99 protein-coding genes and 19 pseudogenes (2 of these 118 cut by a window edge) are annotated in these 112,379 nt (G+C 68.7%); 66 read left to right on the top strand and 52 right to left on the bottom strand.

Annotated elements, in window-relative coordinates; translation table 11 throughout:
- Positions 1-86 carry the 5' end (the start) of a hypothetical protein gene (locus OG609_RS07090; RefSeq protein WP_327272003.1) on the bottom strand. Its footprint begins 298 nt before the window's first position, so 86 of the gene's 384 nt are visible here — the first part of the coding sequence; its start codon is at positions 84-86; the stop codon falls past the left edge of the window.
- 189 nt (positions 87-275) lie between these two features.
- On the opposite strand from OG609_RS07090, the gene OG609_RS07085 reads away from it, so the two are divergent.
- The 7 genes and pseudogenes from OG609_RS07085 (at position 276) to OG609_RS07055 (ending at position 8,645) form a co-directional block, all read left to right on the top strand.
- Positions 276-1,538, top strand: a complete 1,263-nt coding sequence (locus OG609_RS07085) for an IS701 family transposase (protein ID WP_442817924.1) — start codon at positions 276-278, stop codon at positions 1,536-1,538.
- 416 nt (positions 1,539-1,954) lie between these two features.
- Positions 1,955-2,350 (top strand): annotated as a pseudogene (locus tag OG609_RS07080) (transposase); the annotation flags it as partial.
- A gap of 777 nt (positions 2,351-3,127) precedes the next feature.
- Entirely contained in the window at positions 3,128-4,375 is a 1,248-nt protein-coding gene (locus tag OG609_RS07075) for an NAD(P)/FAD-dependent oxidoreductase (RefSeq protein ID WP_327277963.1), read from the top strand.
- Positions 4,376-4,463: 88 nt separating this feature from the next.
- Positions 4,464-5,129: an SDR family NAD(P)-dependent oxidoreductase gene (locus OG609_RS07070; protein ID WP_327272002.1), complete on the top strand. Its 666-nt coding sequence runs from the start codon at positions 4,464-4,466 to the stop codon at positions 5,127-5,129.
- Positions 5,126-6,361, top strand: a complete 1,236-nt coding sequence (locus OG609_RS07065) for a lycopene cyclase family protein (protein ID WP_327272001.1) — start codon at positions 5,126-5,128, stop codon at positions 6,359-6,361. The genes OG609_RS07070 and OG609_RS07065 overlap by 4 nt, the downstream gene beginning before the upstream one ends.
- Positions 6,358-7,089 (top strand): class I SAM-dependent methyltransferase, encoded by a 732-nt coding sequence (locus tag OG609_RS07060; RefSeq protein ID WP_327272000.1) that lies wholly within the window; start codon positions 6,358-6,360, stop codon positions 7,087-7,089. The genes OG609_RS07065 and OG609_RS07060 overlap by 4 nt, the downstream gene beginning before the upstream one ends.
- 56 nt (positions 7,090-7,145) lie before the next feature.
- Complete coding sequence (locus tag OG609_RS07055; protein WP_327277962.1) at positions 7,146-8,645, top strand: FAD-dependent oxidoreductase; 1,500 nt, start codon at positions 7,146-7,148, stop codon at positions 8,643-8,645.
- Positions 8,646-8,827: 182 nt separating this feature from the next.
- Here the strand turns inward: OG609_RS07055 and OG609_RS07050 are convergent, their stop codons facing one another.
- Genes OG609_RS07050 through OG609_RS07035 form a run of 4 tightly spaced genes read right to left on the bottom strand, consistent with a single transcriptional unit; the run spans position 8,828 to position 13,533 of the window.
- Positions 8,828-9,823, bottom strand: a complete 996-nt coding sequence (locus tag OG609_RS07050; RefSeq protein ID WP_442818063.1) for a DUF5914 domain-containing protein — start codon at positions 9,821-9,823, stop codon at positions 8,828-8,830.
- A gap of 8 nt (positions 9,824-9,831) precedes the next feature.
- Positions 9,832-10,827 (bottom strand): phytoene/squalene synthase family protein, encoded by a 996-nt coding sequence (locus tag OG609_RS07045; protein WP_327271998.1) that lies wholly within the window; start codon positions 10,825-10,827, stop codon positions 9,832-9,834.
- A complete protein-coding gene (locus OG609_RS07040) occupies positions 10,814-12,394 on the bottom strand; it encodes a phytoene desaturase (RefSeq protein WP_327271997.1) in 1,581 nt (526 codons plus the stop codon). Before OG609_RS07040 ends, OG609_RS07045 begins: the two co-directional genes overlap by 14 nt.
- On the bottom strand, positions 12,391-13,533 hold the full coding sequence (locus OG609_RS07035; RefSeq protein ID WP_327271996.1) for a polyprenyl synthetase family protein: 1,143 nt from the start codon (positions 13,531-13,533) through the stop codon (positions 12,391-12,393). Before OG609_RS07035 ends, OG609_RS07040 begins: the two co-directional genes overlap by 4 nt.
- Positions 13,534-13,786: 253 nt before the next feature.
- Here OG609_RS07035 and OG609_RS07030 point away from each other — a divergent pair, with 253 nt between their 5' ends.
- Positions 13,787-14,038, top strand: a complete 252-nt coding sequence (locus OG609_RS07030; RefSeq protein WP_327271995.1) for a hypothetical protein — start codon at positions 13,787-13,789, stop codon at positions 14,036-14,038.
- A gap of 617 nt (positions 14,039-14,655) precedes the next feature.
- Here the strand turns inward: OG609_RS07030 and OG609_RS07025 are convergent.
- From OG609_RS07025 to OG609_RS07010, 4 genes are all read right to left on the bottom strand, one after another.
- Entirely contained in the window at positions 14,656-14,829 is a 174-nt protein-coding gene (locus OG609_RS07025; RefSeq protein WP_327271994.1) for a CsbD family protein, read from the bottom strand.
- 87 nt (positions 14,830-14,916) lie between these two features.
- On the bottom strand, positions 14,917-15,294 hold the full coding sequence (locus tag OG609_RS07020) for a hypothetical protein (protein WP_327277961.1): 378 nt from the start codon (positions 15,292-15,294) through the stop codon (positions 14,917-14,919).
- Positions 15,295-15,478: 184 nt separating this feature from the next.
- On the bottom strand, positions 15,479-16,033 hold the full coding sequence (locus tag OG609_RS07015; protein ID WP_327271993.1) for a hypothetical protein: 555 nt from the start codon (positions 16,031-16,033) through the stop codon (positions 15,479-15,481).
- Between the two features lie 114 nt (positions 16,034-16,147).
- Entirely contained in the window at positions 16,148-16,303 is a 156-nt protein-coding gene (locus OG609_RS07010) for a DUF6131 family protein (protein WP_145763116.1), read from the bottom strand.
- 604 nt (positions 16,304-16,907) lie between these two features.
- On the opposite strand from OG609_RS07010, the gene OG609_RS07005 reads away from it, so the two are divergent.
- The gene (locus tag OG609_RS07005; protein WP_327271992.1) at positions 16,908-17,120 is read left to right on the top strand and encodes a hypothetical protein; all 213 of its coding nucleotides are present in this window, start codon (positions 16,908-16,910) and stop codon (positions 17,118-17,120) included.
- Between the two features lie 156 nt (positions 17,121-17,276).
- On the opposite strand, the gene OG609_RS07000 is transcribed toward OG609_RS07005, so the two are convergent.
- Complete coding sequence (locus tag OG609_RS07000) at positions 17,277-18,056, bottom strand: hypothetical protein (RefSeq protein ID WP_327271991.1); 780 nt, start codon at positions 18,054-18,056, stop codon at positions 17,277-17,279.
- Positions 18,057-18,186: 130 nt separating this feature from the next.
- Positions 18,187-18,402: a DUF6225 family protein gene (locus OG609_RS06995; protein ID WP_327271990.1), complete on the bottom strand. Its 216-nt coding sequence runs from the start codon at positions 18,400-18,402 to the stop codon at positions 18,187-18,189.
- 1,359 nt (positions 18,403-19,761) lie between these two features.
- Here OG609_RS06995 and OG609_RS06990 point away from each other — a divergent pair.
- Positions 19,762-20,508, top strand: coding sequence for an IPT/TIG domain-containing protein (locus OG609_RS06990; RefSeq protein ID WP_327271989.1), 747 nt, complete (start codon positions 19,762-19,764; stop codon positions 20,506-20,508).
- A gap of 357 nt (positions 20,509-20,865) precedes the next feature.
- Positions 20,866-21,972, top strand: coding sequence for an IPT/TIG domain-containing protein (locus OG609_RS06985; protein ID WP_327271988.1), 1,107 nt, complete (start codon positions 20,866-20,868; stop codon positions 21,970-21,972).
- On the opposite strand, the pseudogene OG609_RS46110 reads toward OG609_RS06985, so the two are convergent.
- The 3 genes and pseudogenes from OG609_RS46110 to OG609_RS06970 all read right to left on the bottom strand — a co-directional run.
- Positions 21,942-22,204: pseudogene (locus OG609_RS46110) on the bottom strand (hypothetical protein); the annotation flags it as partial. The gene OG609_RS06985 and the pseudogene OG609_RS46110 sit on opposite strands and share 31 nt — an antisense overlap.
- A 164-nt stretch (positions 22,205-22,368) precedes the next feature.
- Entirely contained in the window at positions 22,369-23,742 is a 1,374-nt protein-coding gene (locus OG609_RS06975) for a PP2C family protein-serine/threonine phosphatase (protein WP_327271987.1), read from the bottom strand.
- A 400-nt stretch (positions 23,743-24,142) separates the two neighbouring features.
- Entirely contained in the window at positions 24,143-24,568 is a 426-nt protein-coding gene (locus OG609_RS06970; RefSeq protein WP_327271986.1) for an integrase core domain-containing protein, read from the bottom strand.
- A gap of 795 nt (positions 24,569-25,363) precedes the next feature.
- On the opposite strand from OG609_RS06970, the pseudogene OG609_RS06965 reads away from it, so the two are divergent.
- A pseudogene (locus OG609_RS06965) lies at positions 25,364-25,723 on the top strand (transposase); the annotation flags it as partial.
- A 904-nt stretch (positions 25,724-26,627) separates the two neighbouring features.
- On the opposite strand, the gene OG609_RS06960 reads toward OG609_RS06965, so the two are convergent.
- Positions 26,628-27,014: a hypothetical protein gene (locus OG609_RS06960; protein ID WP_327271985.1), complete on the bottom strand. Its 387-nt coding sequence runs from the start codon at positions 27,012-27,014 to the stop codon at positions 26,628-26,630.
- A gap of 316 nt (positions 27,015-27,330) precedes the next feature.
- Between OG609_RS06960 and OG609_RS06955 the strand changes: the two genes are divergently transcribed.
- The 4 genes and pseudogenes from OG609_RS06955 (at position 27,331) to OG609_RS06940 (ending at position 31,572) form a co-directional block, all read left to right on the top strand.
- Positions 27,331-28,554, top strand: coding sequence for an MFS transporter (locus OG609_RS06955; RefSeq protein ID WP_327271984.1), 1,224 nt, complete (start codon positions 27,331-27,333; stop codon positions 28,552-28,554).
- Positions 28,551-28,994, top strand: a pseudogene (locus tag OG609_RS06950) (helix-turn-helix domain-containing protein); the annotation flags it as partial. The gene OG609_RS06955 and the pseudogene OG609_RS06950, both read left to right, overlap by 4 nt.
- A gap of 95 nt (positions 28,995-29,089) precedes the next feature.
- Positions 29,090-29,788, top strand: a complete 699-nt coding sequence (locus OG609_RS06945) for a transposase (RefSeq protein WP_327271983.1) — start codon at positions 29,090-29,092, stop codon at positions 29,786-29,788.
- An 89-nt stretch (positions 29,789-29,877) separates the two neighbouring features.
- Positions 29,878-31,572: an ISAzo13 family transposase gene (locus tag OG609_RS06940; RefSeq protein ID WP_327271514.1), complete on the top strand. Its 1,695-nt coding sequence runs from the start codon at positions 29,878-29,880 to the stop codon at positions 31,570-31,572.
- A 173-nt stretch (positions 31,573-31,745) separates the two neighbouring features.
- Here the strand turns inward: OG609_RS06940 and OG609_RS06935 are convergent.
- Both OG609_RS06935 and OG609_RS06930 read right to left on the bottom strand, forming a co-directional pair.
- A pseudogene (locus OG609_RS06935) lies at positions 31,746-33,136 on the bottom strand (IS1380 family transposase).
- A 123-nt stretch (positions 33,137-33,259) separates the two neighbouring features.
- A complete protein-coding gene (locus OG609_RS06930) occupies positions 33,260-33,631 on the bottom strand; it encodes a winged helix-turn-helix transcriptional regulator (protein WP_327271982.1) in 372 nt (123 codons plus the stop codon).
- Positions 33,632-33,714: 83 nt separating this feature from the next.
- Between OG609_RS06930 and OG609_RS06925 the strand changes: the two genes are divergently transcribed.
- On the top strand, positions 33,715-34,623 hold the full coding sequence (locus OG609_RS06925; protein WP_327271981.1) for an NAD(P)-dependent oxidoreductase: 909 nt from the start codon (positions 33,715-33,717) through the stop codon (positions 34,621-34,623).
- An 855-nt stretch (positions 34,624-35,478) separates the two neighbouring features.
- Positions 35,479-36,252 (top strand): transposase family protein, encoded by a 774-nt coding sequence (locus OG609_RS06920; protein WP_327271980.1) that lies wholly within the window; start codon positions 35,479-35,481, stop codon positions 36,250-36,252.
- Here OG609_RS06920 and OG609_RS06915 read toward each other — a convergent pair.
- The 9 genes and pseudogenes from OG609_RS06915 to OG609_RS06880 all read right to left on the bottom strand — a co-directional run bounded on the left by OG609_RS06915 (position 36,236) and on the right by OG609_RS06880 (position 42,553).
- The gene (locus tag OG609_RS06915) at positions 36,236-36,715 is read right to left on the bottom strand and encodes a hypothetical protein (RefSeq protein ID WP_327271979.1); all 480 of its coding nucleotides are present in this window, start codon (positions 36,713-36,715) and stop codon (positions 36,236-36,238) included. The genes OG609_RS06920 and OG609_RS06915 overlap by 17 nt on opposite strands.
- Before the next feature lie 46 nt (positions 36,716-36,761).
- Positions 36,762-37,418 carry an IS630 family transposase gene (locus OG609_RS06910; RefSeq protein ID WP_327277960.1) on the bottom strand — a complete coding sequence of 219 codons (657 nt, stop codon included), beginning with the start codon at positions 37,416-37,418 and terminating at the stop codon, positions 36,762-36,764.
- Positions 37,345-37,872 carry a helix-turn-helix domain-containing protein gene (locus OG609_RS06905; protein ID WP_327271978.1) on the bottom strand — a complete coding sequence of 176 codons (528 nt, stop codon included), beginning with the start codon at positions 37,870-37,872 and terminating at the stop codon, positions 37,345-37,347. Before OG609_RS06905 ends, OG609_RS06910 begins: the two co-directional genes overlap by 74 nt.
- 319 nt (positions 37,873-38,191) lie before the next feature.
- A pseudogene (locus tag OG609_RS06900) lies at positions 38,192-39,441 on the bottom strand (IS4 family transposase).
- Entirely contained in the window at positions 39,395-39,739 is a 345-nt protein-coding gene (locus OG609_RS06895; protein ID WP_327271977.1) for a hypothetical protein, read from the bottom strand. The pseudogene OG609_RS06900 and the gene OG609_RS06895 overlap by 47 nt, the downstream one beginning before the upstream one ends.
- Before the next feature lie 13 nt (positions 39,740-39,752).
- Positions 39,753-39,992 (bottom strand): annotated as a pseudogene (locus OG609_RS46105) (transposase family protein); the annotation flags it as partial.
- 220 nt (positions 39,993-40,212) lie between these two features.
- A complete protein-coding gene (locus OG609_RS06890) occupies positions 40,213-40,854 on the bottom strand; it encodes a maleylpyruvate isomerase N-terminal domain-containing protein (protein WP_327271976.1) in 642 nt (213 codons plus the stop codon).
- Positions 40,855-41,247: 393 nt separating this feature from the next.
- Positions 41,248-41,985: a DUF899 domain-containing protein gene (locus tag OG609_RS06885; RefSeq protein WP_327271975.1), complete on the bottom strand. Its 738-nt coding sequence runs from the start codon at positions 41,983-41,985 to the stop codon at positions 41,248-41,250.
- A gap of 43 nt (positions 41,986-42,028) precedes the next feature.
- Entirely contained in the window at positions 42,029-42,553 is a 525-nt protein-coding gene (locus tag OG609_RS06880; RefSeq protein ID WP_327271974.1) for a pyridoxamine 5'-phosphate oxidase family protein, read from the bottom strand.
- Between the two features lie 77 nt (positions 42,554-42,630).
- On the opposite strand from OG609_RS06880, the gene OG609_RS06875 reads away from it, so the two are divergent.
- Complete coding sequence (locus OG609_RS06875; RefSeq protein WP_327271973.1) at positions 42,631-43,296, top strand: winged helix-turn-helix transcriptional regulator; 666 nt, start codon at positions 42,631-42,633, stop codon at positions 43,294-43,296.
- Between the two features lie 340 nt (positions 43,297-43,636).
- Here OG609_RS06875 and OG609_RS06870 read toward each other — a convergent pair whose 3' ends face one another.
- On the bottom strand, positions 43,637-43,936 hold the full coding sequence (locus OG609_RS06870) for a hypothetical protein (RefSeq protein WP_327271972.1): 300 nt from the start codon (positions 43,934-43,936) through the stop codon (positions 43,637-43,639).
- 91 nt (positions 43,937-44,027) lie between these two features.
- Between OG609_RS06870 and OG609_RS06865 the strand changes: the two are divergent.
- Positions 44,028-44,294, top strand: a pseudogene (locus tag OG609_RS06865) (IS5/IS1182 family transposase); the annotation flags it as partial.
- A 22-nt stretch (positions 44,295-44,316) separates the two neighbouring features.
- Here OG609_RS06865 and OG609_RS06860 read toward each other — a convergent pair.
- Positions 44,317-45,081, bottom strand: a complete 765-nt coding sequence (locus tag OG609_RS06860; protein WP_327271971.1) for an alpha/beta fold hydrolase — start codon at positions 45,079-45,081, stop codon at positions 44,317-44,319.
- 273 nt (positions 45,082-45,354) lie between these two features.
- Here OG609_RS06860 and OG609_RS06855 point away from each other — a divergent pair, with 273 nt between their 5' ends.
- Positions 45,355-45,849, top strand: coding sequence for a hypothetical protein (locus tag OG609_RS06855; protein ID WP_327271970.1), 495 nt, complete (start codon positions 45,355-45,357; stop codon positions 45,847-45,849).
- Between the two features lie 36 nt (positions 45,850-45,885).
- On the opposite strand, the gene OG609_RS46100 is transcribed toward OG609_RS06855, so the two are convergent.
- Both OG609_RS46100 and OG609_RS06845 read right to left on the bottom strand, forming a co-directional pair.
- Positions 45,886-46,968: a hypothetical protein gene (locus OG609_RS46100; RefSeq protein WP_442817946.1), complete on the bottom strand. Its 1,083-nt coding sequence runs from the start codon at positions 46,966-46,968 to the stop codon at positions 45,886-45,888.
- Between the two features lie 378 nt (positions 46,969-47,346).
- Positions 47,347-48,057: a TetR/AcrR family transcriptional regulator gene (locus OG609_RS06845; protein WP_327271969.1), complete on the bottom strand. Its 711-nt coding sequence runs from the start codon at positions 48,055-48,057 to the stop codon at positions 47,347-47,349.
- 135 nt (positions 48,058-48,192) lie between these two features.
- On the opposite strand from OG609_RS06845, the gene OG609_RS06840 reads away from it, so the two are divergent.
- On the top strand, positions 48,193-48,894 hold the full coding sequence (locus OG609_RS06840) for an NAD(P)-dependent oxidoreductase (protein ID WP_327271968.1): 702 nt from the start codon (positions 48,193-48,195) through the stop codon (positions 48,892-48,894).
- Positions 48,895-49,284: 390 nt separating this feature from the next.
- On the opposite strand, the pseudogene OG609_RS06835 reads toward OG609_RS06840, so the two are convergent.
- Positions 49,285-49,968 (bottom strand): annotated as a pseudogene (locus tag OG609_RS06835) (transposase); the annotation flags it as partial.
- A gap of 157 nt (positions 49,969-50,125) precedes the next feature.
- Here OG609_RS06835 and OG609_RS06830 point away from each other — a divergent pair.
- Positions 50,126-50,791: an alpha/beta fold hydrolase gene (locus OG609_RS06830; RefSeq protein WP_327271967.1), complete on the top strand. Its 666-nt coding sequence runs from the start codon at positions 50,126-50,128 to the stop codon at positions 50,789-50,791.
- A gap of 179 nt (positions 50,792-50,970) precedes the next feature.
- Here the strand turns inward: OG609_RS06830 and OG609_RS06825 are convergent, their stop codons facing one another.
- Positions 50,971-52,020, bottom strand: a complete 1,050-nt coding sequence (locus OG609_RS06825) for an aldo/keto reductase (RefSeq protein WP_327271966.1) — start codon at positions 52,018-52,020, stop codon at positions 50,971-50,973.
- Positions 52,021-52,107: 87 nt separating this feature from the next.
- Between OG609_RS06825 and OG609_RS06820 the strand changes: the two genes are divergently transcribed.
- The gene (locus OG609_RS06820) at positions 52,108-52,572 is read left to right on the top strand and encodes a MerR family transcriptional regulator (RefSeq protein WP_327271965.1); all 465 of its coding nucleotides are present in this window, start codon (positions 52,108-52,110) and stop codon (positions 52,570-52,572) included.
- A gap of 197 nt (positions 52,573-52,769) precedes the next feature.
- Here the strand turns inward: OG609_RS06820 and OG609_RS06815 are convergent, their stop codons facing one another.
- Positions 52,770-53,393, bottom strand: coding sequence for a transposase (locus OG609_RS06815; protein ID WP_442817945.1), 624 nt, complete (start codon positions 53,391-53,393; stop codon positions 52,770-52,772).
- Positions 53,394-53,407: 14 nt separating this feature from the next.
- On the opposite strand from OG609_RS06815, the pseudogene OG609_RS06810 reads away from it, so the two are divergent.
- From OG609_RS06810 to OG609_RS06790, 5 genes and pseudogenes are all read left to right on the top strand, one after another.
- Positions 53,408-54,286 (top strand): annotated as a pseudogene (locus OG609_RS06810) (RNA polymerase subunit sigma-70); the annotation flags it as partial.
- Between the two features lie 28 nt (positions 54,287-54,314).
- The gene (locus OG609_RS06805) at positions 54,315-54,494 is read left to right on the top strand and encodes a hypothetical protein (RefSeq protein ID WP_327278406.1); all 180 of its coding nucleotides are present in this window, start codon (positions 54,315-54,317) and stop codon (positions 54,492-54,494) included.
- A gap of 116 nt (positions 54,495-54,610) precedes the next feature.
- The gene (locus OG609_RS06800; protein ID WP_327271964.1) at positions 54,611-55,129 is read left to right on the top strand and encodes a pyridoxamine 5'-phosphate oxidase family protein; all 519 of its coding nucleotides are present in this window, start codon (positions 54,611-54,613) and stop codon (positions 55,127-55,129) included.
- A 52-nt stretch (positions 55,130-55,181) separates the two neighbouring features.
- Entirely contained in the window at positions 55,182-55,964 is a 783-nt protein-coding gene (locus tag OG609_RS06795) for an alpha/beta hydrolase (protein ID WP_327271963.1), read from the top strand.
- Between the two features lie 36 nt (positions 55,965-56,000).
- Positions 56,001-56,252, top strand: a pseudogene (locus tag OG609_RS06790) (helix-turn-helix domain-containing protein); the annotation flags it as partial.
- Positions 56,253-56,358: 106 nt separating this feature from the next.
- On the opposite strand, the pseudogene OG609_RS06785 reads toward OG609_RS06790, so the two are convergent.
- The 4 genes and pseudogenes from OG609_RS06785 to OG609_RS06770 form a co-directional block, all read right to left on the bottom strand.
- A pseudogene (locus OG609_RS06785) lies at positions 56,359-56,984 on the bottom strand (transposase family protein).
- Between the two features lie 282 nt (positions 56,985-57,266).
- Positions 57,267-57,746 carry a hypothetical protein gene (locus OG609_RS06780; protein WP_327271962.1) on the bottom strand — a complete coding sequence of 160 codons (480 nt, stop codon included), beginning with the start codon at positions 57,744-57,746 and terminating at the stop codon, positions 57,267-57,269.
- A 399-nt stretch (positions 57,747-58,145) separates the two neighbouring features.
- Positions 58,146-58,628, bottom strand: coding sequence for a pyridoxamine 5'-phosphate oxidase family protein (locus tag OG609_RS06775; protein ID WP_327271961.1), 483 nt, complete (start codon positions 58,626-58,628; stop codon positions 58,146-58,148).
- 65 nt (positions 58,629-58,693) lie between these two features.
- Positions 58,694-60,124, bottom strand: a complete 1,431-nt coding sequence (locus tag OG609_RS06770; protein ID WP_327271960.1) for an MFS transporter — start codon at positions 60,122-60,124, stop codon at positions 58,694-58,696.
- Between the two features lie 130 nt (positions 60,125-60,254).
- Here OG609_RS06770 and OG609_RS06765 point away from each other — a divergent pair, with 130 nt between their 5' ends.
- Positions 60,255-61,166, top strand: coding sequence for a LysR family transcriptional regulator (locus tag OG609_RS06765; protein ID WP_327271959.1), 912 nt, complete (start codon positions 60,255-60,257; stop codon positions 61,164-61,166).
- A gap of 42 nt (positions 61,167-61,208) precedes the next feature.
- Here the strand turns inward: OG609_RS06765 and OG609_RS06760 are convergent, their stop codons facing one another.
- Positions 61,209-61,835, bottom strand: coding sequence for a hypothetical protein (locus OG609_RS06760; protein WP_327271958.1), 627 nt, complete (start codon positions 61,833-61,835; stop codon positions 61,209-61,211).
- A gap of 57 nt (positions 61,836-61,892) precedes the next feature.
- On the opposite strand from OG609_RS06760, the gene OG609_RS06755 reads away from it, so the two are divergent.
- Positions 61,893-62,069, top strand: a complete 177-nt coding sequence (locus OG609_RS06755; protein WP_327271957.1) for a hypothetical protein — start codon at positions 61,893-61,895, stop codon at positions 62,067-62,069.
- A gap of 242 nt (positions 62,070-62,311) precedes the next feature.
- On the opposite strand, the gene OG609_RS06750 is transcribed toward OG609_RS06755, so the two are convergent.
- A complete protein-coding gene (locus tag OG609_RS06750) occupies positions 62,312-63,760 on the bottom strand; it encodes an MFS transporter (protein WP_327271956.1) in 1,449 nt (482 codons plus the stop codon).
- A gap of 713 nt (positions 63,761-64,473) precedes the next feature.
- Here OG609_RS06750 and OG609_RS46095 point away from each other — a divergent pair.
- Entirely contained in the window at positions 64,474-64,839 is a 366-nt protein-coding gene (locus tag OG609_RS46095; RefSeq protein ID WP_442817944.1) for an NUDIX domain-containing protein, read from the top strand.
- 585 nt (positions 64,840-65,424) lie between these two features.
- On the opposite strand, the pseudogene OG609_RS46090 reads toward OG609_RS46095, so the two are convergent.
- Positions 65,425-65,574: pseudogene (locus OG609_RS46090) on the bottom strand (IS4 family transposase); the annotation flags it as partial.
- Here OG609_RS46090 and OG609_RS06740 point away from each other — a divergent pair.
- Both OG609_RS06740 and OG609_RS06735 read left to right on the top strand, forming a co-directional pair.
- Positions 65,564-66,019 (top strand): annotated as a pseudogene (locus OG609_RS06740) (electron transfer flavoprotein subunit alpha/FixB family protein); the annotation flags it as partial. The pseudogenes OG609_RS46090 and OG609_RS06740 overlap by 11 nt on opposite strands.
- Positions 66,020-66,240: 221 nt before the next feature.
- Positions 66,241-66,405: pseudogene (locus OG609_RS06735) on the top strand (IS982 family transposase); the annotation flags it as partial.
- On the opposite strand, the pseudogene OG609_RS06730 reads toward OG609_RS06735, so the two are convergent.
- Positions 66,347-67,132: pseudogene (locus tag OG609_RS06730) on the bottom strand (IS701 family transposase); the annotation flags it as partial. The pseudogenes OG609_RS06735 and OG609_RS06730 sit on opposite strands and share 59 nt — an antisense overlap.
- 424 nt (positions 67,133-67,556) lie before the next feature.
- On the opposite strand from OG609_RS06730, the gene OG609_RS06725 reads away from it, so the two are divergent.
- From OG609_RS06725 to OG609_RS06710, 4 genes are read left to right on the top strand one after another with little or no spacing between them, the layout of a single operon-like run.
- Complete coding sequence (locus OG609_RS06725; protein WP_327271954.1) at positions 67,557-68,783, top strand: tyrosine-type recombinase/integrase; 1,227 nt, start codon at positions 67,557-67,559, stop codon at positions 68,781-68,783.
- The gene (gene pcaDC / locus OG609_RS06720; protein ID WP_327271953.1) at positions 68,762-70,057 is read left to right on the top strand and encodes a bifunctional 3-oxoadipate enol-lactonase/4-carboxymuconolactone decarboxylase PcaDC; all 1,296 of its coding nucleotides are present in this window, start codon (positions 68,762-68,764) and stop codon (positions 70,055-70,057) included. Before OG609_RS06725 ends, pcaDC begins: the two co-directional genes overlap by 22 nt.
- Before the next feature lie 12 nt (positions 70,058-70,069).
- Positions 70,070-70,726 carry an MBL fold metallo-hydrolase gene (locus tag OG609_RS06715; protein ID WP_327271952.1) on the top strand — a complete coding sequence of 219 codons (657 nt, stop codon included), beginning with the start codon at positions 70,070-70,072 and terminating at the stop codon, positions 70,724-70,726.
- A 48-nt stretch (positions 70,727-70,774) separates the two neighbouring features.
- Complete coding sequence (locus tag OG609_RS06710) at positions 70,775-71,554, top strand: exodeoxyribonuclease III (protein WP_327271951.1); 780 nt, start codon at positions 70,775-70,777, stop codon at positions 71,552-71,554.
- 135 nt (positions 71,555-71,689) lie between these two features.
- Here OG609_RS06710 and OG609_RS06705 read toward each other — a convergent pair whose 3' ends face one another.
- Positions 71,690-72,868, bottom strand: coding sequence for a Cmx/CmrA family chloramphenicol efflux MFS transporter (locus tag OG609_RS06705; protein ID WP_327271950.1), 1,179 nt, complete (start codon positions 72,866-72,868; stop codon positions 71,690-71,692).
- On the opposite strand from OG609_RS06705, the gene OG609_RS06700 reads away from it, so the two are divergent.
- The 6 genes from OG609_RS06700 (at position 72,767) to OG609_RS06675 (ending at position 77,473) form a co-directional block, all read left to right on the top strand.
- The gene (locus OG609_RS06700) at positions 72,767-73,573 is read left to right on the top strand and encodes a TetR-like C-terminal domain-containing protein (protein ID WP_327271949.1); all 807 of its coding nucleotides are present in this window, start codon (positions 72,767-72,769) and stop codon (positions 73,571-73,573) included. The genes OG609_RS06705 and OG609_RS06700 overlap by 102 nt on opposite strands.
- A gap of 135 nt (positions 73,574-73,708) precedes the next feature.
- Entirely contained in the window at positions 73,709-74,149 is a 441-nt protein-coding gene (locus tag OG609_RS06695; protein ID WP_327271948.1) for a DUF6278 family protein, read from the top strand.
- A 123-nt stretch (positions 74,150-74,272) separates the two neighbouring features.
- Positions 74,273-75,016, top strand: a complete 744-nt coding sequence (locus OG609_RS06690) for an amino acid ABC transporter ATP-binding protein (RefSeq protein WP_327277958.1) — start codon at positions 74,273-74,275, stop codon at positions 75,014-75,016.
- Between the two features lie 14 nt (positions 75,017-75,030).
- Positions 75,031-75,942: a glutamate ABC transporter substrate-binding protein gene (locus OG609_RS06685; protein ID WP_327271947.1), complete on the top strand. Its 912-nt coding sequence runs from the start codon at positions 75,031-75,033 to the stop codon at positions 75,940-75,942.
- 17 nt (positions 75,943-75,959) lie between these two features.
- Positions 75,960-76,604: an amino acid ABC transporter permease gene (locus OG609_RS06680; RefSeq protein WP_327271946.1), complete on the top strand. Its 645-nt coding sequence runs from the start codon at positions 75,960-75,962 to the stop codon at positions 76,602-76,604.
- Entirely contained in the window at positions 76,601-77,473 is an 873-nt protein-coding gene (locus OG609_RS06675) for an amino acid ABC transporter permease (RefSeq protein WP_327271945.1), read from the top strand. The genes OG609_RS06680 and OG609_RS06675 overlap by 4 nt, the downstream gene beginning before the upstream one ends.
- Positions 77,474-77,532: 59 nt before the next feature.
- On the opposite strand, the gene OG609_RS06670 is transcribed toward OG609_RS06675, so the two are convergent.
- Both OG609_RS06670 and OG609_RS06665 read right to left on the bottom strand, forming a co-directional pair.
- A complete protein-coding gene (locus OG609_RS06670; RefSeq protein ID WP_327278405.1) occupies positions 77,533-77,703 on the bottom strand; it encodes a hypothetical protein in 171 nt (56 codons plus the stop codon).
- A 135-nt stretch (positions 77,704-77,838) separates the two neighbouring features.
- Positions 77,839-79,062, bottom strand: coding sequence for a L,D-transpeptidase (locus OG609_RS06665; RefSeq protein ID WP_327271944.1), 1,224 nt, complete (start codon positions 79,060-79,062; stop codon positions 77,839-77,841).
- A 225-nt stretch (positions 79,063-79,287) separates the two neighbouring features.
- Here OG609_RS06665 and OG609_RS06660 point away from each other — a divergent pair, with 225 nt between their 5' ends.
- From OG609_RS06660 to OG609_RS06640, 5 genes are all read left to right on the top strand, one after another.
- Positions 79,288-80,454, top strand: coding sequence for a lipid II:glycine glycyltransferase FemX (locus tag OG609_RS06660; RefSeq protein WP_327271943.1), 1,167 nt, complete (start codon positions 79,288-79,290; stop codon positions 80,452-80,454).
- On the top strand, positions 80,451-82,115 hold the full coding sequence (gene murJ / locus OG609_RS06655) for a murein biosynthesis integral membrane protein MurJ (RefSeq protein ID WP_327271942.1): 1,665 nt from the start codon (positions 80,451-80,453) through the stop codon (positions 82,113-82,115). The genes OG609_RS06660 and murJ overlap by 4 nt, the downstream gene beginning before the upstream one ends.
- Before the next feature lie 64 nt (positions 82,116-82,179).
- A complete protein-coding gene (locus tag OG609_RS06650; protein WP_327271941.1) occupies positions 82,180-82,863 on the top strand; it encodes a response regulator transcription factor in 684 nt (227 codons plus the stop codon).
- Positions 82,860-84,296: an ATP-binding protein gene (locus OG609_RS06645; protein WP_327271940.1), complete on the top strand. Its 1,437-nt coding sequence runs from the start codon at positions 82,860-82,862 to the stop codon at positions 84,294-84,296. The genes OG609_RS06650 and OG609_RS06645 overlap by 4 nt, the downstream gene beginning before the upstream one ends.
- Positions 84,293-84,817 (top strand): hypothetical protein, encoded by a 525-nt coding sequence (locus tag OG609_RS06640; RefSeq protein ID WP_327271939.1) that lies wholly within the window; start codon positions 84,293-84,295, stop codon positions 84,815-84,817. Before OG609_RS06645 ends, OG609_RS06640 begins: the two co-directional genes overlap by 4 nt.
- 30 nt (positions 84,818-84,847) lie before the next feature.
- On the opposite strand, the gene OG609_RS06635 is transcribed toward OG609_RS06640, so the two are convergent.
- Positions 84,848-85,591 (bottom strand): hypothetical protein, encoded by a 744-nt coding sequence (locus OG609_RS06635; protein ID WP_327271938.1) that lies wholly within the window; start codon positions 85,589-85,591, stop codon positions 84,848-84,850.
- Between the two features lie 105 nt (positions 85,592-85,696).
- On the opposite strand from OG609_RS06635, the gene ggt reads away from it, so the two are divergent.
- A complete protein-coding gene (ggt, locus tag OG609_RS06630; RefSeq protein ID WP_327271937.1) occupies positions 85,697-87,502 on the top strand; it encodes a gamma-glutamyltransferase in 1,806 nt (601 codons plus the stop codon).
- Between the two features lie 31 nt (positions 87,503-87,533).
- Positions 87,534-87,863: pseudogene (locus tag OG609_RS06625) on the top strand (glycoside hydrolase family 75 protein); the annotation flags it as partial.
- On the opposite strand, the gene map reads toward OG609_RS06625, so the two are convergent.
- Complete coding sequence (gene map / locus OG609_RS06620; protein ID WP_327271936.1) at positions 87,864-88,631, bottom strand: type I methionyl aminopeptidase; 768 nt, start codon at positions 88,629-88,631, stop codon at positions 87,864-87,866.
- A gap of 41 nt (positions 88,632-88,672) precedes the next feature.
- On the opposite strand from map, the gene OG609_RS06615 reads away from it, so the two are divergent.
- Together OG609_RS06615 and OG609_RS06610 are read left to right on the top strand one after the other, a co-directional pair.
- Positions 88,673-88,942 carry a helix-turn-helix domain-containing protein gene (locus OG609_RS06615; RefSeq protein ID WP_327271935.1) on the top strand — a complete coding sequence of 90 codons (270 nt, stop codon included), beginning with the start codon at positions 88,673-88,675 and terminating at the stop codon, positions 88,940-88,942.
- A gap of 144 nt (positions 88,943-89,086) precedes the next feature.
- Positions 89,087-89,545 (top strand): annotated as a pseudogene (locus OG609_RS06610) (hypothetical protein); the annotation flags it as partial.
- A 76-nt stretch (positions 89,546-89,621) separates the two neighbouring features.
- On the opposite strand, the gene OG609_RS06605 reads toward OG609_RS06610, so the two are convergent.
- Both OG609_RS06605 and OG609_RS06600 read right to left on the bottom strand, forming a co-directional pair.
- Entirely contained in the window at positions 89,622-90,713 is a 1,092-nt protein-coding gene (locus OG609_RS06605) for a Rieske 2Fe-2S domain-containing protein (RefSeq protein ID WP_327271934.1), read from the bottom strand.
- A gap of 213 nt (positions 90,714-90,926) precedes the next feature.
- Positions 90,927-91,220: a hypothetical protein gene (locus OG609_RS06600; protein ID WP_327271933.1), complete on the bottom strand. Its 294-nt coding sequence runs from the start codon at positions 91,218-91,220 to the stop codon at positions 90,927-90,929.
- Between the two features lie 178 nt (positions 91,221-91,398).
- Here OG609_RS06600 and OG609_RS06595 point away from each other — a divergent pair, with 178 nt between their 5' ends.
- From OG609_RS06595 to OG609_RS06585, 3 genes are all read left to right on the top strand, one after another.
- Complete coding sequence (locus tag OG609_RS06595; RefSeq protein WP_327271932.1) at positions 91,399-91,578, top strand: hypothetical protein; 180 nt, start codon at positions 91,399-91,401, stop codon at positions 91,576-91,578.
- 510 nt (positions 91,579-92,088) lie between these two features.
- Positions 92,089-92,931 (top strand): nitrilase-related carbon-nitrogen hydrolase, encoded by an 843-nt coding sequence (locus tag OG609_RS06590; protein ID WP_327271931.1) that lies wholly within the window; start codon positions 92,089-92,091, stop codon positions 92,929-92,931.
- Complete coding sequence (locus OG609_RS06585; RefSeq protein ID WP_327271930.1) at positions 92,928-94,211, top strand: aspartate aminotransferase family protein; 1,284 nt, start codon at positions 92,928-92,930, stop codon at positions 94,209-94,211. Before OG609_RS06590 ends, OG609_RS06585 begins: the two co-directional genes overlap by 4 nt.
- A gap of 328 nt (positions 94,212-94,539) precedes the next feature.
- On the opposite strand, the gene OG609_RS06580 is transcribed toward OG609_RS06585, so the two are convergent.
- Positions 94,540-96,426: an alkaline phosphatase family protein gene (locus OG609_RS06580; RefSeq protein WP_327271929.1), complete on the bottom strand. Its 1,887-nt coding sequence runs from the start codon at positions 96,424-96,426 to the stop codon at positions 94,540-94,542.
- Between the two features lie 181 nt (positions 96,427-96,607).
- On the opposite strand from OG609_RS06580, the gene OG609_RS06575 reads away from it, so the two are divergent.
- The 7 genes and pseudogenes from OG609_RS06575 (at position 96,608) to OG609_RS06545 (ending at position 106,064) form a co-directional block, all read left to right on the top strand.
- Positions 96,608-97,525 (top strand): LysR family transcriptional regulator, encoded by a 918-nt coding sequence (locus tag OG609_RS06575; protein WP_327271928.1) that lies wholly within the window; start codon positions 96,608-96,610, stop codon positions 97,523-97,525.
- 371 nt (positions 97,526-97,896) lie between these two features.
- Positions 97,897-99,591 carry a thiamine pyrophosphate-dependent enzyme gene (locus OG609_RS06570; protein ID WP_327277957.1) on the top strand — a complete coding sequence of 565 codons (1,695 nt, stop codon included), beginning with the start codon at positions 97,897-97,899 and terminating at the stop codon, positions 99,589-99,591.
- Positions 99,592-99,604: 13 nt separating this feature from the next.
- Positions 99,605-100,984 (top strand): NAD-dependent succinate-semialdehyde dehydrogenase, encoded by a 1,380-nt coding sequence (locus tag OG609_RS06565; RefSeq protein WP_327271927.1) that lies wholly within the window; start codon positions 99,605-99,607, stop codon positions 100,982-100,984.
- 313 nt (positions 100,985-101,297) lie between these two features.
- Positions 101,298-101,771: pseudogene (locus OG609_RS06560) on the top strand (amidohydrolase family protein); the annotation flags it as partial.
- 217 nt (positions 101,772-101,988) lie between these two features.
- Complete coding sequence (hydA, locus tag OG609_RS06555; RefSeq protein ID WP_327271926.1) at positions 101,989-103,380, top strand: dihydropyrimidinase; 1,392 nt, start codon at positions 101,989-101,991, stop codon at positions 103,378-103,380.
- Positions 103,381-103,391: 11 nt separating this feature from the next.
- Positions 103,392-104,393, top strand: coding sequence for a TIGR03842 family LLM class F420-dependent oxidoreductase (locus OG609_RS06550; protein WP_327271925.1), 1,002 nt, complete (start codon positions 103,392-103,394; stop codon positions 104,391-104,393).
- 102 nt (positions 104,394-104,495) lie between these two features.
- The gene (locus tag OG609_RS06545) at positions 104,496-106,064 is read left to right on the top strand and encodes an NCS1 family nucleobase:cation symporter-1 (RefSeq protein WP_327271924.1); all 1,569 of its coding nucleotides are present in this window, start codon (positions 104,496-104,498) and stop codon (positions 106,062-106,064) included.
- Here OG609_RS06545 and OG609_RS06540 read toward each other — a convergent pair.
- On the bottom strand, positions 106,027-106,803 hold the full coding sequence (locus OG609_RS06540; protein WP_327277956.1) for a hypothetical protein: 777 nt from the start codon (positions 106,801-106,803) through the stop codon (positions 106,027-106,029). The genes OG609_RS06545 and OG609_RS06540 overlap by 38 nt on opposite strands.
- A gap of 931 nt (positions 106,804-107,734) precedes the next feature.
- Here OG609_RS06540 and OG609_RS06535 point away from each other — a divergent pair.
- A complete protein-coding gene (locus OG609_RS06535; protein WP_327271923.1) occupies positions 107,735-109,210 on the top strand; it encodes an amidase in 1,476 nt (491 codons plus the stop codon).
- Here OG609_RS06535 and OG609_RS06530 read toward each other — a convergent pair.
- The gene (locus OG609_RS06530) at positions 109,188-109,997 is read right to left on the bottom strand and encodes a class I SAM-dependent methyltransferase (RefSeq protein ID WP_327271922.1); all 810 of its coding nucleotides are present in this window, start codon (positions 109,995-109,997) and stop codon (positions 109,188-109,190) included. The two genes, OG609_RS06535 and OG609_RS06530, sit on opposite strands and share 23 nt — an antisense overlap.
- Positions 109,994-110,977: a carboxymuconolactone decarboxylase family protein gene (locus tag OG609_RS06525; protein ID WP_327271921.1), complete on the bottom strand. Its 984-nt coding sequence runs from the start codon at positions 110,975-110,977 to the stop codon at positions 109,994-109,996. Before OG609_RS06525 ends, OG609_RS06530 begins: the two co-directional genes overlap by 4 nt.
- Before the next feature lie 168 nt (positions 110,978-111,145).
- Here OG609_RS06525 and OG609_RS06520 point away from each other — a divergent pair, with 168 nt between their 5' ends.
- The gene (locus OG609_RS06520) at positions 111,146-112,294 is read left to right on the top strand and encodes a sensor histidine kinase (protein WP_327271920.1); all 1,149 of its coding nucleotides are present in this window, start codon (positions 111,146-111,148) and stop codon (positions 112,292-112,294) included.
- On the top strand, positions 112,291-112,379 hold the 5' portion of the coding sequence (locus OG609_RS06515) for a response regulator transcription factor (RefSeq protein WP_327271919.1). The gene runs 601 nt beyond the window's last position; the window shows 89 of its 690 coding nt (coding positions 1-89); the start codon lies at positions 112,291-112,293; its stop codon lies beyond the right edge, outside the window. Before OG609_RS06520 ends, OG609_RS06515 begins: the two co-directional genes overlap by 4 nt.

Raw genomic sequence — 112,379 nt, 5'->3', positions numbered from 1 at the left:
GACGCCCAGCCGTGCTGGTGGGCGCCCTTGTGGCGGCTCGGTTCCTCGCCGTGCGAGGGCTGGGACGACCTCTCGTTTTTCGGCATGACCGGGCTTCCTTTCGAGTCTCCGCGACCGCGCGGATGCGGCGCAGTAGCCGACTCCAAGCATAACTAAATAGAAAAATTCGGGCATTTGTTGCGCACGGGGATGCGCTTATCAGCCGAGATCGTAGTAGGGCTTTGTTAGGTACCCCAAGTGATCCTCGTTGGATAGATTGTGATCTTCTTTCAGTTGTGACTCCTGAGGAGATGGAAGAGGTCCGTCCGCGTCTGGAGGCGTTCGCGGCCGAGATGCTGGGCTCGTTGGCGCGTCGGGACCAGCGGGCCAAGGGTGAGTTGTACCTGCGCGGGCTGATGCTGGACGGCAAGCGCAAGTCGATGCAGCCGATGGCCGAGCGCCTGGGCGTGGACCACCAGCAGCTCCAGCAGTTCGTGTCCTCCTCCACCTGGGACTACGCCAAGGTCCGTGAGCGGCTGGCCCGTTGGGCCGCGGCGCACATCTCGCCCGAGGCGTACGCGATTGACGATGTCGGCTTCCCCAAGGACGGCTACGACTCGCCAGGGGTGGCGCGGATGTACTGCGGCGCGCTGGGCAAGCGGGGCAACTGCCAGATCGGGGTCAGTGTGAACCTGGTCAGCGACCGCGCCTCCTCGGCCGTCGACTGGCGTCTGTTCCTGCCCGAGGGCTGGGACGACACCAAACATACCGAGGACGCGCTGCTGGCTTCGGCGATCCGCCGGCGCCGCGCCAAGGCCGGCATCCCCGAGACTGCTCGCCACCGGGAGAAGTGGCGCCTGGCCCTGGACATGCTCGACGAGGTTCGCGGGGACTGGGAGTTGCCGGGCCTGCCGGTCGTCGCCGATGCCGGATACGGCGACGCCACGGGCTTTCGAGAGGGTCTGACCGAACGAGGCCTGACCTACGCGGTCGCGGTCAAGGCCACCACGACCGCGCACCCGGGCGACGCCACGCCCGAGCGTCCGCCGTACTCCGGGCAGGGCCGCCCTCCCGTGTCCGCCTACCCCCAGCCGCACACCACCCTGCGCGTGCTGGCCCTGGCCGCCGGGCAAGCGGCCACCCGCACCGTTACCTGGCGTCAGGGCAGCAAGGCCACCAAGCACAACCCACGGGCCGAGATGCGCTCGCAATTCCTGGCCCTACGGGTCCGCCCGGCCAACCGGTCCATCCGCCGCGCCGCCGACGGCTCCCTGCCCGAATGCTGGCTGCTCGTCGAGTGGCCTCCCGACTCTGCCGAGCCCACCGACTACTGGCTCTCGACGCTGCCCGCCGACATTCCACTGCGCGAGCTGGTGCGAATCGCCAAGATCCGCTGGAGAGTTGAACACGACTACCGCGAGCTCAAGGACGGCCTCGGCCTGGACCACTTCGAGGGCCGCAACTACCTCGGCTGGCACCGCCACGTCACCCTCGCCTCCCTCGCCCAGGCCTTCTGCACCCTGCTCAGACTCGACCCAAAAGCCCCTGCGCCGGCCTGACCCTCTACGCGGTCCTCCGCGAACTCCAGGCCCTCCTGGCCACCTGGACCGGCGCCTGCTCGATATGCGGCCAACCCGCACCAACCCCCGAACCCCACCACAGGACCTAACAAAGCCCTAGTAGGAGCTCTTAGCGAAACAGTAAGAAGCTGCGGACGGAGATCGGCCGGTAGATTTACTGCGCCCCACCGAGTAGTCGACTTGTGTCCCAGCACAGCGGCTGGCCCATTCCTGCTTCCGCTTGCCCCTCATGTGCGCCAGCTCGCCTGGCTGCGCCTCGCTGAGCGGTGGTCACCCAACTCGTGTGCAGGTAGGAGGCCGCACAGATCGGCACGGTGGCGGTACCCCGGTAGCAAAGCAGGCGCAAGTCTTGGCGATCATGGAGCTGCGACGCTCTGTGATCACCGGGGAGACCTGTGCCTGTACTGCCATCATCGCTGACCGAACCATTCTGGAACCAATTCATCGCCCTGTTGCCTGAGCGATCGGCCTACGCGCCGACGCATCCGCTGGGCTGACACCGCCCACGCATCAGCGACCGGGTCGTCTTCGACAAGATGCTGCAGCCCCTGCGATTCGGCTGTTCCTGCCAGGCGATTGCGGACACGACCTGCTCGGCCACCACTATCCGCAACCGCCGTGACGAGTGGATCCGGCTCGGCGTCTTTGCCGAACTCAAGCAGATCACGTTGGAGTCCTACGACCGGATCGTCGGCCTCGTCCTCGACCAGATCGCCGTCGACGGCTGCATCACCAAAGCTCCCGGCGACGGTGAAGCCGCAGGCCGCTCACCGATAGATTGCGGCAACAAGGATCCGGCGGACGCCGCATCTGAGTTAGAGGTCGCAGATAGGCGCGGTGGGGAGCCCAGCGCGAGGCAGACACAGGTCCTGGGCGACCACGCAGTTGTCACGCTCTGTGATTTCCCGGTGTCTACCGCGAAACGGAGTGGCTGTACGCCTGGCCGACAAGCTGTAGAGGCTCCCGGGCTTTCTCAGTGGACGTTAAGTCCGGCTGGGAGTTCCCCTTGCCTTCGGGCCTGCGGTTGTGGCCGGCGACGTGATTGCACCACCATGGGCAGCACATATCCCCGAAGCGAGGGTTGGCTCCGCTCACGCTGGACTCTGCGCGAGGACAACCGACACATCTGTGGTGAGGCGCTGACAAGTGCGTTGCGCGACGAAGCGTCCCGCAGATGGTTCACTTCCTCGACGTAACCAATCTCCTGCGAGAGTGCCGCCATCCCACCATGCCGGTCGTGCGACATTGGAGATCTTGCTGCGCGTCGATGACACACCATGTCGGGTGATAGAAGTGCTGCTGGCGCACGTGCAGCCAGCAGGTCTCGGGGACGATTTCGCTGCCTGGGTGCGTCGGAGATGGCAAGGCTGTGACCGCCGTGGTGTCGGTGGCGTCGGGGTGCCGCGTGTCGTCCATTGAGTGCACAGTCGTGGCGGTGCCTGGCATCGACGACCGGAACGTGATCGGCTGGACACTCGAGTGAGAGCTCGGTTCGTGATCGGCTGGGAACCTGGCGGGACTCGGTACCTGACGGGTGGTCGATCTCGTCGAAGGAGCGGAGCGTGAGCATGGCCGTTCAGCATCGTGGGGTCCCGGACATCGTCGTCGTGGGCGCAGGTCTCGCAGGTCTCGTCTGTGCTGCGGACCTGTGCCGGGCGGGACGGCGCGTGGCTCTGTTGGAAGCGTCCGACGGTGTTGGCGGCCGGATGCGCACGGACCGACGGGACGGGTTCCTGCTGGATCGCGGATTTCAGGTGTTCAACACGTCCTATCCACAGGTGAAGCGGCGCTTGAATCTGCGGGATCTGCGACTGCGGCCCTTTACACCGGGCATCGTCAGCCGTACTCCGACCGGGCTGGTCCGCCTCGTCGACCCGACCAGGCGGCCGGGGGCGGCCGGAGGCCTGCGGCCGGGACGAGTCCTTTCGGCCCGTGACCTCGCCGCGCTGACGGCGCTCACCGCACGCGACACACTGTTGCCCGCCGGTGCTCTCAAGCGGCGGCCGGACCGCCCCACCTCAGCCGCCCTCTCCCTGGCAGGGTTGTCGGCCGCGGCGGTCGAGGAGTTCCTGCGGCCGTTCCTGTCCGGGGTCTTTCTTGAGGACCGGCTTGAGACCTCCGCCCGCTTCTTTCACTTGGTCTGGCGGAGCATGGCCCGCGGAACGTCCTGCCTCCCGGCCGACGGCATGGGTGCGGTACCCGCTCAGCTTGCCAGCGGTCTTCCCGACGGCGCCTTGCAACTGGAGACGCCCGTCACCGCGGTCACCGGCTTCGGAGTGCTTCTGGCGGACGGCCGCGAACTGTCTGCGCCGACCGTCGTGGTGGCGACGGACGCGTCCGCAGCTGCGCGTTTGCTGCCGGAGCTGACGGTCCCGGACGGGCGCACGGTCACCACCTATTACCACGCCACCGGGACGACGCCGTTGGCGGAACCGACCCTGGTGGTGGACAGCACCGGAGCAGTGCTGAACACCTGTGTTCTCACCCAGGCAGCCCCAACCTACGCGCCGCCCGGCACCGCGCTCGTCTCGACTTCCGTATTGGGCAAGGACCCGCCCGAGAGGGAAAGCGCCGTACTCCGGCGTCTCGCCCAGCTGTACAACACGGACACGAGCGCCTGGCAGCGGGTCGCCACGTACACCGTTGAAGGGGCGCTGCCCGCGATGCGACCGCCCTGGCCACTGAGCCGGACGTCCCGCTACGGCCCGGGCCGGTACGTATGCGGGGACCACCGGGCCACCGGATCGGTGCAAGGCGCGATGGCTTCGGGCACACGTGCCGCCCGGGAGGTGCTGGCCGACCTGGGGTGCGGGTGACCGTGCAATGCCCGTGTCCTGTGCACACACGGGTGGACGGTGAGCCGAAGGAATGCCATCAATCTGTCCCTGAGCCCCGGAGCAAGGCATGGACATCAACGGCGCGCACGTGCTGGTCGCAGGCGCCACAGGCGTCATCGGCGGCGCCTTCACCGCCGAACTGGCCGCGCGCGCAGCACGTCCGGCCCTCGCAGGACGCGGCCCGGGCCGTTTGGCCCGGGCCGCCCAGGAGTATCCAGGCGCTCCGATCGCCCTCTTCGACGCGTACGTCCCCGAGACCTGTGCGCGTGCCGTGTACAGCGCCGCGGCCGTCCTCGGGGGACTGGAGGTCGTGGTGGTCGCCTTCGGCTCGGTGGCTTTCGGCCGGGCGGACATGGTCGGTGACGAGGTCGCGGAGCGTCTGATGGCCGTCAACGTCCTCACATCCGCCGCGTTTTTGGAACCCGGCGTGGTGACAGACCGTCCACAGCCGGGAATGGCCGACTACAACGCCTCCAAAGCAGCGCTGAGTGTCTGGCTCGCCGCCGTGTGTCGCGATGCACGACCCGCCGGCATCCGCGTGCTGGAGGTCCGGCCGGGGCACTTGGATACCGGCTTCGCCAGCCGGGCGGTAGCGGGTACCGCTCCGCCGTTGCCCCCAGGAGGGGACCTGCGTCAGGTAGTCAGAGCCGGTTTCGACGCGCTGGCGACGGACGCCGAGACCGTTCGTACGGCCCCGGACGGAACGCCCGTCATCGAACCGCGCGCCCGGTGAGGCGACGTACGACTCGTCCGGGCGGGACGGCCGAGGTGGTGATCGTGGGCGGTGGCGCGGCAGGACTCAGCCTCGCGCACTGGCTCACAAGGACCGGTACCACCGCCGTGACCGTCGTGGAGCCGCCCGACGGTCCGATGCGACCGCCCGAGCGGACCTGGTGCTTCTGGGACGAAACCGACGGCGAGTTCGAGGAAGCGGTCGTCGCCTCTTGGTCACGGCTGCGGATCTACGGCGCGGACGGCAGCAAGGTCACCGTCGCTCCCGACCCTCTGCGCTACCGCATGCTGCGGTCCGCCCCGTTTGAGAACCTGGTCCACGCTCGACTGGCCGGGTATCCCCAGGCGTGCGTCCTACGCGCGACGGCGAATACCGTGCGCAACGTGGCCGGGGGGGCCGAGGTCTGCTGCACAACACCGGACGGCCGTGCACTGACCCTGCGCGCGCGTTACGTGTTCGACTCACGCCCGCTGCGCCGCCTGCCGCCAGCCCGGACGGTGCTGCTCCAGCACTTCCGCGGCTGGTTCGTGCACACAGCAACGGCGTGCTTCGAACCCGCGGTCGCGGACCTGATGGACTTCCGGGTGCCGCAGCCGCGCCACGGGCTCGCCTTCGGCTACGTCCTCCCACTCGCTCCGGACCGGGCGCTCGTTGAGTACACCGAGTTCTCCCGGATCCCACTCACCACCGCCGGCTACGAGGCGGCGCTGGGCCACTACACCCGCGAAGTGCTCCGCCTCAGTGCGTTCACGGTGGAAGCGGCGGAGCAGGGCGTCATCCCCATGACCGATGCTCGCTTCCCCCGCCGGGTCGGGCCGGCCGTCTTCCGTATCGGGACCGCCGGCGGCGCGACCCGCCCGGCGACCGGCTACACCTTCGCCGCAGTGCAGCGGCAGAGCCGGGACATCGCCGCCGCGCTGCGCAACGGACGCGGCATCGTGCCCCCGCCGCACGGCCGACGGGCGCGGGCCATGGACGCAGTACTGCTGCGGGCACTGGACACCGGGCGGATGGACGGCCCCGAGTTCTTCACCGGCCTGTTCCGCCGTACGCCTACGGAACGCCTGTTGCGCTTTCTCGACGGTGCCACAACACCGTGGGAGGAATGCAGCATCGGACTGCGCACCCCGATTGGCCCGATGATCCGCACCGCTGCCGAACTCCTCTTTCTCCACCGCCGACCCTCCGCCACAGCCGTCACCACCCCTCGATCCGAAGAGAGCCACCGATGACGCTTCTGCGGGACCACGAACTGGCACGCGCCTTCGACCACGCGTCGCGCAGCTATGACCGCCTCACAGCCATGAACCCCGGTTACCACGCCGATCTGCGCCGCTCGGCACGACGGCTCCGGCTACCCCGCCAAGGAGCTGGAATGCATGTCCTCGATCTCGGCTGCGGCACCGGTGCCTCCACCCGGGCACTGCTCCGGGCCGCACCGTGCGCTCGCATCACGGCCGTCGACGCCTCGTCGGGAATGCTGCAACGCGCGCTCGCCAAGCCGTGGCCCGCACGTGTCCGATTCCTGCATCGGAACGCTGAGGAAGTGCACGCGGTCGGTGAGGGGCTCTTCGACGCGGTCTTCGCCGCCTATCTGTTCCGCAACGTCGCCGATCCGGACAGAGTCCTCGCGTCGGTCCGAGCACTGTTGCGTCCGGGCGGGCGACTCGCCGTCCACGAGTACAGCCTCAGCGGCTCGCCCGTCCACCGCGGGCTCTGGACGGCCGTATGCCACGGGGTGATCGTTCCGGTGGGCACGCTGAGCGGCGACCGCGCGCTCTACCGCCATCTGTGGCGCAGCGTCCTCGCCTTCGATACCGCCCCCGCCTTCGAGGACCGCCTCACGCGTACGGGTTTCACCGGCGTACGCACCGTTCCCGTCGCCGGTTGGCAGACAGGTATCGTTCACACCTTCCTCGCCCGCAACGGCTCGGCTCCGGTGACGGAGTACGCCCTGTGAGCGCCGACCACCACCGTCGTGTCCGGCGGGGCCGCGACCGCAAGGCGAGTGTCCTCATGCCCGCGCCGGGACGGGCCCGCTTCGAGCGCCAGGATGCGCCGGGCGTCGCGGTGATCGGCGGCGGAATCGCCGGTCTCGCTGCGGCAACCCTGCTGGCGGAACGCGGAGCACGGGTGACTTTCTATGAACGGGAAGGATCGCTCGGCGGCCGTCTCGCCGGTTGGCGCACCCGCCTGGCCGACGGTTCCGAGGTGACCATGACCCGCGGCTTCCACGCCTTCTTCCGTCAGTACTACAACCTGCGTGGCCTGCTGCGGCGGACAGACCCCTCCCTCACGCGGCTCGTGCCGCTGCCCGACTACCCCCTACGGCACAGTGGCGGCCTGGCCGACAGCTTCGCCCGCGTCCCGCGGACACCACCCTTCAGCGCCCTCGGCTTCGTCACCCTCAGCCCCTCCTTCGGCTGGCAGGACCTCGCCGCAATGGATCCGCGCGCGGCGCTGCCGCTCCTGGACGTCCGCGTGCCCGAGGTGTACGGACGCTTCGACCGCGTCAGCGCGACCCGTTTCCTGGAGGGCATTCGCTTCCCCGATGCCGCCCACCACCTGGCGTTCGAGGTGTTCTCGCGCAGCTTCTTCGCCGACCCGCGCGAACTGTCCGCTGCGGAAATGCTGCTGATGTTCCACATCTATTTCCTCGGCTCCTCCGAAGGACTGCTCTTCGACGTGCCGGACGAACCCTTCCCACAAGCCTTGTGGGAGCCTCTCGGCGGCTACCTGCAGCAGCTCGGCGTGGACATCCGCACCGGTACTCCCGTGCACGGTGTCCGCCCGTCCGCCGGTGGAGTCCTGGAGGTGCAGACCGACGCTGCGATCGACCGCCATCAGGGGGCGATCCTCGCCCTCGACGTCGAGGGACTGCGTCGGCTCGTCGCCGGGTCGCCTGGTCTGGGTACCGCCGCCTGGCGCGACGACATCGCCACCCTGCGCACAGCCCCCGCGTTCCTCGTCTCCCGGCTCTGGCTCGACCGGCCAGTCCGCGCCGATCGAGCCGGCTTCCTCGGCACCAGCGGCTACGACGGCCTGGACAACATCAGTGTCTTGGAACGCTACGAGGGCGAGGCCGCCCGCTGGGCCACCCGCACCGGCGGCTCGGTGGTGGAACTGCACGCCTACGCTGTGGCCTCCGGTACCGAGCCGGAAAAGCTGCAAGACCTCCTCGTCGACCGGCTTCACCAGGTCTATCCGGAGACCAAAGAGGCCCAGGTCGTGGACGCCCGCCACGAGTGGCGGGCGGACTGTCCGCTCTTCCCGGTCGGCGCTTATCACCAGCGGCCCACTGTCCGCACCCCCCACCCACGGCTGACGCTGGCCGGTGACACGGTGCGCTGCGACCTGCCCGTGGCCCTGATGGAACGCGCCGCTACTACGGGCTTCCTGGCAGCCAACGCCTTGCTGGCCGACTGGGGTGTCCGGGGCCAGGTACTGTGGACCGTCCCCCGCGCCGGCCGTTCCCCTGCCCTGAGGGTACTTGCAGCACTGGCAGGACGTGGCTGAGATCCAGGCTGCCTGGATTGAGTCCTACACGGTCCACCGTCGGCCCGGAGTGCCCGCCCGCGACGCCACCCGGTGCGGCGAGAGGGAGTACGAGGTGTCGCGGGCAGGCGGGGGCGTGACGACAGAGCCCAGCGCACTCGGTCGGCACACGGATGGGGCGCAGGTTCAATCGATCGACGCGGTCACCCGGGGAACCGCCCGGTGCTCCGCAGGGTCCAGCGTCGCTCGGCGTAGGCCAGATCGTCGCGCCACAGACGGCCTGCTGCGCGACGCATCAGCGGGCGTAGCAAGGGAGCGGCAGCCCGGGCCAGCGCAAAGCCCCGCCGGTTCGAGGCGGCGACGACCGCCTCGACGACGGCGGTCCGTGGATTGGCATCCGCCTCGCTCGTCAGTGGCGTGGCGTGCGTCTCCACCACCGATGTTGTCCCGTCGCCCTCGGTGATGTGCATGGCGACCGTACGCGGATCAGGTGCTGTGAATTCCGCCCGTACGGGCACCACCAGACGACCCGTGACACGGAACGAGACATCGACGACGAACGCGTTGTCGTGATCGCTCTGTGGCAAGCGCACCACCTGCAGGTCGACGAACGAGTGAGGATGGAACCACGAGCCGTGCCACGGGTCGAGCCGGTTGGCGACCACGTCCTGCGGCTCGCACCGCCCCACCGCCGTGAACACCGCGTCCACTGCTCTGCTCGCCGCGGGACGCACAGGCACCACGGGACGATCTGATGGCTCTTCGCCGCCGACCTCGTCCAGCCGCACCCACACCAGCACCCCGTCGTCGTGGGCGGGGAACGGGTCCCAGCCTGCGAACGGGGCACCATCCAGAGTCAGTCCGTGCCAGTGGCACACCAGCGTGCCACAGATCACCCGGCCGTCGCGCAGGGGGGCACCGAGGTGGGGGCAGGCGCCCGGGCCTGCGTGGAGCTCGCCCGTGTTCGATCGCCATAGTACGACCTCGAGGCCGCCCACCGTCCGGCCGTACGGGCGGCCGCCTGCGGCGACATCCCGAGAGGCTCCGACGACGAACCAGTTGCCGGAGCGACGCGCCGAAGCCCGCGTGAGAGCCTCGGCTACCAGTGACGGTTTCGCCTCCCGCCATGAAGGCTTCTGCGCCGCCCACGCCGGTCCGTTCCGCCGACGCAGCGGTGGTGTCCAACGCGCTTTGTCCACTGGATCGTTCACTGCTCGAATTCCCTCCACCGGGGCACGGCGCCGCGCTCCGGGGCCAACGGATGCGCGGCGCGGGTGCGCAGACGCACGCCGAGGATGCGGGCGGCTCCGACCGCGGCGGTGGCCGCGCGGCGTCGGCAGGGCACGACCGACCGGCGGTGCAGTACCCCGTAGTCGTGATGCGCGATCACGTCCAGGATGCCGCCGTACAGCGTGAATGCGGTACGGATACAAGGACGCACACGCGGGTCGAGCATGGCGATGCCGGGCTCGGCCTCCCGATACACGCCTTTGGTCAGTGCCTCAGCGGCGATGAAAGCCGACCGAATCCGGGGGTCACGGCGCCCGGTACGCCTGCTCCATTCCAGCAGCGGCCGGTCCACCCCATGGGCGGCGAGCAGGTCCGCCGGCAGGTAGACGCGGCCGCGGTCCAAGTCCTCACCCACGTCCCGAAGGAAGTTGGTGAGCTGGAACGCCACCCCGAGGGCCGCCGCGTGCGGTGCCGCCTCCTCGCGGGGCACGACCGTACCGAGGACGGGCAGCATCTGCAGTCCGATCACGGCTGCCGAGCCGTGCATGTAGGTACGCAGGTCGGCGTACGTCGGATAGTCCGTGACGCTCAAGTCAGTACGCATCGAGGCGATGAAGTCGGTGAACAGCGTGCGCTCGATGCCGTACCGGCCGATGGTGTCGGCCAACGCCCGGACCAAAGGCCCGTCCGCGCCGCCGGTGGACAGCCCGTACGCGAGGTCGTTCTCCAGCAGGCGCAGCAGTCGGTCACGCTCGTCGGGGGTCTGCCGTCGGTCGATGTCGTCCACGATGTCGTCCGCCCAGCGCGCGAAACCATACAAAGCGTGCACCGCGCAGCGGTGTTCGACCGGCAGCAGACGGGTGGCGAGGAAGTACGTCCGGCCGTGACGGGCGTTGAGCTGTCGGCAACGGGTGTACGCCGCGCGTAGCTCGGGGTCGCTGATGCCGGCGGCGTCCAGTTCACGACGGGTCATCGGCAGGTCTCCCGGTCGAGACGGTCGAGGAGAATGCAGCACGCCCGGCGGGCGGGGCCGATCCTGTCCGGGGTGCCGGGCGCCGGGCGCCTCCGGTGATGCGGTCGGCGGCGAGTTTTCCACTGATGAGGACCGTCGGCACGCCGACACCGGGCGTGGTCCCGCAGCCGGCGAGCACGACGTTGTCCAGCCCGCTTACCAGGTTGTGCGGCCGGAACGGACCGGTCTGGGCGAAGGTGTGCGAGAGGGAGAAGGGACTGCCCGCCGCATGGCCCTGCGCAGTCCAGTCCATCGGTGTCACCAGGAGTTCCTCCTGGATGCTTTCCGCGAACCCGTCGAGCCCCCGGCGTTCCAGCTCGGCCACAAGGCTGTCACGGTAGCGAGGCCCCAGGTCGCGCCACGAAGCTGCGCACGGACCAGTGATCGTGTTCGGGCAGGGGGCCAGAACATAGTGGAGATGCCGGCCCCCGGGCGCCAGACCCGGATCATGGGAAGTCGGCCGGGTGATCAGCAGCGACGGGTCGCTCATCAGCGCACCCGTGCGCGTCAGTTCGTCGAATGTGTGCTCCCACGCCGCGCCGAACGAGAGCGTATGGTGCGCGAGACCGGACCAGGTACGGTCCGTCCCGGCATGCAGGATCACCGCGGACGGCGAGTGACGCAGCCGTACCGGGCGCCGGGGAGCGCGCCCCAGGAGCCGGTGGGTGACGGGAAGATCGGGCGTCAGGACCACCGCGTCACAGGCGATCCGTTCGCCCGAGGCCAGACGCACGGCGCGCACCCGGCCGGTCGAGCGCTCCAGTTCGTTCACTTCGGCCGACCAGCGGAAGGTGGCACCGGCACCGGCCGCCGCATCGGTCATGGCCCGGGGCAGGGCGTGCATTCCGCCTTTGGGGAACCAGACGCCGGCCACGGTGTCCATGTAGGCGATCACGGCGTACGCCGCGAGTGCCCGAGCAGGGGTGACACCCGCGTACAGCGCCTGGAAGGTGAAGACGCGGCGCAACCGGGCGTCGGACAGGAAGCGGCCGATCTGGCGGTCCAGCCGTCCGAAGCCGCCCAGTGTCGCCAGGCGGGCCAGGTCCGGATGCAGGAGCTGGAAGGGCGAGTCGAAGTTCGTGTCGATGAACCGCCTCATCTGCGCCTGGTACAGCCGTTTCAGCCAGTTCCGGAGGCGGCGGTAACCCGCCGCCTCCACCGGGCCCGCGAAGCGACGTACCTCCGCTTCCATCGCCTCGGCGTCGGTGTGGACATCCAGGGAAGACCCGTCCGCGAAGCGGGCACGGTACGCCGGGTGCAGGGCCACCAGCTCCAGGTGGCGACCGAGGCTGTCGCCAACGGCTGCGAAGGCCTCGTCGGCCAGATGCGGCATCGTCAGCACCGTGGGGCCTGTGTCCATCAGGTATCCGCCGAGCTCCACACGGCCGGCCCGGCCGCCCGGACCGGGATCCCGCTCGACGACCGTGACCCGGCGTCCGGCGCCCAGCAGGTGGAGGGCGCACGCAAGGCCCGACAGGCCGGCGCCCACGACGACGACATGATCTGCAGGCCCCGGTACGGTCCTCACGTGCTCTCCCCTGTGAGGTCGGGAACCATGCCCACCGCCTGGTCGACCAGCGCGGCGAACTCCCGCCTTACGAGGGGCGCGGCGCCGGTCTCCTCGAAATGTCGCAGACTCGTGCCCGCCAGCTCCGTGATCTTGGCTTCCACGACGGCACGGGCCCCGGTCCGCTCCAGCGCGGCACGCATCCGGTCGATGGTGCGGTCCGAGCGGGGGGCCGTGACGGGTCCGAGCGCGTCGACGGCCTCCTCGTCCCCGGAGTCTTCGGCGAGTCTGGTGGCGACGGCCAGCAGATAGGTCAGCTTTCGGACGCGCAGGTCGTCGCCCGACGGTTTGCCCGTCAGTGCCGGATCCCCGAAGGCACCGAGCAGGTCGTCGCGGAGCTGAAAGGCCAGCCCCGCACACCGGCCGGCGGACCGTAGCGCGTCAACGGTGCGCGCATCGGCGGCGGTCAGTGAGGCGCCCAGGGCCAGTGGCCGCTCGACCGTGTACAGGGCGCTCTTGAGCGTCGCGATGGTCATGGCCTCGTCGACCCCGGACGAGCCAGCCGCCTGCGCGTGGATGTCGCGGTACTGCCCTGCGACCATCTCGCCGCGCAATGCCTGCCATTCGCGATACAGCCGCCAGCCATGGGGTGATCGGAGTGCGTTCTCGGTCAGCAAGTCATCCGCCCACGCGAGCGCCAGGTCGCCCGCGAGCACGGCGGCGGCGGTCGCGAACGATTCGGGCGGGCCGGTCATTTCGGCGGCGCGGTGCATACGTGCGAAGTCGACGTGTACCGCAGGTTCCCCCCTTCGCAGGAGGGATCCGTCCATCACGTCGTCGTGTATGAGGGCACAGGCCTGGACAAGTTCGAGGGCAGCCCCCAGCTGCAGAACCGCACCGGCGTCGCCTTCGCCGCCCGCGGCCCGCCACCCGCACCATGCGAACGCCGTGCGCAGCCGCTTCCCACCGCGTCGGGCGAATGCCGCGACGCGGTCGGCGACATCGCCAGCGAACACCGGGTCTACCTCACGGGCCCGGCACAGTCCCGCGTCGAGGAACTTCTCCAGGACCGTTTCGACGGCCCTGGCGGCATCGTTCGCCGTGAGCGGGGCATCGACGCATCCTGCCGGTCCGGCAGCAGTCATCCGCAGAGCAAGCATGCGCAACCCTCCTTCGCTTTTCGATTACCTGGACTCTGCTTCTGTCGCCAGCACGGGTGAGGTTGCGCTGATCTCTGCCCTGTACAGGTCCCGGCCCGGTCACCGCCCACTCCACCGGCCCAGCATCATGAGCCTTATGGTGGTGCGTCGCTGCGTGGGTACTCCAGCAGGCGGACCACCGCGAGGCCGGTGCAGCCGGTCTAGTCCACGTCCGGCCTGGACGGTGCGGGGGTTGTGAAAGACGCCTGGAGCTTTGCAGGCACATGAGGCTTCCAGGCCATTGGTGCCATGCTGCGCCTACAGCGCCTACAGCGCCTACAGCGCCTACAGCGCCTACAGCGCCTACAGCGCCTACAGCGCCTACAGCGCCTACAGCGCCTACAGCGCCTACAGCGCCTACAGCGCCTACCGACTGTTCACCGCGGTCTATCCCGAGCCCGTCGCATTGGCGCCGCTGCTCGCCTCGCCCTACTGGCGACACCTGGCCACCGGCACCGCCGCCTAGCAGTCCCGATTCTTCGCCGAGGTGGGCAAGCGCGTCACCTACCCTGACAACGAACATGAGCGCGGCGACGCCGTCGTCCACTGGGCCATCGCCGACTCCTGGCGCCCGCCCTCCCGGTCCTTGACGAACTACACCCCCGGCTGGGGCCCGCGGAAAGCTATCTCCCCTTCACGCGAGCCGACTTGTACGGCACGAGAACAGTGCGAAGCGGTTCAGCTGCATCCGGCGGAACCAGGGCCGCACGCTCCAGTTCCACTGCCACCTCAAGCCCGTCCTCCTCAGGGACAGGACACAGCAGTACGTGAAGTGGGAAGGCACCGTCTGGCACGGCCGCACCGACGGCTCATGAAGGAAGACGTTGCGCGAAGGCGCAGAGAACTCCCAGACGGGGCAGCGCGCTTGCGAGACCAGCGCGTAGAAAGCGCCTGTAACCGACGTCGACCACCGCGTTCCTTCGTCTCCCAGTCACTGAACTCGATTGGGTGATGTTGGCTCGTTCGCCCGACCTCACCGCCGCCCCCTTCTGGCGCCACCTGACCAAAGGACCCGCCAGCATGCCCTGGAGCGTCACACCCCCGTGTAGAGCCCCTGCGGGGCGGGTCGAGAGGGTCCAATGGTCAGTGTTTGAAGGCGTCCTTGATCTTCGCCGCAGCCTGTTTGACGTTGCCCTTGATCTGATCGCCGCGTCCTTCCGCCTGCAGACGTCGGCTACCTGTTCCGCGGCCGGCAGCCTTTTTGGTGCCGCCTTTGACCGCTTCGGCTTTGTGCGCGATCTTCTTGGCGATGCTCATGGTCTGCCGTCCTTTGTGAGTGATCTGCCAGTGCATCGAGAGGGGCCAATCAGCGGTCGTCTGCGGGCATGGCGGCGGCAGGGTTGGTCAGGTGCTGAGCAGGCGGTTGAAGAACGAGCGGTACCGCTGGAGCGCAAGGCGCAGATCTTCGGTCGCCACCTGCTCACCGCGCTGCCACTGGCCTTCGAGACCTCGCTTGTGCTCGGAGAAGGTCGTGGCCAGCGCCTGCATCGTCTCGGCGACCAGCTGGTCGGCCGCGTTGACGGCGTTCTTGGGGTCGTCGACGAATTCGCCCTGGATCTTCTGCCACCTGGCGCGGAATTCCTCCTGCTCCGCTCCGAGCAAGGGTTCGTTCTCCTCGGCCGGTTCCGCTGCGCGGCGTTCACCGGCGGATGCCCGGCCGCCACCTTCCTCCCGGCCCTCACCGTCGGTGGTCGTGGCCTCTGCGGGGTACTCCGGTGGCACGTCAGCCAAGCCCGGCGCTTCATCTCCGGGGCCCTGCCGGGCACCGGTAAGGTCCTCCGTGGACGGAACGCCCTCGTCCCTCTGGGGTGTGTCCTGGTTGCGCATCGCTTCACTTCCGTCCGTCACCTGTTCCGGTCGGGCGCCGACTGAGCCAGCTCGTCGTCCTCAAGCGTTGGCCGCGGACTCACGCCTGGCTCCCGCGTGGCCGGTCGCCGTTGTGGAGCAGTTCGTCGAACAGCGCGCGGTAGTGCACCATCGCGCCGCGCAGCTCTTCCGTCGTCGCCTGATGGCGGCTGCTGCGGTCGTTGACCTCGTGGGCGGCGCGGTAGTGCTCCAGCGTGCGCCCGTGTTCGACCGACAGATCCTTCAGCTGCTGCTCGTACCCCTTGGTCGGGTACCCGCGTTCGCTCATGAGTGTGGTCACGAGCCGGTCCGCCTCGTGGACCGCGTCGTCGGGCCGGTCGACGAACCCTTCCTGCACTCGGGTCCAGTCCTGGGCGTAGCGGTCGCGGACAGGTGCGGGTAGGGGCTTGATGTCCAGCGCGTCGTGGCGTTCCTCGCGCTCGCGCAGCTCGCGCTCGCCCGCCCGGCGGCCGTGCTTGGCTTCCACGGCCCGCTCGTACTCCGGGCCGAACTGCTCCCGCAGCTTCCGGCGGCGCGTGGTAAGCATCCGCGCTGCCACCGTGCACAAGAGAAGCACCAGCACGACGGCAATGATGATCACGATAATAGGGGACATTGGGTCCTCCGCTCGTTAGCCGAGTGAGCCCCCGTGCAATGCGGCCGCCGCCCCTGCCCACGCCTCAAAGAGGGCGTTCACCCGCCCACGCTGTACAGCGGGGCGCGGTTGCGTCTACCAGTAATGCCGTCGTCCGCCGACCGCGTGGCCCAGGCGTCCCAGCAGGAACAGGATGGCCCCGATCACGATCAGGATGATCCCGACCGTCCACAGAATGGTGATCTTGGCCAAGAACGCCACAATCAACAGGACGACTCCAATAACGATCACGGTTTCCTCCGATCACGCATGAACCCCAGCCCTAATCGTCCTCTCTGCCTGCCTCACTGACAAATTGATCAGCAAGGTCAGCCAGGGCCCGCCGTACCGCAGGCCGGACGCGTGCTCACCTGCGCAGCCGCAGTTCCCCCGTCTCCACCACGACGCCCTGGCGCCACCGGGTCCCACGACGAGCGCGCCCTTCCCGGGGGAGTGGCACGTACGGGGACCGGAAGACTGCCCGCACGGGCGATGTCGACCCTACCGTCCACGAGGGTGACCCCGGCTGGACTGCTTGTGCAGGGTTGGAAGCTGCCGGACCCGACGACTACGCGTCCCGCCCTGGCGCCTGGTGAAAGGCGACGTCGGCCCAGGCGCCCAGAGCGGGGCGGGGCGGCATATCGAGTGTGACGGCGATGATGCGGCCTTGGGCCAACCGTGACAGCTGAGGGCGAGCGGCGCAGTGTCGACGCGCCCTGCTGTCGGCTGAACGAGCTACCTCTCACGAGCAGGCGCTGAGCCTGATCGCCGAGGACGCCGCCGTGGCCTGCCAGATGTGCCGCCCCGACACCGCCGTCGGCATGCTGTGGCTAGTGGTCCGTCGCACGCCGGTTTCATGCGCTCCGCACCGATAGTCGTGCACCAGCCGTCCCCGTCCGGAGGCCGCCGGGTTACCGCTTACGGCCACGTCCTCGGCCTCGCCCACGATGATCACGACCTGATTGAGTTCCTCCGCCGTGCCGACCTGCCGGACCCGGAGACTCTGATCGACGATACCCAGATGGTGGAGTGGCGGGGCAGCCGTGCCCACCAATGGGACGCGGCCTGACCTTCGCCCCTCAAGGTCAGCCAGCCCAGGGGATCGGACCTTGCTGGAGTGCAGGGAGTTCCGACTCCTGCGGGGCCGGCCACATGTCGACGAGGTACTGAAGTCCCCGGTCCGGCGGTCCGGATGATGACGCTTCTGCAAGGGGGCGCACGTCGCCTACCGCACGGCGACGTGATCCCCGGTCGACGACTTCGCCCCGGAGGTGGAGTTCCCGTAGTACGTCCACCGCCATGTCCCCGACCCGGTGGCCTTCACCGTGGTCTTGAGCGCCCCCGTACTACTCGACGTCGCCTTCTTGACCGTTGTGTACGAGGAGGCGCCCGCCGCCTTGAACTGCAGGCTGACCGTGCGCCCCGCGTACCCCTGGTACGTGTGGGTGTCCCAGTTCGCGCGTGTGACCCGCCCGGTCACGGTGATCGTCTTCCCTTTCGCGACCGGCTCCGGCGAGGCGTTGACAGTGACGCGTGTGGCCCGCTTGACCTGCAACGGGAGGTCCTTGTCGTCAGTGTCGTGGGCGTCGCCGGCGAGAAAGACCCGAGCAGCAGTTCGCCAGGTGCCGGCGTCCTCGTTCCCGAAGTCACGGTTCTGCGGGTCGATGTACAGCCATTCCTCGAAGTCGCAGATTCCTTTCGCCCTGTCCACGACCTTGCAGTCGCTGGTGATGACGGAGCTGTGCACGGTGTCCCCAGCGTCGGGCTTCCCCCGGTAGGGGAACACCGTCGGCCCGAAGTCGTATCTGAGTTTGGTCGTCATCCGGAAGACCGCATGCACCTCGACCTCCTCCTTGACCCCGATCACGATCGGCTTCCCGCCGTTCACCGAGACCCGGCTGAAGGAGACCCCGCCCTCCGCCGCCCCGGACGGCACCGCCGCCACCCCTGTGAACATGACCGCCGCTCCACCGGCCACCACCGCTCTCCACATCGTCTTCCCCATCTTCGACCTCGCCCTTTCCCCTGCAGCCTGGACCGAACGCGTAGGCGCACGGCCGGAGGTTCATCCTCGCGGCTGACTGTGGGACAGGAGAGGGCCGTACGCGGTTGTACGCGGTGCGGCAACGATTTGATCACCACGGCATCGCCCTGGCCCGGTTCCCGGGAGGGGGCCACCAGGTCTCGACGTGTTCGGCGTCTACGAGCACGTAGGTGGCGTGGCAGTCGAAGTTGCCGGGGTCGTCGGCGACACCGATGCGGATGGGAGCGTCATCGGGCAGGTCTTTGATCGCTTCGCGGAGCTGCGCGGCGTTCCATGCCGATGGTGCGTGGTCAAAGGTGTCGGCCATGGGCACAGGATGCAGGACCGGGCCGATAGTCCCGGTGATGACACGGCTGTACCCCGGGCCAGAGCGCTGATCCGGGGTACGGGGGCTGGGGTGAAGAACTGATCACCGGGTGGTGAGCCGAACCCAGCCGACGGACACCGTACTGGTCAGAGGATTGCCGTGGCCCAGGAATCTCGCGGTGGCGGCTCGCGGGGCGGGTCTTGCGCCGGACTTCTCTGCGGCCGTCAGTCTTGCTCCGTGCCGGTCGGGATCCCTTTCCGCCTCGGAGATGGTGGCCCCACCGACGGGGGGTGCCCCTATCTGTTTCGTCAAGCCTGGCGGGGCTGGTTCGTAGGGGTTGGTCCTGGTTTTTGGGAACGTCCCGCGAAGCGGGATGTTCCCGGCGGATCGGGTGCCTGGTGAGCAGCTCGGTGGCCGGCAGGACGGGGGTGGCCGTGCCGGCATGCGGACGTGAGGAGGGCTGAAGGGCGGCATGACGACTGATGCGTGAGGCGGGCCCTGCGTGGCGTGAGGTGGGGGCGTGCGGTGGGACAGGTGGGCGGATTCGTCTTTCCCCGGCGCGCTGACTGGCATGCCCTCCGCGCGCTCGTCCATTCAGGTGGTTGGCCGTCAAGATGCTTGAGTCATATTTCGTTTGTATGGGTCACTTGGGTATCCGAACCGGTGGGCCGCCCATCCCTCTCCGGGGGAGCGCGGAACCGTTCTGTTCGCCGACCCGTCCCTGCGTGACGGGCCTCGGCATCGTTTGCTCCGGACGACCGCGATGGGCGCCCCCTGTAGAGGACGTGGATCCGACCAGTCGTTTCTGTCAGGTAGTGGCAGGGACTGATGGGACAGCCTCCGGCCTCTGCAAGGGAGCGGTGCGCGAGCCATCCGCGCACAACCGGGTACCTCGTCGTCGAGGCCACGCGTGTGGCCGCGGACCCTGCGACCCGCGTGCGGCCGTTGCCGCCGTGAGCGAGCCTGCATCGGTCATGTGAACGCCTCGGCCATACGGCGAGGGCAGTGCGATCGCTACCGGTTCTTGACAGCGGGGGCAGTCCCGGCTCGTACGGAGCGGCGCCCGCTGCAGGGCCGGCCACAGCATCCGGTGCGCGGCGGGCCCGCGACAGGGTTCATCACGGCTCCGGGCACCCCGCTCTGCGACATCCGCTGACGGTGTCTTTCCCAAGCATGCAACTTCCTGACGCCTTCCCGGGTGCTTCCGGCACCCCGCGGGACAGGCCGAGGAGGAGGTGAATGAGGACGGCCGGGCCCGGCGGTGGCCCGGAGATCCAGGTCAGCCCCTGGGGCTGACTCGGACCAGGCTCTGAGTCAACTCCCTTGCTCGGGAGTTCAGTTCACACACGGAGGACGATCATGCCAATCAGTCCGAACCAGGGCTCGACCGGTGGCGGTACCACTGTCACCATCACGGGCACCAACCTCACGGGTACCACCGCTGTGCTCTTCGGTACCAAGCCGGCGACCGGCATCACCAACGTCTCGCCCACCCAGGTCACCGCTGTCTCGCCGTCCGGCTCCGGCGAGGTCGGCGTGACGGTGACCACCCCGGGCGGAACCAGCAACCCGCTTCCGTTCTTCTATGTCGGTGCCCCGTTCAAGTCCGGTCTGAGCGTGAGCTCGGGCCCCACCGCGGGCGGCAACAACATCGTCATCAGCGGCACCGGCCTGTCCACCGCCACGGCGGTGTCCTTCGGTGCCAACTCCGCGACGCCGACGGTGCTGTCGGACAGCCAGATCAGCGTCGTCGTGCCCGCGGGTGCGGCAGCCGGGCCGGTGGGCGTCAGTGTGACGACCGCCGGAGGCACCAACAACGGTCTGTCGTACACGTACATCGACGTCCCGACCATCACCGGGGTCACTCCGGCTTCCGGACCGACATCGGGCGGGACCGCCGTGACCATCACGGGCACCAACCTGACCTCGACGACCCAGGTCACGTTCAACTCGGTGCCGGCACCGTTCTCGGTCATCAACGCGACGACGGTGTCCGCCGTCACCCCACCCGGGACCGTCGGTGCGGTCGACGTCGATCTCTCCAACCCTGCGGGCACGGCCACGGACGTCGGCGCCTTCACCTACGTGACAGGCCCCGGCATCTGATCCGCCACGGCTGCGGCACCGACTGCCGACGCGGAACAAACCCGGCGCCGGTGCCGCCTCCAGACGCGTGATGTCCGCCCGGTCCGGGACGTTCCGCGCCCGGCCGGGCGGGCAAACCGCTCGACGTCACCAGGGCCTCTCGTCCGGATCACGCCGGGCTCGCGTGCCCCTCGCTGATCCGGCCTGATCCGAACGAAGACCCCAGCTCACCGCCGCGCGGCCAGGAGGTCCGGGCGGCGCGCCGGCCGTCATGTTCCGAAGTGGCGTCCCGTCCCAAAGCCCCCATCACATCACCTCGACAGGAGAACGGCTGTGGAGAGCCTCGACAGCTCAATCCCCCACGTTACGCAACCGTCGGTGGCCGCGGCCGCCCCGGCCGGTGCGGGCACCGTACGGACCACGGTGACCGCGCCCCATGGAACCGGCGACGCCACCGACTTCACCCTCGTGCTCGCGGCGCCCGTGATCGGTTCCGTCGTCCCCAACCAGGGGCCGGTCGACGGCGGGAACACGGTCACATTGACCGGAACCGGCTTCACAGGCGCCACCTCGGTCAGCTTCGGCGCCGTGGCCGCCGCGTTCATCGCCGTCTCCGCGACGCAGGTCACCGCGATCGCCCCCGCCGCGCCCGTCGGCACCGTCAACGTCACGATCACCACTCCGGGCGGCACCAGCGCCGGGATCCCCTATACGTATGTCGCCGCTCCGGTGCTGAGCAGTGTAGCTCCGGCCCAGGGACCACTCGCGGGTGGCAACAGCGTCACGCTGTCCGGGACCGGCTTCACCGGGGCGGCCTCTGTGCACTTCGGCGTGAACGCGGCGAGTTCGTTCACCGTCGTCTCACCGACCCAGCTGACCGCGTCCGTCCCCACCGGCGGTCCGGGGCCGGTTGCCGTCACGGTCACCACTCCCGGTGGGACCAGCACCCAAGCCGTCTCCTACTACTACCTCGGCGCACCGGTTCTCAACGCGATCAGCGCGGGGTCCGGGCAGGTGGCCGGTGGCAACTCCGTGACGCTGACCGGTACGAATCTTCTCCAGGCCACGGCGGTTCGCTTCGGCGCGACGGCGGCAACCACCTACACCATCGTCTCGGCCACGGAGATCAGGGTGGTGGTGCCGCCCGGTGCCGCCGGCACGGTCCCGGTCACCGTCACCACGCCAGGTGGCACGAGCAACAGCCTGACCTATCTGTATCTCGATGTCCCGGTCATCACTGGCCTGGCGCCCGGCCAGGGGCCGTCGGCAGGCGGAACAACCGTGACTATCACCGGCATCGGACTGACGTATGCCACCGCGGTACTGTTCGCGGCCGTGCCCGCCGGCTTCACCGTGGTCTCCGACACCCAACTGACCACCACGGCACCGCCCGGGGCGGCGGGCGCCGTCACTGTCAGGGTCGTCACCCCCGGCGGCACAAGTATCGGCCTTCCCTACACCCGACTCGGCCCGCCCGGCATCTGAGCGGTCCGGCACGTGGGATCCGCCTGATCCGTCGCGACGCACGCGCGGTGCGGCGGTTCCACGTGGCCCAGCCATGTGGTCAGGAGTGCTTCCAGCTATGCCGCCGCCTTGGGGGCAGGGTGTCCAGGAGGCGGCGTTCGTTGCGCATGTGCTCGGTGAAGGCCTGGTAGATCAGTTCCCGACCCGCGGGGGTGAGTGCGACCACCCGGCCCCGGCCGTCACCGGCCGAGCGGTCGTCGGGTGTGAGGGGCTGAGAGAGGGCGGCGAGGTGTTTCACGCCGAGGTCGACGCCGAGTGTGCCACGGGCCTGCTGGCGGCGGGTCGGTTTGTCGGGCAGGTCGGTGGTGACCTTGCAGAGCACGGACGCGTGCCAGCGGTGCCCGGCCCGCGACACGGTCACCGACTGTACGACCGCCCGATCCCGTTCGACGAGTCGCGCGAGTCGTTTGCCGGAGTCGTGGATCCGTACTTCACCGACGGTGGGCAGGCGCAGGCGACGTACGGGCGGCAGTCCGCCCCAGGCGCGCGAGGAACGACCGCGTGGGAATCCCGCCGGGCTGTGCGGTACGGCGTCCGACCTGGGCGCGCGAGGAACGACCGAAACCCCCGCCCCGGAGTGGGGTGGCCGTCGGGGGGATGGGGTGTGAGGTGCGGCCGGTGGGATGGGGTGCGTTCGATGACCAGGAGGGCGGCGTCGTCGGCGAGGTGGCCGCCGATGTGGGCGAGCAGGTCGCGGTGGATGTGGTGCAGCAGAGTGTCGGGGTTGGTGGTGGGGAAGGAGGCGACCCGTTCGGCGAGCGGGTAGAACGCTCCGGACGGTGAGCGGGCTTCGATGACACCGTCGGTGTAGAGGACGAGCATGTCACCGCCTTCGAAGGTGAACGGGTCGATGCGGTCGTCCTCGATCGTTCGTTCGCACACGCCCAGCGGAGGCAGGGGCTGTCGGGCGTACAGGACCGTGACCTGCTGATCGTGCACCAGCAGAGGTGGGGGATGTCCGCAATTGATCACCTCGGCGGCCGCCAGGGCATCGTCGGGGATCTCCAGGACGAGGCAGGTGATGAAGTGCTCGCCGGGGTCGTGCTCGGTGTCCGCCACGTCCTCCAGGTTCCGGGAGACGCTGTCTCCGAGGGCGGCTACCAGCCCGGGGAGGGTGGCATACCGGTGAGCGCCCTCACGGAATGCCCCCAGCACCAGCGAGGCCTCACCGATGGCGGCCAGCCCGTTGCCCCGGACATCGCCGATGACCACCCGGGTCGCGGCATGCGCGGCGCGGGCGAACGCAAACAGATCACCTCCGATCTCGGTCTCGTCCTCCGCGGACATGTACAGCCATGCCACCCGCAGCGGCCCGATCCGGCGTGGTGGAGGCCGAAGCAGAACCCGCTGAGCCGTCTCCGCTACAGAGCGTGCGCGGCTCAGTGCCCGGTCGCGCCGCTCCCGCACACACCGCATGAAAACCGCCAAGGCGGAGAGCGCGGCCAGCGCGATGATCTGCGCCACGTGGTTGGTCGTGGTCAGTCCGCCGTGGAACACGGCGATGAGCACCTGGGCCGTCACTGCCAGGACCCCGGCGAGAGCGGTGAGCCGTGGCCCGGCGAGGGAGGCGGTCAGAGCGGGCGCGATGACCAGCAGTGGGCCCAGATGGATATCGCGCCCGGTGTAGATGTCCAGCACGGCGATCGTCACAATCAGCACGAACGGGACCGCCACCAGCCCACCGCCGGCTGGATGCTCGCGGAAGTGATCCCACACACGTCGCAGACCCATATACCCCTTATGTTCCATCGATAGTGCACCCCCAGCCAGCCAGCCAGCCAGCCAGCCGACGGGCACGGGGCGGGTCTTCTCTCAGCCTTCCTGCGGCGGCCTCGTTCTGTCCGTCCGCTGGCCTTGCTGTGACTTCCGATTTCGGAAGTACGGCTCCAACACCCAGTCGAAGAGATGGGTACGTCCAGCCTTCGGTCCTGGTCCAAGGGGAGGGGCCAGTCCGGGGCGATCTCGGCGAGCTGCTGGCGAACTGCCTCATTTTTCATACCGCCGTGGACATCACGAAGTGGCCAACGACCTCATCGACGAGGGCTGGGAGGTGGACCCGGTAGACCTGGCCACTGTCACCCCGTACATCGCGAGCAAGACCCTGTGGGGCTCGAAAAGTCGTCGTTGCAGGTCACGCGGCGTATCGATACTCGTTGATGATGCCGCCGAGGACTCTGGTGCGGAGCAGGCTTCGGTCGTCGAGGTCGTGCACGATTGCGGGCTGCTCGGTCGCGCTGGGCGGTAGCTGTTGCCGGGATTGGTGCGGCCGGTGTCCGTTGTAGTGGTCCTGGTAGTCAGTCAGGACCTTCCTGGCGTGGCTCTCGCCCAGGATCAGGACGTGGTCAAGGGCCTCGCGGCGGATGGTGCCGATCACGCGTTCGCAATGCGCGTTCATGCGCGGTGCCCGGGGCGCGCTGAGCAGCGCCTGAGTGTCCTCGGCGGTGAAGACGGCATCGAAGGCGTCGACGTACTTGCTGTCGCGGTCGCGTAGCAGGAACCGGGGCCCGGCGCCCCGCTCGCCTAGGTCGGCGAGGTTCGTCCGCGACGCATGCGGCACGGCAAGCCCATCGTTGGTTACCGGTGGAGGCACCCTGGGCGATCTCCGGCCCGCTGGGTCACTGACCCGGATGCGGTGGGAGGCGAACCCGCCGCTCGGTACGGAGTGGTGACCGCGGCCAACGGTGACGACGTTTCCAGTGATGTGTTCGCCGTAGTGGTTGCCGACGGTAGCTTGAGTGGACACAGCCACGCGCACCGGGCGAGTTTCGGGGCACGGTGGAAGCATGGTGGGGGAGGGCGCGTTCGACGCCCGTGACGAAGACCGACGCATGCAGTCGGTGATGCGCAGCTCCTTCAAAGCAGCGTGGCGTCCTGCTCTCGCTGCCGCACTGGGACATCCCCGCCACCATGCAGGAGGAAGGGGCGAGCAGCCAGGAGCATCACCGGTGTGGCCATGTGAGGGCCTCGTGTCCGATTCGCGTATGGCTGCCCAACTCCTTTGCTGACGGTCTCCATCCCTGCGTGAGATGCCGGCGATGGCGCCAGGACCCTGCCCCGTTGCCACGGACTATTTCCGAGGCGACCTCACTCAACTTGCGGTTGGTCCGCTGGGATGGTGCGAAGCAGCGACGCGAGAAAGGACGAGAGCGATGACCACCGAACCTTCCCCCGAGGGTCCCGGGCCAGTCCCCAGTCGGCCGGATCCGGTGCCACACGACCCGCAACCGCCGTCCGAGCCAGGTCCCAGCGAACCCGGGCCCCAGCCAGACGCGGAGCCGCCCCCGGCGCCGGGTCCCGGCTCCCGCCCGGTCCCCGAGCCGCCCGACTGACCCGACTCGCGGAACGCCACGCCCCGCAGCTGCTCGCTGTGGTGGGCATCGGCCCGGACACTGCCGCCACTCTGCTGATCACTATGGGGGACAACCCGGAGCGCCTCGGCAGTGAGGCATCGTTTGCCGCGCTGTGCGGGGTCAGCCCCGTCGAGCGTTCCTCGGGCACCCGGCAATACCGTCGCCTCAACCGCGGCGGCGACCGGCAGGCCAACGCCGCCCTGCACCGGATCGTGCAGACCCGCCTGCGCTGCGACCCGCGCACCCAGGAGTACTACGAACGCCGACTCAAGCAAGGCAAGACCCGACGCGAAATCGTCCGGTGCCTCAAACGCTACGCCGCCCGCGAGGTGTTCCACCTGGTCAGGGCCATGCGATCGTGACCCCGTCATAGGGGCTGTGTGAGAGCGGACGAGACGACGGAGCCCCGCCGGGGAGGCGGGGCTCCGTCGTGCGGTGTTGCGACGGCCTGCCGTGCTCGGGCTGGCCCCGTGCCACTCCGGCTTTCTGTCGAGCCGGGCGATGTCGGCGAGGCGCGAACACTCGACCGCCTACAGCCCCTGAGTTCCGTGCTCCACGGCTCCAGGTGGCGGCCAAGTTCCTTCCAACGTGCCTGCCGGTCCATGCAGCCGATGCCCGCTGGGGTTGGGCGGGGTGAGGTGGCTGCTGCTGTCGCCGACGAAGCTGCTGCCGTGGCCCGGAGATTGCTGACCCCGGCGGCCGTGCCAGAGCCCTGGCTACCGTGGCCAAGAGCCTCGCCGCAGCGCATCCATGTAACGATGGCCATTCCTGCGGTCAGACAACAGTCTCGGCATTCCGGCCTCCCAACGTTGCTATGGCTCGGGAGATTCTCGCCGATGCCCTGAACGGCCTTGCATGGATCCCTGAGATTGCCGAGGCAGTGCTGACGGTGGCACCCGATTGCAGTGCAGCCACATGCGCCAGAATTGTCGCAGGGCGACGGGTGGTTCAAGGTGAGGACGCCGGTGCCGCGATCACCGTTGTCGGACTTACGATCCGATGAACATGAAGTCATCGCAGCGAAAGATTCGATGCGCCGGAGTGCTCCGACCCGAAATGTGACAGGAGGATTCCGCCAACAGCCGGGTCAGTTGCCCATCGACCGTAAATTCCGGACCTTGCGGCGGCATTCATCTCACCCCAGCCGAGCAAGTGGGGCCGTGTCCGTCCCCGCAGATTACGACTCCCAGGGAAGTTCCACGGGGCCGGGCATCTGGCGGAGGGTGTGGTGGAGATCCTTGCTTCACGTCCCTACCTCATCCCCATCTACGCGGCCAGCGCGCCGAGGAACCTGCGGTGCACGGCGTGGAGTTGGAGCGTATGACCGTGGGTGAACGCGCGCAGGAACGTGCCCAGCGTGGACGGGGTACGGATACCGTCGAACACGGCCGGCATCGCACCGTGCCTCAGCAGGTGAAGGTCCTCGATGCTGTCCGCGCCTGCGGCCATACCGCCCACGATGCTGGTGACCTTGGCGTCCGCCGCCGCACCCGCACCGTTGCCCGCCCCGGGCAGCTTCACCTTCTCGGCCACCAGACGCCAAAGACCGCACCGCTCGGCCAGCCGCATCACCGGGACCAGCCCCGCATACGCGATCAGATTCCCGTCATCGAACGCAGCAGAGACCGCCGCCGGGATGTGGGAAACTTTCATCTACGAGGTGCCTTGCTGATAGTGCGTGATGGTGGTGTGGTAACTCCCATCTTCGCAGGTCAGCAGGCGCCTCTCTTCATTTCTCTATCCACAGGACCCGGGACAGCCGGTGGATCCAGGCTTAGTGGTCCGCTCCGGAAATCCTTCGGGGGTTGACTCAGGAGTCGGGACCATGCACGTCGCTTCGTCGAGCGGTCGCGGCCGCGACGTGGTCGAAGTGATGCTGGCGGGTCGTGGGCAGGTCTGGGGCGAGTGCTAAAATGATCGCGTTGGCCTTCGGCGGCGCCCACGGCGCGCGCGTCCGGAGGCTTTTTTCATGCCTTCTGACACCTCAGCACTCGTCACACCTGCCCCTGCCGGTTACCGCGCTCTGCTCCGCAATCGCGAGTTCACCGGCCTGTACGCCAGCTTCACGCTCATGGTCGCCGCGAGCACCTTGTCGGGCTTCGCGCTCGGCACCCTGGTCAACCACCAGACCAACTCTCCATTCCTGACCGCCGTGAGCATGTACGGTGCCACATTCGCCACCGTGTTCGGTGCGTTGACGCTGATGTCGGTCGCGGACGGGCGCCGTCCCCGCCGGACCCTCGTCGCGCTCCAGTGCGTCTCGCTCATGGGTGTTGCCGCGCAGGCGATCCCAGGGCTTTCGTTGGCTCCCCGGTTCGCTCTACTGCTGGTGCTGGGATTCTTCCAGTCCCTGGGGACCGGCACGCGGATGGGGCTGCTCGCCGAGGTTGTACCGGCCTCCGCCTACGCGTTGGCACGTTCGCTGATGAACATCACCTCCGGTGGCATGGCGATCCTCGGCTACGCCATCGGCGCCGTGCTATTGCGGTACCTGAGCCCGCAAGGAATCTTCATCGTCGCCTCAGCCCTGACAGGAATCGGGTTGATCGTGGTGGGCACAACCGTCCGGGAACACTCGATCCGTCTGACCCGTCGCCCCGGACTGCGTCAGACCTGGACCACCAACATCGCGCTCTTCTCCCACTCCGGCCAGCGGGCACTCCTGCTGAACCTGTGGGTTCCCAACGGCCTGATCGTCGGCTGCGAGGCTCTGTTCATCTCCTACGACCCGCATCACGCCGGCGCTCTCCTGGCCGCCGGATCGGCAGGCATGCTCCTGGGAGACCTGACCGTCGGGCGACTGCTCACCGCAGACCAGCGACGCCGCTATGCGTTTGCCCTCCGACTGCTACTCGCTGCCCCTTACCTGCTGTTCGCGATCCACCCACCCCTGCCGGTTGCGACAGCCGCAGTGTTCATTGCCAGCGCCGGGTTCGCCGCCACCCTGCCCCTGCAGGAGCAGCTTCTCGCGCTGACCCCCGATCCGGTCCGCGGCCAGATCCAGGGTGTGGAGTCCGCAGGCCGGATGACGTGGCAGGGCATCGGCGCCGTGATCGCCGGCGGGATCGCCCAACACCTCACTCCAGGCACCGCGATCACCGCCACAGCCGCAGTCTCCGTCGCCCTCACCGTCATCTCCCGGCCGTTCGTGGTCCGTGCCCGCACCGTCGGTGTCGAAAGCGTCAGGGCATGAGCCGTTCCCTCATAGCCCGCTGCACTGAGTTGTGGAGCCGTTCTATGGGACCGCCCACCGGTCGAGAGGTATCCGTGCCCGTCGCCACCGCACGTCCGATAGCTCTGGCCGCAGACGAGCGGCACCAGTTGAAGAAGATGGCCTGGGGCCACAAGACCGAGTACCGGCTGCGCCTACGCGCGCAGATCGTCCTACACGCGGCACAAGGGCTGGCCAACGCACGCATAGCAGAGCGCGTCGGGGTACATGTAGACACCGTGCGCAGGTGGCGGGGCCGCTTCGCTGAAACGAGGCTGCCTGGCCTGGCGGACCGCAAGCGCCCCGGCCACCCACCCTCTTTCACCGCACTGCAGGCGGCTCAAATCACCGCCCTGGCCTGCCAGTTGCCCGCCGAGACCGGCGTGCCGCTGTCCCGCTGGAGCTGCCCGGAGCTGGCCCGCGAGGCCGCCGAACGTGGCATCGCGACGTTCCTGTCGGCCTCCACCGTGCGCCGCTGGCTCGCACGGGACGCGCTCAAGCCCTGGCAGCACCGCTCATGGATCTTCATCACCGACGCCGGCTTCCGCGCCAAGGCCGAACGCGTGCTGGACTTGTACGCCGCACCTGGCAGGGCAAACCGCTCGATACGGACGAGTACGTCATCAGCGCGGATGAGAAGACCTCCGTCCAGGCCCACTGCCACCCCACCCTCGCTCCCGGGCAGGCCCGCGCGATGCGCGTCAACCACACCTACGGCCGCGGCGGAGCCCTGGCCTATCTCGCCGCCTACGACGTTCGCCACGCGCAGATATTCGGCCGCACCGAACCGCGCACCGGCATCGAACCGTTCATGAACCTGGTCACCCAGGTCATGACCCAGGAGCCGTACGCCAGCGCCAAGCGCGTGTTCTGGATCGTCGACAACGGCTCCTCTCGCCGCGGTAAGAAAGCCACCGACCGACTGTCCGCCGCGTTCCCGAACGCGGTCATGGTCCACACACCTGTCCACGCCTCCTGGCTGAACCAGGTCGAGATCTACTTCTCCGTCGTACAGCGCAAGGTCGTCTCACCCAACGACTTCACCGACCTTGCCCAGGTCAGGGATCGGCTCCGAGCTTTCGAAGACCGCTACAACGCCACGGCACAGCCGTTCCAGTGGAAGTTCACCACCTCCGACCTGGACGATCTACTGGCCAGGCTCGACCGGCACACCGCCGATCACCACGACCAATCCTCCGTGGCACCGGCAGCATGATCAACCCCCGAAGGATTTCCGAAGCCGACCACTTAGGGCCCGTAAAGAATCAACACGTTGCTTCACGGCCTCCCTGTCGTTGGTGTGGTATGCGCATACCGAGCGAGGTTCGTGACCAACTTGCCCTGAGATTCGGAGTGTTGTTCCCTCACCTGAATGAGCGGCAGCAGCGGCTGGCGCTGGCCGCCGAGGCCCGGCTGCTGGGGCACGGCGGGGTCCGGGCCGTCGCGCGTGCCGCAGGGGTGAGCGAGACGACGGTGCGGAAGGGCGTCTTTGAGTTGGAGGGCGGTGAGGACCCACTGCCCGATGGCCGGGTCCGCCGGGACGGCGGCGGTCGCAAGAGCGCCGAGAAGCTTGACCGGCTGCTCGTTCCGGCGTTGCTGGCGCTGGTCGAGCCGGATGAGCGGGGCGATCCGATGTCGCCGCTGCGGTGGACGACCAAGTCGCTGCGGTCTCTGGCCGGGGAGCTGACGCGGCAGGGCCATGCCGCGTCAGCGCCGACCGTGGGCAGGCTGCTGCGGGAGAACGGCTTCAGTCTGCAGGCCAATGCCAAGACCCTTGAGGGCGCTCAGCACCCCGACCGGGACGCGCAGTTCCGCTACATCAACGACCAGGTCAAGGACCATCAGGCGGAGGGCGAGCCGGTGGTCAGTGTGGACACGAAGAAGAAGGAAGTCGTCGGGGAGTTCAAGAATGCGGGACGTCAGTGGCGGCCGGCCGGTGAACCCGTGCGGGTTGACGTCCATGACTTCCCCGGCGATGCACTGGGCAAGGCCCTGCCTTACGGCATCTACGATCTGGCGGCGGACACCGGCTGGGTGAATGTCGGTACGGATCACGACACCGCAGCCTTCGCGGTCGAATCGATCGGCCGTTGGTGGAACGGGCAAGGACGCCTCGACTACCCGCAGGCCAGACGTCTGCTGATCACTGCCGATGCCGGCGGCTCCAACGGCTACCGCACCCGGGCCTTCAAGACCGAGCTGGCCGCGTTCGCCGCCCGGACCGGCCTGGCCGTCACGGTCTGTCACATGCCGCCGGGCACATCGAAGTGGAACAAGGTGGAGCATCGGCTGTTCTCCGCCATCACCATGAACTGGCGCGGCAGACCGCTGAACAGCCACGAGGTCGTCGTGCAGTCCATCGCCGCGACCACCACCCGCACCGGTCTCACCGTCCACGCCGAACTCGACACCGGCACCTATCCCACCGGTGTGAAGGTCAGCGATGCGGAGCTGAACGCGGTGCCGGTCACCGGGCATGCCTTCCACGGCGAATGGAACTACACCGTGCACCCCCACCCCGCCAGCCCGGCAGGCCACACCAGGCCGCCGACGCCCGGGCCGGCAGCGGTCATCGACCGCGGTGCCCTGTCACACCCCGTGCTGACCGGCATGACCTGCACCGCACTGACCGAGCTGACCGAGACCCTGACCCCCGGCTGGCAGGCGCTGCAGAAACAGGACCCGGCCACCCGACGCGACGGCGGCACCCGGCGCCGGGCCCCGGGCGGCGGCCGCAAAGCCAAACTCGACCTGGCCGACCGGGTCCTGGCCACCGTGCTGCAACAAAACCTCGCTCTGCCACCTACCGTGCTGGCCCACCTCTTCGACGTCAGCAAGGACACCATCCGCCACACCACCAGCGAGATCCGACGACTGATGGACCAGCACGCGCACACATCCCAGCCCCCAGCAGCACACCTCAGCACCCTGGCAGGACTCCTCGTCCACGCCACCGCACACGGCGCGACCCTCACGACAAAGACCAAACCAACGTGTTGAATCTTTACGGGCCCTTAGCCTTGATCCACCGAGGTGGTTTGAGAGTGGTCTTTTGATCGGCTTGGGGTCGGGTGGTCGGGTGAGGGCAGGTTGTTTCCGCTGGTCTGCCCAGCATTTCCACGGTTCGGTTCCGGTCGGGCCCTTGCGGGCGGGGTGGGCAGGGGCTGTTCGTATCAGCCGGCCGGTCCGTGGGCCGTGGAGAACAGGTGTGTCCAGGCGTGCTGCCAGGGCCAGTTGTGCGGTAGGTGCAGTGTGATGCGGCGGGCGGAGTGGGCGATCCGGGCCGGAACATGGACCAGGTGGGTGCGGATCGTGGCGGTGGTGGCCCTGGCGTGGAAGGCGGAGGCTTGTGCGCCGGTGGCCCGCAGCAGGTTGTAGGTCATCGCCCACAGGGTGAGCCATGCTGCGTTGGCGTGGAAGTGTGCGGAGGGCAGGTGGGCCAGGGCGGAGGCTTTGCTGTCGGCGATGACCTGCTCGATGACCGCGTGGTGGCGGTGTTCGCGTTCGGCCTGGAGGGTTTGTGCAGGCTGGTCGGTGAAGAACGGGTGGTAGCGCCAGACGGGAAACAACTCGCCCTGCTCACCCACAATGGCGGGTTTGGCCAGGTCACGGACCCGGCGCACGATCAGCCGCGCGGTGACCCGCTCCGCTTTCGTGCGGCTGGCGAAGGCGGTGTAGGCGGGTATCTCGGCGACTTCGGCGTCCGAGACGAGCTCACCGGTTGCAGGATCGGGCACCGCGGTCGGGTATGTGATCTGCTGCCAGGCCTGGTCGGGAATGCCGAGGACGGCCCGTTTGATGGAGGGGTTCAACCCGCAGGTAATCGAGAAGTGGGCTCCAGCCCGGCGGCAGGCCGAGATCACCCCGGCGTTGTAGAACTGCGAGTCCGCTCGCAGGATCCGGGTGCCGGTGCAGCCCGCCTCGACGGCGGTGGACAGCGCCTCACTGACGAACTTCGGGGCCCCACGGGAATCGGCTGCCTTGCCGCGGCGCATCCGTACTGTGGCGATCACCGGCCGCGCGTGCGGGGTGCAGATCGTGGCGAGCAGGGGGTGCAGGGTGCGGATGCCCTTGAACCGGCCGTACTCGGCACCCTGCTTGGCCCGGCCGTAGACCCGCTTGTGGGTGGAGTCGATATCAATGAACGCCTTGTCGCCGGCACCGGGCAGCAGCGGGGCGTGCGCGGCCAGTTGACCGAGGAACCTGCGGTGGACAGCGTGGAGTTGGAGTGCGTGACCGTGGGTGAACGAACGGAGGAAGGTGCCCAGCGTGGACGGCGCACGGGCCCCCGGAACAGGGCCGGCATCGCGCCGTGCCGCAGGATATGGAGGTCGTCGATACTGTCCGCGCCCGCCGCCATGCCGGCCACGATGCTGCTGACCTTGACGTCCGCCGACGCACCCGCGCCGTTCCTCGTCCCGCTCAGCTTCACCTTCTGCGCCACCAGGCCCGACAGCCCGCACCGTTCGGCCAGCCGCATCACCGGAACCAGCCCGGCATGCGCGACCAGATTCGGGTCATCGAACGCAGCGGAGACCGCCGCTGGAGTATGGGAAACTTGCATCTCGGAAGTGCCTTGCCGATCGTGCGTGCTGGAAGCCTCAAGAACTCCCATCATCGCAGGTCACAAGGCACTTCCTTGTTTCTCGAAGAGTCATCCACAGCCATCAGATCGGTGGATCAAGGCTTAGCCGTGTGAGGTCTCGGCGACGTCGACCGCTTCGGAGCCTTCGCGACGCATCCGCTCAACCCCCCAGGCGCCGAGCGGCCCGAGCGCTTGATTGAGCGTGCGCCCGTGCTCAGTCAGGGAGTACTCCACCCGCGGCGGCACCTCGGCATAAACCTCCCGGTGCACGAGACCGTCCACCTCCATCTCACGCAGGTGCTGCGTCAGCATCTTCTCGCTCACTCCTGGCAGACCGCGGCGGAGCTCAGCGAAGCGGCGTACGCGATGGGCGTCAAGTTCCCAGAGGATCAGTCCCTTCCACTTGCCGCTCACCACGTCGAGCGCAGCGTCGATGCCGCAGATGTAAGGCCCGCATCTCGGCGCCTTGGCCATCACTGATCCCCTTACTAAAAGGTAAGTACCGCAGAAAATAGTGGGTACTTCCGAGAATAGTGGCGCTCTCCGAGCATGGAGGGGTGAACGAACAAGAGAACCGCACCACCAGGCAAGACGGCGCTGTCACCGTGATCGGGCTTGGCCCGATGGGCCAGGCGATGACCCGCACCCTACTCACCGCCGGCCACCCGGTCACCGTATGGAACCGCACCGTCAGTCGGGCCGACGGCGTCGTCACCGACGGAGCCACGCTCGCGGCGACACCCAGCGAGGCGGTCGAAGCGAGTGACCTGTTGATCCTCAGCCTCACCGACTACCAGGCGATGTACGACGTCCTCGACAGCGCCACCGAATCGCTCGCCGGCCGGACGCTGGTCAACCTGAGCTCTGACACTCCCGACCGCACACGCGAGGCAGCAACCTGGGCAGCGGGCCACGACGCCACCTTCCTCACCGGTGGCGTCATGGTCCCCGCGCCGATGGTCGGCACCGAGGCAGCCTATGTCTACTACAGCGGCCGATACCAGGTGATGGAGAGCCACCTGGCGGCGTTGACACTGCTCGGCACACCAAAGCACCTGGGCGAGGACCCGGGCCTCGCTCAGATGATGTATCAAGCCCAGCTCGCGGTGTTCCTCACCACCCTGTCCGGACTGATGCACGCCACCGCGATGCTAGGCACCGCAGGAATGAAGGCCAAGGAAGCGCTGCCAGAGTTGCTCTCCTCCGCCGACTCGATTGGCGACATCCTGAGGGCTGGCGAAGAGAACCCCGGCGCCGCGCTGGATGCTGGAGAGCATCCCGGCGACCTCAGCACGGTCACCATGATGGGTGCGACGTCCGACCACATCGTCGAGACCAGCACGTCACTCGGCCTCGACCTCGCGCTCCCACTGGCCGTGCAGGCCCACTATCGGCGCGCGATTGAGGAAGGAAATGGCAGCGACAACTGGACCCGCATCATCGACAGCATACGAGGACCACGCTGACCAAACGCGGGACCGATGAACACACTCCCAGCCGCGACTCCGCCCAGACCCCACCGCCTACTTGCGCCCTCGGCGGACCGTGACCCGGGACCTGACCCGGCTCGGAGTGGGGCTACGCCGGTTCCACGACCCCACCCTTCGTGCACTCAGCGATCGATGAGTTCTCACGGTTGGTCTATACCGAGGAGCTCGGCTCCGGGGCCGTCGAACGCGCAGGGGGCACGTATTCGTCGTATGCAGCTCATCACTGGGGCCACCCTATTCCTTCTGCGGCATTTCCCCGGTTAAGCGCTGCTGCTGTTGCTGTCCGCGACAGATGTCGCAGACAGCAACAGCCTGCCGACCTGCTAGAACCTCTGGCGCCACCCTGGGGACCCCAACAGAAGCGACATGGTGAAGGCACGCCTTACGGCCGTCGGCCGTGCCGTGGGTGATCTTCTCCTTGGTCTGCGGGTCCTCGTAGGTGACCGGGGCCTCGTCGGAGGAACCCTTCACGCGGGCACAGAAATCGTTCTGGACCCAAATTGTCGCTGCTTTCGTTGCGTGTCTCACATGCCTCGACTCCGTTGATCGGGTGTGGGGTTGCGAGTTCCCCCGCGATTGATCGGGGCGGGGCCGTGACATGACGAGGGCCGCGCGGGTTCTTCGAGTGTGATCAAGAAGTGGGCCCGCGCGGGCCTTGTCTCATCCTGCCTTCTGCGGCGTGAGCCGCCAACACTTCGGCGAGTTGCTCGACGAGCTCGAACCGGGGGGGAATCACGGTGCGAGAGCGAGCGTCACGACCGGCGCGGGCACGGCCGCCGCCGTCGGGCCGGGGCTGGCCCGACGTACGAACTCGCCTTCCGCGACCGGCTGGTGATCACGCTGGCCTACCTGCGTACCGGCCTGCCCCAGGACGCCCTCGCCGTCATCTACGATGTCGGTTCCTCGACCATCGGGCGGGCGATCGGTGAGGTCCGGCCCCTGCTCGCGGCCCGCGGCTTCGCCGTCCCCGACCGGCCCGGCCTACGCTTACGCACCCTGGAGGACGTGTTCGCCTACGCGGAGGCCGAGAACATCGAGCTGCGGCTCGACGGTGCAAAGACCCAGGTCCGCCGTCCGAAGGCTGGCCGCCCTGGGCGCCGGGCGTTCGTCTCGGGCAAGCGCAAGCAGAACACCATCAAGACCACCACGTTCAGCGACGGTCAGGGCCGCTTGCTCTACTCCGGGGCGGAACGGCCCGGCCGGATGCACGACCAGACCGCCGTGCGCACCGAGGGCATCGCCGAGCAGTTCAGGACCCGTCCCGGCGTGAGGGCGAAGGTCGACTCCGGCTACCAGGGCCTGGCCAAGGAGTTTCCCGGCCAGGTCACCGCGCCGCTGAAGAAACCGAAGGAGGGCACCTGCGATGGCGACAAGTACGCCTGGCGCGAGGCGAGACGACGGCAGTCCTCGGCCCGGATCTGCGCCGAGCACACCAATGCCGAGCTGCGGAAGTGGGCCCCGATAAGGCGGTTCACCGGACGCCGCGAGACCTTCCCCGAGACCCAGCGGGCCATCGCCGCCTGCCCTGATCTCCGACCGTGCTGCCAAGAGGCCCCCCGCCGCGTGCACAGCCAGGGCGTGAGCGTTCTCAGCTGTCGGGCTTGATCAGGTCGAGTGCGCGGTCAGGGCGTGACCGGTAGTGATCAACAGTGGCGGCGAGGTTGGTCCAGCCAGTGAGGTTGGTCAGAGCGATCGCGAGGTTGCGGAAGGTTGCCAGGGCTCGGGGTGCTGTGCCGGTGTGGACTCGGCAGGCGTCCTCGGTGAAGGTCAGGTCTCTGATGTGGTGCAAGGCCTCGATGTGCCAGTGCCCGCGAACGAGGGCAGCGAGTGGGGCAGCAGTAGCCTGCTCGGCCGTCAGGCTGGTGACCGCGTAGATGCGTTCGAGGGTGACCTTGCCAGTACGCACGTTGCGGCGGCGCCGGACGACTTGCAGGGCCTGGACGGCGCGCGGGAAGGGCAGCCCGGCGACGGTGGCAGCCTTCAGGCGGTGGATCTCGTCGCGTCCGTGCGCGGTGGCACGGGTCTTGTCCAGCAGCGGCACCTCCCGCCAGGGCAGCTTCTTCAGCAATACCCGCAGGGTGGGGTGATTGTCCTTGACTAGTAGACCGTCGCAGCTAATTTTTGGGATAGAGGTGGCGCAGTTTGATGCGTGCGTCGTGGGTGGTGAACTGCCAGTCCACGTGGCGTTGTTCGGTGTTGGTGGCGTTCTGCCAGGCCGAGAGTTCAGTGTTGAGGATGTCGAGGTCGCCGATCCGGCGGTCGAGACATTGCCGGGTCAGCGCGGAGAGTTCGATCTCGGCGATGTTGAGCCATGACCCGTGTTTGGGCGTGTGGTGGATCTCGAGGCGTTGGGCCAGGGCGAAGGCCTCTTCTGGTTCGAATGCCTCGTACAGTGAGGCGATGCCGTGGGTGTTGAGGTTGTCCATCACCAGCACCACGGCCTCGGCGTCGGGGTAATCCACGCTCAGCAGCTGCTTGACCTGGCCGGCCCAGTCGATCCGGGTCCGCTGGGACAGTGCCTGAACTCGACGCCACCCGCGCAGGGGTTCGACCCACACGAAGATCGAGCACGTGCCGCAGCGGATGTACTCGCTGTCCTGGCAGGCGTCGTGACCAGGGCGGGCCGGGAGCGGGTCGCGGGCATGGTCGAGGAGCTGGTAGGGCTTCTCGTCCATGCACACCACCGGACGTGCCGGGTCATAGGGCCGGGCGTAGACGGCCAGCACGTCTTCCATCCGGGCCGCGAACTCCGCGTTCGCTCGTGGTGGGATGGTCCAGCACTTCTTCAGGTGAGGACGCAGTTCCGTTTTTTAAGACCCGCCCGATGGTGGAGTGGTCCAGATCGGGGATGTCCTCGACCAGCGCGACGTGCTTCTCCAGCAGCCGCAGCGACCACCGGGCATGGCCTTGGGGTGGCTGTGAGCACGCCATCGCGATCAGGCGGGCTTCGACCTCACCGGTCACCGGCGAGGGCACCGGTGGGAGGTCGCGCTTCTTCCGCGCGATCGTGGCGTGAACATCGCCACCGGTCTCGGCGAAACGCTTGGCGACCAGCCGCAACGTCTCACCGGAGACGCCGAGCCGGGCCGCGATCACCTCCTTGGGATCCGCCTCACCCGCCGAGGTATCCAGCGCAAGCAGCACCCGCGCACGCATGATCATCGAGGCCCCACGAACACCTGTCGTGGTCACCCGGACCAACTCCTCGCGATCCTGCGCGGTCAACCTGACCGGCCGCTTCTTCTGCGAACCCACAACAACAGTCCTATCTGGCAAAGGGGAAGGAATCTGCCAGACACCAACCTCCCAGTCAGGTGCACCATAACTAAGCGGCGACACGCTACTAGATGCAATACCGGTGATTTAGGTCTTTTTCCGGGAGGTCGGGGCTGGTTTGGTGGGTCCGACGAGGGTGACGACTGGGGTGTCCGGCCGGGGCTGATTGTTGTGTTCGGTGTGTTTGAGGGCCCAGTTGGACATCTTGCGTTTGATGACACGGGGATTGGAGTGTAACCGCCGTGGTTCCAGGAGCCGTTGACCGATTTCAAGCAGAGTCTGCGCGAGGGCCCGCGTGAGTCGGGAGGGGGGAAAGACCCGCCTGGGCGGTGACCTGGCGGCGGACAACGCGCACGGCGCGGGTGAAGGAGATCCGGTCCGGATCGTGTCCCTCCTGTCGTGCGGCTTCGTGCATGAGGTCCCGCACGGCATGGTGAACGAGGAGGAATGCGAAGATCTCCTGCTCGGCCCCGGCCGGGTGCTGGGAGCGCAAGACCAGACGTGGCCCGCCCAGGTGCGTCTTGATCTCGTCCAGGGTGGTCTCGATCTCCCAGCGTTCGGCGTAGAGCGCGGCAAGTTCCGCCGCCGGCGCGGTGTCCGGGTCGAGGAGGGTGGTGACCAGCCGGTAGACGGTGGCGTCCTTCCCGCGTGGGCCAAGGGTGTACTCGATGACGCGGACACGGGCCGGGTCGGCCCGCCGGTTCCTGTCACGGGCGGCGACAATCTCCGACAGGTAGGAGCCATCGGGCAGCAACGTCACCACAGGCAGCACCGCGTTGCTCCTGACCCGCCAGAGCAGGTCGGCGTCGGTTGCCGCGGCGGCCCGCCACAGGTCGAATCCGAGGAACCCTCGGTCTGCCATCAGCAGCATCCCCCGGTCAACGACGAGAACAGGCGCCCGGCCAGCACGGTCTCGTGCACCGCCAGCGGACCGACCTCGGCAGCAAAGACCGCATGAGTGCCGCACTCGACCAGAGCCGCAACCCTGGCCTGCGGATACGCACTCCTGCCCTGACCACGGCCGGTCCCCGGACGCCCGAAAAACCCGGCATTCGCCTCCGTGTCCGGCAGATCGAACGTCGTCCCGTCCACAGCCACCAACCGCAGCCCCCGAAACCAGGCGCCCCGCGACCCCGGGACGGCCACCGGCCGGCACACCCGGGCGAACAACACCTTCAGCACCTCCGGCCCCAGCCGCAGCCGCGCCCGCCCAATCGCTCCGCTCGTAGGCACCCGCCACCCCTCTGCCCAGCGGCCCTGGCGCTCCAGACCCTGCGTGAGAAGACGCCCGACCTCCTCATACCCCTGCCCCGAAAACAGGCACATCGCCAGCACGAAATACACCACCACCCGTGCCGGAAGCAGCCGCTGACGCTGCTCAACACGCCCGCACTCCGCCACCACCTCGTCCACCAGATCCGGCGTAAACGCGCGCGTTAACACTCCGAGAGCGATGCGATCCGAAAACCGCTCACCCCCGACCGACTTCACCTGTCCCGGCCTTGGCACACCCAACACAACGAGCCGACACTCTCAAAGTCACCGGTATTGCATCTAGGGCGATGTAGTGCGCCTCCTTCTCCTCAACGAGGAAGCGTGCGTGGCTGGTCTGCGTCAGCAGCGCGTCGAAGGTCAACACACTGTCGGTGAGATCTATCGGGGCCAACAGCGGCTGGAAGGCCGTGATCTCGTTACTCTTTGAGTCCACCTGGCGCTGGGCGATGACGGTGCGCTCGCCATGGACTGCGGCTGGGAGCAGGTGGATCGCGGTGCTGGTGACGGTGCGCGAGCCGCGCAGCGCCTGGGGCTGGGCCACCGGCGCGGATCTCGGGCGGGAGGGCCGCCGCGAACCGGGCGATCGCCACCAGCGTGGAGGCGCCACCGAGTACAGCGACTGTACGCAAGGCCAGCAGTGCGCCGAGCCGGTAGCGGCGGCCTTGACGGCGTCGGGGATCGGGCAGGGCGTCCAGCACGTCGGCCAGTTCGGTCAGCGGCACCGCCTCGGCGGCGTCTGCGTTCGCGATGCAATCACGGTGGCAGGAGAGGATTTCAATCGTAGAATCTGGCATACGGACGCGGCCCCTGTGCGATCAACGGCTTCAGACACCTTGATCATCAGGGGCCGCGTCGTGCGCGTGCGGACCGAGTCCACCGGGCCAGACCGGACTGATTACGCCCTCGGCTCATCTCGTCAACCGGGAAGATTTCCGCTCTGGGCTGTCACCATGACGCCAAATTAGGAGCACAAGCCTGGTATGGGCCCAGGTCGCAGCTTGTAGTGCGGTAGAACTACAGCACGCGCAGGGCCTGATCAACGTCACGCTCACGTCTGGCGAGCGCATGCAACACGGCTTGGTCACCGTGCCGATCCCGGGCGGCTGCAACGAGCACATCCACCGCGATGGCGAGCGCAGCATCGGGCACTTGGCATGGTGCGTTCACGCTGAGTGTGAGGTCATCGAGGTGCACCGCCAGCTCGACGCAACGGGTCTGCAGGTATCCGTCGAGCAACATCTCCTCTCCCGGCCGGTGGAGGACGGCTACCCGTCGATCGGCCGGCTCCATGCCCAGCCGCTGCGATAGCCGCACCCACGCCGCCTGGGTCTGCTCAGCCACGACAGCGGGGCCGGCTGTGGCTGTTTCCTCGCTGCGGGCACGCACCCCGACGTTCAGCGCAGAGCCCGGCAACGACGTATCGGCGAGCCGAGCGTAGTACCGAACCGGTGACACCGGTTCTGCGCCGAGTACCTGACCATCGAGGAACCATTCGACCTGGAGGACGCTACGCGCAAGGTGACCAGCCAGCCCACCTACTGACATCCCTGGGAGCACGGACTCGGCCTCCCAGCACTGGGCTACCTGCTCTGTAGTCAGCAGGTGCACTGCCTTCTCGGCAGCCTGCAGGTATGTCTTCCGTATCTCATCAGTCATGCGGGCATCGTCGCAACCTCATCATCACAGCGGCTGACAGGTCCACCTTGTGGACCGCTCCGCCGCTTCACCCGAGCGCGTCCCGAATCTATGGCCACGATCCGTAGCCTCGCCGTCGACCCCATGCGACAGGACCGGCTGGAGCACCGCCCCCCCCGTGGCCGACCACGACCGGTCCCGTCCCGATCACGCGATCGCCGTATTCTGTCTCGCCGTCTGAGAACGCATCGGCCCTGCGTGCACAGCACCGACCTCGTCCTCGCCCGCAACGCCGCCTGCTGATCACCCACCAGCCGAACCGCCAGACCAGCACGCCCCGAACTCAATCGCGGGTGAGGTCGTTAGCAGCCGCGAGGGCCGTCAAAGCGGATCAAGCTCAAGGGGCCGGGTTTCTCAGTCCCTTCGGGAGGAGCTGTCGGCCGCCGCTTGGGTCGTTGACTGGAGTCGTCTTACTGGCCGGGGGTATTCGTCGTGGAGGCGCCACCAGGCGTACGGGGCGGTTTGGGGCCATCCGTCGGGTGAGTCCTCCCACGTCTCCTGCCTGCCAAGGGGAGTCAGGTCGAGGAGGCTGAAGTCCATGCGGAGCCGGTCGACGCCGCGGCCCGCGGTGAAGTAGGTGCGGTAGACGCGGTCGCCGTCGCGGAGGAAGACGCTCAGCCCGAAGCCGCCTCCGGTTCCGCAGTCGGCGTTGAAGTTGCTGTTGTGGGAGGAGTACCAGGGCACGGTCCAGCCCATGCGCCGTTTGAAGGGTGCGATCTCGGCCAGGGGGCCATCGGAGACCAGAGCGAGTGTGGTGTCGCGGGCGTGCAGGTGGGCGAGGTTGCCGATGTTGTCGGTGAAGCTGGAGCAGCCAGGGCAGTAGTGGCCGCCACCGGACCACATGAAGTGGTAGACGATGAGCTGGCGGTGTCCCTCGAAGAGCCCGGTCAGGGTGGATTTGCCGTGTGGGCCCTCGAAGGCGTAGTCGGCGTCGAACCGGACCATGGGCAGTCGTCGGCGCTCGACGGCCAGCGCGTCGAGTGCGCGCGTCAGTTGTTTTTCCTTGGCCAGGAGTTCGTCGCGGGCGGACTGCCATTCCCGCGCTGAGGCGACGGCGGGTAGTGGTGGCGTCGGATCTGTCTGGGCGGTCATCGTTTTCTGCCTTCGTTTTCTGATTCCTGGGGGGTGTGCCGGGTCATTGGCCGACGCCGAAGGCGGCGAGCACGGGTTGCGGGGTGCGGCCGGGGAGTCGGCCGGACTGGAAGTCGAGGAGGCCGACCCAGGTCGGGCGCAGGCCGATTCTGGCCATGCGCAGTCCAGGTTTGTCGATGGCGTTCAGGTAGTCGTCGCCGGCCTCGGGGCCCATGACCGCGCGCTGCATCGTGGCGTACTCCGGGAGGACGCCGTCGACTTCGGTCACGGTGACCGTGCCGCGCAGCATGAGCACCTGCGGCGGGCCATCAGCGGAGTCGATGCAGACCGCGACGTCGGGGTGGGCGCCGAGGTCGCGGACCTTGTAGGTGCCGGCGAATGCTCCGACGACCAGTTCCTGGCCGGTCCACAGGAAGTTGACGGGGATCAACCGAGGCGCCCCGTCCTTGCCGGTGTACGCCAGGCGCGCCACGAGGTGGGTAGTGAGCAGGTGTTGGGCTGTCGGGGTGCCCAGCAGTCGTACGTCGCCCTGCCGCAGGTTCGCCGCTTCGGTTCTCTGGAAGCTCATGGCTCCACGCTAGATTCATCAACTCCTAAAAAACAAGCTCTCATCCTAAAAGCGAAGCGATCTGTTAGCGTGGAAGCATGAACGGCAGGCGTAACTACGGAAACCCGTGCGGCGTGGCCCGCAGTCTGGATGTCGTAGGGGAACGGTGGGCGCTCCTGGTGGTGCGCGATCTGCTGCTCGGCCCCAAGCGGTTCAACGACCTGCTCGCCGGACTGCCCGGTGTGAGTCCGAACGTTCTGAGCCAACGGCTGCGCGATCTGGCTGACCATGGCGTCGTCCACCGCCGCGAACTCGGGGCGCCGGCCCGCGTCCACTACTACGAACTGACCGAATGGGGCCGCGAGCTGGAGCCCCTGCTGCTCCAGCTCGGGCGCTGGGGCAATCAGGCCCCGCACCCCGTCGAGGGTGAACTGGGCGTCGACTCGATCATGCTCAGCATCAAGGCCGCCTTCGACGCGGTACGCGCCGACGAGCTGCGCGGCACGTACGAGTTCCGCATTGACGCCGACACGTTCGTCGCCGAGGTCGCCGACGCCTCGCTGCGGATCTACCGCGGTACCGCGGAGCACCCGGACGCGGTGCTGGCCACGGGCATCGAGACCTTGCGGGCGGTGTGCGACGGTCGCCGCAGCCTGGATGACGCGGCTCGGACGGCCGACCTGCGGCTCGACAGCGACCGAGCAGAGGCGACGGTGCATCTGTCGGAGCTGCTCATGGCGCCGTTCTCGCCGCAGACGTCATGAAGCGAGACACCAGGTGCGGCACGGCCGGTCCGCCGCGGTGTTGGATGTACGGCCAGCCGGTCTGGCAGACGGTGGCGGGGCGGAAGCTGTCGCGTTCGCCGATGAAGTAGGCCTCGTCGGGGCCGATCCGGCTCAGCGGTAGCCGGGCCATCGGCCATCCGGCACACCTGACCACCAACCCCACAGCGAACGGCGCCGACCGCCTCAACGCGGTCGGCGCCGTTCGCTGTCAAGACCCCAGACCCGTCCGGCACCTCCGCCTTGGCGTTGTTTCTTCGGCGGTTGCTACCTGTACCCCTACGGCGCCTTTCCGGCGTATTCCGGCTGCCTACCCCCAGGCTCAAGTGCTCCAGACCTCGGCGAGTGAGTAGCCAGCAAGATCAATCTCAGCGTTGACTGCTGTACCGCTGCTCACGCAATCGACAGCTATCCAGCCCTGGGCGAGCCACCAGCCGATGGCCTTGCGGGCGATGGACAGCTCGCGGTTGACGGTGTCGGCATCCACGGCGTCCGCCCGCACGGCGGCTGGCTCGGCGAGCACCGGCGACAGGCCCGGGTCGTCCAGCACCGCGAGCGGGAACGGGTCCGGCTTCGCGCCCCGCCGGGCCGGGCCGATGGGGGCGGGTCGCCCGGAAAGCATCCACCTCCAGGTGGTGAGCGAGATCCGGTAGACCCGGGCGGAGGACGGCGCGATGCCGGCGCCGGTGAGGTACCGCTCGACCGCCGCGGCCCGCGCCCTGCTCGACGAACGTGCCCTGCGCGGCCGCATAGCGCACAAGGGCGAGAAGGCCCCGATCCAGGCAAGCCAGCGCTGGCACGTCGAGCGCACCCACGCCTGGCAGAATGCCTTCCACCGCCTCGCCCGCTGCTACGAACGCCGCGCCACCGTGATCGACGCCTTCTTCGACCTCGCCGACACGATCATCACCGTCCGCAGCCTCATCCGCCGATCCTGGACAACCCACCGCTGGGACCACCGCCCGAATCGACGCCCGTGAGCCCTCGCCTTTCCGCGAGCCTCTATGGGGTGAGGAAGGTCTCCACCATGGGGAGGACCAGTTCCCTGCGGCGCATCACGTCCATGTGCAGGCAGTCCGGGAGGATCGCCAGGCGTGCATCGGGGATAAGGCGGTGCATCTGCGCGGCGTGCTCGATACGAACGAAGTCGGTGTCGCCGACGACCAGCAGAGCCGGCGCGGCCAGCCCCCGCAGGTCGTCCTCCGACCACCCTTCATAGCCCGCCGCGACCGTGCACTTTGCCATGAAGTCCTGGAAGTGCTCCGGGTGGCGGGCGACGGCAGTGTAGGCGTCCACCATCTCCTGGAAGTCGGCCGGGGTCGGCAGCCGCCTCGATTCCACGTGCAGTGCTGGATCGCGGATCTCGTCCAGGTAGCCGTCGGGCCGGAAGCGAATGGACGCGAGGACCACACGGTCCACTCGCTCCGGATACCGAAGCGCCGTCTCCAGCGCCGTCATGCCGCCCAGGCTGAACCCGAAGAGGTCGGCCCGTTCGATGCCAAGCACGTCGAGCAGCGCCACGACATCCTCGGCGAACCTCGGCACAGTCATCTCGCGGTCGATGTCGGCGGTGTGGCCGTGCCCCTGCAGCTCGACAGCGATCACTCGATGCGTTGTGGCCAGCGCGGGCATGATGGCCCCGAACGTCAGGCCGATGGTGTGCACGCCGCCGTGCAGCAGCACCAGCGGGCGGCCTGCGCCGTGGCTCTCGTAGTACATCTCCAGGCCGTTGACGTGCGCATAAGCGCCCTTTGGCGGCGTGGTCACGGCAGGGTCGTCGGTAGGGGGCGACTGGGTCGTCATCGTGTCCATCCCGGTTCGGTTCAGCGTTGTTGACGATGTACTGGACTACCGGATCGCACGGAACTCATCGCCGCCAGGCCGTCATGTGACGCGCCTCACGTATGGCCCCACAAGTCACGTTGGTTGAACGAATGCGCTTTGCGCTCAGCACATCGCCAGTACGGCTGCGCTCAGCACGACCGGCGAGACCACGTGGGCAACGGCCGCATGAGCGTGGCTGTCACAGAGGTGCGTCGTATGGTGCTGATTGTTCTGCTGTCTCATGACAGCAGAACAATCCTCCTGGAGCGGCGACCGGACGAGCCGGCCTGGTGGCCGCTCCGGATCCAGACGCCTTCACATCGTTCGTACGTAACTGTCGTACACCGATGGCAGCGGCACTGGAGCAAACGGTCGGGCATACGTCGAGGCTCCGTGACGGGCCGTATGGCCTCGGGAGCAGGGGCTACTCGTTGGGATTGGCACGTCGTCATCCTCAAGCTCACGGGAGAGGTGGATGCCGACTGGTTCTCTCCCTTCGCGCGGTGGTGCTCCATCTCGCGTTGGGATTGGCACGTCGTCATCCTCAAGCTCACGGGAGAGGTGGATGCCGACTGGTTCTCTCCCTTCGCGCGGTGGTGCTCCATCTCGGAGATCGGCAGCATAGATGTGTTTCCGTTGGAGCTGGGCGTCCTGATGACCGGTTATGTCGAAGGTTGGATTCCGGACGGGCCGATCACGTTGGATGTATGAGGTCAGCTGTCAGGCGTGGACTTGGGCGTGATGTCCTCAGCCTTCAGTGCGCAAGGCAATCCACTCGTCCAGGTCGGGCTGAGGGAGTTCCTCGATGCACTTGACCAGTGCGGCCAGCGACTTGTCGAGGGTCACTGTGCAGAGGTCGAGAACGTACACGTCCAGCCGGTAGCGCTGAAATCCAAGCCGTTCCCAGGAGCGGCGCAGGGCATCCTTCGCCTTCTTTCGCCCGTCCTCGTCTTCGTCGGGGTCAGAGGAGTCGAGCGGTGCGGGATAGCAGGCGGCTCCCCTGCATCCGGAGCCGAGGTGTTTGATGGCCCTGCCGGCGAACGCGGTACCGATTCCGAATCCTCGCCACGGGCCCGTCACCGTAGCGCTGTTGCGGATGGGCATGCTGGAATTCAGTGGCTCGGCGACATCGTCGAGGCCGTTGCGGAAGTGCCCGGCCGACAGATCGAGAATGGCTTCTGCGATCAAGCCGACGTCCCCGTCGTGGCCGTCCAGGACGCCGAACAGGTCGCGGGTCTCGTAGGGATCGGCCCGGAAGAACTCGAAATCACCGACGTGCTCAACAGTATCGCCGGTCTCGTGATCGACGGTCAGGGGTCGTGACCACGTGGTCCGTGCCGAGCTCGGCCAGGCCCTCGCCCCGGGCGGGGCTGCCGACCAGGGCGTACACCTCGGCCCCCGCCAGGTGGCCGATCTGTACGGCGAATCGCCCCACGCCGCCGGACGCGCCGGTGACGGGACCTGGTGGCCGGGCCGCACCTGCGCGCGGCGCAGCGCGCGCAGGGCGGTGACGGCCGCGACCGGGAGCGTCGCCGCCTGGGTGAAGCTCACCTGTTCCGGCAGGACGGCGAGTTCGCCCACGGGCACGGCGCGCAGCTGCGCCCACCCGCCGATCCAGCCCCAGGTCACCACCCGGTCGCCCGGCTTCGGCCCCTCGCCCGAGGCCCCGTACGCGAGCAGGAGCAAGGGGACGAGGCCGCGGGAGAACCCGGTCACCTCGGTGAGGACGGGCGTGAAGTAGGAGAACGCGGCGAAGGTGGCACCGATGATCAGGGTCGAGGTGCAGAGCACCAGCCAGAGCTTGCCGTTGCGGAAGACGGTCAGCTCCACCGGGACGCCGACGGCGCCGCCTACCTGCGCTACCTCAACCGCAAGATGAAACGCGAAGCCCTGGTCCCCGTCGATGAGGGCGTAAACGCGATGAGATCTGTTGCCGCCCTCGCTACACCGGTAACAGCAGCAATCGTTGCCAGCAGCCACGCTCCAGCAAGGCAACCCGGTCCAGTAGCGCGGAGAAGTCCAACTCGGCCGCTGTCGGCGGCCAAGTATTTCCCCATCAACGGCAGCTTGGGCGTCGCGTAATTCCCCAGGGGGGAGGCACCTTCGTCGGCGCGGGTGCGCAGGCCGGTGGGATCGATGCGCTGGCGGTGGTTGCTTACCTGCGGGGGCGATTATGCGGCCATGCAGCTGGCCGCTTGCGCAGGGCCTTCACCTCTGCGGCGTGATGCCCAAGGACCGGATGAGCTGGGCCAGTTCTTCGCGGAAGAGCTTTTCCGGGCTGAGGGCCTGGGTCTGCAGGTGGCCGTAGATCTCAAGTGACACCAGGCCGTGCAGGTGGCTCCAGAGACGCAGGGCGAGGGCCACGGCGGCCGGGGGCAGGTCGGGGAAAGCCGGGCGGACCTTGTCCAGCAGACCTGGGTCGAAGTCGGACCACTCGAAGTCGCTGTCCGCGTAGCGGTGTTCGGCGTGCGGCCAGGCGGTGGCCGCCAGCGCGGTGATGCCGGTGCAGACACGGTGGGCGGCGTCCGGGGCGGCGCCGCCCTCGGGGGGCTGGTAGCCGGGTACGGGGTCACCGTAGATGAGGCGGAAGCCCTCGGGGTTGGCCAGCGACCAGTTCCTGAAGGCGCGGGCCCATGCCTGGATCCGGGCGGCCGGGTCCAGGGCGGGGGCGGCGTCCCAGGCGGCGTCCACAGTGTCGGCCAGCGAGGTGTAGACGTTGTTGATCAGTGTGGTGACCAAGTCGTCACGGGTGGCGAAGTAGCCGTAGATGGCGTTGGCCGTCATGCCCATCTCGCGAGCGATGGCCCGCAACGTGATCGCGTCGGTTCCTCCCGAGGCCATCAACTCCAGCGCGACCTTCTTGATCTCGGCGGTCGTCTCGGCCCGCAACCGCTCGCGGCGTCCTTTGGTGCTTCCCACGTTTCCCACGGTCAGTCACTCTACAGCGTCACAATACTGTGTGCCGTATTGATACTTCACACCGTATAGTTACTATGTGCCGTGAAGATGTATGGCATCGTCAGCTGACGCACGAGCAACCACCAGGGGAGAGCCATGCACATCGGAGTCATCGGGGCCACGGGCGGCATCGGCAGTCGCGTCGTCACCGAAGCCCTCGACCGGGGGCACCACGTCACGGCCTTCAGCCGCGACGCCACGCAGATCGACGAGGACCGGAAGAACATCGTCTGGAAGAACATCGACGTCCTCGACGCCGACGCCGTCGCAGCCGCCATACCCGGCCTTGACGTGCTGATCAGCGGATTCCAGCCCGGAAACGCAGCCAAGGACATCGCCGACACCGTGGCCCGCTCGATCGCCGATCCCACGGTCTACGCCACCGCTGCGCGAGCACTCCTGAAAGCACTGGAGAGCCACCCTCGGACCCGGCTCATCGTCATCGGCGGCGCCGGCAGCCTGGAGATCGAGCCCGGACTCGTACGGGCCGACTCCGGCGAACTCCTGCACGAGGCTCTCCACACGATCGGCCTGCCGAGGGAGTATGCCGCCGCGGTACGCGGCCACCGGGACGCCCTGAACGTCCTGCGCACCTCCAACCGGCTGTGGACCTACTTCAGCCCCGCGGAGGACATCGCGCCAGGTGAGCGTACGGGCCGGTTCCGGACCGGTGGCGACCAGCCAGTCCTCGACGCGGACGGGCGAAGCCGGATCTCCGTGGAGGACGCCGCCGTCGCCCTCGTAGACGAGGCGGAACTGCCGCGTTTCGTCCAACGCCGCTTCACCATCGGCTACTGACCGACGTCGGCGGACCAACGCGGCAACTGTCGGATGCTCCTGGAAGCGCGCCGCCGCGCCGGTAGAACCGGATGCCCACGAAGGCGCTTTCAGGATCCCCATGGGGAAATCCATGAATTTCCCCATGGGGAATATCGTGACCGTTCACAGGAGCCCCTCTCAGCCAGTGCGACGGCAATCCGGTCACTCGCCAGGTCACGTGCGGCCCGTACGATCTCCATGAGCCCCGGCCCGTTGCCGCTCCCGGACACGGTGATCGTCGTCAGCACTGCCAGAAGCGGGGCGTCCCGGCGAGCGAGGGACCCCTGCCCCAGTCGACGCCTCACCCCCGCTCGCGCGAGAGCACCCGGCCGTGGAGGCGGGAGGCAGGAGCGCGAGAGTACCCCTTCTGACCTGCCGCAGCGGCTTGAACAGTTGCGATCCGGCCTGCTCGGCCTCGCCCTTGCGGGCCGGCCGCAGCAGCCGGATGTTTAGCTCGGCCAGCTGCTGCTCGAACTCCCGGCCGAAGTAGTTCCCCGCCGATCAGGGTCTGGCCCGGGCGCTGGGCAGTGAGCTGCGGCTCGACGACGAGCAGGTCCCGCAGCGTCTCGCGTTCGTCTGCCTCGGCCCCGGTCAGCGCGAACGCGACCGGCAGGCCGTGCAGGGTGCAGACCAGGTGCAGTCGCAGTCCCCGGAGGTAACGTGAGTGGCTGGCGCAGTACCTGTACTGGGCCCATACGGCCAGGTCGGAGGGTTTGACGGTCTCTCGGGAGCGTCCGCACTCGACGGGCGTGGAGTCCACCACTCACACGTCGTCGGTCCTGAGCGTGGTGTCACGGGCCAGCGTCCGGGTGACGTACCGGATGAATTCGGCGGCCTTGCGCAGCCGCTTGTTGTACCCGGGTTGTTTGGGCAGGAAGGGGTGCAGGCGTGCCGCAGCCACCGGGCCTCGGAGGTGAAGCCGAGCATCGCCTGCATCGTCGCCGGCGTTTCCAGTCCTGCGTCGCTGAGTTGCGGCGCGATGCCCACGGCTGGCCGCCACGGAGCGAACTGCGGTGATTCCTTATTGTTCGTCTCACAGTGATCACGGATGATGCCCCCGCCTCATCACTGCGTGGACCAAGTCCTTCCAAGTGCCGGGGACAACTGCGGCCCAGGGGTGGGGCATTCGTCGCCGTGCCTTGGCGGGCCGAGCGACGGTGTCGAGGCACGGTGTCCGCTACCGAGGGGCTCGCTGACGTTGGCTACGTATGTGTTGATTCCCGGTGCCGCGTCCAGCCCGTGGTACTGGCATCTGCTGGAGGCTGAGCTGTGTGGGCGGGGCCATGAGGTGGTGGCGGTGGACCCGCCGTGTGACGACGACTCGGCCGGGCTGGCCGAGTACGCCGACACCGTGGTCGACGCCATCGGTGATCGCGTCGACCTGGTCCTGGTGGCCCATTCCTTCGGCGGGTTCACCGCCCCGCTGGTGTGCGAGCGCGTGCCGGTGGACCTGCTGGTGATGCTGCAGGCGCAGATCCCGGCACCGGGCGAGACCCCGGGCCAGTGGTGGGCCAACACCGGCTACGAGCAGGCCAGGCGCGAACAAGACGAACGCGACGGCAGGGACCCCGGCGACGACACCGCCCTGTTCCACCACGACACCCCGCCAGAACTGGCCGCCGAGGCCGAGAAGCACACGCGCACGCAGTCGGCCACCCCGTTCATGAAGCCATGGCCGCTGGCCGCGTGGCCGGATGTGCCCACGAAGTTCCTGCTGTCCCGGGACGACCGCTTCTTCCCCGCCGAGTACATGCGCCGGATCGTGCGGGAACGCCTGGGCATTACACCCGACGAACTGCCCGGCGACCACTGCCCCATGCTCGGCCACCCCACAGAGCTGGCCGACCACCTGGAGGAATACCGAACCGAGGCGTAACAGCCGCCCGGCTCCACGCCCGTCTTCCGCGTCAGCACTGGGCTACTGGCCGACATCCACCTACTCGATCTCGACGTAGAGCCCTGCCGCCGGGATGTCCAGGTTGTTCGTCACACCGTGATCACGGGTGCCCTCACCCATCACCGCGCATCACCCCTTGGAATAGGTCATCCAACCATCTATGCGGCGGCGCGGTCCGCCGACGATCGTCGGCGACCCGGGGCGTCGTCGAGCACGGGCGGCCGCCAGGCACCGTCCGGGTGGTAGAGATTGACCCCAGGCGGCACGATCTCGTCGATCCTGTCGAGTGCGGTGTCGTCGAGCACGAGTGAGGCGCCCTTGAGGAGGTGCTCCAGTTGCTCCCGGGTGCGCGGCCCGATGATCACCGAGGTGACGGCCGGGTGGGCGACGGGGAAGGCGACCGCGAGCTCGGGCAGGGTGCACCCGATCGTGGCGGCGAGTTCGGTGAGCTGCTCGACGGCGGCAAGCTTGGCCGCGTTCTCGGGGATGGCGGGGTCGAAGCGGGAGGGGGTGAGCTTTGCCCGGCCGGTGGAAAGATCGACGGGTCGGCCCTGGCGGTACCTGCCGGTCAGGAAACCGGAGGCGAGCGGACTCCAGGTCAGCACGCCCATGCCGTAGCGCCGACAAACAGGCAGCACTGAGGATTCGATGCCACGGGCGAGGATCGAGTAAGGCGGCTGCTCGGTTCTGAAACGCGGCAACCCACGCCCTTCGGCGACGTAATGGGCCTCGACAATCTCCTCGGCCGGGAAGGTCGAGCACCCGAAGGCACGGATCTTGCCTTCGCGCACGAGGTCGCCCAGTACCGCGAGCGTCTCCTCGATGTCGGTCGAGTGATCGGGGCGGTGGACCTGGTACAGGTCGATCCAGTCGGTCTGCAGTCTCTTCAGGCTTTCCTCGACCGCCTGGACGATCCAGCGCCGCGAGTTGCCGCTCCGATTGCGCCCCTTCCCCATCTGGAAGTGGACCTTGGTGGCGAGCACGACGTCCTCGCGGCGGCCCCGGAGCGCCTTTCCGACGATCTCCTCCGACTCGCCCGCGGAGTACATGTCCGCTGTGTCCACGAAGTTGACCCCCTGGTCGAGGGCCGTGTGGATGATGCGGACACAGTCATCGTGGTTGGTGTTCCCGACCGCGCCGAACATCATCGTCCCGAGGCAGTACGTACTTACCTCGATGCCGGTGCCGCCGAGAATGCGGTAACGCATGGTCGTGCTCCCTTGCTGGTCCGTCCACTGTGTGCCGCACTCTAGGAGCTCGAGTTGACTCGAGATCAAGCCCGTATCCTCGGCAACATGGCTGGGAACAAGGAGATTTTGAGCATCGGACAGGTCGCCGAGCGCACCGGATTGAGCGTGCACGCGCTGCGCTTCTACGAGCAGGAGGGCGTGCTGGTCAATCCCGTGCCGCGTGGGCCCGGCGGCCGACGCGTCTACAGCGAGCAGGACGTGGACTGGCTGAACCTGTGCATCATCCTGCGGGCCTCCGGTATGCCCCTGCCAGAGATCCGCCGATACACCGAACTCGCCAGGCAGGGCGCCGGCAACGAGCAGGAACGCATCGAGCTCCTGCGGCGGCACCAGGATCAGGTGGCTGATCAGATGAAGCAGCTCGAGCAGTGCCGGGACCTCATCAATTTCAAGGTCCGGGTGTACGAGGACATCCTCGACGGCGCGGGCGGGCACTCGTGCGATGCTGCTGTACAGCTGGGGAATGAAGACCGTTGCCAGACCACTGAGCCCTTGGAAACAATCATCTAGTAGCAATACCGGTGATTTAGGTCTTTTTCCGGGAGGTCGGGGCTGGTTTGGTGGGTCCGACGAGGGTGACGACTGGGGTGTCCGGCCGGGGCTGGTTGTTGTGTTCGGTGCGTTTGAGGGCCCAGTTGGACATCTTGCGTTTGATGACACGGGGATTGGAGCGTAACCGCCGTGGTTCCAGGAGCCGTTGACCGATTTCAAGCAGAGTCTGCGCGAGGGCCCGCGTGAGTCGGGAGGGGGGAAAGACCCGCCTGGGCGGTGACCTGGCGGCGGACAACGCGCACGGCGCGGGTGAAGGAGATCCGGTCCGGATCGTGTCCCTCCTGTCGTGCGGCTTCGTGCATGAGGTCCCGCACGGCATGGTGAACGAGGAGGAACGCGAAGATCTCCTGCTCGGCCCCGGCCGGGCGCTGGGAGCGCAAGACCAGACGTGGCCCGCCCAGGTGCGTCTTGATCTCGTCCAGGGTGGTCTCGATCTCCCAGCGTTCGGCGTAGAGCGCGGCAAGTTCCGCCGCCGGCGCGGTGTCCGGGTCGAGGAGGGTGGTGACCAGCCGGTAGACGGTGGCGTCCTTCCCGCGTGGGCCAAGGGTGTACTCGATGACGCGGACACGGGCCGGGTCGGCCCGCCGGTTCCTGTCACGGGCGGCGACAATCTCCGACAGGTAGGAGCCATCGGGCAGCAACGTCACCACAGGCAGCACCGCGTTGCTCCTGACCCGCCAGAGCAGGTCGGCGCCGGTTGCCGCGGCGGCCCGCCACAGGTCGAATCCGAGGAACCCCTCGCGATGGCAACATCCCGGGACACCCGACGGCGAGATCACGATCTGGCGCTGGAGTGAAACGCCGCGAACAGGTCACTGGAGGAGCACGGAGGGCCGTGTCATTGGACGAATTGCGGGCTGAAGATGGCGCAGTCGTTGCGGCAGCCCAGGCGGGCGACGCGTCAGCGTTTACGGAGCTTGTCGAGCGTTACCGGCGGGAGCTTCAGGTGCATTGCTACCGGATGCTCGGCTCATTCGAGGACTCGGAAGACCTGGTACAAGAGACGTTCCTGCGAGCGTGGCGCAAACGTGAAAGCTTCCAGGGCCGCTCTACATTCCGTGCGTGGCTCTACCGGATCGCGACGAACGCCTGTCTTGACTTCCTCGACCAGCACCCGCGGCACCCGCTTCCACGTGAGGTGGAGCGGGCGAACGATCCACACGTGGCGTCGCCACCAGCAGAGATCCGGTGGCTGCAGCCGTACCCGGACCGGCTGCTGGAACCGATCGCACCCGGCGAGGCCGAGCCGGACGCCGCCGTGGTCGGCAAGGAGACGATCGAGCTGGCGTTCCTCACCGCCGTCCAACACCTGCCGCCTGGACAACGGGCCGCGCTGATTCTGCGAGACGTGCTCGGCTGGTCGGCAAAGGAGACGGCCGCTCTGCTCGGGACGAGCGTCGCTTCGGTGAAGAGCGCCCTGCAGCGAGCAAGGCCGGTCATGAGAGCGCACCTGCCCGAACGCCGTCTGGAATGGGCACCATCGGCGGAGCCGACCCCGCAGGAGCGGGCGTTGGTGCGGCGCTTCATGGATGCCCACGAGCGGGTCGACACCGCTGCCTTCGCGGAGCTCTTGAGCGAGGACGTACGGATGACCATGCCCCCCCCATCCGTTCTGGTTCGCCGATCGCGCGGCCGTCGTCCGCTTCGCCGAGCACGCGTTCGGACCCGGCTCGCCGCTCTATCAAGGACAGTGGCGAAGCGTGCCCAAACGGGCGAACCGGCAGCCGGCAGTCGCGGGGTACGTCCGGCTGCCGGGGGACTCCGAGTACCGGGCCCAGGTGCTCAACGTGCTGCGGGTCGAGGACGAGAAGATCACCGAGATCACCGCCTTCGAGCCGCACCTGTTCCCCGCGTTCGGTCTGCCCCTGACGCTGTCCTAGCCGGCGGCGGGTCCCGGCTCGATCGTCGTTCGGGCAGCGATTCCTTTCCAGCCGTCTCACCGTCTCAACACTGACGACCTCGGTCTGCGTAGTCGACGACGATGAGGAACTGCCTGATGAAGATCGAAAACCGCGAAGACGTGATGGCACTGCCGCAAGGTGATGTCGGCTTGCTGGACAGCGACGTCGCGCAACGGCTGCTCGCCTCCAAGGAGCTGGCGCGGCTGGCATATGTGGCGGCGGACGGCACGCCACGTGCATTTCCGATGTTGTTCCATTGGACCGGGACCGAGGTAGTGCTCTCGACGTTCGGGGGCGCCAAGGTCCGCGCACTGCGGGCGAGGCCCGACGTCGCCGTCACCATCGACGCCGCGTCCACCCCGCCCACGGTGCTCCTCATTCGCGGTCGGGCGTCGGTCACCGACGTCGACGGGATCGTGCCGGAGTACGCGCTGGCCCAGCGCCGCTACGCCGGGGAGGAACAGGGCGCTGCCAATGTGGCGGAGGTCGATCACCCCGGCACGAAGATGGTTCGCATCGCCGTGCGGCCAACCTGGGTCGGAGTCCTCGACTTCCAGACCCGGCTGCCCGGAGGCACCAGCATGGAGGAATTCGAGAGTCGGGGCCGATCGTGACGACCGAGACCGAAAGCCCGCTCACCCGCCGCCATCAGGAGGACCACTCGTCATGACCACCTACGTATTGATCCCCGGCGCCGCGTCCGACTCATGGTATTGGCATCTGCTGAAGGCCGAGCTGTGTGCCCGCGGCCACGACGTCGTCGCGCCTGACCTGCCGTGCGACGACGATTCGGCCGGGCTGGCCGAGTACGCCGACGTATTGATCGACGCCATCGGCGATCGCACAGGCCTCGTCGTGGTCGCCCATTCCTTTGGCGGGTTCACCGCACCGCTCGTGTGCGATCGGGTACCGGTTGAGCTGCTCGTGCTGATGACGGCGATGATTCCGTCGCCGGGTGAGCCGGCCAGCGACTGGTGGGCCAACACCGGCTGGGAGCAGGCCAGGCACAAGCAGGACAAGCGCGACGGCAGGGCCCCAGGCGACGACACTGCCCTGTTTCTCCACGACGTCCCGCCCGAGCTTGCGGCAGAGGCTACAAAAAGGAGCCGCGATCAGTCCGGCACCCCATTCGTGAAGCCGTGGCCGCTCGCCGCCTGGCCACCTGTGTCAACGAAGTTCTTGCTGTGCCGCGACGACCGCTTCTTCCCAGCCACGTTCATGCGCCGCATCGTCAGGGAACGCCTGGGCATCGTCCCCGACGAGATCGACGGCGGCCATAGCGTCGCCCTCAGCCGTCCCAAAGAGCTAGCCGACCGGCTGGAGGCCTACCAGACGGACGCGCGGCGACACCCGGCAAAGACCGCCCCACGCCCATTCCAGCCCGCTACACTCTCCACGCCCAAGCCGCTGACCAGCTCTAATGAAGAATTCCGGCTGGAGTACTACTGAGGTTTTCGCTTTGGCGTCGGGTGGTGACTGTTGGTGATCCCTGCGGTATGCCGGTGGGATGCGGAGGGTGGGGGCCTGACTGCTGAGCGGCGGGCGTTTCGTGAACAGGTGCGGCTGGAGGCCGGCGGGCGGTTCGCGGCGGGTGAGAAGACCGCGGTGATCGCGAAAGAGTTGCGGGTGAGCGAGCGGTCGGTGGAACGCTGGCGTCGGGCTTGGCGGGAGGGTGGTCTGGAGGCCCTGCGTTCCGCTGGGCCGGCGAAGGTGCCGAGGATCTCGGATGTCCGGTTCACAGTGAGGAAATTTCATCCTGATTTCGCTGGTCACGGGCCTGGTGTGAGCTTGTAGTGGGGTACTCGTGCTGGCCAGGACATGATCGGCAGGCGGAGATCGTCTGTCACCTCTGCACTTCTCTGTTCGCCAGGACGAGCAGGGCCCGCAGGAGGGTGGTCGCGTGGCGGGTGTTCATACGGACCTTGCTGAGGAATCGCCAGGTCTTCAGGTTCGCGAAGCCGTGCTCGACGGCGGCGCGTTCACGGCTGAGCAGGCGGTTGGCCTCCTCCTCGGCGTCGGTGAGCCGGTGGTTGAGGGTGGCCTTGCGGCCGGTGATGATCACCGGGTTGTCGGGGTCGTCGTCCAGGCCGATGAAGCCGAGGTCGGCCAGGGCCCCGAGTTTGGCCTCGCGGAGATGCTCGGTGAGCTTGTTGTGGCGGGCGGTGGTGATCTCGCTGGACCGCCCGGGCTGGCCGTGGAGGTCCAGATCAGGTTGCCCTTCTCGTCGGTGAGCGCAAGAAACAGCAGGCCGTGGGACTTGTGTTTCCCGCTGTAGTTCTTGCGGTTCTCTGTCCTGGTGCGGCGGCGGGTGCGCACGAGGGTGCCGTCCAACAGGACGACCACCCCGTCATCGTCGGCGATCTTCTTCAGGGCCCGGTCCAGGCGCGGGGCGCGGGCAGAGAGCAGGCCGATCACTTCGATCACCCATCGGCGCACGGTCGAGGCGGAGACGTCGTTGCCGCCGGCCATGTCCAGAAGGCGCTGGTCATGATGGAGAACGGCGAGCACGGTGATCGCTTGGGTTCCCGGGGTGACTTTGCGCCAGCGGGTACCCCAGCTTCTTGCGCTGCTTGCGTATCAGGTCGGCGACGAGGTCGATGGTCGACTTCGACACCGGAAGGCGAACCTGGTAACGGCATCCTGAGAGCCCTCGGCGGGCTGGCTGTTCTTCACGAAACACGCCAACTCCCGCCGGGGGCCCTCGCGTTGTGGCAGGAATCGGCCACTCCGCAGCCGGATGCCGGGCTGGTGTCAGCGCGGTCCGTAGCGGCCCGACGGGGTGCGGTGCAGCCAGCCCCGGTCCGCGAGCCGCCCCAGCTTGCCCCGCATCGCCTCGGTCTGCGCGGGCAGCACGCCCAGCCCCAGCTCCTCGCACACCTCCCGGGTCTTGGCCGGCCCGTCGGACGCACCCGCGACCACCTGCACAATCCGCTGATAACCGGTGGGCAGCACCTCTTCGCTCATCCCCTCGACGCGGTGCGGCACGAGCAGCATCCCGCCGGCTCCCGACGCTTGCGTCGCCGGCGGATCCGGCTCCACCGGATCGGGCGCCACCATCGGATCGTCCCGCCTGCTGCCGTCCGTCGCCTCGGCGTACTGGCCGAACACCACCTCCGCGGCCTCCAGCCGGGCCACCTCGACATCGATCTCGGCGAGCTCCTTACGCAGCCGCTCGGCGCGATCGGCCAGCAGGACCCGCCGTTCCACCGTCCATGTCAGTACATCCACCATGAACTTCCCCTCCCCGGGCCGGATCTTCCTGCCGGACTCTACGAGGAGACAACCGCCCGTACGGCGACTTCGGCGAACGAGGCCCGTGGCAATCGATCACCTGCTACCGATCACGTTCCAGACCAGCCCGAGTACCCCGCCATCGACTCACGCCAGCCCCGTGACCTGCGAAATCAGGATGGAAATTGATCAATCGGTGGCTGCGGGCGATGGCCGCGTTGGAGATACCGTCAGCGGCAGCCAGGACGACCTCAGCTCGCTGGATGCGCCGCAGCGGGGTGGTGCGCGAGTGGGCCAACTGCTCCAGGACCGCCCGCTGGTTCTTGTCCCAGACCACCGTGAACGGGCTGTGCGCCGGCATGACCCCACCCCTGGGTGTCGCCCACCGGCCGGAATGCGTCAGCTGTCGGGGTACCAGATGGTGCTGCGCAGGTCGGCGCCCCGTACGAGCTGGATCCGCCAGGGATCGATACGGATCACGTGGTACTGGGGATCAGTGGGGCCTCCGCGCCAGTACTGGGCGGGGTCGTAACCCAATCCCGGCGGACTGCCCTTGACGTACAGATCCCAGGCGTGGTGTCTGGACTCCTCGTCCTCGGCCCAGGCGGAGACGCTGTCCACGAAAGCGGCGTTCTGGCGGGGGCTCCAGTACGCGTACGTGGTATGCGGGTTGCCCGCCAGGTGGGCCGTCTTGATGGGGGTCTTGTAGGCGGCGAGCCAGCCGACCGGGTGGCCGTCGACGACTTCCCAGACGGGGAACAGCACGCGGGCCCGGGGGCGGTTCTTCCGGTCGACGGTGATCAACGTGGCGTACTTGATGTCGCGGACATAGGCGAAGAAGGTGTCTTGAATATCGGAGAAGGCACCGGCTTTGGCGGCCATGAAGGCTCCTTGCGGGGGCGGGGGCGGGGGCGGGGGCGGGGGCGGGGGCGGGGGCACGGGCGTGGTCAGTGGGGAGCGAAGGTCTCCGTACGATTCGCGGCGCCGTCGTCGAACGCGACCACCGTGCCCGCGGTGCCCTTCGGGGGCCGCAGCCCGAAAGCGGCGACGAGGGCGGCGAGCAGGGCGGCGGCGAGCGGGACGACCAGGGCGGCGTGGTAACCGTCGAGCAGAGCCGCTGGCGCATCCGAATCGGTGGCGGCGACGTTTACGGCGGTGGCAGCGGAGAGGCCGAGCGCGGCGCCGAACTGGAAGGACGTGTAGAGCAGGCCGCCGGCCAGTCCCTGTTCCTCCTCCTCGATACCGGCCGTGGCGGTGATGGTGAGGGGGCCGTACGCCAGCGCGAAGGCGAGGCCGAGGATGAGCAGGCTCGGGAACATCACCGGATACGTCCAGTCGGCGCCGACCGGCAGGAACAGGGCGTACGCGAGCGCGGCCAGCAGCAGTCCGACGAAGATCACCCTGGCGTTGCCGAACCGGCTCACCAGCTTGGGTGTGAGGGTGGGCGAGAGGATCGCGTCGATGCCGATGACGATCATCGCGAAGCTCGTCTGAAGCGTCGACCAGCCGCGCAGCTCCTGCAGATACAGCACCACGAGGAACTGGAAGCCGAAGAAGCCGGCCGCGAACAGCAGCCCCGCGAGGTTGGCGCGGACCAGTGAGGCGTTGCGGAGGATGCCCAGGCGTACGAGCGGGGAGGACGAGCGCCGTTCGACGGCGATGAAGACGCCAAGAAGGACCAGGCCCGCCGCGAGCGTCCCGAGAGTCCAGCCGATACCCGCATGAGAGACACGTTCGACGCCGAGGACGAGGAGCACGATGGCGGAGGTGATGCTGACCGAACCGGCCAGGTCGACCTTCTCTCCGGTCCGATCGGGCCGCGGCGACTTGGGGATGAGCGCGAGCGCGGTGATCAGGATGATGCCGGACAGGACGACCGGGGCGAAGAACACCCATCGCCAGTCGACCGCGGTGAGCAGCCCGCCGACGACCAGGCCGATCGAGAAGCCGCCCGCGGCGGTGCCGGAGTAGACGAGCAGGGCTTTGTCGCGCTGCGGGCCCTCCTCGAAACTCGTGGTGATGATCGACAGGCCGGCCGGGGTCATGAAGGCGGCGGCGACGCCGCTGACGAACCGTGCGACGATCAGCATCCAGCCGTCGGTGGCGAATCCGCCGAGGCCCGAGAAGAGCAGGAAGACGGTGAGCCAGAAGACAAACATCTGGCGGCGTCCGAAGAGGTCGGCGGCCCGTCCTCCCAGCAGCATGAAGCCGCCGTAGCCGAGGACGTATGCACTCATCACCCACTGCAGATCACCAGTGGACATGCCAAGGTCGGAGCGTATGGAGGGAAGGGCCACATTGAGCATGGCCACGTCGATGCCTTCCAGGAAGATCGCACCGCACAGAACGAACAGCACGCCCCAGTCACGCACACGCATGTGAATTCCTCGATGGTGTGTAGGGAAGTTCTTGGCTCACCACCATTGATGAGGCGCGATGGGGGAACAACGGCGAAGATCGCAACGTTCGTTCAGCCAGGCTTACCAATCCGGCGATCTGGGGACGAACATGGAACGCGTTGAACTGGAGTGCTTTCTCATCCTCGCCGAGGAGCTGCACTTCGGCCGCACGGCGGATCGGATGCGGCTGTCGCGCGCTCGGGTGAGCCAGCTCGTCCAACGCCTGGAACGCCGCATCGGCGCCCCGCTGTTCGTCCGTACGAGCCGCCGCGTCGCCCTCACCGCCCTTGGCCGGCAGCTCCGCGACGACCTTGAGCCGCACTACCGCGCGGTCGAGGCCGCCATCGCACGGGCCACCGCCTCCGCGCGCGGTATCAAACGCGGTATCAAGGGGGTGCTGCACGTCGGGTTCTCCAGCCCGCCGGCCGGGGAGATCGTGATGAGGGCCGCGGAGGCGCTCCGTATCAGCCACCCCGAGTTGGGCGTGGAGATCTGTGAGGTGCCGTTCTCGGACCCGTTCGGGCAGTTGCGCAACGGCGAGTTCGATGTGCAGCTCACGGAGCTCCCCGTGCGCGAAGACGATCTGGGCGAGGGGCCCACCCTGCTCACGGAGGAGCGTGTGCTGGCGATCTCGTCCAGGCATCCGCTGGCCGCCGGGGAGAAAGTGTCGCTCGAAGATCTGGCCGATGTGCTGTTGCTGACCATCGACGGTGAACTCCCGGACTACCGGCTGGAGCACCATGTGCCAGCGCGCACGCCCAGCGGCAGACCGATCGGCCACGGTCCGGCCGTCACCAACATGCAAGAGGCACTCCTGCTCGTCGCCGGCGGCAAAGGGGCCTTGCTGTCAGCCGCGCACACCGCCGCGTATTACACCCGGCCCGGCGTCGCGTACATTCCGTTCGAGGACGCCGACCCCATCGGCTACGGCTTGGTATGGCGGGCCGGGGACGACACCAGCGCCGTCCAGGTCTTCGCGCGAACGGCGCTTGAGGTGGTGCGGAACACCCACGGCATCTAGGGTCCGCTAGAACCCAAGCACCCGGCCGGGGGCCCACCCTCCTCACGCCCTGGCGGCCGCACCACCTGCCCCCGGGCGCAGCACCGGCAGTCCGGCCCGCAGCCGTTCCAGGAACTCCGGCACATCGATGCTTTCGTCTTCCGGGTCGACGACCTCGGCGACGAACGCCTCCACGATGTTCTCGCTGCCGAAGTCCGCGTCGTCATCGTCGCCATAATTGTCCACCAGGCGAGCGCCGGGGGCGGAAACGCGGAGATCGTGGTCGTAGTTGATGACCCATGGGGTCTCTACGGTGCGGGTCTCCAGGATGCCGTTGTTGTAGTCGCCGTAGACCAGATGGGTGAAGGTGCCGTCCTGGATGTAGATTTCGCAGTCGCCGCCCTCCAGGGTCTCGGCCCGGGTGGTACCGCCGACGTAGAGCCCCGGCAGAGACTCGTAGAGCGCGATCGGGCCGGACACCGTCAGATCGCCGGTGATCACCACCAGGTCCACGTCGTCCAGACTCCCGATCCCGGCGACGGCGTCAAGGAAGCCCCCCTCCAGTACCAGATCGCCGTCGAAGAGCAGGACATTGTCGTAGTAGCGCTCGAAGGAGGCGGAGAGAGCCTGCACAAGGCGAGTGTCGGCCTCTGCGAAGGAGAGGCGTTCGGGTGCGGAGTTGTTGGCCATGTGGGCGACGATAGGACACGGGTATGACAGTCCTTCAATGCCCTTCTGGTCTAGCCGGTGGCGGTGCTGCCGGTGCTGTTCCACCTGCTGTGGTCGCACGAACTGGTGGTGGAGCGGGCCCAGGCGAAGGCAGAAGAGCTGGGGGTGAGTCTTCGCACGGTGCAGAGCCGGCGGTCGCGCTATGCCCGCCAGGGGTTATGGGGGGGCTGGTCGATCAGCGGCCGGTGCGGGTGACGGAAGCGACGGGCAGGGCGCGGCTGGTGGCCGCGGTCCGCCAGGTGCTGGATGCCGAGACGCATACTTCGCCTGACCGCCGCCGCGAGTCTCCCCTCCCAAGCCGCTGTGACCCGCCTCGTCGAGGTCACCCTGGCCGACCTGTGGCGCCCGGCCCCCTGAACTCCCTGTGTCGCCTGACAGGGGCTCCTTCCCCGGTCAGGCGACACGTGCGTTGCGAGTGCGCGATGATTCCGGCGGGTTCAGGCTGCGTTCGCCTTGGTGGGCTGCTCCTCGCTGTGAGTGGAATCCGGCGCGGGGGCGGTGCGCAGGGTGAGCAGTGACGCGAGTGCGCCGACGGCAGCGAGGGCTGCTGCGCCGAGGAAGGCGGCGGAGAACCCGTTGGTGAGCGCACCGGGGTTGCCGAGTTCGCGGGCGCCGTACGCCGCGGACACGGCCGTCATCGCGGCCAGTCCGAGAGCGGAGCCGACCTGGTAGCTGGTGTTGACGATGCCGGAGGCCAGGCCGCCTTCTTCGGGGCGTGCACTGGACAGCGCGGTGCCGAGGGAGGGGATGAACGCCAGCGACATGCCGGCCGCGGCCAGCAGGGAGGCGGGCAGGACGTCGACCCAGAAGGTGCCCTCCGCCCGGGCGAAGGACAGCCACAGCATGCCTGCCGCGAGGGCCAGCAGGCCGGTGACGATCAATGGCTTGGTCCCGAAGCGGGCGATCAGGCGGGGCGCCAGGACGATCATCATGATCATGATGGCGACCGTCATGGGCAGCAGGGCCGCGCCGGAGGCGAAGGCGCCCAGTCCCAGGACCTGCTGGAGGTAGAGGTTGAGGAAGAACCACATCGGGATCCACGCGGCGGCCATCAGCAGTTGCGCGATGTTCGCTCCGGCCAGGTTGGGGGCCCGCCAGATACCCAGCCGCATCAGCGGCTCGCGGCGCTTGGACTGGATGGCGATGAACGCGGCGATCAGGGCCACGCCGGCCAGCAGTACGAGCCAGGTCTGGGCTGAGCCCCAGCCGGTTTCGGGGGCGCGGACGATGGCGTAGACGGCGGTGGCCAGTCCCACGGTGACGGTGGCCGCTCCCGCGAAATCGACGGAGCCGCGGCGGACCGGGGCCGAGGGCATGACAGCCGGGGTGGCAGCCAGCACGACCAGGGCGATCGGGATGTTGATGTAGAACACCCAGGGCCAGCTGGCGTACTCGGTGATGACACCGCCGAGGAAGACGCCGGCGGTGCCGCCTGCCGGGGCCGCGGCGCCGTACAGAGCCAGCGCCTTGGTCAGCTCCTTGGGGCGGGCGCCGAAGAGCGTCATCAGCAGGGTCAGGGCGGAGGGGGCGATCAGCGCGGCACCGATGCCCTGCAGGGCACGGCCGGTCAGTTCGACCCAGACCTCAGAGGCGAGGCCGGCGACCAGGGATCCCGCGGCCATCACGGTCCAGCCGGCAACGAAGATCCGCTTGGCGCCGAACAGGTCGGACAGCCGCCCGCCGAGCAGGAGAAGCCCGCCGAAGGCAACGACGTAGGCGTTGAACACCCAGGACAGGCCCTCCGGGGAGAAGCCCAGGTCAACCTGCATCTTGGGGAGAGCCACACCGATGATGGACGTGTCCATGATGACCGCGAACTGGGCCAGGGCTATGAGGACGAGCGCCGTCCAGCGGTGTGGACTTGGAGGGGCGGTTGGGGTTGACATAACTATCTCCTATACCGGAGGGGGGTATATCTTCTCGGGTCAGCAATATACCCCCCTCCGGTATCCCGAACTGCTCCGGTCCCCGAATCGCCAGCGGCTCTTCCCCGTCTGGGGGCGGCAGGTCGAGGTCAAACGTCACGGTCGTAGGCGACCACCACCCAGCGACGCCACGGCGGCGACCTCGCCGCCGTCCTGCAGCAACCAGGGCGACCACGTCACGAAGAACCGTTCCACCCATGGACTCGCGGAGTACCGTCGGTACGCGCTCACCGCCGCAGGTCTTATCCCGAGGCAGTCGCTTTGATGCCGCTGATCGCCTCGCCCCACTGGCCGCACCTGGCCGTTGGCGCCGCCACCAGGCAGTCCTGTTTCTTCGCCGAGGTGGGCAAGCGCGTTCTCCTTCGGGAGGGAAGGTCGTGAGAAGGAGCAGAACTCCCAGACAGAGCAGCGTGGTTGCGGCACCAGCGCCCGAAAGATGCAAGATCGAACTGCATGGGCCCGACCGCCGCCGACCACGGCAGTCCTTCATCGCCCAGCTGACGTTCCGCGCACGCATACAGCGATGGGGAAGAAAGGGTCGAGATCCCGGAGGCCGGACATCTCGCATGGCAATGGGCGCCATTCGGCGGCTACTTGCTCTGCACGTTCAGTTGTACGTGACTGGGGACACAGGTGTACGCCGACAGCACTGCGACAACGGCCAAGAATTCCACGTGCTGCCCGGCGGACGTGTCGAGCCTGGTGAGACGGCTGCCGAGGCAGCCGGCCGTGAGGTGCGGGAGGAGACTGGACTGCGGGTCAGTGTCGGTGAACTGCTCTGGGTCCGCGAGTACCTGCCGGAGCGGCATTCCGGCAATCCGTATCAACGCACCCAATTGCAGCAGCTTCAGCTGTACTTCAAAGCCCAACTGGACTCCGACGCCGCGTTGCTGGCGACGGCGCCAGACCGCACACAATCGGCCGTAGTCTGGCATCCCCTGGCCACGCTCAGCGAGCTGGTCGTAGACGTGGCCGGTGCGCATCGACTCGCACTGGAGGTCGTAGCGGACATGCCGGAAGGCGGCATGGCCCGCACGTGAAGGCCGTGCTCGGCGAGCAGGTATTCCCCGAATCTGTCCGGTGAGACCTCGATGTCGGTGAAGAGCTGCTCGCGGCGGGCAAAGGTGTCCTCCGCGAACCACTGGCGCTTCAGCACGTGCCTGCCGTCGACAGTGGGGATGAACGAGGCATAACCGCGCTCATGGTCGGGCCCGAGGGCATCGAACATATGGTTGTCGAAGTAGTGAGTCTGGAACTCCCCCTGGTATTCCGGGCGGCTGCGCTTGAGACCCGAAACGGTGCAGGCCACGACCTGGTTGAGGGCAGGATTCGGCCCCGAGCGGCGTGGAACGCAATGCTCGGCTCGGAAGGTGTGGGCAAGGCTTTCGGGGCCAGCCCCTTGGCCTCTGTAGGCGTTCCTAGCCTCAATACCGGTAACTTAGCGCTTTGGTGTGCGTTTGACCCGTTTGGGTTTGGTGGCGCCAACGAGGGTGATAGCCGCGGCGGTGGGTGGGCGGTCTGCAGTCCGGTGGGCGGCACGTTTGAGGGGCCAGCCGGCGACTTTGCGTTTGATGACGCGGGGGTTGGATCGGCGGCGTCTCGGTGGCAGGGGGCGTTCGAGGAGTTCAGCGTGGGTGGCTCTGACCGCGCGAGCGAGTCTGCCGGGGGGAAAATGCCGCCTGGTCGGTGACCTGGCGGCGCACGACACGCAGTGAACGGGCGTAGGAGATCCGGTCGGGGTCCTGGTCGGCCTGTCGCGCGGCGCTCGCCGTCAACTTCTCGGCGCAGGCCACCGGCACCAAGGTCGTCGCCCGCACCCCGCGCGAGTCGACCGGCCGCCCGGAGCTGACCGAGGCCGCGATCGTGGTCTGCGGCGGCCGTGGCGTCAACGGAGCCGAGAACTTCTCGATCGTCGAGGCGCTGGCCGACTCGCTCGGTGCGGCCGCCGGTGCCTCGCGTGCCGCGGTCGACGCCGGCTGGTACCCGCACTCCAACCAGGTCGGCCAGACCGGCAAGTCGGTCTCGCCGCAGCTGTACATCGCCTCCGGCATCTCCGGTGCGATCCAGCACCGCGCGGGTATGCAGACCTCGAAGACCATCGTGGCCATCAACAAGGACGCCGAGGCCCCGATCTTCGACCTCGTCGACTACGGCGTGGTCGGCGGCCTCTTCGACGTCGTCCCGCAGCTGACCGACGAGGTCAAGACCCGCAGGGGCTGACCTCCACGGGTTTCGCCCGACCGCGGCCCCCGTTCCGGGGTTTCGTGAGGAGTGGGACATGCAGGCCCAGGACCGAGGAGCAGCGCTCCCCAGCGGCTGCTTGCCGATGCGGTGTACGCGTACCACACGGGCCGTGTCACACCGTCTCGTGCCCGCTTGATGAATGAGTCCGATGCCTGTGCTGGCCACGACTATGGCGAAGGGCGCCCGTTGGCCTGAGTGTGACTTCTGACCTGGACGCCCTTCTGGCGGCACTGTACGTGTTCATCGACGACCATGTCGCTCCCCGTCGCCGGATCGGGCGACCCCCGAAACTGACGGACGCCGAACTGTTGTGCCTGGCAGTCGCCCAGGTCCTGCTCGGCTTCTCCCACGGCCGCTGGCTTCCTCCCGTGCTGTTTTCGTCGCCGCGACACCGGCAGGGCGGACCCCTATCACGATGAAACGGCTGGTCATCGCGCCCTTGCTGCCCTGGCGGGCCAGGTGCAACGCCGCAGCCGGCGCTGTCCGGCGGTCGTGACCAGGTCCTTCAAGGACTGGGCCGGCTCGCGGTAACACCACAACCTGGCCGGTCAGCCCCCATCCAAGTGCCTCATCCATCGCGTCCAGGGCCAGACGCCACCTCTCCCGGTGCCCCACACCGTCGGGCACCCCCGCTTTCGCGCGACGTCCGTCGTCCGGACCGGCCCACTCGGCAGGGAGAAAGAACCGCCAGTTCAGCGGCACGGAAGCAGCGTCGGTGACGGCATGCAGGCTCACTCCCACCTGGCAAAGCGACTTCTTCCCGAGCGTCCCGCACCACTGCCGGGCCGCCCCCGCCGACCGGTCTCCCGCCTTGGGGAAGGAGGTGTCGTCGATCACCCGCGCCTCCGGACAGATCGCCGCGGTCACCTTCGCCGCAACGGCCCGCAGCACCGGAACGTGGTCCCACGTCGACTGGCTGACGAACGGCTGCAACGCCTGCATGTTGCCGTCCGGCAGCCGCTCCGCCATCGGCTGGATCGACTTCCGCCGCCCGTCCAGCATCAGCCCACGCAGGTAGCAGTCCCCCCACCCGCGCTGATCCTTGCGCTTCAGCGAAGCGAACACCTCGGCCACGAACTCGCCACACACCGGCCGAGCGGACGCCCTTCTTCAGGATTCCGGTGGCGTCGATGGTCAGCACCGCTCCGCAGCCTCCGATCTGCCTCATCAATTGGCACAACTGCACACGCGTGGTCTGCGCGCTGACCGCTATCGCATGGTCGCCCTCACTGACCGGCACACCGCCCAACAGCGGTAGTCAGCGCAGGAAGGGACGGTGTTGTGGCGGATGTCCCGTCCGTCGACGTGCGGAACATAGGCCAGGAGTGCCGGTTAGCCAAACCGGTGATGGTGACGACCATGGGACTTGCTCGCGTTCGGCCCGGTGAGCACCGAAGCCCGTGAGGGAAGCGACGTCTCCAGTCTGCGGCCGCCCTGCTGCGGACCCAGCGCTGGAATGCGGCGATGTCCATGCCTGCGTGGGCGATTCCACGCCCTCAAGGAGAGTGAAGTCGTGTCTGTTCCGATCAAGAAGCTTCCCCCTAATGCGAAGGGGCAGATCCGGTACCGGTTTGTGGTCGACGTGGGAACTCACTCCTCGACTGGGAAGCGGCAGCAGGTGACCCGCACCTTCGGCACGCTGAGGGAAGCGAAGGCCGAGTATGCGCGCATCACGAACCGTCGCTACGAGACGGCGTCCGTGCCGTTCGATGCGAGGACGCTGGACGAGTGGCTCGATCAGTGGCTCGCAAAGAAGGCGGAGGACCTGGAGGTGAGCACCGTCTACAGCTACACCATGACCCTGGGCCGGCTTCGGGGAAGGCTCGGGCACATCCGGCTTCAGGAACTCACTGAGGATGACGTCGAGGCGTGGATGAAGTGGGCGCTGCGGGAGGGACGGGTTCGAGGCGGCAAGGCGGGCACCGGTCTCGGGGTGGCCTCGGTCGAAATGTCGCTGGCGCGGCTGAAGGAGGCGCTCGACCGGGCGGTGACGCGGCGCCTCGTCGAGGTGAACGTCGCCCGGGAGGTGACGATCCCCCGGAACCTTCGGAAAGCGGAGCGGCGGACGAAAGCGATGGCCCCGCCCTGGAACCTCGCGGAGGTACGCGCCTTCGTGTGCGCGGTCAAGGACGACCGACTGTGCGCCGCTTTCCTTCTGTCCCTGATGGGCCTGCGGCCGGCGGAGATCTGCGGGATGCGCTGGGCCGACGTCGATCTGGGAAGGGCCACCCTGGCTGTCACCCGGACCCGGACGCTGATGGGCAACCGGTTCGTGGTCGAAAAGGATGCGAAGTCGCTTGCTGGTGAGCGGCAGCTTCCCCTGCCCGATCTGGTGGGGGAGGCCCTCGCCGACTTCAAGGCCACGCAACTCGCCGAGAAGCTCGCGGCGGGGGAGAGATACGAGGACAACGGGTACGTGCTCGTAGATCGACTCGGCAGGGCACTCAACGGGCGGCAGCTGCGTGAGCGGGCGTACCAGGTCATGGCCGAGAACGCGCTGCGCCGGGTCCGTTTGTACGACGCCCGCGCGAGCTGTTTCACCTATCTGGCGAACAACGGGGTGCCGGACCATCTGCTTGCCCGCTGGGCAGGGCACACCGACGTCCGGACGACGAAGCGTTGGTATGTGAAGCCGGATGTGGAGGATCTACGGCCGGCTGCGGATATGTGGGGAGAACTGGCGATTGCCCCCGCCCCCGCTCACGAAGAGAATGTGAGATGTGGGAGCGTGAGGGGGTGAGTGAGAAGAACGTCGAAACCCTGCAATACCGCTTTGACGGGCCAGAAGAGGCCCCGGTCCTCGTCATGGGGACCTTCCTCGGTGCTACATGGCACATGTGGGACCGGCAGATACCGGAGCTCACCCAGCACTGGAGAGTCTTCCGCTTCGACCTCCCCGGCCACGGCGGCGCCCCCGCCCACCCCGCGACCGCCGTCACCGAACTCTCCGACCGGCTGCTCGCCACTCTCGACGGGCTCGGCGTCCAGCGCTTCGGGTACGCGGGCTGCTCCATCGGCGGCGCGATCGGTGCCGACCTCGCGCTGCGCCACCCGCACCGGGTCGCCTCGCTGGCGCTGGTCGCCGCCTCGCCCCGGTTCGGCAGCGCCGACGAGTTCCGCCAGCGCGGGGTGGTCGTCCGCACCAACGGCCTGGAGCCGATGGCCCGCACCGCGCCGGAGCGCTGGTTCACCCCCGGTTTTGCCGCGGCCCAGCCGGCCATCGTCGAGTGGGCCGTCCAGATGGTCCGCACCACCGACCCCGGCTGTTACATCGCCGCCTGCGAAGCCCTCGCCGCCTTCGACATCCGCGGTGAACTCGGCCGCATCACCGTTCCGACCCTCGTACTGGTCGGCGCCGAGGACCGGGTCACCGGGCCGGGCGACGCCCGCACTCTGGTCGCGGGCATACCGGACGCCCGGCTCGCCCTCGTCCCCGGCGCCTCCCACCTCGCCCCGGTCGAGCAGCCCGGAGCCGTCACGGATCTGCTCCTCACCCACTTCTCCACGGCCTGGCAGGACACCCTCGCCGCCATCCCCGTCCCGCCCTTCGCCCCGCAGCTCTCCACCCCGGTGCTGCCCGTCGCGGAGATCACCGCAGCCACACCGCAGCCCGACACCGGGACCACCGGACGCGCCGACCCGTACGAGTCCGGCATGAAGGTGCGCCGCGAGGTGCTGGGCGACGCCCATGTGGACCGGGCCATGGCCACCTCCGACGATTTCACCGGCGACTTCCAGGAGCTGGTCACGCGCTACGCCTGGGGCGAGGTCTGGACCCGGGAGGGCCTGGACCGCCGTACCCGCAGCTGTGTCACGCTCACCGCGCTGGTCACCTCGGGCCATCTGGAGAGCCTGGCCGTCCATGTCAGGGCCGCGCTGCGCAACGGCCTCACCCCGGCCGAGATCAAGGAGGTGCTGATGCAGACCGCCGTGTACTGCGGTGTACCGGCCGCGAGCGCCGCCTTCTCGATCGCCCAGATCGTGATTCAGGAAGAAACGACGCTCCGCCCGTAGCAGGATGGGGCCATGAACACCGTGAACCCCATGCACCTGACACTGACCAAGAAGACGCACTCCTGCATCCGTCTGGAGAAGGACGGGCAGACGCTCGTCATCGACCCGGGCGGCCTGTCGGAGGAGGACGCCGCCGTCGGCGCCGACGCGATACTGGTGACGCACGAGCACTTCGACCACTTCGACGAGGGGCGGCTGCGCGCCGGCATGGAGGCCAATCCGGCCGCCGAGATCTGGACCCTGCGCAGCGTCGCCGACCAGGTCTCGGCGGCCTTCCCGGGCCGGGTCCACACCGTCGGCCACGGCGACACCTTCTCCGCGGCGGGCTTCGATGTACAGGTGCACGGCGAGCTGCACGCGGTGATCCACCCGGACATTCCGCGTATCACCAACATCGGCTTCATGGTGGACGGTTCACTCTTCCACCCGGGCGACGCGCTCACCGTCCCCGACCAGCCGGTCGACACTCTGCTGCTCCCGGTGATGGCCCCCTGGAACAAGATCTCCGAGGTCATCGACTACGTACGCGCGGTCAAGCCGCGCCGCGCCATCGACATCCACGACGCGCTGCTCGCCGATCTGGCCCGCCCGGTCTACGACAACCAGATCGGCAGCCTCGGCGGCGCCGACCACGGCCGGCTGACCCCGGGGGACTCGACCGGTCTGTGATTGCCGCCGGTCCGGCGACTGTCAGTGGGAGCCGCTAGGTTTACGTACATGCGCATCGCCACCTGGAACGTCAATTCGATCACCGCCCGGCTCCCGCGGCTGCTGGCCTGGCTGGAGAGCACCGGCACGGATGTGCTGTGCATCCAGGAGACCAAGTGCACAGCCGAACAGTTCCCGGCGGACGAGCTCCGCGAACTCGGCTACGAGTCCGCGGTCAACGCCACCGGCCGGTGGAACGGGGTCGCGCTGGTCTCCCGGGCCGGCCTGTCCGACGTCGTCCAGGGGCTGCCCGAAGGTCCCGAGTACGACGGGGTGCAGGAGCCCCGGGCGATCTCGGCGACCTGTGGCCCGGTTCGCGTCTGGTCGGTGTACGTGCCCAACGGCCGCGAGATCGAGCACGCGCACTACGCGTACAAGCTGCGCTGGTTCGAGGCCCTGCAGAAGGCCGTCGCCGCGGACGCCGCGGGCTCGCAGCCCTTTGCGGTCCTGGGCGACTTCAATGTGGCCCCGACCGACGAGGACGTCTGGGATCCGGCGCTGTTCGAGGGTGCGACCCACGTCACTCCTGCCGAGCGCGCCGCCCTTGCGGCACTGCGTCAAGAGGGCCTGTCCGACGTCATGCCGCGCCCGCTCAAGTACGACCGCCCATACACCTTCTGGGACTACCGGGAGCTGCGCTTCCCGAAGAACAAGGGCATGCGGATCGACCTCGTCTACGGCAACGCGCCCTTCGCCGCGGCGGTCACGGACAGTTATGTGGACCGTGAGGAGCGTAAGGGCAAGGGCGCGTCCGACCACGCCCCGGTGGTCGTGGACCTCGATCTCTGACGCCTCGGACGTCGGCCGTCGTTGTCAGTGGTCGCCGATACGGTGGTCGATGTCCTTATCCCGCTCGCTGGCTGCTTGCTGTGACCAGGACAGCCCCGCCCGTTCAGCGCCGGGCGGGGCTTCATTCATGGCCGGTCAGACCACAGGAACTCCGGTGCGACTCTGGTCGGCGGCCCGACGCATCCCCAGTGATGCCCCGGCGGTGCCCAGCGCCAGGACCATCAGGAGTGCGCTCACCCACAGCGGTGAGCGGAAGCCGAACCCCGCGTCGATCGCGAGCCCACCGAACCAGGGGCCGAGCGCGCCGCCCACATTGAACGCGGACGTGGCGAACGAGCCGGACAGGGTCGGTGCGTCGGCCGCCAGCCGGAACACCCACGAGATCAGCGCGGTCCCGGTGCCGAACGCAAGCATGCCCTGGACGAAGACGAGCGCGACCGTTGCGAACGTGCTTCCCGCGGTCAGCGCGAACCCGGTCCAGCCGACGGCGAGCGAGAGCAGACCGGCCGTGGTGAGGGCGACCGGCCGGGCGTCGATGATCCGGCCGGCGACGGTGACCCCGACGAACGAGCCCAGGCCGAACAGTGCGAGCAGGGCGGGCACCCAGGCGGTACCGAGTCCGGTGACATGGGTTGCGAGCGGCTCGAAGTAGGAGAACGCGCAGAACGTCGCCCCTTGCACGAGGGCACTCGTCAGCAGGGTCAGCAGCAGCCGCGGACGGGCCAGGGCCCCCAGTTCGTCGCGTGCGGGTGCGGGGGTGGACTCCGGCCGTGCCCCCGGAATCGTCCTGGCGATCACGACGACAGCCGGTACGGAGACGAGGGCCACGGCCCAGAACGCCGACCTCCACCCCCAGTGCCCGCCCAGCGCCGCACCGGCGGGCACCCCGGCTACACAGGCGATGGTGACGCCCCCGACCACCACGGACGTGGCGCGTGCCCGGGCCTCGGGTCCGACCATGGAGACCGCCGTCACCAGGGCCACGGCCCAGAAACCGGCATTCGCCAGCGCCCCGACGACCCGCGTCGCGAGAAGCACCCCATAGCTGGGGGTGAGCGCGCCGATGACATGGACGGCGCTGAAGACACAGAGGAAGAACAACAGAGCACGGCGGCGCGGCCAGTTCCGGCTGAAGAGCGCCATCAACGGCGCCCCGACGACCATCCCGATCGCGAAGGCCGAGGTGAGCAGCCCCGCGGCCGGAATGGATACGTGGAGGTCGGCGGCGATGTCCGAGACCAGACCGGACAGCATGAACTCGGATGTGCCCTGGGTGAAGACGGCGAGTCCGAGCGCGTAGACAGCAAATGGCATGAAGAAACCCCATGGACGGCTGATGGATGGACCAGGCAGGGGGTGTGGGCCGCGCCCGCCCGTCATGACGAGCGGCAACACGGAAGAACGTCCGGGGTGTTCAAGGACGGGACTCGACAACTCGGCAGGCGCCGGAGCCGGAGAATCTGCGCACGAGTGCAACACGAGCGCATACGGGAAAGCGCAGCCCACACCGCGGTGGTCCTGCGGCGGCAGCCCGGCGGCGAACCCACGACCGGTACTCGGCCGTACGGGATCAACTCGACAGCGGATCAGCCACCGGTGGACCGGTGGCTAGTCTCTGTCGGACTCGGGGCTGGACATGATCGCGAAGCTACCAGCTCGGATCTCCTCGCCGCCACCTCTTTTGCCGCCGGAACAGCCGAGCACCGGCAGGTCAGCGGCATCCTGTGCACGCTGATGGCGGAGGCCCGGATCGGTGCCGGGTTCGGCGAGCGTTTGCGCACCGGCTTTCTGGAGCGGCGCCGCGACGTGCTCCGGACGGTCCTCGACCGCGCCGCGCACCGCGGCGACCTGCCGGCGCGTCCGGCCCCGTCCACGGTGCTCGACCGTGTTCGGCACGCTCTGATACCGCGTCCTGGCCACCCGCCATGCCCTCGGCGGCGACCTCGCCGAAGAGCTGCGGCCGTCCTCGCGCCGGATCCGGACCCTGCCGCGTCCGGCGGCCGGGAAGGGCAACCGTGACCGTGTTGCCGGGGGTGGTTGCGGGCGGCGCGCACGGCGGCGCGTGGCCGGGGCGCTCGCGTCCGGTTCAGCACTCGAACGACAGGCCGCGCGCCCTGTGGTGCGTAGCACGCCGGGGATGCGACCCTGAGTGGTATGAACATCCCTTTCTTGGACAACTGGCGTAAGCGTCACGACGGTGCGCGAGGGGCGGGGCTCGCGGCCGCCGTCGCGGCTGATCCTGAGGGCGTGGCCGAGCTCCTCGCCGAGTGCGAGCTGCTGCGTGTCCGGGCGGGGCAGCGGGGGCTCGAACTCGACGACAGCCCGGCCTCATTGGCGGCTCTCGATCAGTTGCCGCCGCGCTGGCGCGACGATCCCGAGGAACTGCCCTGGTTGGGCAACGACGCGGGGCTGTACCTGGGCACGGTTCTGGTGCGCAACGTGCCCGGTGCGGTCTGGAACATCTGGCCGAGCGGACGGCCCGTGGTGCGGCTCGCCTCGGGGCGGGAGATCGATGTGGTCGAGGCCGGGCTGGACTGGGCGATGGCGGGCAGTCCCGAGCTCTCGCAGGTGTACTCGGAGTCGGCCGAGGGGTAGGACTTTCGCTAGAACCAGATAAGACGCCTTATGCCCCATTTGTGCGTGTCGGAGGCGATGCCCCTTTTCGCGCTGGATAGTTTGCGCTGACCTCGACATAGCGACAAGTGGGTGGGGCAGCGTATGGCCGTCGATCCGTTGATCGAGCTGCGGGACGTCAACAAGTTCTACGGGCAGTTGCACGTATTGCGGGACATCAATCTCACCGTCGGCCGCGGGGAGGTGGTGGTGGTCATCGGCCCCTCCGGCTCCGGTAAATCAACGCTCTGCCGGACCATCAACCGGCTGGAGACGATCGAGTCGGGTTACATCGCGATCGACGGCAGACCTCTTCCCGAGGAGGGGAAAGGGCTGGCCCAGCTCCGGGCCGAAGTGGGCATGGTCTTCCAGTCGTTCAACCTGTTCGCGCACAAGACCGTGCTGGCCAATGTCTCGCTCGCCCAGCTCAAGGTCCGCAAGCGGAAGAAGGACGACGCCGACCGGCGCTCCCGGGAACTGCTGGAGCGGGTCGGACTAGCCTCGCAGGCCGAGAAGTTCCCCGCCCAGCTCTCCGGCGGCCAGCAGCAGCGGGTGGCCATCGCGCGCGCTCTCGCCATGGACCCCAAGGCACTGCTCTTCGACGAGCCCACCTCAGCACTCGACCCGGAGATGATCAACGAGGTGCTGGAGGTCATGCAGCAGCTCGCCCGGGACGGCATGACCATGGTCGTCGTCACGCACGAGATGGGCTTCGCCCGCTCCGCCGCCAACCGCGTGGTCTTCATGGCCGACGGCCGCGTCGTCGAGGACCGCACTCCCGAGGCGTTCTTCACCGCTCCTGAGAGTGACCGCGCCAAGGACTTCCTGTCCAAGATCCTCAAGCACTGACGGGGAGCTCCGTGTTGCGTACGAGAAGAGTTCTGGCCGCCTGCGCCGGTCTCCTGCTGGCCCTGCTCGCCGCCGGTTGCGGCAAGGAGGGCAGCCCGCCGGTGAAGGGCCCGAAGCCCGAGCAGCTGCCCGTGTACAAGGTCGACACCAGCTTCCGGCTGCCCGAATCACCGACCTGGAAGAAGGCGAAGAAGCGCGGATACCTCCGGGTCGGGGCCAAGGAGGACCAGCCCTACCTGGGCGAGAAGGACCCGGCCACCGGCGTCTACTCCGGCTTCGACATCGAGATCGCCAAGATGATGTCGGCCTCACTCGGCTTCGACCCGAAGACGATCCGCTTCAAGACCATCGCCTCCGCCAACCGCGAGACGGCGCTTCAGAACGGCCAGATCGACTACTACGTCGGCACCTACACCATCAACGCCATGCGCAAAAAGCTCGTCGGCTTCGCCGGGCCCTACTTCATGGCCGGGCAGTCGCTGCTCGTCCGCACCGACGAACACGACATCAACGGCCCTCAGGACCTGGCCGGCAGGACGGTCTGCTCGGCGGCCGGATCGACCCCGTACCAGCGGATCGCCGCCGACTACCCGAAGGCGATCCTGGTCGCCTACGACACGTACTCGATCTGCGTCGACAACCTGCTGACGTACCAGGTCGACGCCGTCACCACCGACGACGCGATCCTGCTGGGCTTCGCCGCCAAGGCGCCCAAGGAGCTGAAGGTGGTGGGCAAGCCGTTCTCCGAGGAGCCGTACGGCATCGGCGTCCCGCGCAGCGACAACGCGCTGCGGTTCGCCCTCAACGACGCCCTGGAGACGAACGAGAAGAACGGCAACTGGAAGAGGGCGTTCGAGGCCACACTCGGTCTGTCCGGGGTGCCCGCGCCGACTCCGCCGCCCATCGACCGCTACCCGGCGACCTGAGAGGGCGGGCATCGACCATGGACGTACTCACACAGAATTTCTCGCTCTACGGCAAGGGCTTCCTCGGCACGGTCGAGCTGACCGTCTACTCCTCGATCCTGGCCCTGCTGCTCGGCTTCTTCATGGCCTCCTGCCGGGTGGCTCCCGTCGGCTCGCTCCGGGTGCTCGGCACGGTCTGGGTGACGGTGCTGCGCAACACCCCGCTGACGCTGCTCTTCTTCGCCGTCCTGCTCGGACTGCCGCGCTTCGGCCTGGTGCTTCCCTTCAAGGTCTTCGCGGTCCTCGCGCTCGGCTGCTACACCTCCGCGTTCATCTGCGAGGTGCTGCGCTCCGGCATCAACACCGTGCCGACGGGGCAGGGCGAGGCCGCCCGCAGCCTCGGGATGACGTTCGGTCAGACGCTGAACAACATCGTGCTGCCGCAGGCGTTCCGTTCGGTGATCCCGCCGATCGGCTCGACGCTGATCGCCCTCGCCAAGAACTCGGCGATCGCCGGGGCCTTCAGCGTCACCGAGCTGCTCGGCACCTACAAGACCCTCAATGAGCTGGGTTACAGCATCATCTGGACCTTCGTCTGGATCGCCGTCGGCTACCTGATCATCACCCTGTCCATCAGTGCGCTCTTCAACGTGCTGGAGAAGCGCTGGGGAGTCGCCCGATGACCACCCACACCGCGCCGTCCCCCACCGCGCTCTACGACATCCCGGGCCCGGTGACCCGCAAACGCCACCGCTTGTACGGGATCGTCTCGACGGCCCTGATCCTCGCCCTGGTCGGCTGGGTCGTCTATCTGCTCTTCGACACCGAACAGTTCACCAGCGCCAAATGGACACCCTTCGAGTACAAGGGTATTCAGGAGTTGCTGCTGCGCGGACTGGGCAACACACTCAAGGCGTTTGCGTACGCCGCAGTGCTCTCCCTCGTGCTCGGGGCGGTGCTCGCCGTCGGCCGGCTCTCCGACCACCGGGTCGTGCGCTGGGTCTCGACGCTGCTGGTCGAGTTCTTCCGGGCCATGCCCGTTCTGGTGATGATCTTCTTCATCTTCGTGGCGCTGAAGGTGCAGCCGCTGCCCGCGCTGGTCACCGGTCTGACCCTGTACAACGGCTCGGTGCTCGCCGAGGTGTTCCGCACCGGGATCAATTCGGTGGAGCGCGGCCAGCGCGAGGCCGCGTACGCCCTGGGGATGCGCAAGACGCAGGTCACCACGTTCGTACTGGCCCCGCAGGCGGTGCGTGCCATGCTGCCCACGATCATCAGCCAGCTGGTGGTGGCGCTGAAGGACACCTCGCTCGGCTATCTGATCACCTACGAGGAATTCCTCCACGCGGGAAAGCTCGTCGCGTCAAACCTCGACTACGATCTTCCCTTCATCCCTGTGGTGATGGTGATCTCGCCGATCTACATCGGGATGTGCATGCTGCTCTCCTGGTTCGCGACCTGGGTGGCCAAGCGGGAGCGGCGCAATCCGAAGACGAAGGCCGTGGAGGTCGCACCGGCCGAACCAGGAACGCTCCTGCCGGGAGTGCAGTGACCGGGACCCGCTGCGAAGCGGTCCCCGAGGGGCGGTGCCCGCCCGGCAGCAGCCGGTGATCACTTCTCGCGCAAGGGAGCGGACACGTACGACGGGTCCGCCTGGGGCGAGGAGAAGGTCAGCTGTGAGCCGGCCGGGTTGTGCTCGATGTACAGCGGGTCGACGGTCTCGGTCACCAGGGCGAGTCGGTGGGAAGCGGTGGTGCGCAGAGCCGGGTACGGGCGTGCCACGGGTCACTCCTCACACGTGTCGGTGCAAAGTGACCCGACGGTAACCCTGCTCCTTACTGCGCTGACTCGTCGGTGAGTTGCGTGAGAGTAACGCTCATTGGATGCGGTGTCAGTGGCGTGGCGTGGCCGTGCGATTCACTTCAGCGCGCTCTTCGCCTGCCAGTCGGACCATGTCACATTCCACGCCCCGTACCCGTTGCCCTCCGCGACCGTACCCTTGGCGTCCGCGCCGGTGATCTCGAACGGGTCGCCGACCCGCACCTGCTGGTACAGCGCACCGGCATTGGCGTCACTCATTCCGACACAGCCCGAACTGTGGTTGGCCACCCCGAAGTAGGCGGCGTTCCATGGCGCCGCGTGGGCGTACATCCCCGACCAGGTCAGCCGCATGGACGAGTCGACCATCTTGTCGTAGGCGTCGCCGAGACCGACCGTCTCGGAGCGCATGTTGATCGTGCCCTCCTTGGCCATCAGCACGGCCGTGCCGCGCCAGGACGCCTTCTCGCCGCCCGGGGTGCCGGCCGACATGGGCACGTCCATGACGGTCTTCCCGTCCCGCTTCAGCGCCAGCCGGTGACGGTCGAGGTCGACCTTGACCACCTGGTTGGTTCCGATGGTGAAGGTGGTCCTGTAGTCGCGGACGAACCAGCCGCCGGACGGGCCCGAGTCGATTCCGTTGAGGTCGGCGTCGAGCGTGACCCTCGTACCGGACTTCCAGTACTCCTTGGGCCGCCAGTCGACGCGGTCCTTGCCGGAGTAGTCCTGCAGCCAGCCCCAGGAGCCCTCGGTGTTGTTCGAGGTGGAGACCTTCAGGGCCTTCTCGACCGCGGCCCTGTCCTTCACCGGGTTGTCGAAGACGATCGACAGGGGCTGGGCGATGCCGACCGTGGTGTTCTTGCCGGGGGCCAGCGTCAGCTTGTTGACCTTGTCGGCCCCGGCGGTGGTGAACCCGGCCTTGTCGCTGCCGCCCTCGGTGTCCTTCGCCTCGACGCTGTACGTGGTGCCGGGCGCGGCCGGCCGGTCCGACGTCCAGGTCCTGCCGTCGGCGGATATCCGGCCGGTGAGCGCGTCCCCCTCGGCCGCGCTCACCGTCACCGTCTTCAGCTTGCCGCTGCCGAGGGTCACCTTCACCGGCTTCCCGGGGGTGGCTCGGCCGCCCTGGAGTTTCACCGAGATCTTGGTGTCCTGCGCCGGTGCCTTCCCGGCCACGTGCCCCGATCCCTTGCCCGAGTCCGATGCGGACGCGCCGGAACAGGCGGTGAGCGTGGCGCCGAGCACCGCGGTACCCGCGATCAGGGTGAGCCGGACCGGGCGGCCGAGCGGGGCGGTACGGCGTATGCGCCGGCGTGCAGAGATCAACGGAAAAACCTCCAAGGCATTGCTTCTCGTCGGTGGAGAGGTATTCATCCGACGATAGGTTCCGCAAATCGGCTGAAAACCGGGAAATCCTCTGTGTGACATGGACCGCAGCGCAACGGTCATCGTCCGGTCACATTCGCCGCTCGGCTCCGTCACGGACCGCTGTGAGCATCCTGTGCAGCCCCGCAGAGCCGACAAAGGGGCGGACCAGGGAGGGCCACGAACATGTCAGCGCTGCTCGCGACCGGAGACCGCAGCCATGACCACGAGCTACGGATACGCAGCCTGACCGCCGCCGAGCACCGGGCGTTCGTGTCCACCCGTACGGAGGCAAGCTTTCTGCAGTATCCGTCCTGGGCCTCGGTGAAGGACCGATGGACCTCCGAAATGGTCGGCTGGCACAGCGACTCGGCCGAACTGGTCGGGGCCGCGCTGGTGCTCTACCGGCAATTCCCGGGAACCCGCAAATACTTCGCATACCTGCCCGAGGGGCCGGTCGCCGACTGGGCCGCCCCCGACATCGACCGCTGGCTGCGGCCGCTCATGGCGCACCTGCGGAAGTCCGGTGCCTTCGCCGTACGGATCGGCCCCTCGCCGGCGTATCGCCGCTGGGACACCGCCCGCCTGAAAGCCGCAACCGGCCCCGGCCGCAGGGTCAGCGACGTACTCGCGACGGAGGTGGACCCGCTCGGCACGGCCGTCGCCGAACGGCTCCGGGCCCGCGGCTGGCGCCGCTGCGGCGGCGACGGGGGAGGGGACGCCGACGCGCAGCCGCGCTATGTCTTTCAGGTGCCGCTTGCCGGACGGACCCCCGACGAACTGTGGTCGGGACTCAACCAGGAGTGGCGCCGCAATGTACGCAAGGCCCAGAAGGCCGGGGTGCGGATCGTCATCGGCGGCGCGGCCGAACTGCCGGAGTTCCACCGCCTGCTGCGGATCACCGAGGAGCGCGACGGCTTCCGGCTCGGCCGCTCCCTCGCTTACTACCAGCAGCAGTACGCGGTACTCAACGCCGAACACCCCGGCCGGATGAAGCTCTATCTGGCCGTCCATCAGGGCGAGATCCTGGCCGCCCACACCATGATCAGCACCGGCCGGCGGGCCTGGTACCAGACCGGTGCCTCCGCCGACCACCGCCGCGAGGTCCGTCCCAGCAACGCGCTGCAGTGGAAGATGATGCTCGACGCCCATGGGCTCGGTGCCGATGTGCACGACATGCGCGGGGTACCCTCCACCCTTGACCCCGACGACCGCCCCTTCGGGCTGCTCCGTTGGAAGCTCGGCACCGGAGGCCAGGTCGTCGAGACCCTCGGAGAGTGGGAGACATCGGTGGGCGGAGCTGCCAACAACACCTTGTACCGGGCGTTCCAGGCGTACCTGGCACGCCGATGACGGCCACCGAAGCAGCCTCCTCGAAGGCCGCAGAGCGCAAGTCCGGCTCGGTGCTGCGCAGCGGCGCCGTCATGGCGTCCGGCTCGATCGTCTCCCGGGCGACCGGCTTCGTGCGCTCGGCGGTCGTCGTCGCCGCGCTCGGCACCGGACTCCAGGCGGACGGGTACACCGTCGCCAACACCGTGCCCAACATCCTCTACACCCTGCTCATCGGCGGCGCGCTCAACGCCGTCTTCGTCCCCGAGCTGGTGCGGGCCGCCAGGAACCATGCCGACGGCGGCGCCGCGTACACCGACCGGCTGCTCACCATCTGCACGATCGGGCTCCTCGCCCTCACCGCGCTCACGGTCGTCGGCGCCCCGTGGATCGTCTCGGTCTACGCCCCCGACTACCACGGCGAACAGGCCGATCTCACCATCGCCCTGGCCCGCTACTGCCTGCCGCAGATCCTCTTCTACGGACTGTTCACCCTCCTCGGTCAAGTGCTCAACGCCCGCGACCGGTTCGGCGCGATGATGTGGACACCGGTCCTCAACAACGTAGTGATCATCGCTGTGTTCGGGATCTATCTGGCGGTCGCGACAGGCTCCGACGGTACGTTGACCCCGGCGCAGGCCCAGTGGCTCGGCTGGGGGACGACCGCCGGGATCGCGGTGCAGACGCTCGCCCTGGTGCCCGCGCTGCGCGCCGCGAAGTTCCGCTGGCGGCCGCGGTTCGACTGGCGGGGCAGTGGACTCACCCGGCCACTGCGCGCGGCCGGCTGGCTCGTCATGCTCGTGGCTACCAACCAGATCGCCTACTGGGCGGTCACCCGGCTCTCCACCGCCACCGGTCAGCACGCCGTGGAACAGCATGTGTCGGGCGGCGTCGGCTACACCGCGTACAGCTACGCCTTTCAGCTGTGGGTGGTGCCGCACGGCATTGTGACCGTCTCGCTCGTCACCGCGCTGATGCCCCGGATGAGCCGGGCGGCGGCCGACAACGACCTGACGGGTGTCCGGCGCGATGTCTCGTACGCCCTGCGCACCTCGGCCGCGGTCGTGGTCCCCGCGGTCGCCCTGCTGTTCGCGCTGGCACCGTGGGTGATGGGGGCCGTGTACGGATACGGACGCACCGGCGACGCGGACATCGCCGTGATGGCGGGGATGATGATGGCGTTCGCGCCGGGGCTGATCGCCTACTCCGGGCAGTACGTGCTCTCCCGCGCGTTCTACGCGATGAGCGACACCCGCACCCCGTTCCTCCTCAATCTGGTGATCGCGGCGCTCAATGCCGGGCTCTCGATTGCCGCGTATCTGCTGCTGCCGGTCCGCTGGGCCGTGACGGGGATGGCCGGGGCGTACTCGGTGGCGCTGTTCGCGGGCTTCGGCGTCACCGCGTATGTGCTGCACCGCAGGGTTTCCGGCAGCGATGCCGCCCGGCCCTCACTGATGCGTTCGCCCGGGCTGTGGGCGCAGCTCCGGCTGGTGGTGGCGTGTGTGCCCGCCGGGCTGCTGGGATACCTGGCCGCTCGCGCCTGCGAGGGGTCGGGAGACTTCGCCGCGGTGGGGGCGGGCGCTGTCGTACTCCTGCTCACGGTGGCGCTGCTGGCACGGCCGTTGCGGCTGCGGGAGGTCAGTGCCGTGATCGCGGCGGGCCGGGGGCGGCTGCGGCGGGCGTGAGCCCCCGGCGCACGGTCCGGTCACCGGTTCGAATCCATTCCTTGATCGCTGGGATACTGCTGCCATGCCTCGCGTGTTGCTGATCGAAGACGACCCCTCCGTACGGGAAGGGGTCGAGCTGGGGCTGCGGCGGCGCGGTCATGAGCTGCGGGCCGTCGAGACCGGCGAGGAGGGGCTCGCCGCGCTGGGGGAGTTCCGGCCCGATCTGGTGCTCCTCGATCTGATGCTCCCCGGAATGAACGGGGTCCAGGTCTGCCGTCTGATACGGGAGACCAGCCAGCTGCCGATCATCATGCTCACGGCGCGCGGTGACGACTTCGACGTGGTCGTCGGGCTGGAGGCCGGCGCCGACGACTACATCGTCAAGCCTGCCCGTACCGAAGTGATAGAGGCCCGAATCCGCGCCGTACTGCGCAGGCTCGCCGAACCCGCGGGGCGCGGCGGCATCGAATTCCACGGCGAACTGGCCGTCGACCGCGCAGGGCTCTCCGTCGCCAAGGCGGGGCAGCGCCTCCTGCTCGCGCCCTCCGAACTGAAGCTGCTGCTCCACCTCTCGGCCTCGCCCGAGCAGGTCTTCAGCAGGCAGCAGCTCCTCGAATACGTCTGGGAGCACAGCTACCACGGAGACGCGCGTCTGGTCGACGCCTGTGTGCGGCGCCTCAGGCAGAAGATCGAGGACGTGGCCGGCAGCCCGCGCTACATCCAGACCGTCCGCGGCTTCGGCTACCGCTTCGGACCGCTCGCATGAAGCTCTTCGCCGCACGGTTCGGACTGCGGACCCGTCTCATAGGCGCCTTCCTCCTGGTCGCGGCGATCAGCGTCGTCACCACCGCGACCCTGACCTACCGGGAGGCCCGCTCCGCCATCCTCCAGCAGGCGCAGGACACGGCCGTCGCCCAGTTCCGCGACCGGATCGCCGCACAGGCGGTGACCCTGCCGGTGGATCCGGAGCAGCTGCGGCGAACCTGCCAGACCCTCGCCAGGGAGGGCAAGCCGCACCCCTGGATCGTCTTCGCCGAGTACGGCAAGATCCGGGTCTCGTCCTCGGACCAGCCCACCTCCGGCGTGATCACGCCCGCACTGCGCGACGCCGCCCGTGGAAACGCGCACGGCTCCTTCCAACGGGTCGTCAAGGACGGCGAGCCCTGGCTGACCATCGGGATGCCCGCGGTCTTCCACCGGGGCGACGGGCGCCAGCCCACCGGGCTCGTCCTCTACGCCGTGATGCGGCTCTCCACCGAGGAGGCCAATGTCAACGCCATGGTCACCGCGGCCCGCGACGGCGCCCTGCCCGCCCTCCTGATCGCGCTGGTGCCCGCCCTGCTCGCCGCCCGCAGCGTGCTGCGCCCGGTACGCGATCTGCGGCGGGCCGCCGCCGGCATCGGCCGGGGCGAGCTGGACACCCGTATCGAGGTCAAGGGCTCCGACGAACTCGCCGAACTCGCCTGGACGTTCAACGAGTCGTCGACCAAGCTCCAGGATTCGGTGGAAGAGCTCCAGCGGGCTGAGGCGCGGGCCAGACGCTTCGCCTCGGACGTCTCGCACGAGCTGCGCACCCCGCTCGCCGGGATGCTCGCCGTCACCGAGGTGCTCGACGAGGACGCCGCCCAGCTGAACGCGGACACCGCGGCGGCCGTCCGGCTGATCAGCGCCGAGACCGGGAAACTCGCCACCCTCGTGGAGGATCTGATGGAGATCTCCCGCTTCGACGCGAAGGCCGCGGATCTCCACCTGGATGAGGTCGACGTCGCCGAGACGATCCGCAAGACCCTGCAGGGCAGGCACTGGGAGGACCGGGTCCGCACCGAACTGCCGGACGGGATACGGGCGATGCTCGATCCGCGCCGCTTCGACATCGCCGTCGCCAACCTGGTCGGCAACGCCCTGCGGCACGGTGCGCAGCCCGTCACCGTACGGCTGCGGACCGAGCGGCGGGGTGCGGACCGCCGGCTGGTGACCGAAGTCGCGGACAGCGGGCCGGGGATCGACCCCGCCGTGCTGCCGCATATCTTCGACCGGTTCTACAAGGCCGACGCGGCCCGCACCCGGTCGGCGGGCAGCGGGCTCGGCCTGGCGATCACCCAGGAGAACGTACGGCTGCACGGCGGCACCGTGCGCGCCGCCAACGGGCCCGCGGGCGGAGCGGTGCTGACCGTGGAACTACCGCTGGAGGGGCAGTGAGACGCGTACGCGCGTTCGGCGCCCTGCTGCCTCTCGTGCTGCTGGCGAACGGGTGCGGGATCCAGGCGACGGATGTCGTCGAGGTCGGTGATCCGGCGACCGTGGATGTGGCGCCGGGGAGCCAGGGCACCCTGCTCTACTTCGTTTCCTCGTCGTCCGCGCACCGGCTGATGCCCGTCGTACGGCCGTTCGCTCTGCCGGTGGAAGGCGACTCCTCGGGCACGGAGCACGTGTGGCGTGGCTCCGACAAGGCGATCGCCATGCTCTTCGACGGGCCCACCCAGGCCGAGGCCGAGGCGGGCCTGCGTACCGAACTTCCGCACATTCGAGGTGCGTTGAGTCTGACTCTGGGGCCGGACGGCGTGTTGGTCCGGGTGAACACCGCCGTCACGGAACTCTCCGAGGTCGCCCGGCAGCAGCTGATCTGCACGGCCGCGCAGGTCCGCACCGCGTACCGGGGCGCGGCGGTGAAGGTGACCGGTACCGACGGCGTCATCGGGCCGGCCCAGTGCTCCGTCTGACTGCCGGCTTCCTGCCTTCGCGACAGAGGCTCAGCCCGTCGCCCGGTGCGAGTTGCGCGGTGCTGGTACGGGGGTCTGCGCGGCGCGTGTCACATCGGCGACGAGTTCCACCACATCGGGGCCGTACGCCTGCGAGTTGACCACTTTCAACAGCAGGCAGAAGGTGTTGTTGCCGTGCTTGCGGGACAGCTTCTCGTAGTTGCGGGCCAGATAGCGGGAGGCCGCCTGGTTGGTGATCGCCCGCTGACCACAGAACAGGAAGACCGGACGGGCATCCTGACTGACCGTCAATCTCGCCAGCAGCACGTACTCGGCGAGGCCCTTCTCCGCCCGGTGGCGTTCCGAACCGATCTGGAAGGCGCCCCGGTCCGGACCGGGCTCCGCATCGGTGTTGATCCGCACCCCGGGAAGCAGCGAATGCAGATGGGCGGCCATCCGCCGGTTGGAGCCCGGTCCGCCGACACAGAATTCGGTGCGCTCGCCGAAGCCTTGCTGCGCGATGTCGTGGGACAGGATCTGTGCGTGTGCCGAACAGTCCTTGATCAGCGCCGAGAGTTCGAGGAGGGCGAAGACGTCGTACCGATGGACGGCGCCGTCGCCGCCCGCGTCGCGGTTGACGACGAGCAGGCACTCGGAATTGCCCGGCAGCCCGAAGAACGCCTGCTTGCGGCGGAGCTTGCGACGCCAGAGATAGGTGCGGGCGATCCAGCCCAGCGCGGCGCTGATACCGGCGGCTATCACGCCCAGCACGATGTTGCGTACGTCGTCAGTCATGGGCGGGCATGTTAGCGGGCGATCGGCCCAGGGTTCACGGCGGTCCTGACGAGGTGGGCGGGGCGGCGTTACCCTGCGGCGGACAATCCTTCACTGGAGGTGCGCATGCGACGTCTCGTCGCGCGGAATGTGTCGTTGCCGGTTGTTTTCGCCGCTGTCGTCACGGTTGTGGCAGCCGCCCCGTCCTCGTCTGCACCACCGACCGCACCACCGCCCAAGTCGCCTGTCGCGGTGGGTTACGGAGGGGCGGTCGCCAGCGTCGACGCGGATGCCTCGGCCGCCGGTATCGAGGTGCTCCGCAAGGGTGGCAACGCGGTGGACGCCGCAGTGGCGACCGCGGCGGCGCTCGGTGTCACCGAGCCCTACTCGTCAGGTCTCGGCGGTGGTGGCTACTTCGTCTACTACGACGCCAGGAAGCACACCGTGGAGACGATCGACGGCCGGGAGACCGCACCGCGCAGCGCGGACTCCTCGCTGTTCCTGGAGAACGGAAAGCCGCTCGCCTTCGATGACGCGGTCACCAGTGGACTGAGCGTGGGCATCCCCGGCACCCCGGCCACGTGGGACACCGCGCTCGACAGCTGGGGCAGCAAGTCGCTGCGGCAGGTGCTGAAGCCGGCCGAGCGGCTCGCCAGGGACGGCTTCGTCGTCGACAGCACGTTCCGCTCGCAGACCGAGGGGAATCAGGCCAGGTTCGCCGACTTTCCGGCGACCAGCAAGCTCTTCCTTCCGGGCGGTCAGCTGCCGGTGGTCGGCTCGGTCTTCAAGAACCCCGATCTGGCGCGTACGTACGAACAGGTGGGCCGCAAGGGCATCGACGAGCTGTACAAGGGCGAGCTGGCCGACGACGTCGTACGGACCGTACGCCACCCGCCCGTGGAACCGAAGGCCACCCGGGTCGTGCGTCCCGGCGACCTCACAGCCAAGGACCTGCGGTCCTACCGGGCGCTGCGGCAGGCTCCGACGAAGGTCGGCTACCGCGGCCTGGACGTGTACGGCATGGCACCCTCCTCGTCCGGCGGTACGAGTGTCGGCGAGGCGCTCAACATCCTTGAATCCACGGACCTCTCGAAGGCGAGCGAGGCGCGGTATCTGCACCGCTACATCGAGGCGAGCCGGATCGCGTTCGCGGACCGCGGGCGATGGGTCGGCGACCCCGCGTTCGAGGACGTACCGACGCAGGGGCTCCTCAGTCAGCGGTTCGCCGACTCGCGGGAATGCCTGATCAAGGATGACGCGGTGCTCACCAGCCCGCTCGCGCCGGGAGACCCCGGCCACCCGGCCGACTGCAAGTCCGGTGGCACGGCCGTCCCGACGACGTACGAGGGGGAGAACACGACACATCTGACAACGGCCGACAAGTGGGGCAATGTCGTCGCGTACACGCTGACGATCGAGCAGACCGGCGGCAGTGGCATCACCGTGCCGGGGCGCGGCTATCTGCTCAACAACGAGCTGACCGACTTCTCGTTCGCGCCTGCCAGTCCGGCGGTCCACGACCCGAATCTGCCGGGTCCGGGCAAGCGTCCGCGCTCGTCCATCTCGCCGACGATCGTGCTGAAGCACGGTGAGCCGGTGCTGGCCCTGGGCTCGCCGGGTGGCGCCACGATCATCACGACCGTGCTGCAGTCGCTCATCGGCAAGGTCGACCGGGGGCTGTCGCTGGTCGACGCCATCGCGGCGCCGCGCGCCAGCCAGCGCAACTCGGCGACGACGGAGCTCGAACCCGGGCTGTGGAACAGCCCCGTGCGGGCGGAACTGGAGTCGCTGGGGCATGTCTTCAAGCTGAACCCGGAGATCGGGGCGGCGACAGGTGTGCAGCGGCTGCCGGACGGGCGGTGGCTGGCGGCTGCGGAGAAGGTGCGCCGGGGTGGGGGCTCGGCCATGGTCGTGAAGCCGAGCGGGCGGTAGTGACGATCCGTCAATAATCCTGAGCGCAGGGCCGATTCATCGAGGAATCTGGAACTGCAGCAGCGCGGGAATCAAGGGCGGTGGTGTCGTCGCCGGCATCTACAACAACAAGGTCGAGTACGGCGTCGTCGGTGACACCGGACCCAACGAGATCACCGGCGAGGCCTTGTACGCCACCGCCAAGGCGCTCGGCATCGACCCCGACCCGGAGACCGGCGGCGCCGAATCCGGCGTCACCTGCATCCTGTTCAAGAATTCCAAGGTGTCGCCGATCGAAAGCCACGGCGCCGCCGTCACCGCCGGTGAGGTCCTCGCCAAGCAGTTCATCCAGAACGACTGGACGAACGTGAAGGGAGGTTGATCACAGCGCGGTCAGGATGCGCGGACCGTCGTCGGTGATCGCCACCGTGTGCTCGGCGTGCGCCGCCCGGCTGCCGTCGGACGTACGCAACGTCCAGCCGTCCCGGTCCGGATGGAAAGAGTCCTTGCCGCCGCCGATCAGCATCGGCTCGATCGCCAGCACCATTCCGTGCCGCAACGGCATGCCGCGACCCGGTCGTCCCTCGTTGGGGACCGCCGGGTCCTCGTGCATCGACCGGCCCACACCATGGCCGCCGAACCCCTCCGGAATGCCGTAACCGGCGCTGCGGCACACCGTGCCGATCGCATGCGCAATGTCGCCGATCCGATTGCCGACGACCGCCGCCGCGATCCCCGCCTCCAGCGCCGCGAAGGCCGTGTCGATCAGACGGGTGTCCGCCGGCCGGGCGCGCCCGACGGTGAAACTGATCGCCGAATCGCCCACCCAGCCATCGAGCGTCGCGCCCGCGTCGATACTCACCAGATCGCCGTCGCGCAGCCGCTGATCGGTCGGGATGCCGTGCACGATCGCGTCGTTGACCGACGCGCAGATCACGGCGGGGAACGGAGTGGGGGCGAAATGCGGCCGGTAGTTCAGGAACGGCGACCCGGCGCCCGCCTCGCGGAGGACCCCGCGGGCCACCTCGTCGAGTTCGCGCAACGAGACGCCGACCGCCGCTGCTTCCCGTACGGCCGTCAGCAGCTGCGCCACGACCCGGCCGGTCTCGCGCATCGCTTCGATGGATGTGTCTGTCTTGAGCTGCACCATGCCAATTACTATACCGGTCGCGGCGGTATTAGAATGACGGCATGGTACGAACGCCCCTGACCCCGGAAGAGCGCCGCCGCGGCGAACGCCTCGGAGTGCTGCTCCGCGAGGCGCGCGGCGGGCGCAGCATGGTCGAGATCGCTGCGAGCGCCGGAATCTCCGCCGAGACGCTGCGCAAGATCGAGACGGGCCGCGCTCCGACTCCTGCCTTCTTCACCGTCGCGGCGCTGGCCGGGGCGCTCGGACTCTCGATGGACGAACTGCTCACCCGCTGCGCCCCGGAGCCGGATGTGGTGCCGCTGGCGGGGTAGGGCCTGCCGGGCCCCGGCCCGGCGGATGGGCCTGATCGGCCAGGTGGGCCCTGGCGGCGGTGGTTCGGTCGTCGAACGAGTCCTGTCCGGGGCGTGAGGGTTGGCGCGTGCCCCCGCAGGGGCGCTCAAGGGGGGTGCGCGCCGCACGGTGCATCGACCGAGGCGGCCGGCTGGCCCGCGGACCGGCTGCCGGTGCTCGCCGTCGAACTGCACCGGGCGGGCCTCGACGCGGACTGGGCGACCCTGCTGTGGGAGGTGTCCTCGCTGCCGCCTGTCGCACTCGCCGCGGCTGCGGGCGCGCTGGCCGCTGCGGGACGCCCGGACGACTGCGACCAGTTGCTGCGCCAGGGGGTGGCGCGGCCGGCCGCGGAGATCGCCGATGCGGTGGTGGCGCTGGACCGGGCGGGGCGAGAGCCGCAGGCGCAGGCGTTGCTGGGTGCCTTCATCCGCGTACGGACTCCGCAGGACGCGGCCCGGGTCGCGGCGGGCGATCCGCACCAGCTGGTACCGCAACTGCTGGCAGCGGCCCGTGCGGTGTCGCCGGCGCGGGAGTGGGATGTTGTCCATGCGCTGCGGGTCGCGGGCATCGTGGGTGCGCCGTAGCCAGGCAGCGTCCTGGCGATCAGCCGGTGAAAGCCCAATGGCTGCCATATCCGGAGGACGGTCAGTTCCGGAATGGTCACGGCACTTCAGCTCCGTCACTTCGGTCGCTGTGGTCGAGCCGGGTCCCCCCGATCTCTCCCGGTGACGGATAGAACCGCCGGGCCCAGCGCCGGAACGGGCCGATCGGCCCGTCACCGGGAGCGAGCCGGGGCGGCTGCTGGTACTGCTTGTGATTCCAGATCGGAAAGTCGGCGGCGGTGAACTCGCAACTGGAACGGAAGACGGCGCGGTCCAGCAGCCGGGCGGCCGTTCGGCTCACCACCCGTGCGAGCGGGGCCGGCAGCCGGGCCGGTTCCGCGAAGGCGATGCGGTTCCTCTGCCGGAACTGCATCCGGTTGGGCGCGATCGCCGTCGGCATCACCATCGTGCACATCCGAAGCCCGATCCGAGGCGTGTACACATCCGCGTGCAGGCAACCGAGTCCGTAGCCGTCCACCTCCACCTCGACGACGAAGTTTCCCAGCAGCGGCGCCGACTCATGGGCCCGCATGGACACGTGGAACGCGGCATCGTCGTAGACGACAGGCCCGCCGATCTCGGCCTTGGCCCAGCCGTGCAGGGTGGCGAAATGCCCGAGGTCCACCGAGTTCTCGATGACTTCCTGGACATTGCCGGCCAGCTCCCAGGCGGCGTTACGGGCAGGCCGGTGACCGATCTCGTGCCAGTCGGGGATGAACCAGTCCGGTGCCCGGCCATCGTGGTGCCGCCAGACGAAGACAGCACCGTTGACCTCGTGCACCGGCAGTTGCATCAACGGCGACCTCGGCGGCTTTGTGTCGTATCCCGTCCGTACGCACCTGCCGTCGGGGCCGAACGCGAAGAAATGGAAGGGACATACGAGATCGTCCCCGTCGACCTTCGCCAGACCGAGATGGGCGCCGAGGTGCGGACAGTACGGACGGATGGCGCGGACCGCCCCCGTACCGAGCCGGTACAGCACCACGTCCTGCCCCGCCAAAGGCCGGGTGAGCACAGCGCCCGGCCGCAGCTCGTCGGAGAAGGCCAGCGCGGACCAGCCGCTCGGACAGGGCAGGGCAGGCGCCCCCGCAGCATCGGCCGGCGTCGGCCCCTCACTGATGGCGCGCCCGTACTCGTGTGGCAGTCCCACGACTTCCCTCCCAGGATCGGTCGCCTGGAGACTGCCCAGACCGCTCCGAGATCCTCCCGACACGCCGCGCATCACCCGAACGGGAGGGAACACGGAAGGCGTTGACCGCGTACTCGAGTCCGCATCTCGCCGAGCGCGTCCCTGCACGCCGGGGCGCGGACCAACGCGCCCTGGACCGAGGCGTCCGCTCGGTAGCGCGGAGAGGCGCCTCCCCTACTCCTTCGCCGCGGAGTCGATAGCGTCCTGCACCACTTCCAGCAGTCCGGCCAGGCCGGGCAGGTCGCCCCACTCCGCGGCGGAGTACTTCCACATGTGGCGCACGCCCGGCGCTTCCGGCCGACCATGGCAGATCTCCACGGTCCTGGCCCCCTTGCGGTCCGGGCCCTTGACGCAGAGGTGCATGTGGCGCACATGAAAGCGGACGGCGCTGCCGCCGAAGACCTCCAGCACGCGACCGTCGAAGGAGTAGAGCTGTCCGCCGACCGTGGTCGTGATCTCGCTGTCCATGCGGCGACGTTATCGGCGCCGACGAGCGAACGCAGGCATCTTCGAACGGCCGGATTGGCACGCGGACGGTGCTCGACGGCACAGTCTTCGACCCGTTCCTCCATGAAATCGTCGACGTCGAGCAAGTCGACGATCCGCACGCCCGATTCGGATCACCCAGATCGTCTGGCCGGGCCTGATGCTCGGACAGCTGCTCTTCAGCCGGGCCGGAGTCCGTGTCCGCGCCGGAGCCAACCATGCCCAGTGCGGCGTGGCCGACCGGCCCCCGCTGTACTGGACGTACCTGCGACGCCACCGGTCGACAGTCGACCTGTCGCACGGCTGGGAGGCGAGCCGCGCCACCGTCGCGTCGCTGTAGCAGACACCGTCCGGGTCGCTGCACTTCGGTACGCACCAAATGCCCCTGATCGCCGGGTCCTCGGCGACGAGCCGCTCAGGTAGCCCTGGCGGGCTCGCTCAAGGAGCCCGGTCAGGACAGGCTCAGCTCGGTGGGCATGGTGGTTCCTCTCACAGCTGCCGCGTCGATGAGGTGGCGCCGGCCGAGAATACAAACCGGCGCGGGGGACCAACGGCCCGGGAGCCGGGAGCCGGGACTGTGCGGGCGTCCGCCCTACAGCTGGCGGAATCGCGCGGGCCAGCGCGGCGAGCGGCCCCTCCTCGACAAGTTTTGCCATCATGGCATCTGCTCTCCGAGCCGGATGGCGAATGAACGTGTGGACCGCACGGGTGTGAAACATGATCGACTCCGCCGGTTCACGGCGATGGTCTTGCCCCGCTGTGTGACGGGGCTTACGTTCTCCTCTACGCACGTGTCTACGGGCGTAGAAACGCGTAGAGGCTCTCTGACGCCGCGTCGAAGGAGCAGCTCATGTCCCAAGTCGTACGCGCCGCACTCGTCCAGGCGACCTGGACCGGCGACACCGAATCCATGATCGCCAAGCATGAGGAGCATGCGCGCGAGGCCGCCCGCCGGGGCGCGAAGATCATCGGCTTCCAGGAGGTGTTCAACGCCCCCTACTTCTGTCAGGTGCAGGAACCCGAGCACTACCGCTGGGCCGAGGCCGTCCCGGACGGGCCGACCGTCCGGCGGATGCAGGAACTCGCCCGCGAGACCGGCATGGTGATCGTCGTGCCCGTCTTCGAGATCGAGCAGTCCGGCTTCTACTTCAACACCGCCGCCGTGATCGACGCCGACGGTTCTTATCTCGGCAAGTACCGCAAACATCACATCCCGCAGGTCAAGGGGTTCTGGGAGAAGTACTACTTCAAGCCCGGAAACGTCGGCTGGCCCGTCTTCGACACCGCCGTCGGCAAGGTCGGTGTCTATATCTGCTATGACCGGCACTTCCCGGAGGGCTGGCGCCAACTAGGGCTCAACGGAGCTCAGTTGGTGTACAACCCGTCCGCCACCTCGCGCGGCCTGTCCAGTTATCTCTGGCAGCTGGAACAGCCCGCGTCCGCCGTCGCCAACGAGTACTTCGTCGCCGCGATCAACCGCGTCGGCCAAGAGGAGTACGGCGACAACGACTTCTACGGAACCAGCTACTTCGTCGACCCGCGCGGCCAGTTCGTCGGCGAGGTAGCCAGCGACAAGGAGGAGGAACTCCTCGTCCGGGACCTCGACTTCGGGCTCATCGACGAGGTCCGCCAGCAGTGGGCGTTCTACCGGGACCGCCGACCCGACGCGTACGAAGGACTGGTGGAGCCGTGAGCAGCCTGCACCGACGCCATCTCGCCGTCAGCCCCGACTGGCTGGCGCTCTACTACAAGAACCCCTTGGAGATCACCCACGGGGAGGGCCGCCATGTCTGGGACGCCGACGGCAGGCGCTACCTCGACTTCTTCGGCGGCATCCTCACGACCATGACCGCCCACGCCCTGCCCGAGGTGACCAAGGCGGTCAGCGAGCAGGCCGGGCGGATCATCCACTCCTCCACGCTCTACCTCAACCGGCCGATGGTCGAGCTGGCCGAACGCATCGCCACGCTCTCCGGCATCCCGGACGCCCGGGTCTTCTTCACCACCTCCGGTACCGAGGCCAACGACACTGCCCTGCTGCTCGCCACCACGTACCGCAGGTCGAACCAGATCCTCGCGATGCGCAACAGCTACCACGGCAGATCCTTCTCCGCGGTCTCCATCACCGGTAACAGCGCCTGGTCGCCCACGAATCTGTCGCCGCTGCAGACGCTTTACGTGCACGGCGGCGTCCGCACCCGGGGACCGTTCGCGCACCTGGGCGACGCGGAGTTCATCGCGGCCTGCGTCGCCGACCTGGAGGACCTGCTCGGCCACACCCGCGAGCCCGCCGCCCTGATCGCCGAACCCATCCAGGGCGTCGGCGGGTTCACCTCACCGCCGGACGGCCTGTACGCGGCCTTCCGCCGGGTCCTCGACCGCCACGGCATCCTGTGGATCTCCGACGAGGTGCAGACCGGCTGGGGCCGCTCCGGGGAGCACTTCTGGGGCTGGCAGGCGCACGGCGAGAACGGGCCGCCGGACATCCTCACCTTCGCCAAGGGCATCGGCAACGGCATGTCGATCGGCGGTGTCGTGGCTCGCGCCGACGTCATGAACTGCCTCGACGCCAACTCCATTTCGACCTTCGGCGGCTCCCCGGTCACCATGGCGGCCGGCCTCGCCAACCTCTCGTACCTCCTCGAACACGATCTGCAGGGCAACGCCCGGCGAGTCGGGGGACTGCTGATCGAGCGGCTGCGTGCGATCGGCGCGGCCTCGGAGTGTGTACGGGAGGTACGCGGCCGGGGACTGATGATCGGCATCGAGCTGGTGAAGCCCGGCACCGACGAGGCGAACCCGGAGGCGGCCGCCGCCGTACTCGAAGCAGCCAGGGAGGGCGGCCTGCTCATCGGCAAGGGCGGCGGCCACAACACCAGCGTGCTGCGGATCGCACCGCCGCTCTCGCTGACCATCCCGGAGGCGGAGGAGGGCGCGGAGATCCTGGCCGAGGCCCTTCGATCGGTGGAGTGAGAAGCGACGGATGAGCGACGGGGGTGTGGGCGGCGGCCGGTACGCGGCTGTGTGGCTTGGCCGCCATCGCACCCCCGTGCAGCCATCGCACCCCCGTGTCCGCCCAGGAGCACCACCACGCCCGAGAACACCCTCCCTCTCCCGTCCACCGCCAGGCCCGGCGCATTCCGTCACGGCCTGCAAGGTCGGCTGCAGGCTGCTCGGCAGAGGCGAAGTCCCGCTGAACGGCGGCTCGTTCAAGCCACTCGGCGTGCTGACCCGGCCCGGCACCGGCGTATGTGCGTCGCGGCCGGGCCCCGGTCGGTGAGTCCGGGGCCCGGCGGGTCGGTCAGCCCCGGTGGCCGGTGGGCCGGGTGAGGCCCAGGGCGCGGACCGGGTCGAGCTCGCCGTAGTACGCGAGGTGCTGGTAGCGCACGTCGGTGACGGTCAGCGCGGCCTCGGAGATGCCCTGGCGCACGGTGGCCCTGAAGCGCACCGAGCCGTCCTTCTTCGTGGTGCCGGTCAGCTTCTGGACCCTGCCGCCGGCCGTCAGCTCGGCCGTGACCTTCGCGCCCTTCACGGGCTTGCCCTGCGCGGTCTTCACCACACCGTTCGCGGTGACCTTCCAGGCCGCGTCGGAGCCGGGCCGTCCCAGCAGCTCGGTGTCGGCCTCCAACGAGGTGACGGCGAGCTGCGAGGGCGGGTTGGGCCGGTCGAAGGCGACCTGGTCGACGGTCCAGAAGGCGCTGTTCGTGCCGGTGTAGCGGAAACTCAGCCGGGCAGACTTCGCGCCCGCCGGGACAGCGAGCTCAAGACGCTCGACGGTGTTGGTGTCGCTCCGGTACGACTTCACAAGCTGCGGGGCACCACCGTCGTACGAGACGTACACATCGCCGGTCTGCGGACCGTCGACGCGGTAGTCCGTGGCGTACGAGACGGTCGCCTTCGCCGCCCCGTTCAGCTTGTACGCGGGGCTGACCAGGGTGGAGTCGAACTGTCCGGCGTCGTGCGCCTTGTCGTCCCACTCGTCGGAGTCGGCGACCGCGAACACATTGCGGGCGCGGACGTTCGTCTCGCGGCCCTGGCCGCGCTCGGCGTTGGTCCAGAACTCGTCGGTGGCGAAGGACCAGCCGCGCCACTCGGTGACACCACCGGCCGGCATCTTCGAGTTGTCGATGAACCAGCCATCGGGCGCGGTGTTCGTCCACCCCTTGGCGTCGGCCGGGAGCCCGGTCTCGTCGACGGGCGTACGGAGCGAGCCGCGCAGCGCGTCGAAGGCGTCCGGCTTCAGCTCGGCGAGCGAGGTGCCGTCGAGGTTCCAGGCGGGGTCGGCTGCGACGCCCTCGTGGCGCAGGACGGTGGGCGCGATGTCGGTGATCTTGACGTCGTCGCGTACCGAACCGGGCTCGATGCCCTTGCCCCGGGCGATCACGAACGTGCCGCGCTCCAGCGGGGTGTTGCCGCCGTGGCCACCGGTGGGTGTGTGGCCGTGGTCGGCGGTGACGACGACGAGCCAGTCCTCATCGGCGTACGTCGGCCGCGAGGTCACGGCGTCGAGCAGCCGGCCGACCTGCGTGTCGGCGGTGTTCAGGGCCTTGAGGTAGGCATCGCTCGCGGAGCCGGAGCTGTGACCGGCGCCGTCGACCTCGTCGAGGTGGACGAAGGTGGAGTCGGGGTTGCCGTGCGCGAGGTAGTCCTCGGCCTTGGCGGTGGTGCCCTCGTCGTTGCCGCCCGCGATCCGCAGATCGGTCTTCGCGCCGAAGACGATCTGCGGGATCGGGCTCCAGGTGCCGACGACCAGGGTGGACGTGGCCGGGTCGGCGGTCTCCAGCCGGGTCGCGTAGTCCGGGTACTGGCCGTAGTTGGGCGCAGTGAAGTTGTTGTCCTTCACATGGTGCTTGTCGGGCCAGACGCCTGTGGCGATGGATGACCAGCCGGCACCGGAGACGGTCGGGGCCATCGGGTTGGCATACAGGTTGCTTCGTGCGGTCAGGCCCTTGGCCATCAGCTGCTCGATGTGCGGTACGTCGGCACGCGAGAAGGTGTCGAAGGTGGCGCCGTCGATACCGATGACCAGGGTCTTGGCCTGCTTGGTACCGGACGGCAGACCGGCGTACGGGGCAGCGGCTGCGGCCGCGGACTCCTGGGCGTGGGCGGCCGTGGTGGCGAGCGGCAGTGCGACGGCGGTGACGGTGGCGGCGGCCAGCACCGTACGCGCGGAGCGCGACAGGGACACGTGATCCTCCCGGATCGGTCAGTGGACACCGGACATCGGGGGCGTCCGGTGATGCGTCCGAGAATCGCCGTCGGTGGTGATCGGGCCACGCCGCGTAAGGGACGAGCGCATGAACCGTACTCAACATTTGGACCAGACCCGTCACCGTTTCGTTATCGTCTGGCGTCGCTATCATCGGCCGATGAACTACCGGCGCCTCCTCTATTTCCTCGCCGTCGTCGAGGCCGGGACCATTACTTCCGCCGCTGCCACCCTCCATGTCGCCCAGCCGGGACTGAGCCGTCAGCTCAAGACGCTGGAGCGCGAGGTTCGGATGACGCTCTTCGAGTCGCGCGGCAACCGGCTGGTGCTGACCGCCTCCGGACGCGCCTTCGTCCCTCTCGCCCGTCGGGTCATCGCGGAGACCCGCCAGATGGAGGCCGCGGTCGAGGGGCTTCGTTCCGGGCGGGTCGCGCAGTTGACGGTCGCCGCGACGGCGGCAACCATCCGGGGCTTCCTCGCGCCGTTCATCGCCACGACGGGCTTGGACGATCCGCCGCTGATCACCCGGCAGGCCGGCCACTTCGCGCTCAACGACGAACTCCTGGACGAGGCGGACTTCATCGTGTCCCCGACGCCGATGGTCGAGGGCTTCGAGACCGTCGACCTCGGCGGCACCGCGCTGAAGGCGCATGTCGCCCCTGACCACCCCTGGGCCGAGGAGGGCCGCACGGAGCTCGGCCTTGCCGAGATCTGCGGCGACCGGCTGTTCGCCCACTCGCGCTCCAGCGTCAGTCGCGCGGTACTGGACAACGCGCTCGGCGCGGCGCATCTCGCGCCGGAGCGGCTGACCGAGTGCGACGACGGCCCGACCGTGGAGGCGCTCGCGGTGGCAGGGCACGGGATCGGGGTCAGCACGGATCTGCCGCGGTACGGGGCGCATGCGCTGTGGATCACGGCGGAAGGGGCCGGGGGCAGGGAGGTGCTTCAGGTACCACTCCATGTGGCCTGGCTGCCGGGGCATTTCGCGGCCGACGCCATTCGCGCGACGGCGGTGCGGCTGCGGGACTTTCTCGTGGGACAGGGGGACGCCGTGATCCCGGCGCCCCCGCGGCCCTGACGGTTGCGCAGCCGTTCGCCACAGGGATGTGGCGCGCCTCGCCGTTGCCGGCCAGGGCGATGTGGTGGCCGGTGCGGCCGGGTACCGCGTCGAGCGCCTCCAGGTCGTTCGGCAGTACGCCGAGCCGGAGCGGGTCGGTGGTCACCGGCGCTCTCCATTTCTGATCACGGGACCGAAGCCGGGCCGCGGGATCCATCCACGGCCCGGACCGGTTCATATGCCACCTGGCTTTCATGCTCAATGGTTATGGTCGGGCTGCTATTTGTGTATTGGACGGCATGACCGATGCCTTCCGATACTGAGGGACCTGCCGAGCGCATCCGTATCCGCAGCTGCGCCGCACCTCCCCGAAGGACCCGTCCGTGACCGTCATGTCACCCGCTTCCGCACGCCCCGGCACCGACCGTGCCCGCACCCGCTCCGCCGGTCACGCCATCGTCGAGTCCCTTGCCCTGCACGGGGTACGGCGTGTCTTCGCCGTCCCCGGCGAGAGCTACCTCGACCTCCTCGACGGACTGCACGACTCCGACATCACCACCGTCGTCTGTCGCCACGAGGGCGGCGCCGCCTACATGGCGGAGGCGCACGGAAAGCTCACCGGTGAGCCCGGCGTCGCCATGGTCACCCGCGGCCCGGGCGCCGCCAACGCCTATGTGGCCGTCCACGCCGCCTGGCAGGACGCCACACCGCTCGTTCTGTTCGTCGGCCTGATCCCGAGCGACCATCGCGACCGTGAGGCCTTCCAGGACTTCGACCCGCGTGCCTGGTTCGGTACACAGGCCAAGCGCGTCCTCCTCCTCGACCAGCCGGAGCGCGCCTCCGAACTGGTCGCCGAGGCCTTCTTCGCCGCCCGTTCGGGCCGTCCCGGGCCGGTCGTCGTCGGGCTGCCCGAGGACATCATCACCCGCCCCGCACCGCCGGAGCTCCACCCGGTCGTCCCGGTGACGGACGGCGGCGTCGCCCCCGCCGAACTCGACGCGCTGCGCGAGCTGTTCGTCCGCGCCCAGCGTCCGCTCATCCTCGCCGGCGGCCCCCGCTGGACCCCTCGCGCCGCCGCCCGGCTCACCGCCTTCGCCGAACGCCACCGCATTCCGGTCGCCCAGGACTGGCGGGCTTCCGACCGGGTGCCCTTCGACTCACCGGTCAATACAGGCCAGTTGGGATACGGGCGGCTCGACTCGCTGGCCCGCCGGGTCGAGGAGGCCGACCTGCTGCTCTGCGTCGGCGGCGTACTGACCGACGTGCCCAGCGACGGCTACACGCTGCGCCAGTCCCCGTCGTCCACCACCGTCGTCGCCAACATCGACGCCACCCTGCGCGGTCGCAGCGGCGCCCTCACCCGGCAGATACTCGCAGCCCCCGACACCTTCACCGAAGCCCTGGCCGGCCTCGACCTGACCGGTCACCCCGACTGGACGCGGTGGACCGCCGAGGCCCGCGAGGAGCAGGCCCGGCACGCCGCACTGCCCGCCGAGGCCCGCACCGGTGCCGGGCTCCCGGTGACCGCACCCGGCACCGCCCACATGACGAGCGTCGTCGCCGAACTCGTCGAACGGCTCCCCGACGACGCCGTCTACACCTTCGGTGCCGGCAACCACTGCATCTGGGCCCAGCGCTATCTGCCGACCCGGCTCTTCCCCAGCCAGCTCAGCATGCGCAACGGCTCCATGGGCTACAGCGTCCCGGCCGCCCTCGCCGCCTCGCTGGAGAGCCCCGGCCGGCTGACCGTCGCCATCGCGGGTGACGGCGAGTTCCTGATGAATGGTCAGGAGATCGCCACGGCAGTGCAGTACGGTGCGGCCTTTCTCGTGATCCTGATGGACAACCGGCAGTACGGAACTATCCGCGAGCACCAGGAACGCCACTATCCGGGCCGGATCAGTGGCACCCAGCTCGCCAACCCCGACTTCGCCGCCTACGCGCGTGCCTTCGGCGCCCACGGCGAGACCGTCACCGCCGACGACCAGGCGGCCGGGGCCGTCGAGCGTGCGCTCAAGGCCGTGACGGACGAGCGCAGGCCCGCCGTCATCCACGTCGTCGTCGACCAGAACATCCCCCTGCCGTAAGGGAATACACGCCATGACCACCACTCAGTACGCCATCGTCGACCCGGCCACCGGAGTAACGGTCCGGCGCTACCCACAGGCCACCGACGTATCGATCGCCCAGGCCCTGGCCGCCTCCGCCGCCGCGCAGGCCGACTGGCGCGGGCGCCCCGTCGAGGACCGGGCGGCCCTGCTGCACCGCGTCGCCGATCTGCACGCCGAACGCAGGGACGACCTGGCCGCCCTGATCACTCAGGAGATGGGCAAGCCCGTCACACAGGCCGGGATCGAGATCGACATCGTCGTGTCGATCTACCGCTACTACGCCGACAACGGCGCCGCCTTCCTCGCCGACGAGGAACTGGCCGTCGTCGCGGGCGGCACCGCCGTCGTCCGCAAGGAGGCGGTCGGGCCGCTCCTGGGGATCATGCCGTGGAACTACCCCTACTACCAGGTTGCCCGGTTCGCGGCTCCCAATCTGATGCTGGGCAACACGATCCTGCTCAAGCACGCCCCCCAGTGTCCCGCGTCCGCGCTCGCCATGGAGCAGATCTTCCGTGACGCGGGCCTGCCCGACGGGGCCTACATCAACCTCTTCGCCTCCGACGAGCAGGTGGCCGACGTCATCGCGGACCCGCGGGTGCAGGGCGTCTCGCTGACCGGCTCCGAGCGGGCGGGGGCCGCAGTCGCCGAGATCGCCGGAAGGCACCTGAAGAAGGTCGTACTGGAGCTCGGCGGCTCCGACCCCTTCCTCGTGCTCGGCGGTGCCGACCTGACCCGCGCCGTCCAGCAGGCCTTCATCGGCCGGTTCGGCAACGCGGGCCAGGCCTGCAACGCGGCCAAGCGCATCATCGTCCTCGACGAGCAGCACGACGAGTTCGTCGAGCAGTTCACCGCCGAGGTGCGGGCGGTCGAGCCCGGCGACCCCACCGACCCCGCCACCTTCCTGGGCCCGCTCTCCTCCGTCGCCGCCGCCGAGGGGCTCGCCGCCCAGGTCGACGACGCGGTGGCACACGGCGCGACGGTCCTCACCGGAGGCCACCGCATCGACCGCCCCGGCGCCTGGTACGAGCCGACGGTCCTCACCGGGGTGACTGACCGGATGCGCGCCTTCCACGAGGAACTGTTCGGCCCCGTCGCCCTCATCCACCGAGTGGCCGACGAGGAAGAGGCGATCGCGCTCGCCAACAACAGCCCGTACGGCCTCGGCGCGGTCGTCCAGTGCGACGACGAGGAGCACGCACTGCGAGTCGCCGACCGCCTGGAAGCCGGGATGGTGTACATCAACGACGCCCCCGGCACCGCCGCCGAGCTCCCCTTCGGAGGGATCAAGCGGTCCGGGATCGGCCGTGAACTCGGCAGGTACGGCATGGACGAGTTCGCCAACAAGAAGCTGATTCGCGTCAAGCGCTGACCAGGGCCCCTCGAACGTCACCCGTCGCCCGGACGGCAACCGCCACCGGCGTCCAACGCCGCCGCCCTTGCCTGAAGGAAGACCGTTTGCCGTCGGCGGCGCACGTATACGCGGCGCGGCGCCGTTCCCGGGTGGGGAACGGCGCCGCGCCGCGGCACGCTGTGGGCCGGTGGAGTGCCAGGCGGATGAAACAGAAACGTCTTCAGCGGTTAGCCGCAGCGGTATTGCCACAGTGGGTAACCCACTTCTACGTTCTTCACCACGCACCTTGTCTACGTGCGTAGACCCATTCCGCCACAGTGAGGAGGGGTACATGAGCCGCACCGTCATCCACGGTGGTCTCGTCATCACCGCGTCCGACGAAATCCATGCCGACGTACTCATCGAGGGCGGCCGCATTGCCGCACTCGCGGCGCACGACACCGACGCGGCCGAGAGCTGGAGCGCCGACCGGAGGATCGACGCCACCGGCAGATACGTCATCCCCGGTGGTGTCGACGCGCATACGCACATGGAGATGCCGTTCGGCGGCACCTACGCCGCCGACACCTTCGAGACCGGCACCCGCGCGGCCGCCTGGGGCGGCACGACCACGATCGTCGACTTCGCCATCCAGTCCGTGGGCCGCGCGGTCCGCGAAGGGCTCGACGCCTGGTACGCGAAGGCCGACGGCAACTGTGCCATCGACTACGCCTTCCACATGATCCTCTCCGATGTGAACGAGTCCTCGCTCAAGGAGATGGACCTGCTGGTGTCGGAGGGCGTCACCTCCTTCAAGGGTTTCATTGGCTCGCGTGACCAGAGATCTTCACGGCGACTCGGAGACCTAGTGGGTGCGGACGCCGCGTGCACCCGTGTCGCGGGGTGAACGACGCAAGGCATAGCGGCGTGGGTTGCTGGCGTCGCACTGGCTTCTGCCGCCGTCCGGTACACCGCCTTCATTACGGCGTTCCGGTCGGCGGCCCTCCGAGTCCCGCATTGCGAGGGGAAGGGATTTCTCAGACATGACTCGAACTCTCATTACCGGTGGCCTTGTGATTACTGCTGCCGAAGAGTTGCACGCGGATGTTCTGATCGAGAACGGCCGTGTCGTGGCGATGGCGACCACGGGTAGCCAGGACTGGACTGCCGATCGCGTGATTGATGCCTCCCAGAAGTATGTGATCCCGGGTGGGGTCGACGCGCACACGCACATGGAGCTGCCGTTCGGTGGCACCTTCGCGTCGGACACGTTCGAGACCGGGACGCGAGCCGCAGCCTGGGGTGGGACGACGACGATCATTGATTTCGCGGTGCAGTCACAAGGGCATTCGCTCCGGGCGGGATTGGACGCCTGGTACGCCAAGGCCGATGGAAAATGCGCGATCGATTACGCATTCCACATGATCGTGTCGGACGTCAATGAACACACACTCAAGGAAATGGACGGACTCGTCGAAGAAGGCGTTAGTTCGTTCAAATTTTTTATGGCGTATCCGGGGGTCTTCTATTCGGATGACGGGCAGATCCTGCGTGCCATGCAGCGGGCCTCCGGCAACGGCGGGCTGATCATGATGCACGCTGAGAACGGCATCGCGATCGACGTCCTCATCGAACAGGCCCTGGCGCGCGGGGAGACCGACCCCCGCCACCACGGCGAGGTCCGCAAGGTCCTCCTGGAGGCCGAGGCCACCCACCGTGCCATCCAGCTCGCCCGGGTGGCCGGATCCCCGCTCTACGTGGTCCACGTCTCCGCCGAGGAAGCCGTGGCCGAGCTGGCCGCCGCCCGGGACAAGGGCCTGCCCGTCTTCGGCGAGACCTGCCCGCAGTACCTCTTCCTCTCCACCGACAACCTGGAGGAGCCCGACTTCCAGGGAGCGAAGTACGTCTGCTCCACCCCGCTGCGCCCCCGCGAACACCAGGCGGCGTTGTGGCGGGGGCTGCGGACCAACGACCTCCAGGTGGTCTCCACCGACCACTGCCCGTTCTGCTTCCGCGGCCAGAAGGAGCTCGGCCGCGGGGACTTCTCCAAGATCCCGAACGGGCTGCCGGGGGTGGAGAACCGTATGGACCTCCTCCACCAGGCCGTCCTGGACGGTCACCTCACCCGCCGCCGCTGGATCGAGATCGCCTGCGCGACCCCGGCCCGGATGTTCGGCCTCTACCCGAAGAAGGGCACCATCGCGCCGGGTTCCGACGCCGACATCGTCCTCTACGATCCGCACGCCGAGCAGGTCATCTCCGCCGAGACCCATCACATGAACGTGGACTACTCGGCGTATGAAGGAAAGCGCATCACCGGCCGGGTAGAAACGGTTCTCTCGCGCGGTGAAGTCGTCATCGACGGACGGAAGTTCACCGGTCGGGCCGGTCACGGAATGTACACCCCGCGCGCCACCTGTCAGTACCTGGACTAGGAGCACCCGTCATGGAATTCGGACTCGTCCTCCAGACCGACCCGCCCGCCTCGGCCGTCGTCGGCCTGATGCGTCGCGCCGAGCGCAACGGCTTCCGCTACGGCTGGACCTTCGATTCGGCGGTGCTCTGGCAGGAGCCGTTCGTCATCTACAGCCAGATCCTCGAACACACCGAACACCTCGTCGTCGGCCCCATGGTCACCAACCCGGGCACCCGCACCTGGGAGGTCACCGCCTCCACCTTCGCCACCCTCAACGACATGTTCGGCAACCGCACCGTCTGCGGCATCGGGCGCGGCGACTCGGCGATGCGCGTCGCCGGACGCAAGCCCAACACCCTGGCCCGCCTCGGCGAGGCCATCGACGTCATCCGCGACCTCGCCGAGGGACGGGAGGCCACCGTCGACGGGCAGCCGGTCCAGATCCCCTGGGTGAAGGACGGCAGACTGCCCGTCTGGATGGGCGCGTACGGCCCGAAGGCGCTCGCCCTCGCCGGACAGAAGGCCGACGGCTTCATCCTCCAGCTCGCCGACCCGTTCCTCACGGAGTGGATGATCAAGGCGGTACGGGACGCGGCGGCACAGGCGGGCCGCGACCCGGACTCCGTGACCATCTGCGTCGCCGCCCCCGCCTATGTGAGCGACGACCTCGACCACGCCCGCGAGCAGTGCCGCTGGTTCGGTGGCATGGTCGGCAACCATGTCGCGGACCTGGTCTCCCGGTACGGCGAGCACTCCGGACTCGTCCCCGAGGCCCTGACCGCGTACATCGCCGGCCGGTCCGGCTACGACTACAGCCACCACGGCCGCGCCGGAAATCCCGACACGGCCTTCGTACCGGACGAGATCGTCGACCGGTTCTGCCTGCTGGGCCCCGCCGAGGCACACATCGAGAAGCTCCGGGCCCTGCGCGATCTGGGCGTCGACCAGTTCGCCGTCTACAACATGCACGATGCACGCGAGGCGACGATCGACGCCTACGGCTCCGACATCATCCCCGCCCTGTCCACCTGACCCCTTCGCCCCACGGTTGTACGCACCCCCGTCCCACGGTTGTACGCACGTACCGCTCCCTGCCCCGCACGGCACCGCTCCCGAGCGAAGGGTCCAGTTGCCATGACATCGACCGTCCCACCCACCCCACCCATCCCACCGCTTCCACCGCAGGGCCGGATATCCGGCCCGTCCGGCCGCGTCGAACTCGCCCCCGGCGCCGTCCCCACCGACAACCGGTTCGTCAACGAGGACCTGCTGCCCGTTCCGCTGGACAGGCGCCGCTGGACGACGTACAACTTCGCCGCGCTCTGGGTCGGCATGGCCCACAACATCCCGTCCTGGCTGCTCGCCTCCGGCCTGGTGGCCCTCGGCATGGACTGGAAGCAGGCCGTCCTGACCATCGCGCTCGCCAACCTGATCGTGCTCGGCCCGATGCTGCTCACCGGGCACGCCGGTCCCAAGTACGGCATCCCCTTCCCCGTTCTGGCCCGCGCCTCCTTCGGTCTGCGCGGCGCCAACCTGCCCGCGCTGATCCGGGCCGCGGTGGCCTGTGCCTGGTTCGGCATCCAGACCTGGATCGGTGGCGTCGGCATCTTCACCCTGCTCGGGAAGATCTTCGGCGGCTGGGCGAGGGCGTCCGAGATCGGCGGGCAGCCGTGGACGCTCTGGCTCTGCTTCATCCTCTTCTGGGCGCTCGAACTCGCCATCATCTACCGGGGCATGGACACCCTGCGACGGTTCGAGAACTGGGCCGCCCCGTTCGTCATCGTCGGTGCCGTGGTGCTTCTGGTCTGGGTCGCCGTCAAGGCCGGTGGCTTCGGCCCGCTGCTCGACCAGCCCTCCAAGCTCGGCTGGGGCAAGGAGTTCTGGCCGGTCTTCTTCCCGTCCCTGATGGGAATGATCGCCTTCTGGGCCACGCTCTCCCTGAACATCCCCGACTTCACCCGCTTCGGGGCCGGCCAACGTGCCCAGATCTGGGGCCAGTCGCTCGGCCTGCCGACCACGATGACGCTCTTCGCTCTGCTCTCGGTTCTGGTCACCTCCGGCTCACAGGCCGTGTACGGGGAGGCGATCTGGGATCCGGTCCAGCTCGTCGCCAGGACCGACAACGTCTTCGGTCTGCTCTACGCCCTGGTCACGGTGCTCGTCGCGACGGTCTCCGTGAACATCGCGGCGAACGTCGTGTCACCCGCGTACGACTTGGCGAACCTCGCACCCAAACTCATCAACTTCCGTACGGGCGCCCTGATCACGGGTGTCGTCGGCGTTCTCATCATGCCGTGGAAACTCACCGAGACCCCCGAGCTGTACATCTTCACCTGGCTCGGTCTGGTCGGCGGACTGCTCGGTACGGTCGCGGGCATTCTGATCGCCGACTACTGGATCGTCCGCCGCACCGTGCTCGACCTCGCGGACCTGTACCGTCCCGGCGGCCGCTACTGGTACGCGAACGGCTGGAACTGGCGGGCGGTCGCCGCGTTCGCCGTCGGCGGCATCCTGGCGATCGGCGGCTCCCACTCCGCCCCCGGCACGGGCCCGTTCCCGGCCGACGGCCTGATCCCGTTCCTCAAGCCGCTCGCGGACTACGGCTGGGCGGTCGGGCTGGCCTCGTCGCTGGTGCTGTACGTGGTGCTCAGCGGTCGGTCCGGGGTCACACCGGCGACATCGGGCGGCTCAGCAGCGCGCTGATGTCGTACGTCTGATCCGGTGGCGGCGTGGCCGTGGGCACCGGCTTGTCGAAAGCCGAGAAGCCCATGACCGCGCTCGCCCCACCGCCCTGCACCGTGATCCTCAGCGGGTACGGCTTGCCCGTGGCCGCGACGTACGTCGTCATCGTCCTACCGTCCCGAAGCCTGGTCAGCGGTACCACCGAAGCCCCGCCGAGCGTGGTCTTTCTGCCCTTGTTCAGCGTCCCACGGTCGTTGTTCGCATGGTCGCCGACCAGCTTCTGGAAGGTGTCCAGATCGCAGCCGTTCACCAGGTCGCGCAGCCTCGGGTCGTCGGCCGAGCCCTTCATGTATCGCCCGTTGAGGATTGCGGCGAAGGCCGAGCCGACGCCGGGAACCTGGTTCTTCCAGAAGTTCGCATCCGGCTTGACCCAGACGTCGTCGCCGCGCTTCACGATCCGGGCCGACCCCTGATCGTTGCCGAGGTCAACCGAACCATTGCAGTTGCCGTCCCGGTCCAGGGTGAGATTCAGGACCGGCGCCGGGCTGCCGCTGTCGTAGTGGCCACGCGCGCTGAGGTGCAGGGAATGGACGCTCAGCAGCGCGTCACGTGACCGGTCGGCGATCTGCTGGGCGGGGAGCGTGTCGATGTCGTTGTCCGCCCGTGCCACACCACCGCCGATGACGCTGCCGCTGGTGAGTCCCAGTACGAGGACCGCTGCCCAGGCGGCCTGGCGTGTGCCGATGAGTTGGCCGGTCACGGCGCCTCCCTCGAAGGGCCCGTCGGGCCTGTTCAGGTGTGCGATCCGATCCTCTTGAGCGTACGTCGGAGCGGGGCGGGTCGCGCGACGGAGGGGAGCCACCGGGACCGCCCACCCGCCCCGGTGGGCGGTCCTGCCCACAGCGCTGCCGGGCCTCCGGCCACTGCTGGACGACATCGATCCCGGCGACGTACGGGCAGGGATCGAGGCGGTCGGTGAAACTGTCCGCCGACGCCCGGCGGCGCCCAGCGCGCCGAGGAGCACGTCGAGCCGGGCATGGGCCTGAGGCCGGCCGACTGCCCGGCAGCGCTGGGTGACGAACCGTTCGTGAGGTCCCTCCCGGACAGCGCGGCGGGCATTGCGTGGGAGGCGAGCGCTGTACCGCTCGGCCACGGCCCGTGCGACGGCGAGCTCCGGCTCACCGGAGAGCAGCAGCTTGATGTGGTGCTCGAAATGGCAGAGAGGGGACAGCGCGACCGCCTCGTCGGCTGTCCGCGGTATGCCCTCGTTCCACGGAGCGGCCTCGATCTTCACCCGTACGACGGAGAAACCCGCCGCGCGCAACTCGGCCGACCGGAGCCGGGCCGCGGACCGCCGCCCGGTGAGCGAACCACGGCCCTGCTCGGTCAGCATGGGCTGGTCCGGCACGGCGCCGCGGTCCAGGACGATGCGGGTGAGCTTCAGGCCGTTGCGTTCCGCCCAGCGCTCCGGACGGGCACTCTCGTCCGCCTCGCCGCCGCCCGTACCGGGGCAGCTGTCTTCGCGCTGTTCCGTCCGACTGCCGGAACCTTTTCTCATGGCTCCGGCAGCCTCCGGCCGCTCTCCGCCGAACGGTTGAGTGAACCGCCCACTACTCGTTACCCTCCGGTAAGTTCGTTCGGGCGTACAGGTGCGGGCGCGCACCTGCCGATACGAGGGAGGCAGACAGCCCATGTCCTCAGCGGAAGCCGTCGAAACGACCGAACCGGCCGGCCCGACCGGACTGGCCGACAGCGCAATGGAGCTGGCCGAAGGCCATACCACCTCGACCGAGCAGGTATCCGCCGCCCTGAGCCGTATCGAAGCGAGCCAGGGCACCCTCAACGCGTTCAGGCACCTGCGCGCCGAGGCCGCACTCGCCGAGGCCGCCGAGGCCGACCGCCGGCTCGCCGCGGGGGAGCGGCTGCCCCTGCTCGGGGTTCCGGTCGCCGTCAAGGACGACACCGATGTCGTCGGGATGCCGACCTACTTCGGCTGCGACGGCGAACTGCCCGCAGCCACCGCCGACAGCGAGGTCGTACGCAGACTGCGGGCGGCCGGGGCCGTGATCGTCGGGAAGACCAATTCCTGCGAGCTGGGCCAGTGGCCGTTCACCGAGGGCCCGGCCTTCGGTGCCACCCGCAACCCCTGGAACACCGGACACACCCCCGGCGGCTCGTCCGGCGGTTCGGCGGCGGCCGTCGCGGCCGGGCTCGTACCCGCCGCGCTCGGGTCGGACGGCGCGGGGTCCGTCCGTATCCCCGCAGCCTGGACCCATCTCGTCGGCATCAAACCGCAGCGCGGCCGGATCTCCGTCCACCCGTACAGCGACGCCTTTCAGGGCCTGACCGTCAACGGCCCCCTGGCCAGGACCGTCGCCGACGCCGCCCTGCTGCTCGACGCGGTCGCCGGAGCCCACCGCGACGACCCGCACCGCCCGCCCCCTGTCGAGGCATCGGCCGCAGCCCGCCGCGACCCGGGCAGACTGCGCATCGCCGTCGCCTGGCGCCCACCGCTCACCCTCACCGGCTCGACGCCCCACCCCGATGTGCGGCGGGCCGTCACCGCACTGGCCGAGGCCCTCGCCCGCCTCGGCCACGACGTCGAGGAGGCCAGGCCCCGCTACGGACTGATCGGCCTCGGCTTCGTCCCCCGCGCCACCGCCGGGATCGCCGAACTCGCCGCCCGCCACCCCGACCCCGCCCTCCTCGACCCGCGCACCCGCAGCGCCCTGCGCACCGGCACCCGGCTGGGAGGCCGGGTGGTGCGCGCGGCCAGGGAGCGGGAGGTGCGCCAGCACCGCAGGATCGGAGCGTTCTTCCACACGTCCCGGGCCGGCGCCGGGTACGACGTACTGCTCACCCCGACGACCGCCCTGCCCCCGCCCCCGATCGGCAGGTTCGACGGGCTGAGCGCCTGGCGCACCGATGTGACGATGGCCGAGGCCTGCCCGTACGCCTGGCCCTGGAACGTACTGGGCTGGCCCGGCATCAACGTACCGGCCGGATTCACCTCCGACGGGCTGCCCGTCGGCGCCCAGCTGCTGGGCCCCTCCCGCAGTGAGGAACGGCTGATCTCCCTCGCCGCCCAGCTGGAGGCCGACCGCCGCTGGTACGAGCACCGGCCCCCCGCCCCTCACACCTCGGTCAGACCGGGCGGCGGGCGCTGACCACCCACGCCCCCGCCCGCATCAGCACACCCTCCGGGGTCTCGTGCGCCAGCAGTACATCCGTCATCGAGGCCCGGGTGGCATCGGAGACGGCGAGCCCCGGCGTCCGGGAGACGAAGAAATCCACCGCGTCCGCCGCATCCCGGCCCCAGCAGGTGGCCGCGGTCACGCCGACCGCGGCGATTTCCGTGAACCCGGCCGCCCCCAGGACCTTGTGGAGACGCCCCGGCTCCGACAGGGAGGCCATCGCCGTCGCCACCGCGTTCTCCGACTCATGGTCCCGCCCCAGCAGCGAGGCCAGCAGGCCCAGCGCCGTGCCTTCCCCACCGTCGGCCTGCGGGGGCTGCGGGCAGATGAAGGCGAGCCTGCCGCCCGGCCGCAGCGCACCGGCGATGTGGGTGAACGCGGCGATGTGGTCGGCGAAGAACATCACACCGCCCCTGCTGATCGCCACGTCATAGCCGCCCGGCTCCAGCGGATGAACCTGCGCATCACCCAACTCGTATGAAACGAACGGGAATTGATCTGTGGGGGTGAGGGATCGGGCCCGTTCCAGGAGCGGTTTTGAGATGTCCACGCCGGTGACCCGCCCCTGCGGGGCGCGCCGCGCGGCCATCCGGGTCGTGAGGCCGCTGCCGCAGCCGATGTCGAGGACCCGTTCGGCGGAACCGATCGCCGCCACGTCGAACAGCGGCGCGTCGAATCCTGCCAGCATGGCGTTGTAACGCTCCGGATGGTCGGCCCAGTGCAGGCCGAGCGGCCCGTTCCAGGCGTCGGCGACGGTCATGCGTGCTCCTTCATGGTGGCGGTGAGGGTGGCCTCGATGCGTTCGACTGCGCAGAATGCACCGAAGGCGATCAGATGGACCAGGCAGTGATCGGTGTGCGGCGGTACGAGCCAGGCGGCCACGTCGTCGTCGGTGATCCGGTACGGCGCACGGGCCGCGAGCAGCGCAAGCCGGGCGCCCGGCAGCTCGTCCCGGCCCGGCAGCTGTGCGCCGTGCAGCGGCAGGGGAGTGACGCCGTCCCAGGCCGCCACCGATTCCCGTACGACAGTCAGCTCCTCGTTGCTCAGCAGCCCCGCGCCGAGATGCGCCGCCGTACGCAGCGCGCCGAACGCCGTGCCGATGGCCGTGCCCGCCGCCCAGCACGGTGATTCGCCCTCCGTTTCGAGCAGCGCCAGGCTCTCCCCGGACATCAGCTCACGGCGCACGGTGCCGGACAGGGATCGGCCCGCCACGGTCCGCACGAGGCGGTACTTCTGGGCGCCGCCGGGCAGCATGTCCTCGGTCAGCAGCGACGACACGATCCGGTTGATGAAATGGAAGGCGAGTCCCGTCCCGATGTACTCCGCGGCCTGCTCGGCCGGGAACGGCTGTGCGGTGCTCATGTCCTTTCCCCAGGCGAGCAGTTGGCGGTGCGCGGGGTCCTTCGGCTGCTCGCCGCGCACGATCGTCTCGGCCAGCCGGTGGTCGCCGGTGGCATGCAGCAGCACGGTGTGCGCGACCACACAGAACGGGCAGCGGTTGACGAGCGACACCCCGGCAGCCACCACCTCCTTGTCCGTGCGCGGCGCCCGCCCGGCCAGCAGGGACTCCCGCATCACGGCCCAGGCACCGGCCAGCAACGGTGGCGCGGCGGACAGGACGACAAAGGTCGAGGCACGTTCGATGCCGAAATCGGTGCCCAGTTGGGCGTACACATCGGCGACCGTGCCGGTCGCCGACTTCGGCGGTACGGGTGAGGTGTAACGGAAAGGTCCGGTCATGGCGACGATGCTCGCCCGCCGACCCGCCCCCGGTCGTCGTACACCCGAAGGCGGTTGCCGCTGATCCCGCGTGATTCACCGCCACCACGACTACTTCCCCGGGAGTAGTCGTGTCCCCGTCCCTGCGGGTGATGCCGCCGCAGCCGTACGGAGGTTAGGGTGCCGCACATGCGGGGCGAAACGAAGGACATCGGCCGGCGAACTCGCCTGCTGGACACGGCACTTGCCGTCGTCGTCACAGCGGCGGTCACCGCCGCGGCCCTCGTCGCCTCGGCGCCCGGCGCTCTCGACCTGCTGCTCATCGCGGTTGGCGCACTCGCACTGGCCGGGCACCGCAGCGCCCCGCGCGCGGTCCTCGCCGTCACCACGCTCTGCATGCTCGGGTACGTGATTCACGCCCATCCGGGAAGCTGGGCGGCGTTCCCCGTGCTGGCCGCCGTGCACGCGGCCGCCCGCAACGGACACCGCGCCTGGGGCGTCGCCGCGGGAGCCCTCTTCCTCACCGGATACGTCACGGTCCTCGCCGTCACCGCACCGGGCACCCAGGACACCGTCGAACGTACCCTTCTGCTGCTCGGCTGGTTCCTCTGCGCAGGCGTCACCGGACTCATCGACAAGAACTGGCAGGCGTATCTGCGCCAGACCGAACAGCGGGCCATGGACGCCGAACGCAGCCGGGACGAGACCGCGCTGCGCCGGGCGGGGGAGGAGCGGCTGCGGATCGCCCGCGAGCTGCACGACTCGCTCACCCACTCCATCTCGATCGTCAAGCTCCAGGCAGGAGTCGCTGTGCACCTCGCCCGCAAACGGGGCACCGAGGTGGAACCCGCACTGCTCGCCATCCAGGAGGCGAGCGGCGAGGCGATGCGTGAGCTGCGGGCAACGCTGGAAGTGCTCCGGACCGACGTCGTGGAGCCCGGCACCGGGCTCGACCGCATCGACGAGCTGGCCGACCGGGCCCGTACCGCGGGCATCGCGCTCGCCGTCACGGTCAGCGGCGACGAACGGCCCCTGCCCCCGGCCGTCGACCGGGCCGCGTACCGCATCGTGCAGGAGGCACTCACCAATGTCGCCCGGCATGCCGACCGTGCCACGACGGCCGTCCGCCTCACCTACACCGAACGGGCCCTGACCGTGCACGTCGACGACCAGGGCCCCTGCGTCGCCGGTGACACCGTCACCGCGGGCACCGGCCTCACCGGCATGCGGGAACGCGTCACCGCACTCGGCGGCACCCTTGACGCCGCACCCCGCCCGGCCGGCGGCTTCTCCGTACGCGCGGAGCTCCCCCTGCGCACCGCCGGAACCGTCGGATGACCGACGAAGACGCCCCGGCGATCCGGGTGCTGATCGTCGACGACCAGGCGTTGATGCGGGCCGGTTTCCGGGCGCTGCTCGAAGC

This window comes from Streptomyces sp. NBC_01224 (genome assembly GCF_036002945.1).
In the GTDB taxonomy this organism is placed as follows: domain Bacteria; phylum Actinomycetota; class Actinomycetes; order Streptomycetales; family Streptomycetaceae; genus Streptomyces.
The sequence above is the reverse complement of the archived record's forward strand: the minus strand, read 5'-3'. Positions and strand labels throughout refer to the sequence as shown.

Coding starts and splice junctions, on each gene's coding strand:
- OG609_RS07075 (WP_327277963.1), top strand. CDS start 3,128: ATGGCCGTTCAGCATCGTGGGGTCCCGGACATCGTCGTCGTGGGCGCA.
- OG609_RS07070 (WP_327272002.1), top strand. CDS start 4,464: ATGGACATCAACGGCGCGCACGTGCTGGTCGCAGGCGCCACAGGCGTC.
- OG609_RS07060 (WP_327272000.1), top strand. CDS start 6,358: ATGACGCTTCTGCGGGACCACGAACTGGCACGCGCCTTCGACCACGCG.
- OG609_RS07055 (WP_327277962.1), top strand. CDS start 7,146: ATGCCCGCGCCGGGACGGGCCCGCTTCGAGCGCCAGGATGCGCCGGGC.
- OG609_RS07045 (WP_327271998.1), bottom strand. CDS start 10,827: ATGACCCGTCGTGAACTGGACGCCGCCGGCATCAGCGACCCCGAGCTA.
- OG609_RS07035 (WP_327271996.1), bottom strand. CDS start 13,533: ATGCTTGCTCTGCGGATGACTGCTGCCGGACCGGCAGGATGCGTCGAT.
- OG609_RS07025 (WP_327271994.1), bottom strand. CDS start 14,829: ATGAGCATCGCCAAGAAGATCGCGCACAAAGCCGAAGCGGTCAAAGGC.
- OG609_RS07015 (WP_327271993.1), bottom strand. CDS start 16,033: ATGTCCCCTATTATCGTGATCATCATTGCCGTCGTGCTGGTGCTTCTC.
- OG609_RS07005 (WP_327271992.1), top strand. CDS start 16,908: ATGCGCTCCGCACCGATAGTCGTGCACCAGCCGTCCCCGTCCGGAGGC.
- OG609_RS07000 (WP_327271991.1), bottom strand. CDS start 18,056: ATGGGGAAGACGATGTGGAGAGCGGTGGTGGCCGGTGGAGCGGCGGTC.
- OG609_RS06995 (WP_327271990.1), bottom strand. CDS start 18,402: ATGGCCGACACCTTTGACCACGCACCATCGGCATGGAACGCCGCGCAG.
- OG609_RS06990 (WP_327271989.1), top strand. CDS start 19,762: ATGCCAATCAGTCCGAACCAGGGCTCGACCGGTGGCGGTACCACTGTC.
- OG609_RS06975 (WP_327271987.1), bottom strand. CDS start 23,742: ATGGGTCTGCGACGTGTGTGGGATCACTTCCGCGAGCATCCAGCCGGC.
- OG609_RS06960 (WP_327271985.1), bottom strand. CDS start 27,014: ATGAAAGTTTCCCACATCCCGGCGGCGGTCTCTGCTGCGTTCGATGAC.
- OG609_RS06955 (WP_327271984.1), top strand. CDS start 27,331: ATGCCTTCTGACACCTCAGCACTCGTCACACCTGCCCCTGCCGGTTAC.
- OG609_RS06945 (WP_327271983.1), top strand. CDS start 29,090: ATGGATCTTCATCACCGACGCCGGCTTCCGCGCCAAGGCCGAACGCGT.
- OG609_RS06940 (WP_327271514.1), top strand. CDS start 29,878: ATGCGCATACCGAGCGAGGTTCGTGACCAACTTGCCCTGAGATTCGGA.
- OG609_RS06930 (WP_327271982.1), bottom strand. CDS start 33,631: ATGGCCAAGGCGCCGAGATGCGGGCCTTACATCTGCGGCATCGACGCT.
- OG609_RS06890 (WP_327271976.1), bottom strand. CDS start 40,854: ATGACTGATGAGATACGGAAGACATACCTGCAGGCTGCCGAGAAGGCA.
- OG609_RS06885 (WP_327271975.1), bottom strand. CDS start 41,985: ATGACCGCCCAGACAGATCCGACGCCACCACTACCCGCCGTCGCCTCA.
- OG609_RS06880 (WP_327271974.1), bottom strand. CDS start 42,553: ATGAGCTTCCAGAGAACCGAAGCGGCGAACCTGCGGCAGGGCGACGTA.
- OG609_RS06875 (WP_327271973.1), top strand. CDS start 42,631: ATGAACGGCAGGCGTAACTACGGAAACCCGTGCGGCGTGGCCCGCAGT.
- OG609_RS06870 (WP_327271972.1), bottom strand. CDS start 43,936: ATGCTTTCCGGGCGACCCGCCCCCATCGGCCCGGCCCGGCGGGGCGCG.
- OG609_RS06855 (WP_327271970.1), top strand. CDS start 45,355: ATGGTGCTGATTGTTCTGCTGTCTCATGACAGCAGAACAATCCTCCTG.
- OG609_RS06840 (WP_327271968.1), top strand. CDS start 48,193: ATGCACATCGGAGTCATCGGGGCCACGGGCGGCATCGGCAGTCGCGTC.
- OG609_RS06825 (WP_327271966.1), bottom strand. CDS start 52,020: ATGCGTTACCGCATTCTCGGCGGCACCGGCATCGAGGTAAGTACGTAC.
- OG609_RS06820 (WP_327271965.1), top strand. CDS start 52,108: ATGGCTGGGAACAAGGAGATTTTGAGCATCGGACAGGTCGCCGAGCGC.
- OG609_RS06800 (WP_327271964.1), top strand. CDS start 54,611: ATGAAGATCGAAAACCGCGAAGACGTGATGGCACTGCCGCAAGGTGAT.
- OG609_RS06795 (WP_327271963.1), top strand. CDS start 55,182: ATGACCACCTACGTATTGATCCCCGGCGCCGCGTCCGACTCATGGTAT.
- OG609_RS06780 (WP_327271962.1), bottom strand. CDS start 57,746: ATGGTGGATGTACTGACATGGACGGTGGAACGGCGGGTCCTGCTGGCC.
- OG609_RS06775 (WP_327271961.1), bottom strand. CDS start 58,628: ATGGCCGCCAAAGCCGGTGCCTTCTCCGATATTCAAGACACCTTCTTC.
- OG609_RS06770 (WP_327271960.1), bottom strand. CDS start 60,124: ATGCGTGTGCGTGACTGGGGCGTGCTGTTCGTTCTGTGCGGTGCGATC.
- OG609_RS06765 (WP_327271959.1), top strand. CDS start 60,255: ATGGAACGCGTTGAACTGGAGTGCTTTCTCATCCTCGCCGAGGAGCTG.
- OG609_RS06760 (WP_327271958.1), bottom strand. CDS start 61,835: ATGGCCAACAACTCCGCACCCGAACGCCTCTCCTTCGCAGAGGCCGAC.
- OG609_RS06750 (WP_327271956.1), bottom strand. CDS start 63,760: ATGTCAACCCCAACCGCCCCTCCAAGTCCACACCGCTGGACGGCGCTC.
- pcaDC (WP_327271953.1), top strand. CDS start 68,762: ATGTGGGAGCGTGAGGGGGTGAGTGAGAAGAACGTCGAAACCCTGCAA.
- OG609_RS06715 (WP_327271952.1), top strand. CDS start 70,070: ATGAACACCGTGAACCCCATGCACCTGACACTGACCAAGAAGACGCAC.
- OG609_RS06710 (WP_327271951.1), top strand. CDS start 70,775: ATGCGCATCGCCACCTGGAACGTCAATTCGATCACCGCCCGGCTCCCG.
- OG609_RS06705 (WP_327271950.1), bottom strand. CDS start 72,868: ATGCCATTTGCTGTCTACGCGCTCGGACTCGCCGTCTTCACCCAGGGC.
- OG609_RS06695 (WP_327271948.1), top strand. CDS start 73,709: ATGAACATCCCTTTCTTGGACAACTGGCGTAAGCGTCACGACGGTGCG.
- OG609_RS06690 (WP_327277958.1), top strand. CDS start 74,273: ATGGCCGTCGATCCGTTGATCGAGCTGCGGGACGTCAACAAGTTCTAC.
- OG609_RS06680 (WP_327271946.1), top strand. CDS start 75,960: ATGGACGTACTCACACAGAATTTCTCGCTCTACGGCAAGGGCTTCCTC.
- OG609_RS06675 (WP_327271945.1), top strand. CDS start 76,601: ATGACCACCCACACCGCGCCGTCCCCCACCGCGCTCTACGACATCCCG.
- OG609_RS06660 (WP_327271943.1), top strand. CDS start 79,288: ATGTCAGCGCTGCTCGCGACCGGAGACCGCAGCCATGACCACGAGCTA.
- murJ (WP_327271942.1), top strand. CDS start 80,451: ATGACGGCCACCGAAGCAGCCTCCTCGAAGGCCGCAGAGCGCAAGTCC.
- OG609_RS06650 (WP_327271941.1), top strand. CDS start 82,180: ATGCCTCGCGTGTTGCTGATCGAAGACGACCCCTCCGTACGGGAAGGG.
- OG609_RS06645 (WP_327271940.1), top strand. CDS start 82,860: ATGAAGCTCTTCGCCGCACGGTTCGGACTGCGGACCCGTCTCATAGGC.
- OG609_RS06635 (WP_327271938.1), bottom strand. CDS start 85,591: ATGACTGACGACGTACGCAACATCGTGCTGGGCGTGATAGCCGCCGGT.
- ggt (WP_327271937.1), top strand. CDS start 85,697: ATGCGACGTCTCGTCGCGCGGAATGTGTCGTTGCCGGTTGTTTTCGCC.
- map (WP_327271936.1), bottom strand. CDS start 88,631: ATGGTGCAGCTCAAGACAGACACATCCATCGAAGCGATGCGCGAGACC.
- OG609_RS06615 (WP_327271935.1), top strand. CDS start 88,673: ATGGTACGAACGCCCCTGACCCCGGAAGAGCGCCGCCGCGGCGAACGC.
- OG609_RS06600 (WP_327271933.1), bottom strand. CDS start 91,220: ATGGACAGCGAGATCACGACCACGGTCGGCGGACAGCTCTACTCCTTC.
- OG609_RS06595 (WP_327271932.1), top strand. CDS start 91,399: ATGCTCGGACAGCTGCTCTTCAGCCGGGCCGGAGTCCGTGTCCGCGCC.
- OG609_RS06590 (WP_327271931.1), top strand. CDS start 92,089: ATGTCCCAAGTCGTACGCGCCGCACTCGTCCAGGCGACCTGGACCGGC.
- OG609_RS06575 (WP_327271928.1), top strand. CDS start 96,608: ATGAACTACCGGCGCCTCCTCTATTTCCTCGCCGTCGTCGAGGCCGGG.
- OG609_RS06570 (WP_327277957.1), top strand. CDS start 97,897: ATGTCACCCGCTTCCGCACGCCCCGGCACCGACCGTGCCCGCACCCGC.
- OG609_RS06565 (WP_327271927.1), top strand. CDS start 99,605: ATGACCACCACTCAGTACGCCATCGTCGACCCGGCCACCGGAGTAACG.
- hydA (WP_327271926.1), top strand. CDS start 101,989: ATGACTCGAACTCTCATTACCGGTGGCCTTGTGATTACTGCTGCCGAA.
- OG609_RS06550 (WP_327271925.1), top strand. CDS start 103,392: ATGGAATTCGGACTCGTCCTCCAGACCGACCCGCCCGCCTCGGCCGTC.
- OG609_RS06545 (WP_327271924.1), top strand. CDS start 104,496: ATGACATCGACCGTCCCACCCACCCCACCCATCCCACCGCTTCCACCG.
- OG609_RS06535 (WP_327271923.1), top strand. CDS start 107,735: ATGTCCTCAGCGGAAGCCGTCGAAACGACCGAACCGGCCGGCCCGACC.
- OG609_RS06530 (WP_327271922.1), bottom strand. CDS start 109,997: ATGACCGTCGCCGACGCCTGGAACGGGCCGCTCGGCCTGCACTGGGCC.
- OG609_RS06525 (WP_327271921.1), bottom strand. CDS start 110,977: ATGACCGGACCTTTCCGTTACACCTCACCCGTACCGCCGAAGTCGGCG.
- OG609_RS06520 (WP_327271920.1), top strand. CDS start 111,146: ATGCGGGGCGAAACGAAGGACATCGGCCGGCGAACTCGCCTGCTGGAC.